Origin of the sequence: Pseudidiomarina halophila, assembly GCF_003987215.1 — a bacterium.
Lineage (GTDB): Bacteria > Pseudomonadota > Gammaproteobacteria > Enterobacterales > Alteromonadaceae > Pseudidiomarina > Pseudidiomarina halophila.
Window position 1 is genome coordinate 344877 of record NZ_PIPW01000001.1, and the last position, 113203, is coordinate 458079.

Below are 113203 nucleotides of genomic sequence, written 5' to 3' on the forward strand. Positions count from 1 at the left end.
GCGTTAATGCTCCAGGCTCGGTACAGAGCCTCAGCTACAATAACCCGCACCAAGGGGTGTGGCAAGGTTAAGGGAGATAAACTCCAACGTTCATCGGCGATGGCGCTGCAAGCTTCGGCCAAACCTTCAGGTCCGCCAATTAGTAAACTGACATCGCGGCCGTCCATTTGCCAGTCCGCGAGACGTTCGGCCAGTTTCGGTGTTGCCCACGGCCGACCTTCGACTTCTAACGTGACGACGCGATTACCTTTACCTATGGCGGCCAGCATTGCCTCACCTTCTTGCCTGGTCAGGCGCGCAACATCGGCATTTTTGCCACGCTTACCGGCGGCAATCTCAATCAACTGTAACTGACAGTCGGCCGGTAAACGCTTCGCGTAGGTGGCGAATCCAGTGCTGACCCAACTTGGCATTTTCTGGCCAACTGCAATCAGCTGGATGCGCATTAACGCGGCCCCCAGAGTTTTTCCAACTCATAGAAGTCACGAATAGATTCCTGCATGATGTGAACGACAACATCGCCTAAATCAACCAGTACCCATTCTGAAGTGTCAGCACCTTCGACACCAATGGGGGGCACACCAGAGTGTTTGCTTTCAGTGGCAACGTGGTTGGCAAGACTTTTGACGTGCGTTTTTGAATTGCCTGAACAAACGACCATGTACTCAGCAATGTCAGTTTGTTCGTGGACATCAAGGACTTTGATGTCACGACCCTTGAGGTCTTCTAATTTATCTACAACGAAGTCGCGTAATTGTTCAGCTTGCAAAAGTGAAACTCTCCTAAACAGACGGTTTTAACGGCGCATAGTTTACCACGACTGTTTCGGAAAAGCAGTTGCCTTAAGCTGTTTGATAGAGTTGCTGTTGTTTAATGTAATCCGCGACGCCGGCAGGCACGTGTTGCTCCCATGGGCCATGTGCCGCCATAGCCTGGCGCAACTCGGTCGCTGATAATGCAATTTCGGGGGTAGGTAGGCAAATAATCGCGCCGTTAGGGGTTTGGTGCAATTTATCAATTTCCTTCACCTGATGGCGTTGCGCTAAAGCCTGCACTTCGGACGACCATTCTTTGGTTTCGTGGGGGCGTTGCATAACAGCTAAATGGGCAACGTCCAGGAGTTGTTGCCAGCCGTGCCAGGTGTGGAGTTTGGCAAACGCATCATTGCCCAGTAAAAATACGAGCTTATCTTCCGGCCACTGGTTGTGCATTTCCTGTAACGTCAGCAAGCTGTAGGAGGTACGTTCGCGTTGCAATTCCCAGGGCTCTGCGCACACGTCTGGCTGATCGGCATACGCCAGACGTACCATTTCCAGACGCTGAGCCGCGCTAGCGCCGGGAAAATCGCGATGGGGCGGTTGGGCGCTGGGCATGACATGCAGCTGATCACCTTTTAATAAATGAAAGGCGAAGAGTGAGGTCAGCACGTGGCCATTGTGGATGGGGTCGAAGGTGCCACCAAAAATTACGCGTAACATGTGCTTAAAAACTCAGGGTCACGTTGCGGCTGGCATAACAGGATAAGGGCATGGCAGTACAAGGTCGCCAGCGATTCACCGGAGTCGCGCTTGAACGCGAATTCAAGACGTACCAGCAATTGCTGCAGCCGGGCAAGATATTGCGGCTGTACGCGCTGAGCGAATGCACGGTAGGCCGCTTCCTGATTGCGCCAGATGCCCAAGGACATGAGCTCTTTGCTGCTTAACTGGCGTTGCTGCAGTTGCTGCAGTTTTTGCACCTCGCGCTGTAACATCCAGTTGAGAATGGCGATTTCAGTTTCTTCCTCAAGTAAGCGTTGCAAGCGGCGTAAGGCATTTGTAAGGTCGCCTTGTAAAATCGCTTCCTGCAGCGCAAACACGGTGAACCGGCTCTGGTCGTGTGCCGCCTCGGTGATGAACGCTGGGGTTAAAGGCTGCGGAGCATCCATTAGCGCGAGCTTTTGCAACTCCTGATCAAGGGCGAGCAGGTTGCCCTCAAACCAATCAGCCAGCAACTGGGTTGCCTGGCCATCAATAGTCAGTTGATAACGTTGTGCCCGTTGTTGGATAAACTGTGGCAACTGGCGGCGTTCAGGACTATTGGCCTGCACGACGGGGCCGGCGGCTTGTAACAGCTGAAACCACTTCGCTTTCAGTTGCTCTTGTTTGAGTTTAGGCCCGGTGAGTACCAAAATCTGGTCGTCGGGCAGCTCTGCGCAATAACGTTTTAACGCCTCCGCTCCCTCGCGGCCCGGCTTGGCGTCGGGCAGTTCAACTTCGATCATGCGCAGGCTGGAAAAGAGTCCGAGATTCACGCTGTCGGTTTGTAACTGACCCCAGTCAAACTGTGCGTCCTGAATAAAGCGTTGCCGCTCATCAATACCTTGTTGCCGGGCCTGCTGCCGAATCAATTGCAGGGCATCATCAACCAGCAATGGCGTATCGCCAAACACGCAAATTAATGCAGGTAATCCGTGCTGTTGCAGGTGACCTTGCAGTTGCGCTAATTGCATAGGCTTATTCGCTTACCTGAGCGATGACCTGACGCACCAGTTGCTGCGCTGCCTGTTCACGCATTTCGGCAACTAAGACCTCGCGTTCACGGGTTTTTGCCAGAGCAAAATTCGGGTCATCCTGATAGTCCCGATAAACTTCAACCTGCAGTGCCTTACTTTCCCCCTGGCGGGGGACTAGCAGATAATTTACCGCATAAATCAATTCGTATTCTGCCACCTGACCACTCGCTGAAAGGCTTAAGGTACGGCGGCTGAGACTGTCATTGAGGATCTCAACGTGGGTTGCTGAACTGTCATTAACCAGAGTTGCGCCCGCGAGGCGAAAGCGCTCACGGGCTTCATCGGCAAATTCACTAAACTGTGGCGCGCTGACGCGTAACTGCTCCAGCTCGGCAGGAAGTTGGTAATTGCCCTGCAGTTGAAAACCACAGCCAACCAGAAGAAAAATCAGCCCACCAAGCAGCAATGTACGCATGTATCGTCCTAACAGTGTTTAGCTTGCATTAATTCGCAACAATATTTACCAGTTTACCCGGCACGTAGATTTGTTTGCGAATGGTTTTGTCCGCGATAAAGCGCTGGACATTCTCGTCGGCGACCGCAGCAGCAATAACCGAAGCCTGATCAGCGTCAGCCGCAACGTTAATTTTACCGCGAACTTTACCGTTAACCTGAATGACAACCAGGATCGTCGATGCCACTAAAGCCGAAGTATCAACTTCAGGCCATGAGGCAAAGGTAATGTCGTCCTGATGACCCAACTGCTGCCAGAGCACTTCACTCAAGTGCGGGGTGACAGGAGCTAACATTAACACGACTGCGTCCAGTGCCTCACGCATAATGCTGCGATCAACGGCAGTGGTCAGTTCAGCTTTCTGGAGTTTGTTCAACACTTCCATAATTGCTGCAATTGCGGTGTTAAAGTTTTGCCGGCGGCCCATATCATCAGAAACTTTCTCGATGGTACGGTGCACTTCGCGGCGCAGGTCTTCCTGTGTACTGGTTAAGTCGCTGAAATCAGAGCTATGCTCTTGCTCTGCTACGGCTTTGTAGTCCGCGACTAAGCGCCACACACGGCGTAAAAAGCGTTGCGCGCCTTCCACCCCTGAATCTGACCATTCTAATGTTGCTTCAGGCGGAGCTGCGAACATCATAAACAGACGTACGGTATCGGCGCCGTATTTGTCGATCATCAACTGCGGATCAATGCCGTTATTCTTCGACTTCGACATTTTTGTCATGCCGCCGTAGGTGACTTCTTTGCCGTCACTACGCAGTACCGCTTTGGCGATACGGCCCTTGGTATCGCGTTCGACAATGTCGACATCAAGCGGCGAGTACCAGGTGATCTTGCCAGTAGCGTCTTCGCGGAAATAGCTATCGGCCAGCACCATACCTTGCGTCAACAAACGCTTGAACGGCTCATCGGAATTCACCAGACCGGTGTCGCGCAAGAGCTTGTGGAAGAAGCGGGCGTACAACAAATGCAAAATGGCATGTTCAATACCGCCGATGTACTGATCCACAGGTAGCCAGTAGTTTGCTTGTTTCGGATCCAGCATACCCTCATGGAAATTGGCACTACAGTAGCGGGCGTAATACCAGGAAGATTCCATAAAGGTATCAAAGGTATCGGTTTCGTGTTCTGCAGGTTCACCTTTGTAGGTGGTCTTACGCCATTCAGGGTCTGCTTTAATCGGCGATTGTGTACCGCTCATGACCACATCTTCAGGTAAGCGTACCGGCAACTGATCTTCCGGCACCGGCGCGGAACTGCCATCCGCCAGTTTTAGCATTGGAATGGGTGCACCCCAGTAGCGCTGGCGCGACACACCCCAATCGCGCAGACGGTAATTTACCTGGCGGCGGCCAATAGTTTGCTCGGCCAGCGTTTTAGCGATAGCTTCGAATGCTTCTTCACTGCTCAGGCCAGTATAAGGTCCTGAATCAATGGTGGTGCCTTTTTCAGTGATGGCGGCGAGCTTGATATCATGCTCGCCAGTAGCAGGTTCAATGACCGGCTTGATCGGCAGCTCATAGGCGGTGGCGAACTCCCAGTCACGTTGATCGTGAGCGGGTACTGCCATAACTGCACCACTACCGTAATCCATCAGGACAAAGTTCGCGACCCAAATCGGAATCGCCTCGCCGGTCAGCGGATGGGTAGCAAAAAAGCCCGTTGGCATGCCTTTTTTCTCAATAGTGGCAAGCTCGGCTTCGGCCATTTTTGAATTCTTGATCGAGTCAATAAAGCTGGCAAGTTCAGGGTTGGCAGCGGCCGCTTCCTGGGCCAACGGATGTTGTGCTGCGACGGCCATATAAGTGACACCATAAAGGGTATCAGGACGGGTGGTATAAACCGTCAGCGGCTGCTCGTGGTCAACCACTGAAAAGTCAATTTCGACCCCTTCAGACCGGCCAATCCAGTTACGTTGCATGGTTTTAACCTGTTCCGGCCAGCCGTCAAGCTGATCCAGATCTTGCAATAACTCATCGGCATAAGCGGTGATTTTGATAAACCACTGCGGGATCTCTTTCTGTTCGACTTTGGCACCTGAACGCCAGCCACGCCCGTCAATGACCTGTTCATTGGCGAGTACGGTTTGATCGACCGGATCCCAGTTAACTGTCGCATTCTTTTTATACACCAGGCCTTTTTCATAAAGCTTGGTGAAAAACCACTGCTCCCAACGGTAATAGTCGGGGCGGCAGGTCGCGATTTCCCGCGACCAGTCATAACCAAAGCCTAGAGACTTTAGCTGATTGCGCATGTAATCAATATTTTGATAGGTCCACTTTGCCGGCGCTGTTTCATTTTGAATTGCAGCATTCTCAGCAGGTAGACCAAACGCATCCCAGCCCATAGGTTGCAGTACATTTTTGCCTTGCATGCGCTGGTGCCGGGCGACTACGTCGCCAAGGGTATAATTGCGCACATGGCCCATGTGCAGCTTGCCACTTGGGTAGGGGAACATCGACAAGCAATAGAATTTTTCTTTATCCGGCTGCTCGCTGACTTCGAAGACTTTATCACGCTCCCAGCGTTGCTGGACGGCGGTTTCGATTTGCGCTGGATCGTAGTTATCCTGCATAACTTTTGACATCTGAGAATCCATTTATTCGACGGCGTGAGAGTGAAAAACGAGTTACAGGGCGTACCACATCAGGAGCATAACAACGAGGCCTGCCAGACCAAAAAAACCGTATTCGAAGCGGTTACGTTGCTGCGCATCACGATCGTCAGGATCACGATAAAACACAAACATACCCAGGCTAGTAACGCCCAAAGTACCTGCTGCGGTGAGAACCGCAAAAATGATTGCTGCGATGATGTTTTCCATGGTTTGTTCCAGTTTTTGGTTAAGGGACACTAAAACTGCTTACAGTTTACTTATTTTGGCGCCGATTGACTACGGGCAATACGCCGAGAATCACGATCAGGAGCGCAAACATCCAGCTTCCATAAGCCCCCCAAAGGAAGTAGGGAGTCAGTCCGCTGACTAAAGGTACCTGCGCCGACAAGGTGGTGCTGGAAAATTGCGGTGCCCGGGCCAGCCAGTCACCGTTTTCGTCAACCATTGCAGTAATGCCGCTATTGGTCGAGCGTATCAGCGGGCGACCAAGTTCTATCGCTCGCATGCGGGCGATTTGCATATGCTGCGCGGGGCCATGGGAGCGGCCAAACCAGGTATCATTGCTGACGGTTAACAGAAATTCGGTGGTACTGGTGAAGTTTGCCCGCACGTGTCCGGGGAAGGCGATTTCATAACAAATCGCAGTGGCAAATTCCCAGCCGTGAGCTCGCAAAGGCTCTTGCACTGCGTAGCCGCGGGAAAAAGACGACATTGGTAAGTTAAACAGCGGCGCCAGGGGGCGCAATAAATCGCCAAATGGCACAAATTCGCCAATGGGCAGCAACTGATGCTTCTGATAACGGTTACTGTGGCCGTGCTGATAGGCTTCGTGAACCGCTTCAAGACCGTCCTGACCGAGTGCTATCACTGAGTTAAAGTAGTTATCGCGATCAATATCAATGATTCCGGTGATGAAGGCCGTCTGTGTGGTCGCCATCTCATCATGAATTACCGCCAGAATATCGTCAGTATAAGGCTCTGGCATGGTCACCGCAGACTCTGGCCAAATGATAACGTCATGGGTGTTGTACAACGGGCGGCTTAAATCGAGATAGCGACTTAAATTGGGCCAGTGCTGATCCGGATCCCACTTTATCGACTGATTAATATTGCCCTGTACCAGAGCTATGCTGGCATTGTCACCCGTTCGTGAGACAGCGGTTAGCTGCGACAACAACAGTGGCAACAAAAGCAATGATGCGATGAGTGCGGGGGCATGCCAGGAACGCTGTTTAAGCCAATAAACGGTGAGCAAGGCAAGGGTTATCAGTACGGTGGTGATACCGCTGCCGCCGAACCAGGGCGCGTAACTTGCCAGCCAGGTATCGGTTTGCGTGTAACCTAACTCTAGCCAGGGGAACCCAGTTAGCAACCAGCCCCGCAGGGACTCGGCAATAAGCCAGGTTAATGGCAGACTCCAGTACGCCTGCGCATGAACGCGGACGGTGAGCCAGCGCCAGGACCAGAACGCCAGTGCCGGAAACAGACTCAGATAGAGAAACAGTAGCATCAGGATGCCGACAGTAGCGATGGGGTGCAGTCCGCCAAAGGTATCAATACTCACGTAAATCCAGCTGAGCCCCGCGGCAAACCAGCCAAAACCAAAATAGTAACCGAGGCGCCAGACGTCGGCAGGGGCTTTGTCCTGCAACAGCCAGATCATCAGCGCCAGAATTGGCAAGGGTAACCAGGCCTGATTAAATGGGGCGTAGCTGAAAACCAGCAGCACACCCAGTAATACACAAGCAATTCGGGTCAATGCAGCTTGCCAGCGGCGATGCCGAGATGCCATGTTTAATTTTCCGTATCGGTAGTGGTTGTCCGCTCAGGAAAACTAACCTGCAACTGCGATATGCGTCGTTTATCGGCGCCAGTCACCTTAAATGCGATGCCACCGATAGTGATTTCTTCACCTGGTTTGGGTAAGTGACCAAAACCATGGGCCACCATGCCACCGATGGTGTCGTATTCTTCGTCACCAAACTGGGTACTGAAGTAATCGTTGAAATCTTCAATGGTGGTGAGTGCTTTAACCGAAAAACGCGACTTGTTGATGCGTCGGATATCGGCTTTGGAATCTTCGTTGTAGTCGGTTTCGTCTTCTATTTCGCCAACGATTTCTTCCAGAATGTCTTCGATCGTCACCAGACCTGACACGCCGCCATATTCGTCGACTACGATGGCCATGTGGTAACGCTGCGAGCGAAACTCTTTGAGTAACACATCCACCCGTTTGCCTTCTGGGACAATGACTGCCGGGCGAATAACTTTAGCCAGGGAAAACTCGTCGTCGGTCATGCCGAAGCCGTAAGCCAAAAGATCTTTGGCCAGCAGAATGCCTTCAATGTGGTCTTTGTTTTCACTAACGACGGGATAGCGACTGTGCTGGGAGTCAATCACAATAGGTAAGAAGGCATCCACCGTTTGATTGATATCGATGGTTACCATTTGCGAGCGCGGCACCATGATGTCGCGAACCTTGAGTTCCGCAACGTCGAGGACGCCTTCAATCATTTCCTTGGTGTCGTTGTCGATCAGGTCGCGTTCTTCTGCGTCCTGAATCATATCGACTAACTCTTCGCGGCTATTCGGCTCTCCGGTAAACAGTTGCAACAATTTGGTTGCCCACGATTTACTCGCAGAACCGTTGGTAGAGTGGGGATGGTCATCGCTCATTAGCTGGTGCTTGCTCCGTTTGGTTACCAACTTCAGCATAAGGGTCACTATACCCTAAGCCGGTTAGAATCGTTGTTTCAAGGCGCTCCATGTGTTCCGCCTCGGTATCTTCAATATGGTCATAACCTAGCAAATGCAAGGTTCCGTGTACAATCATATGCGCCCAATGTGCGTCCAAGGTCTTACCTTGCTCTTGCGCTTCGCGCGCTACCACCGGAGCACAAACGACCAGATCGCCAAGTAAAGTTACCGGCATCGGAATCGGTGCGCTAAAAGGAAACGATAGCACATTCGTCGCATAGTCGCGTTCACGGTAGTCACGATTGAGTTCGAGACCTTCATCCTCAGCAACGATGCGAACGGTAAGTTCGACCTCGCCATCGTTCCATTCATGCCCTTGCAAGGCGGCCTCTACCCACGACTGAATGTCATCCGTGGAGGGTAGCTTGGCGCCATTGGAGGCATCCTGAATATCTACTGTAACTGTCATTTGCGTTGGTCGAATTCTTCGTAAGCTTGCACAATACGCTGGACTACCGGGTGGCGAACAACATCGGTGGCCTGAAAGAATGTGAAGCTTAAATCTTCTACGTTAGTGAGAACTTCAATAACGTGGCGCAATCCTGATTTTTGTCCGCGTGGTAAGTCAACCTGGGTAATATCACCGGTGATGACCGCGCGTGAGTTGAAACCAATACGGGTCAGGAACATTTTCATTTGTTCGCAGGTGGTATTCTGGCTCTCATCGAGAATGATAAAAGCATCATTTAAGGTACGACCGCGCATGTAGGCCAGCGGTGCGACCTCGATAACATTACGCTCGAGCAATTTTTCAACCCGCTCAAAGCCAAGCATCTCAAATAACGCGTCATAAAGCGGACGTAAATAAGGGTCGACTTTTTGGGCCAGATCGCCAGGCAAAAAGCCTAACTTTTCGCCTGCTTCAACGGCAGGGCGCGTCAGTAAGATACGACGAACTTCCTGGCGTTCCAGCGCATCTACGGCACATGCGACCGCGAGATAGGTTTTGCCGGTACCGGCCGGACCGATGCCAAAGTTGACATCGTGGCTCAGAATCGCGCGCACGTACTCAGCCTGATTGTGATTACGTGGCTTGATCATGCCGCGTTTGGTTTTGATGTGGGTCATTTTTTCTGCAGCCGGGTCGCCTTTGCCCTGCTCCAGAACGTTCGCTTGTTGAATCGCAAGGTGGACCTGCTGCGGTGTAATCTCGCCAGGTGCGCCTTTGACCGTGGCTGTTTCCACATAAAGGTCGCGCAATAATTTCTCTGCGGCTTTGACCGTATGTTGCGGGCCAATCAACCGGAATGCCTGATTGCGGTAAGTAATTTCAACACCCAGTCGCCGTTCAATATGTTTGAGATTTTCATCAAACGGGCCACAGAGTTCAGCTAAACGCCGGCTGTCTGCCGGCTCTAGTTCGATATCAAGGGTGGTAACTTTTGGACTCAAAAGGACCTCTTTGGTTAAGACTGTTGGGGTGGAATGAAGCTCGCCACACCCAATGCATCAGGTTGTGTGCGTGCTTGTTTGGCAAGAATGGTCTGCGGTGCTGTATCCACCCGCAGGCCCATCTCATCTTCCACTCGAATCACGTCGCCGCGCAGTGAATTGGCAAATGCATCGGTAATTTTTACGTCAACAAAGCGACCAATCATGGATGGGTCACCGACAAAGTTAACCACCCGGTTATTTTCCGTGCGTCCACTTAGCTCCATTGGATCTTTTTTCGACGGACCTATCACCAAAATACGTTGTTCAGTAGCAACCATGCGACGTGCGTGAGCATGCGCCTGCTGATTTAAGCGTTGCTGCAGAATTTGTAAGCGCTGTTTCTTGGTCTCTTCACTGATGTCGTCAGGCAGATCTGCCGCTGGCGTGCCTGGTCGCGCGCTGTAAATAAAACTGAAGCTCAGGTCAAAGTCGATAGCCTGAATGAGGTCCATGGTCGCTTCAAAGTCGGCATCAGATTCACCCGGGAAGCCAATAATAAAGTCGGAGGACATTGCCATGTTTGGCCGGATGCGCTTCAGCTTGCGAATTTGCGATTTGTATTCAAGTGCGGTGTGGCCGCGCTTCATTAACGTTAGTACCCGGTCAGAGCCACTTTGCACCGGCAGATGCAGGTGATTGACCAGTTCAGGAATGGTGCCATAAGCTTCAATAATATCGTCGGTAAACTCTACCGGGTGCGACGTGGTATAGCGAATACGGTCAATGCCATCAATCGCAGCAACCAGATGAAGCAGTTCTGAGAAACGGCAAACTGAACCATCGAAGCTTTCGCCGCGATAGGCATTCACATTCTGTCCCAGAAGATTGACTTCACGCACGCCTTGCTCTGCCAGTTGGGCAATTTCATACAGCACATCGTCAACAGGACGACTGACTTCCTCGCCACGGGTGTAAGGCACCACGCAGAAGGTGCAGTACTTACTACAGCCTTCCATAATGGAGACGAACGCAGTCGGGCCTTCAGCTTTTGGCTCGGGCAGGCTGTCGAATTTTTCAATTTCCGGAAACGAGATATCAACCATCGGGGTGTGATTGGTTTGCACTTCTTTCACCATTGCTGGCAAGCGGTGCAGGGTTTGCGGTCCGAACACGATATCAACGTAAGGTGCGCGGGCGCGGATGTGTTCACCTTCTTGTGAGGCAACACAACCACCGACCCCAATCACTAAATCAGGATTTTTATCTTTTAATGTTTTCCAACGGCCAAGCTGATGAAAGACCTTTTCCTGGGCTTTCTCACGAATCGAGCAGGTGTTGAGCAGGATCAAATCGGCATCTTCTGGCTCGTCTGCGACTTCATAGCCATGGGTTGCGCCCAGCAGATCAGCCATCTTCGCTGAATCGTACTCGTTCATTTGGCAGCCCCAAGTTTTGATGTATAACTTCTTGCTCATAACTTCGCTTTACTCACTTGCGTTGGTGTATCTCAAAAGGGACATTATTTTAGCCTGTTCTGTGCTCAACTGCCAACTTTGCCGCCAGTTTCTGCTTTGCGCCGGGTACGAATCGCTAAATAGCCTGCCAGAGTAATAATGGCTGCACCGCTAAGCATGTGCCAGGTAATGGGTTCCTGCCAAAACCAATAGCCCATGAGTGCGGCGAAAATAACTGAACTGTAGGTAAAAACACCGACCTTGGCAGCCGGGGCTAAAGAAAACGCTTTGACCATACCGAGCTGGCCGGTCACCGCAAGTCCACCCATAGCAAAGATACCGAGCCAGTGTTCTGTAGCGATCGGAGAACCCAGCCAAATCAGTGGAATGCCCGAGAGTACTGTCGACAGACCGGAAAAATAAAAAACAATTTTGCTGGATGACTCTGTCGCAGACATCTGACGGATCAGAGTTTTGGTAAATGCTGCCAGACAGGCCGCTATAAATGCGATGCCAACAATCGGTGAGAGCTCAGCGGCAACCGGGTTGAGAAAGATGAATACGCCAACAAAACCGATTGCGATGGCAATCCAGGTTTGCGGTAAGACGCGTTCTGATAACCACAGTCGGCCAATGACCGGAATTAAGAAAGGTGACAACAACAGCACCAGAGTGGCCTGCGCTAAAGGTATATGCGCGATGGCATAGAAGAACAGATACATTGCCGCCAGCCCGGCAATACCGCGGCTCAAATGAAAGCCCCAGGCCTTTGTCTTAAAGGCCGCCGGACCTTTACGCCAGAGCCAGGGCAAGAGCACGACAAAAGCCATCAGACTGCGGAAGAACACCAGCTGTTCCGAAGGTACATCGGTACTCAAATACTTTACCAGGGCACTGACGCCGGCAAAGCAAAGCTCTGCGCCAAGCACAAGTAGTGAAGCGATGACCACGGTACGTTGAGGAGTTTCTATCATTGGCTAGGCCGGACGAGCAATTTAAGTCGTTATATTAGCACGATCCTACCGCCGACTTTTAGCAATGTTTTTGTCGGGAATCCTGTATTCTTCAGGTAGTATTTTTTATGATGTGAGCATGGTTTAGCTAAATCAGTGAAGCGAAAAGGAAACGAGCATGCATGTGGTGATTGTCGGGGGAGGACTGGTGGGTGCCGCCGCAGCGGTAACTGCGCAACAAGCCGGCTACCGGGTGACGTTGCTTGAGCGCGGTGCCTCACCGCTAAGCACGCCAGAGCAAGCGCCATGGGATTTGCGCATTTCTTCAGTGCACGAAAAAAATCGCCACTGGTTACAACGGCTGGGGGTGTGGTCACGTGTCGAATCTTCGAAACACCTTGCCTATGATGCCTTAAGTGTTACAACCCGCGACGGTCTGAGTGTCACTTTTACCGCCGCAGAAGTTGATCAGCCGCAACTCGGCGTTATGGTCGAAAACAATGCACTGATACGTGCCATGTGGCACTACGTCGCTGAACATTCACAGGTGGAGCTGCGCTCTGATACTGCAGTGCAGTCCTATGATCTCAGCGGGCAACAGTTGCATTTTGCAACGGGTGAGGCACTAAGTTATGACTTACTGATTGGCGCTGACGGGGCGAATTCCGCCGTGGCGCGTGCGGCCGGTATCGGTATGCGCGGTTGGGATTACGACATGCGCTGTTTGCTGGCTATCGTCGAGACGGAGAAACCTGTTGCGCCTGCGACCTGGGAAATCTTTCGTGAGCAGGGACCTTATGCTTTGTTACCTTTAGATCAACACCGGGCCTGTCTCATCGATTACCGCTCCGAACAGGAATGGCGCTCAGCGGATGAAGCGGCTATCGCCGAGGGGCTGGAACAAACCTTTGCACCCCATATTGGCAGCTTTGAACTGCAACGTCATGGCAGTTTTCCCCTGCGCCGGCAGCGGGCGCTCAGGTATATCGATACGCGCGGAGTCGTATTAATTGGTGATGCTGCCCACAGCATTCATCCCCTTGCCGGACAAGGTGTAAATCTTGGCTTTGCGGATGTACAGGAACTTTTCGAGCAGCTTGCGCAGAAGCCACTTGACCAGGCTTTACGTGGTTATGAGCGTAAACAAATGGCGGTAAACCAGCAGATGATGCGGGTTATGGATGCGATTCATGTTGGATTCCGCTCGGAGCATCTGGCGGCACGCGCAGCTGTTGCGCTAGGCTTAACTGCAGTGAGCAAGTTGGCGCCATTGCGGAAACAAATTATTCGCGCGGCAATGGGCGATTCGCAGATATAAAAAAAACCGCCAGCTGGCGGTTTCTTCGCTTTGTTGCAAACACCATTAATTAAAATGGTGCGGAGGGGGGGACTTGAACCCCCACGTCCTTTCGGACACTAGCACCTGAAGCTAGCGCGTCTACCAATTCCGCCACCACCGCAACAAGCAGATGAGAGTGGCTGGGGTACCAGGATTTGAACCTGGGAATGGCGGGATCAAAACCCGCTGCCTTACCGCTTGGCTATACCCCAACTCTCGGAAAACAGCTTTTAAGTGGCTGGGGTACCAGGATTTGAACCTGGGAATGGCGGGATCAAAACCCGCTGCCTTACCGCTTGGCTATACCCCAACTTAGGCTTAAAAACTTTGCCCTCGACCGAAGAAGGTTGGTGCGGACGGAGAGACTTGAACTCTCACGCCGTGAGGCACTGGAACCTAAATCCAGCGTGTCTACCAATTCCACCACGTCCGCCCATGCAATTTAATTTTTGGTTGGTGGCTACGGCGAGATTCGAACTTGCGACCCCAGCATTATGAGTGCTGTGCTCTAACCAGCTGAGCTACGTAGCCATACCAAAAACTTTTTAAAACTGCGCTCGGTGAGTGCGGCGCGTATTATGCAAATCAGGGGCTCTAGCGTCAACCTCTTTTTCGCAAAAATACGCGTTTAACCGCGCGATTGATTAAAAAACCGATAGTTTGGTTATTTAATCGGCGAAAGGGGTTACCAGGGTAAAGTTTCGCCGTTGCTATGGCGGAACGAGCCGGTACTGTCGAGGTCAAGTTCATCCATGCGTTGTACAAGCCGGCTGGCTGCTTCGCTGGCGGAGATATCGCCGCGGTTACCGACCATATCGGTTTGCACATAGCCTGGGTGCAGCATGCCAACGGCGATGCCATCATCTTTGAAATCGTTGGCGAGGGATACGCCAGCGGCATTGAGCGCGGCTTTACTCATACGATAACCGTATTGGCCACCAGAACCGTTATCGCCCATAGAGCCCATGCGTGAGGTAATCATAATAACCTTGCTGCCTTGTTTGAGCTGCTGGCGCAGGGCTCGCGTTAATGCCAGCGGACCAATAGCGTTGACTTCAAACTGGCGTTTAAGGTCGGCCTCTTCGAAGTCATGAAACTTATCTCCTTCGAGGATGCCGGCATTGTTAACCAGTAGATCAATGGTTTCATTTTCCAGCCGCTCGGCGAGTAACTGGCGTGCATCAGTATCGGTGACATCAATACCGTCGATGATGGCAACGCCAAGATCTTCGAGTTCTGGTGAAGGCTTACGGCACACGGCAGTGACGTTGTCGCCACGTTCGTGAAATTGTCGGGCCAGAGCAAGACCAATACCGCGATTGGCACCAGTTATAACAACATGCTTAGCACTCATAATTACTCCTTATCGTTTGAGGTCCCGGGGATGCCCCCATGGGTAAGTTGTTTCGGGTCGAGCAGGCGTTCCAGTTCGTCCCGTGAAAGATCGGTCATTTCGTCAGCGACATCGATGATCGGACGTTGTTCTTTGTATGCCTGTTTGGCGATCGCGGCGGCCTGGTTATAACCGATCACCGAGTTCAGGGCGGTGACCAGAATAGGATTGCGTGCTAACGCCTCATTCAGGCGTTCATGCTTAACGGTGAAGTCGGCAATGGCCTGATCTGCCAGTGCTGTCATGGCATTAGCGCTGATTTCAATCGATTCCAGCAAGTGATAAGCCACCAGGGGTAACATCACATTCAACTGAAAGTTACCTTGCTGGGCTGCGGTAGCAACGGTTGAGTAACTGCCGGCAAGATGCGCTGACACCATGGCGACGGCTTCGGGAATGACCGGATTCACTTTGCCCGGCATGATACTACTGCCCGGTTGCAGGGCGCGCAGTTCAATTTCACCTAAGCCGGCCAGAGGGCCGCTGTTCATCCAGCGCAAGTCATTGCTGATTTTCATGAGCACCGCACCACAACTATTCAGGGCGCCTGCCAATTGTAGGTTCAGTTCCTGCCCGGAAATTCCGGCAAAAGGGTTGTCTGCCGCGCGAAATGTCTGTTCGGTGCGCTCGCTTAGTGCGTCACAAAAAAGCCTGCGGAAGTCATGTGGAGCGTTGATGCCGGATCCCACCGCGGTACCCCCTTGCGGTAATTCCCGCAGCCGTTCGATGACCTCATTGACATTGGCCTGACAGTGGTGCAGCTGGGTGCCCCAGGCACGAAGTTCCTGAGCCATGGTGATAGGCATCGCATCCATCAGGTGCGTGCGACCGGTTTTTACGACCTCTTCAAGTTCGCGCGCTTTAGTTTCGATGGTGTGTTGCAGGTGAATAATGGCGGGTAACCAGTGTTGTGTTAAGGCCAGTACCGAACTTACCTGAATACAGGTTGGGATCACGTCGTTACTGCTCTGGCTGCAGTTGACATGGTCATTCGGATGAACCTCCGGGCCGTTGGCACGGCTAACGGTTTCCGCCAGCACTTCATTCATATTCATATTAGTACTGGTACCCGAGCCGGTCTGAAAAATATCCAGCGGAAAGTGTTGGGTAGTTTGTTCATTAATGACACTTTCTGCGGCGCTAACGATGGCGTCAGCTTGCTCTTTAGTAAGCAGGTCGAGCTCAGCATTGGCTTCTGCCGCGGCCGCCTTGATTTGCGCAAGGCTGTGAATAAAGCGCAGCGGAAAGCGCAAGGTGCTGAGGCCAAAGTTTTGCCGTGCGCGTTCCGTTTGCGCTCGCCACAATGCATCTGCTGGTACGTCTATCTCTCCCATGCTATCTTTTTCAGTACGAACTTGAGTCGACATTATAGGTTCCTCATTGATCAAGTGTTTTTGGACAACTAGTGATCTAGTTATAAGCATGGGGTGTAGATGCGAAACTTTCAAATAGCAGCGCTGTTATTTCTTCTGGGGAGCGCTGCTGCCAATTTCAGTCACGCCCGTGAACTCACCGTACGCGTGAACGATGAGAAGGGCGCGCCATTACCAAAAGTCATCGTATCAACCGAACATCCTGGTGCAGAATCTTCGTCGGATAACGCTGTCATGGATCAGGTCGACAGACTATTTAAACCCTTTATTCTCACCATCAAGCCAGGTACAGCGGTAAACTTTCCAAATAGTGACAACATTCGGCACCAGGTGTACTCATTTTCGCCGGCAAAAACCTTTGAAGTGCCACTTTACAGCAATCGGGAGGCGCCGCTGATCACTTTCCCCAGTGCCGGCGTAGTGGTATTAGGTTGTAATATCCATGATCACATGCGCGCATACATTTATGTCAGTCCGCATGCTCAATCAGTGCCGACAGATGCCCAGGGAGAGGCCATCTTGGAAATAGCCGACGGCGCGACCGCAGTCAACTTCTGGTACCCCGGACTGGGTGAAAGTGCCACCGCAGAATACACGGTGGCCGTTGGCGCTGAACAGAGCTCACTGAACGTCACTTTACCGGTGACACGACAGCAACAAAACCCGCCAGAGACATCACCCTTGCAAGAGCGTTTTAACCGGCTGAAGCAGAATGTTAACTAGTTTTCGCAGCAGATTATTATTGCTCTTTATCGGCCTCGCAGGTGGGGTGTTGGTGGTGACGCTCATCGCAGTAACCGTAGCGACACAGAATCAGGCGAAACTGACAGTGGAACGCGAGTTGGTGGTCAGTGAGCGGGTATTGGGCGAGCTGATTAGTATTCGTGGCGAACAGTTGCTGCAAGCCGCTCAGGTACTGGCTGATGATTTTGGCTTCCGCGAAGCCGTAGCCAGCGGTGATCAGGATACTTTGATCTCCGCTATGGTCAATCACGGAGAACGGATTGGTACTCAGTTGATGGCCTTGTACCGGCCTGACGGTACCGAGCTGGCGACCACCCATGATTTACCTGCGATCCAGTCGATTGCTGATTTCCGCGGTATTCGCCGCGTTGATGACGAGTTGTTCCAGCTGGTTACGGTACCGGTGCGGGCGCCGGACGTGATTGCTTATGCGACGCTGGGCTTTGTAGTCGATGATGCCTTAGCGCAATCGATGAAACAGCTGACGAATGCTGATATTACTTTTTTTGATGCCGACAGCAGCCAAATTTTTGCCTCAAGTTTACCGCTTTCCCAACGGCAGGGATTATTAGACGCAGCGCAACAAGAGCGCGTAGAGGACTGGCTTACTGAGGGCGGTCTGGCGGGTCACTTAGCGGAATTGAACGAGGTTAATTTGTTGGTCAGTGCCTCGCGCGCAGAAGCTACTCAGGAATACCAGACCCTGCGCAGTCAGTATTTTGGCTTTGGTCTGGCAACCTTGTTAGTGGCGCTGGCTCTTGCGATTGCCACCGCTCGTCAGTTTAACAAGCCGTTAATGCGTCTGACCGCGGCCGCTGAAGCGCTGCGCCAGGGGGATTATGACGAGCCTGTTGAGCTTGAGCGCGACGATGAGTTCGGTAAGTTGGGTGAAACTTTTAATACCATGCGGGGTGCTATTGCTGAACGTGAACAACGCATTATCTATCAGCTCGAGCACGATATTCTGACGGGTCTACCCAATCGTAAATCTCTGCATCACTATCTTCAGGCGCAACTCGAGGACCAACAAAGTGGTTATGTGGTAACCATGAATATTCTGCGGTTCCGTGCGCTTAACGATCGACTTGGCCAGGGCTTCGGTGACAAAATTCTGCAGTTGGTCGCTCAGCGCCTGAAGCAGGAATTTATGACTGATTGTTTTATTGCGCGTCTGGCGGGTGATGAATTTGTCCTGGCGTGCAATGAGAACTTGAAAAAAGCGGAGTTACAACAGCGTTTACAACGTTTGGTAAATGAACCCTGGCAAGTTGGTGAGACCCCTTACCGACTTGAGTTTCGTGCGGGCCTGGTGCGTTACCCTGAGCAAGGGGATGAGGTTGATGCGTTATTGCGCCGGGCGCAACTGGCGGCACGGTTGGCGCAACAGAGTAAGCAACTGCTGGCGGCCTACCAGCAGGGCAGTGACGAAGACTACATGCGCCGTTTACAAATTCTGCAAGCGCTTCCTGAAGCCATTAGTGCGCGCAAACTTAATCTCCATTATCAGGCAAAGCTTTGTTGTCGCAGCGGTGAAGTTTTAGGTGTTGAAGCCCTGATCCGTTGGCAGCATCCCCAGCTTGGTGTGATCCGTCCTGATGAGTTTATTCCGCTGGCAGAACAATCCGGCGATATCCTGCGGGTAACGCGTTGGGTTTGCGAAACCGCACTTGATCAACAGCAGTACTGGCTGGAACAGGGACGCAAATTGCAGGTGGCGATTAATTTATCAGCAATTGACTTACAGGACGAAAAGCTGGTCGAATTTATTCGACAGCAACTGGAAAAACGCAAGTTAGCGGCGGCTAATCTGACGCTGGAAGTAACTGAAAGTGCGGTAATGGCAGATCTTGAACAGGCGCAGGAGCGCTTAGCTCAGCTACGACATCTGGGCGTAAAAATCGCGCTTGATGACTATGGCACGGGTTACGCATCATTGGCACAACTGAAGTATTTACCCGTTGACGAACTGAAGCTCGATCAAAGCTTCATCCGGGGTTTAAAAGACGATGCCAACGACCGCATTATTGTCCGCTCAACCCTACAGTTAGCCTCGCAACTGCACCTAACGACGGTCGCTGAAGGGGTGGAAGAGCAATCGGTCTGGTACCTGCTGCAGGAAATGGGTTGTGATACATTGCAAGGTTATTACTTTAGTCGCCCTTTAGCCGCACAGGAATTCGAACAATGGCTTGGCGAGCAGGCGTTAACTTTCTCTCAGCAAGCCCGGGACAGCGGAAAACAGCATGATAAAACTCTACTCTAACTTTCTTGTGAGCGGTGTGCTGGCCAGTACTATTCTACTGTGCCCAATCGCCTATGCCGATAATGGTAAACTGCTGGGCACCGGCGCCGTAACCAGTATCGAAGGTGCTGGAGGTGGTGGCATCGTGCCCTGGGCGACCACGGCAAGTTACGCAGAGAAAGGCGAGTGGGGCTTCACTGTGAACGGGAACTTTGCTGATGTTGACGACTTTCAATTAGGAGTCCAAAGCTTAAATGCGACCTACGGCAATCGCATAGAAGTGAGCTACGCGCAGCAGCGGCTGGGCCTGAATACCATTGGTGGTGACTTAAAACAAGAAATCTACGGGTTAAAAGTACGGGTTGCGGGTGATGTGATATACGGCGATTTACCGCAGTTGAGCGTCGGTGTTCAGCATAAACGCAATACCACCTTTGCCTTGCCAGAAGCGGTCGGAGCCACCGATGACACTGGCACCGACGTTTATGTCAGTGCGGCTAAAGCGTGGCTTGCCGGTCCTTTTGCCCGTACCTGGGTGGCGAATCTCACTTTGCGTGCGACCAAGGCAAATCAGTTGGGTTTATTAGGCTTTGGTGGTGATAAAAATGACGACTACGAGGCGATGGCCGAAGCCAGTCTCGGCATGTTTATTAACCGACACTGGCTGGTCGGAGCCGAATACCGGCAGAAACCAGATAACTTAGGTTTTGCTCAGGAATATGACTGGCGTGATGTTTTTGTCGGTTGGTTTCCGAATAAGTCGGTAGCAGTGGTGGTTGCTTATGTCGATCTGAAATCGATTGCCGGGTTGCCCGATCAAAGCGGCGCCTACGCTTCTGTACAAATTAGCTTTTAATAAGGTGAGGCGATGAATTACTTTGCAATTCTGCTTGCTGCGCTGGCGCTATTGCTAGGCTCAACAACCGCGCAAGCCCGCACGGATGCGTCACTCTATCAGGAGTTGGGCGCGAAACAGGGCATAAGCGATCTGATGGCGGTGTTTGTACTGGAAATCGCTCAGGACGAGCGCGTTATCCACCATTTTGATAACGTCGATATCGACCGTTTCCACCGTATGCTAAGCCAGCACTTGTGTGAACTGACCGGCGGCCCTTGTGAATATACAGGAGCTGACATGGTGGAGGTGCATACGGGGATGGCGATCACCAGAGCCGAGTTTAATGCCATTGTTGAAGACTTAATTACCGCCATGGAAAAAGAGGGGATTGCGGTCAGCACCCAGAATCGATTATTGGCGATATTGGCGGAGTTTCATGGGGAAATTGTGGGTCAGTGATTGCGCTGCATAAGCATTGCGAATAATAAAAAAGGCCGCTTCAGTAGCGGCCTTTTTCGATTAGAGCGTATGCAGTTAAACGTTAAAGCGGAACAGAATCACATCACCGTCTTTTACGATATATTCTTTGCCTTCTTCGCGGCGTTTGCCGGCTTCTTTAGCACCTTGCTCACCTTTGTGCGTGACGTAATCGTCAAATGCCACCACGACTGCGCGGATAAAGCCTTTTTCAAAGTCGGTATGAATTTTACCAGCGGCTTGTGGCGCGGTCGCACCGATCGGAATGGTCCAGGCGCGAACTTCTTTCGGTCCAGCGGTAAAGTAGGTCTGCAAGTTCAGTAGTTCATAACCACCACGAATGACCCGGTTCAGGCCTGGCTCTTCAATACCAAGGTCGGCCATAAACTCAGCTTTCTCGTCATCATCAAGCTCGGCGATTTCCGATTCGATCTCGGCGCAGACAGGAACCACGATTGCATCTTCGTTAGCAGCAATTTCGCGGACTTTATCTAAGTACGGATTATTCTCGAAGCCATCATCATTGACGTTGGCAATGTACATGGTCGGCTTCAGAGTTAATAAATTATACGAACGAATGGTCGCGCGCTCATCTTTAGTCAGAGCGATGGAGCGGGCCATCTCGCCATTTTCCAGCGCCGGTAACAGCTTTTCCAGCACCTGAATCTCGGCGACTGCTTGCTTGTCACCACCTTTTGCTTTCTTCGACTGGCGATGAATAGCTTTTTCAACACTGTCTAAGTCAGCCAATGCAAGTTCAGTATTGATGATTTCAATGTCGGCTTGCGGGTCAACTTTGCCTGCAACGTGGACAATATTATCGTTTTCGAAGCAGCGCACGACGTGGCCGATAGCATCGGTTTCACGAATGTTAGCAAGGAACTGGTTACCTAAGCCTTCGCCTTTGGAAGCGCCTTTTACCAATCCGGCAATGTCGACGAACTCCATGGTCGTCGGTAGCACCCGCTGCGGATTAACGATTGCAGCCAGCTCATTTAAACGCGGATCAGGAACCGCAACCACACCAGTGTTTGGCTCAATGGTGCAGAATGGGAAGTTAGCTGCCTCAATACCTGCTTTGGTGAGGGCGTTGAACAAGGTTGACTTACCAACGTTAGGTAAACCAACGATACCGCATTTAAATCCCATCTTAATTCTCGCTCTGTGCTTTGAAACTGTGTAATTGCTGTTGTGCTGCCCGCATGTCGCCATTTATCAATAGCTCGATGCTGGTGCAGGCTTGCGTAATGGTATCGTCCATCAGATGCTGTTCGGCAGCCGGAGCTTTACCGAGTACATAACCTGTCACTTTACTTTTATGGCCAGGATGACCGATACCAATACGTAAGCGATGAAAGTCCGGGCTACCAATAGCCGCGGTGATATCTTTAATTCCATTATGACCGCCACTACCCCCACCGGTTTTAAATTTTGCCACACCGGGTGGTAAGTCGAGCTCGTCGTAAGCCACTAAGATTTCATCAGGTTGGATCTTAAAGAAGTTTGCAAGTGCCGCTACTGCCTTGCCGCTTTTGTTCATAAAGGTCATGGGCTCGAGTAAACGTACGTCCCAACTGCCTTTTTGCAAGCGGGCGGTGTGGCCAAAATATTTAGGTTCGGGCTGCAAGGTTTGTCCGTGTCGGCGAGCGAATTCTTCGACCAACCAGAAGCCTGCATTGTGGCGGGTTTGCAAATATTCGGGGCCTGGATTACCCAGGCCCACGATTAAACGAATTGTCGACATGACAGACTTATTCTTTGTCTTGCTTGTCTTCGTCTTCGCCTTCTTCACTTTCTTTAGTGGTTGGAACTTCCGCAGAAACTTCTTCAGCTTCTGGTTCTGGTTCTTTTTCAATACGTGGTGCAACGATAGATACAACCGCCTGATCGTGATCTTCACCTTTCGTCAACTCAACCAGTTCAACGCCGTTTGGCAATTGCAGGTCGGTCAAGTGCAGGTTACTACCCATCTCAAGGTTTGCTACATCAACTTCCAGATATTCTGGTAAGTCTTTCGGCAAGCACGTAACTTCCACGTCGTTCACATGGTGAACGATAACACCGCCGTCGTCTTTTACGCCTTTCGCAGTCGTCTCGTTCAGGAAGTGCAATGGAACGTGAGTATGCAATTTCTGACCTTTCTCAACGCGTTGGAAGTCAAGGTGAGTCAGTTTTGGCTTGTAAGGGTGGCGTTGGATATCTTTCAAGATCGCCTGATGCTTTTTGCCGTCAATGACTAAAGTCAAAATGTGCGAGTAAAAAGCTTCGAAGTCCGCCATGTTGTTCACTTTGTTGTGATCCAAGGTTAGCGAAACCGCTTCTTTGTTCGCACCGTACAAAATTGCAGGCACTTTTTCTGCGCGACGCAGGCGGCGGCTCGCACCTTTCCCTGTATCCTGACGCAGTTCTGCTTGAATAGTAAAATCTATAGTCGACATATGGAGTGTCTCCGTTAAATAAAAATAAGCCGGCTATTCGCGACCAAATACCCGACACTTTCCTGAAATTCTTTTTGTCAATTTCGAGGGCGCGGAATAGTACCACTCGCGCCCTCGAAATTCAATCAATACTCGAACATTGCCGAGATAGACTCTTCATTGCTGACGCGGCGTAGGGCTTCAGACAACATGCCACTGAGGGTAAGCTGATGAACTTTGTCCAGTGCTTTCATTTCGGCACTCAACGGAATGCTATCGGTAACGATCACCTGATCAATGTTTGATTCGCGAATATTCTTCACCGCATTACCTGAAAATACAGGGTGGGTAGCGTAAGCGAATACCCGTCGTGCGCCGTTTGTTTTTAATGCGTCAGCGGCTTTACACAAGGTGCCGCCGGTGTCGATCATATCGTCAACGATGATGCAGTCACGGTCCTGAACGTCACCAATAATGTGCATGACTTGTGATTCATTAGCGCGTGGGCGACGTTTGTCGATAATCGCCAGGTCAATATCGTTCAACAGTTTGGCGATAGCACGTGCGCGCACTACACCGCCAATATCCGGCGAGACGACGACCGGGTTGTAGAACTCCTGCTGGCGCAGATGTTCGAGTAGTACCGGGCTACCGAATACGTTATCGACCGGAACATCGAAAAAGCCTTGAATCTGTTCGGCATGTAAATCGACGGTCAACACGCGATCAACGCCAACGCTGGATAAAAAGTCAGCGACAACTTTAGAGGTAATAGGAACCCGTGCTGAGCGTACCCGGCGATCCTGGCGAGCATAGCCAAAATAGGGCATTACTGCGGTAATACGACCGGCAGAAGCACGGCGCAGCGCATCAACCATCACGATGAGTTCCATCAGGTTGTCATTGGTTGGTGCGCAGGTAGATTGCAGAATAAAAACGTCAGAACCGCGGACGTTCTCATTAATCATAACGCTGATTTCACCGTCACTAAAACGGCCTACTTCGGCGTCGCCGAGTTTAATAAAGAGTCGGTCAGCAATTTTCTGGGCGAGTTCTGGCGTGGCGTTGCCAGCAAAAAGCTTCATGTCAGGCACACTAAACCTCAATCATGGTTGGTCAGGTTGTCAGTTGAAGCCTGCCGCAGTAGCTGGCAGACCGGGGATTCATTCAGGCCTCGCGCGACAAATCCGGTCCATTGTGCAGGCATCCTTGCAAGGGCAGCGCGTGCCATCTCTTGGCTTTCAAATGATCCGAACAGGCATGCTCCGGTACCGGTAAGCCGAGTCGGCGCGTATTCTACCAACCAGTCGAGGGCATTGGCAACTTCGGGATACAAACGTCGGACCAAAGGTTCGATTACATTTTCTGTTTGTTGGCTCTGCCAGTCATGGCTGGCAATAGGCGGGCAATCGCGCCGCAGGTCCGGATGCTGGAAGATACTCGCTGTGCTTATCTGCACTCTAGGATCAACGACCAGGTACCAGGGGCTGCTCGGCGTTACCGGGGTAAGCTGTTCGCCAACACCTTCCGCAAACGCAGCATGGCCATTAACAAATACCGGCACGTCGGCACCAAGCTGTAAGCCAAGAAGCAATAAATCAGAGGTACTGATCGGCAACTGCCATAGCTGGCGCAGTGCTAATAAAGTGGTTGCAGCATCCGATGAACCACCACCCAAACCACCACCGTAAGGCAATCGTTTGTCGAGAATAATGCGCACCCCTTGTGGTGGCAGCTGGTTTTCCTGTGCCCACTGCTGCAACAGGCGTGCGGCACGCACCACCAGATTATCGTCGTTCTCGAGGACGGGATCGGAACACTGAAACTCCAGTGTTGGTGTCACTAACCGGGTAAAGCTGAGACTGTCCTGGGCATCCAGAAACTGAAATACAGTCTGCAGCTCATGATACCCATCTTCGCGCCGACCGGTAATATGCAGAAATAAATTGAGTTTGGCTGGCGCCGGAAGAATTAAAGTTTCCACTGGCGGACCTTGAGTTTGATTCGCCATTCGGCGCTGGCAAGTTCCAGTTGATGAGCGAGCAGATACTGTTGCTCAGCCTGGTAGTTGCTTAGCTCAACCTGCCAATTTTGCGTCGGGGTGGTCACTACATACCGATTCAACGTGGCGTAAGGCTGACCGTTCAGCTCATGCAACTGATAGCTCAGTTGCACTGCGTCCTCCGGTCGCCGGCCGGTGATGACCTCGCTGAGCAGCTGCAAGGGCAGCTGATAATCGAATATGCGTGCAATCAGTTGCTCGGCAGTGACGCCGTAATAAGCCTGCCCATCCTGATCGAAGAAGGTGGCACCGGTAAGATCTTCCTCGAGCCGCGCCAGGGTGCCTTTCAACGGATGATAAAAACGCAGATTCATTTTGGCAGGGGTGTGACTCCACTCAAGGTAAACCGCGTCACGGTCATCCTCATTGAGATTAATCATCGCGATTTGTCCGCTGATGCTCCAGTCAGTCAAGCTGGCTATGGCCTGCTGGTGGCGAGCAGCGGCATTACGATCGACTTCACTCAGCGGAATTTCCGGAGGTGCTGCCGCACAGCCACTCAGGAGTAAGGCAACGATTAGCAGTAGACGTACTTTCATCAGGGTTTCCCGCAGTTGGTGTGCTTTTCATCATCCGGCCTTTAACGTACAATTAGCGGCGTTTCGCAGTGCCAGAGGCTCGCATACGTTCTCATTATGACTATTTTTGCACTCGGTGTTAACCATAAAACCGCTTCGGTTGATTTGCGCGAGCAAATTGCCTTCTCTCCTGAGCAGCTGCATCAGGCCTTGCCGGCCTTGCGAGCGCAACCAGGTGTGCGCGAAGCTGTTATTGTTTCGACCTGCAACCGTACCGAGATTTATTGTCACGCGGATGGTCATGACGGGCCGTCTGCGGATCTGCTGCTGGGCTGGTTAGCAGGGTACCATGGGGTATCAGCAACCCTATTGCAAGAACACAGCTACTGCCATACGGATGCTGAAGCCATTGACCATCTGATGCGGGTCGCCAGTGGCCTGGATTCACTTATCCTTGGTGAGCCGCAGATTTTAGGGCAGGTAAAGCAGGCTTTTCAATTTGCCAAGAATCAGGCCAGCGTCGGCGGAATTTTAGAGCGTTTGTTTCAACAGACGTTTCATATTGCGAAACGGGTGCGTAGTGAAACTGCGGTCGGCGAGAATGCCGTTTCCGTGGCATTTGCAGCGGTCAATCTGGCGCGGCAGATATTTGCCGATTTAAATCAGGCTTCAGTGCTGTTGGTGGGCGCAGGGGACACCGCCGAATTGGTTGCCCAGCATCTTACTGAAATCGGGGTCAAGCGCCTCAGTGTTGCCAATCGGACGTTAATGCGCGCAGAAGCTGTCGCAGGTATGTTTGGCGGTCAGGCTCATACTCTCGGTGAATTACCCGAGTTACTGCCGCAGGCTGATATCGTTATCAGCTCTACCGCCAGTACCCTGCCTATCATTGGTAAAGGCTTAATCGAGAGTGCCCTGAAGCAGCGCCGGCGCAAACCCATGTTGTTGATTGACCTGGCGGTGCCTCGTGATATTGAAGCTCAGGTGAACGAACTCAATGATGCGTACCTGTATAGTGTCGATGATTTACAGGGCATTATTCAGGAAAACCTGCGTAACCGCGAGGAAGCAGCGAGTCAGGCACACAGCATGATCGCAGAACAAACCGCAAGCTTTATCAGCTGGTTGCGGACCCTTGATCACGTCGATATCCTGCGTGACTTCCGGCAACAGACAGATCAGTTGGCGCAGGAACAATTACAACGGGCGCGCAATCAACTCGCGGCCGGCAAGCCTGCAGAAGAAGTACTGGGTGAGTTAACCCAACGTTTAACCAATCAATTCCTGCACGCACCCACACGGATGATGCGTGAGGCCGGGGCAAAAGGCGATTATCAGACCTTGGCCATATTTCAACAAATCTATAATGATAACGACTAAGGTTTCTTTGCAATGATGAATCCTTCAATTACCCGTAAGCTTGAAGCTTTGCTCGAACGCTATGAAGAAGTCCAGCACTTACTCAGTGACGCGGGGATTATTGCTGATCAAGATCGTTTTCGCGCTTTGTCGCGGGAATACTCGCAGTTAGAAGAATTGGTAAAATGTTTTCGCGATTATCAACAGGTACAGGAAGACGCTCAGGCTGCTGAAGAAATGCTGGCCGAAGATGATGCCGAAATGCGTGAAATGGGCCAGATGGAGCTTGATAGCGCCCAGGCTAAGCAAGAAGAGCTTGAAGAACAGTTACAAATTTTGCTGTTGCCGCGCGATCCCAACGATGACCGGGCGTGTTACCTTGAGATCCGGGCCGGAGCAGGAGGCGATGAAGCCGCTATCTTTGCCGGTGACCTGTTCCGTATGTACAGCCGTTATGCTGAGCAGCAAGGGTGGAAAGTTAGCATTGTGAGCGCCAATGAAGGTGAACACGGTGGTTACAAAGAAGTCATTGCGCATATCTCCGGCGACGGAGCCTATGGACGCATGAAGTTTGAATCTGGCGGCCATCGGGTACAGCGTGTGCCAGAAACTGAATCCCAGGGTCGGGTCCATACCTCGGCCTGCACGGTGGCGGTGTTACCGGAAGTACCGGAAGCGGAAGCTATTGAGATCAACCCAGCTGATCTACGCGTAGATACTTTCCGTGCCTCAGGTGCTGGTGGCCAGCACGTGAACCGTACGGATTCCGCAATACGCATCACCCATCTACCTTCAGGGTTCGTGGTTGAGTGTCAGGACGAGCGTTCACAACACAAAAATCGGGCCAAAGCCATGTCGGTGTTGCAGGCTCGCTTACAGCAACAGGCCGACGACAAACGCCAGCAGGAAGAGCAAACCACTCGTCGCAGCCTGGTAGGTAGTGGCGATCGCTCTGAGCGCATTCGAACTTACAACTATCCCCAGGGCCGCGTGAGTGACCACAGGATCAACCTGACCCTTTATCGGCTGGATGAGGTGCTGGGCGGTTCACTGGATTTGCTGCTTGATGCGATCGTGCAAGAGCACCAGGCCGATCAGCTTGCGGCGCTAGCCGAAGCTCAGGGTTAATGACAGCATCACTGCCAGCGCAGTCTCTGCGTGCAGCCATAGAATGGGCGCAGGGGCAGCTCAACAGCAGCGCATCGGCGCGTCTGGATGCGGAAGTGTTGCTGGCGCATGTGTTGAATAAATCCCGCACCTATTTGCATACCTGGCCCGAGCGCGAGCTCGATGCGCAGCAGCAAAAACAGTACGCGAACCTGGTCGCAGCCCGGGCGAGCGGAAAGCCAGTTGCACACTTAACCGGCACCCGGGAATTCTGGTCACTTGAGCTGTTGGTCAATGACAGCACTTTAATTCCGCGTCCCGATACTGAAATACTGGTCGCCAGGGTGCTGCAACTTGACCTGCCGCAGCAGGCGCAGGTACTCGATTTGGGGACTGGCACCGGTGCCATCGCGCTGGCACTGAAAAGCGAACGGCCCGGCTGGTCGCTGGTCGCGTTGGACCAATCCCCGGCGGCAGTGGCTTTAGCGCAGCGCAACGCCGCTCGTCTGGAACTCGATCTTAAGGTCATGCAAAGTCATTGGTTTAGCGCGCTGCAATCAGCTGAGACAGGCGGTTTCGATGCTATTGTTGCCAATCCACCTTATATAGCTGCTGACGACCCGCACTTACAACAGGGCGACGTGCGCTTCGAACCTCACTCCGCGCTGGTCGCTGAACAAGAAGGTCTGGCTGATCTGATGCACATCATTGCTCAGGCGCGGAGCTTTCTCAATGATGGCGGCTGGTTAGTGCTTGAACATGGCTGGCAACAAGCCGCTGCCTGCCGGGACTATTTAACGGCTGCAGGCTATACAGCTGTAGCGAGTGGCAGGGATTATGCTAATCTGGAACGCATTAGCTATGGTCAGTGGCGCCACACTGGTGGAAAAACAAGGAGCGCAGTTAACCATGTCGAATGATTTTATTTTTGCCAATGATCCGCAAGAGCCTGCGAAAGCGGAAACGTCGAATACTAAGGTGAAATGGAAGTTACTTATTGTCGATGATGAAAAAGAAGTTCATGCAGTAACACGGCTGGCACTGATGGACGTGCTTTTTGAGGGCGCGGGACTGGAGTTTATTAGTGCGCACTCACTGGCAGAGGCAAAACAGCAGATCGACCAGCATCCCGATTTGGCCATCGCCTTATTAGATGTGGTCATGGAAACCGATGATGCTGGTCTTCAGGTCGCGAACTATATCCGCCGTGATCGTGAAAATCGCTTCACCCGCATTATTTTGCGGACCGGGCAACCGGGGCAGGCGCCCGAACGTGCCGTGGTAATGAATTACGATATTAATGATTACAAAGCAAAAACCGAGCTTACTTCGCAGAAATTGTTCACCAGCGTGATGTCGGCGTTACGCTCGTACCGTGACATCATGCGCGTGGAGCGACAACGACAAAGCCTGCAGCGTCGGCTCGATCAGATTAATGATTTATTAAAACACAATTATCCGCAAGCCTGGCAAGCGGTCCAACAACAACAGCAAGAAGAGGACGACACGTGATTCCATTTGAAGCTTTGAAACATCTCCACGTCACTTTTGTAGTCTTAAGTGTGGTATTATTCGCGTTGCGATTTTTTTGGCGGTGTATCGATGCCAAAGTTGCGCAACAAAAATGGGTCAAAATTGTACCGCACATTATTGACACCTTATTGTTGCTGACAATTGTTGGCATGCTGCTGCATTGGCAGCAGTGGCCATGGGATACCGCCTGGTTAGGTAACAAATTATTAGGCCTGATTGGCTACATAGTGTTTGGCTTAGTGGCAATGAAAGCAACTACTCCAGCGTTCCGTTACGGCGGTTTTATCGTCGCTTTAGGCTGGATCGGTTTCTTGTTTCATGTCGCTTTTTCGAAACAAGCTCTTATCGGTTAAAAAAATAGGATTGTATGCAGTTTTCGTACCTTGAACACGTTGATCATGAGCTCCTTCCCACTATTGAAATTCTTTGGGAGGTGAGCCGTGTGTTTAATTCTGACAGTGATCATTATGTCAGCTCCTTTTACCAGCAGCTAAATGGTCTTAAAGACAATTCTGAGTTGGCTGAAAAAGAGGGGAGTGAACGGTTGCGGGAACTCTGTAAACAGTTCTATTTTCAGTTTGCGTTCAGTAAAGCGCCAGAGTCGATGTTGACCACCAAGCGGGTTCTGCTTGACCGGGCAATTCGCTTGCGTACCGGAGAACCACTGACTCTGGCTCTGCTACTACAAGAAGCTGCCTCCTATCATGGTTTAGTTCTGGAACTCATCGACTTCCCAGGTTATCCGTTGTTGCGCTTTGATTATGAACAGTGCAGCTACTTCGTTGACCCTAGCAATGGTGAATTGCTGCTGGATCAACAGGTGCAGGAGCGTTTTGAAGACGCGACCGACGAAGACGACGAGGACTTTAGCTGGGAAATGCTGGAAGCTGCGGATCAAAAGACGGTGATTGTGCGTTACCTGTCCGAATTAAAGCATGCATTGATCGCAGATCGGCGGTTTGCCGACGCATTGACTACAGTGCACATGTTGCTTGCCGTATTACCTGATGACCCTTACGAGATTCGGGATCGCGGCTACATTCTTGAAGAACTTGACTGTAATCATGTTGCGGTTGACGACTATCAGTATTTTGTCGAACAATGCCCCGATGATCCAAGCGCACAGCTGTTGCGCTTACAACTTGAAAACTGGACCACGCCACAGACGGTTCTGCATTAACCTCTGGCGTCTAAACATCCACTAAAATAAGAATAAAGAGGTAGTCGTGGAAGCAACTCCTTTAATTACTAATGATGGCGTTATTTTTGGTCTTCTGACCGTTATTCTTGGCGTCATTTTCTATACCCAGCAAAGTACTCACTCCTTTTGGCAGAAGTTTTACCAGTGGGTACCTGCGCTGTTATTGTGTTACTTCATTCCTTCGCTGTTAAATACCTTTGGCATTGTCGCTGGCGGAACTACCGGTGTTTACCCGTTAGTCATGTCCTATTTGCTGCCCGCGTGTTTGGTTCTACTTACCTTAAGTCTCGATTTAAAAGCGATTCTCCGGTTGGGGCCAAAGCTGCTGATTTTATTTCTGACCGGTACCCTGGGTATCGTCATTGGCGGACCTATCGCATTGCTGCTGGTCTCATTGATTTTCCCTGAAATGCTCGATGGCGCTGGACCTGAAGCTGTATGGCGCGGTATGACAACCGTGGCCGGTAGCTGGATCGGCGGCGGCGCAAACCAGGCGGCAATGAAAGAAGTCTACGAAGTCGGTGGTGAAATATTTTCGGCAATGGTGACGGTCGATATCATTGTTGCCAACTTATGGTTGGCGGTCTTGTTATTTATGGCCGGCAACAGCAAGAAAATTGATCAACGCATTGGTGCGGATACCAGCGCCATTGAAAGTATTAAAACGCGGATTGAAAGCTACGAATCGGAACACCGACGCGAAGCGAAACTTCCCGACTTCATTTTCATTCTGGCGGTTGGTTTCGGTGTGGCGGGCATCGGTCATTTAGGCGCGGATTTTCTCGCGCCTTATATCGCCGAGAACGTTCCTGCACTCGTGGATTTCAGTTTAGATAAGAAATTTTTCTGGTTGATCGTAATCGCAACGACCCTGGGTGTAGCTTTGTCCTTTACGCCGGCGCGTAAGCTTGAAGGAGTAGGTGCCTCAAAAATGGGTTCTCTGATCGTCTATCTGCTGGTCGCCACTATTGGTCTGCAAATGGATATCAGTGCGATTGTTGAAGTGCCTAAATATTTCTTGATTGGTGCTATCTGGATGTTGGTGCATGCCGGCCTTATGCTAGGCGTCGCGCGCTTGCTAAAAGCTCCGGTGTTTTACATGGCTGTGGGTAGTCAGGCCAATGTCGGTGGTGCGGCTTCGGCACCGGTGGTTGCGTCAGCATTCCATCCGTCGCTGGCGCCGGTCGGTGTATTGCTGGCAGTGTTAGGTTATGCGCTTGGTACTTACATGGCCTATATTTGTGGACAAATCCTTCGCGTCATCGCTACCGGCTAAGGAATTAATGTGATCAATACGCAAATTATTAAAGTTGGCGACGTGCAGGTGGGAAACCACTTGCCGTTCGTTTTATTTGGCGGCATGAATGTACTTGAGTCGCGCGATCTGGCGATGCAAGTTGCTGAGCATTACGTTGAAGTGACGCAGCGCTTAGGAATACCCTTCGTGTTTAAAGCCTCATTTGATAAAGCCAATCGCTCATCGATTCATTCTTATCGGGGCCCGGGACTAGATAAAGGACTGGAGATATTTGCGGAGATCAAGCGCACCTTTAATGTACCCATCATTACCGACGTACATGAACCGCAGCAAGCGAAACCTGTTGCTGAAGTAGCCGATATCCTGCAATTGCCTGCATTTCTGGCGCGTCAGACCGACCTGGTGGTGGCGATGGCCGAAACCGGGGCAGTGATCAATGTGAAGAAGCCACAGTTTCTTGCACCTCAGGAAATGCGGCATATTTTGAAAAAATTTGCCGAAGCTGATAATCGCAAGGTTATTTTGTGCGAGCGTGGCAGCTCTTTCGGCTACAACAATTTAGTTGTAGACATGCTCGGCATGGACGAAATGCGACAAATGGCACCGGTGATGTTTGACGCCACGCACGCATTGCAACGGCCAGGTGGTCGTGCGGACTCAGCCGACGGACGGCGGGCGCAAGCTGCTGTGCTGGCACGTTCGGGAATGGCGCTGGGCTTAGCTGGCTTGTTTATTGAAGCTCATCCGGATCCAGATCAGGCAAAATGTGATGGACCCTGCGCTCTGCCGCTTGCAAAACTCGAGCCTTATTTGCAGCAGATGCAGGACGTCGATAATTTAGTCAAGAGCTTTGCGGAATTAGATACCAGCAATTGATCGCGAACGACAAAGAAAAAGGCGCTCAGTTGAGCGCCTTTTTTTTGTTACGGGCGGAAAATTTGAATGCGATGCGTATTATCCCCTGGATTGGAAATCATCGCAGTGCGATAGTCGGTGCTGAACCAGCTCGACTGAACCATCGCGGCATGGAAATTCGACATATAGTCCATCGGGGTATCCAAACCACTAAACTCAACCACGCAGATGGTGGTGCGACATTCGATGCTATTGAGCACTGCTGTTTGTAACTGTTCATTATCTTCATACACATGAGTGATGCTTTCTTGCATGAAATAAGCCCAGTCCTGATCGATGGCTTCGCTCTGCATGCGTTCTTCCAACCCATCAACCAGAAGATGCCTACGAATCAGGTCGTCCAGCTGTTCTGTCGATAGCTTACCGCGCAATTGCTCAAGAGTTTCGTCGATTTCGGCGCTGTTGTTAACGTTGCTCTCTGCGTTTTCGTTTGCTTCGTTATCAGCTGATGTCAGGGTGGCGCTCTGTGTTTCACCGGAAACCGTTTCACCGGATTCTGCTGAGGGTATTGGTTGCGCAGCGGGGGCCTGAATATCGGCGCGGTTTGGAACTTTCATATTTTCAGTATTCGCGCTGGTCAGAGAGTCCGCCGGCATAGGAGTTGTTGCTTGCTGCCATAGGGCTATGGCTAAAAATGCAATCACACTAAGGTAGAGTAGATGGGTAAGTTTATTCATTGTTCTAAGTCCTTCCGCTGGCACGAGATTATGCTAAACTGATCTAAAATTAAAACGCATGTTTAAAATGTACGTTCTAAACAAACAGCTAAAAAGTGAGACGTTTCTATGACGAAGCGAGCAACGACCAAAGATAAAATATTAGACGCCGCAGAGGTGTTGTTTGCGGAACACGGGTTCAAGCAAACTTCGCTGCGCCAAATCACCGCTGAAGCCGAGGTGAATCTTGCTTCAGTAAATTATCACTTTGGCTCAAAAAAAGCGTTGATTCAAGCAGTAATGGCACGTTACCTGGAAGTATTCATGCCATCGCTGGCGACTGAGTTAACCCAGCTGGATGCGGGTTTTTCTACCCGTGATGTTTTTGAATGTTTTCGTACGCCATTAGCCGAGCTGCGACACGTTCGCAAACATGGACCTACGCTATTTCTCAGTTTGCTGGGCTATGCTTACGCGGAAATTCAGGGACACTTGCGACGCTATACCATGGACCAGTTTGGTGACGTTATGGCGCTGTTGCTCGACACCCTGCATCAGGCAAATCCACAATTAAGTCCCATCGATATGTTTTGGCGTCTACACTTTGTATTAGGCGCTACGGTTTTTGCGCAAGTTTCAGGACCAGCATTGCGTGAAATTGCCGCAGCTGACTTTGGTGAGGCCGTCGCTGCAGACCAGGTGATTGATCGCTTAATCCCGTTTTTAGCGGGTGGCGTGGATGCCACTGTCGCTGAGTAGCATTCAAACGAATACGGAACATCATTACCAAACACAAGATTACCAAATACAAATAGAAAGGTAGGTTATGGAAATTTTCATTCTTTTAGTCGTAGCCGTCGTGCTGATATTCGCGGTTAAAGAGATCCGGCGCAGCTTGATCAGCCGGCCCATGTTTGCGTTTTTCAAACGTGTTCTGCCACCACTTTCCAACACCGAACGTGAAGCCATGACCGCCGGCGATGTATGGTGGGACGCCGAGCTTTTCAGTGGCCGTCCGGACTGGCACAAATTCCAGCAAGCGAAACCGCCGCAATTCACTGAAGATGAACAGGCGTTCATTGATGATCAGTTAGAAACTCTGCTGGCTATGCTTGATGATTTTAAAATCGTGCAGCAGGACTGCGACATGCCGAAGAAGGTATGGGATTACATCCGCAAAGAGAAATTCTTTGCCATGATCATTGGTAAAGAGTTTGGCGGTCTTGATTTCTCACCTGCGGCAAACTCACATATTGTTTCGCGCATAGCCACACGCTCGATAAGTGCTGCAGTTTCAGTCATGGTGCCAAATTCCCTTGGCCCTGGCGAATTGTTAACCCATTACGGCACGGATGAGCAGAAAAACTATTGGCTGCCTCGTTTAGCTGACGGCACCGATATTCCCTGCTTTGCGCTGACGGCTCCGGAAGCTGGGTCTGATGCGGGGGCGATACCGGATACCGGTATCATCTGCAAAGGTGAACATGACGGTGAAGAAGTGGTCGGTATTCGTCTCAACTGGGACAAGCGTTACATTACGCTGGCGCCCGTTGCGACAGTGCTTGGCTTAGCATTTAAGCTTTATGATCCTGATGGTTTAATCGGTGATCAGGAAGATATCGGTATTACCTGTGCGTTAATTCCTACGGATCATCCGGGTGTGGAAACCGGAGAACGCCATTTACCCCTTAATCAGGCGTTCATGAACGGGACCACCTACGGTAAAGATGTTTTCATCCCACTAGACTGGATTATCGGCGGTCAGGACTACGCTGGCAAAGGCTGGCGCATGTTGATGGAATGCCTGTCGGCAGGCCGTGGCATTTCACTGCCAGCCCTGGCGACGGCAACCGGACATCTGGCGCAGCGGATGACCGGTGCTTATGCTTATGTCCGCCAACAGTTCGGCCTGCCGATTGGCAAGTTTGAAGGTGTGCAGGAAGCTTTGGGCCGTATTGGCGGGACCAACTACACCATTGAGTCCATGCGCCGGCTAACTGTTGCCGCCCTGTGCGAAGGAAAAAGTCCGTCAGTCATTACGGCGATGACCAAGTACCACATGACTGAGATGGGACGGCAGGTGATTGAAGCCGCAATGGACGTGCATGCCGGTAAAGGCATTCAGCTTGGACCAAAAAACTACCTCGGGCATGGCTATATGGCCACACCAGTTTCAATTACCGTTGAAGGCGCTAATATTCTGACCCGAAACCTGATGATCTTCGGGCAGGGTGCAACACGTTGCCATCCTTATGTACTAAAAGAGATGGAAGCTGCGGCGAATCCGGATGAAGAACAGGGATTGCGCGAGTTTGACGGGCTGTTGTTGAAGCATATTGGCTTTGCCGCCAGTAATTTCTTCGGTAGCTTGTGGATGGGACTGACGGGTGCCCGGTTCAATTCGAGCCCTGTTAGTGGGCCGACGGCGCGCTATTATCAGCATTTGACCCGGATGAGCCGGGCGTTGGCATTGACGGCAGATGTGGCAATGTTGATTCTGGGCGGCGATTTGAAGCGAAAAGAAATGCTTTCTGCCCGTCTTGGTGACGTACTTAGTCACTTATACATGGCCTCGGCGGTATTGAAACGCTACGAAGACGACGGTAGACAAAATAGTGATTTGGTTTATGTCGACTATGCGATACAACACCACCTGCATGCTATAGGTGAAGCTTTTAATGGGTTTTTTGCTAACTTCCCTAACCGGCCTATTGCCTGGAGTCTGCGACTTGCCATTTTCCCGTTCGGCATCCATTATCAGGCGCCACAAGATGAGGTCTTGCAGGACATTGCAGACAGCATGATGGAACCTGGAGTTACCCGCGATCGGCATACCTTCCTCTGCTACTGGAAAGATGATCCGAAGGATATGACGGGGCATATGGAGTTAGCGTTTACCGCTATGAAAGCCCATGAAGCCATTTATAAGCGTCTGCAGAAAGCTGAGAAGCGCGGCGAAATACCGCAAGATTTGGCTGGAGATGAATTGGTCAAAGCGGCGCGTAAAGCAGATTTATTAAGTGCTGATGAAGCGAAAAGCCTGAAGAAAGTTGAGAAGCTTCGTATCGCTGCTATTGCGGTCGATCAGTTTGCTCCCGGAACCCTGGAGAAGAGAACGTTCGCCAAATAGGCGAACGTTCCTGCAGTACTTAATTACCAACTTAGCCGATCGGTTTATAACGCATGCGGTGCGGTTGCATCGCTTGCTCGCCGAGGCTTTGCTTCATGTAGGCTTCATAATCCGTGTAGTTACCTTCGTAGAAGTTAACCTGGCCTTCGTCACGGTAATCAAGGATGTGAGTCGCAACTCGGTCAAGGAACCAGCGGTCGTGCGAAATCACCATTGCTGAACCCGGAAACTCGAGCAGGGCTTCTTCCAATGCCCGCAATGTTTCGACGTCAAGATCGTTGGTTGGCTCATCGAGTAACAACAGGTTACCGCCGGCTTTCAACAGCGCCGCCAAATGCACGCGATTACGCTCACCCCCGGACAATTCGCCGATGCGCTTCTGCTGATCGTTACCACGGAAGTTGAAACGACCGACGTAAGCACGGCTGTTGATCTCAAAGTTGCCAATGCGCAGGATATCCTGACCTTCTGAAATTTCCTGCCAGACGGTGTTCTTGTCATCCATGTTGTCACGGAACTGATCGACACTGGCGAGTTGTACGGTTTCACCCAGTTCAACTTTACCGCCGTCCGGCTGCTCTTTGCCGGTGATCATCCGGAATAAGGTAGATTTACCCGCGCCGTTCGGACCGATGATGCCGACAATCGCACCTTTAGGGACACTGAAGCTTAGATCGTCGATCAACACGCGACCATCGTAAGCTTTCTGCAGATGCTCAACCTCGAGCACTTTATCACCCAGGCGTGGACCTGGCGGAATAAACAGCTCATTGGTTTCGTTACGCTTCTGATAATCACCACTTTGTAATTCTTCAAAACGCGACATACGGGCTTTGCTCTTCGCCTGCCGGCCTTTCGGATTCTGCCGCACCCATTCAAGCTCCTGCTTAATGCTGCGCTGGCGGGCTTTTTCGCTCTTTTCTTCCTGTTCAAGGCGTTTTTCTTTCTGTTCCAGCCAGGACGAGTAGTTACCTTCCCATGGAATACCGTAACCGCGGTCAAGTTCCAGAATCCAGCCGGCCACATTGTCGAGGAAATAACGGTCGTGGGTAATGGCTACGACAGTACCATCGTACTCGTGCAGGAAGGTTTCCAGCCAGGCGACAGACTCGGCATCCAGGTGGTTGGTCGGTTCGTCAAGCAGCAGCATGTCAGGCTTGCTTAACAGCAAACGACAGATGGCCACGCGGCGGCGCTCACCACCGGATAGAACACCAATTTTGCTGTCCCATGGCGGCAGCCGCAGCGAGTCAGCAGCACGCTCGAGAATATTCTCAAGGTTATGGCCGTCTTTGGCCTGAATAATGGCTTCCAGCTCACCCTGACGTTTTGCCAGAGCATCAAAATCAGCATTTTCGTCAGCGTAGGCAGCGTAGACTTCATCCAGTTCGGTCAACGCGTTTTTCACCTCGGCAACGGCTTCTTCAACAGTTTCGCGAACGGTTTTGGATTCGTCGAGCTGTGGCTCCTGTGGCAGGTAACCGATGTCGATACCGGCCAGCGGGCGTGCTTCACCTTCATACTCTTTATCGACGCCTGCCATAATGCGCAAGAGGGTGGATTTACCCGCACCGTTTAGACCTAATACGCCGATTTTGGCGCCCGGGAAAAACGACAGCGAAATGTCTTTTAAGATGGTCTTTTTCGGCGGGACAACTTTACTCACCCGCGACATTGAGTAGATATACTGTGCCATAGCAGCAACAATTCCTTCGTTCGACTTGAATAAGGCTGCTATTTTAACCCTTAAGTTGGCGTGAACCCAAGTATATTGGTAAACTACGGCGCAAATGATGTCCCGTATGAAGTCAGGAGCCCCGATGTTAAAAAATGACATGAACATTGCCGATTACGATGCTGATCTCTGGCAAGCGATGACTGGCGAGGTTAAGCGCCAGGAAGAACATATTGAGTTGATTGCCTCAGAAAACTACACCAGTCCGCGTGTGCTGCAGGCACAGGGCTCACAGCTGACCAACAAATACGCGGAAGGTTACCCGCACAAGCGTTATTATGGCGGTTGTGAGTACGTCGATATGGTTGAAGATCTGGCCATTGAACGTGCCAAGCAGTTATTTGGTGCCAAGTATGCGAATGTGCAACCGCACGCGGGTTCACAAGCTAACTCGGCGGTGTTTTTAGCGCTACTGCAAGCTGGTGACACTGTACTGGGCATGAGCCTGGCCCACGGTGGTCATTTGACTCACGGCTCTGGCGTTAACTTTTCCGGTAAACTCTATAACGCGATTCAGTATGGCTTAGATGAAAGTACCGGTGAAATTGATTACGCCGAAGTGCGTGAGCTGGCGCATGAGCATAAGCCGAAAATGATTGTCGCTGGTTTCTCGGCGTACTCAGGCATCATCGACTGGTCAAAATTCCGTGAAATTGCCGATGAAGTCGGTGCCTACTTGTTGGTTGATATGGCGCACGTAGCCGGTCTGGTTGCTGCGGGTCTTTATCCAAGCCCGATCCCTCATGCTGACGTTGTCACCACCACTACCCATAAAACGTTAGCAGGCCCACGCAGTGGTTTGATTTTGTCAGGTAAAGATGATGAAGCGCTGCACAAGAAATTAAACAGTGGCGTATTCCCGGGTAGTCAGGGTGGCCCGTTGTGCCATGTTATCGCGGCAAAAGCAGTAGCATTTAAAGAGGCCATGGAGCCTGAATTTAAAGCCTATCAGCAGCAAGTGCTGACCAATGCCAATGCAATGGTAAAAGTGCTGCAGAAACGCGGTTATAAGATCGTGTCTGGCGGTACGCAAAATCATTTGTTCCTGGTGGACCTTATCGACAAAGATATTACCGGTAAAGATGCCGATGCCGCGCTTGGCAACGCATTCATCACGGTAAATAAAAACTCGGTGCCGAACGACCCGCGTTCACCTTTTGTGACCTCAGGTCTGCGTTTAGGCACGCCGGCGATTACCCGTCGCGGTTTCAAGCAAGCTGAAGCCGAGCAGGTCGGTCACTGGATTTGTGATGTACTGGATGACATCAGCAATGAAGATAAAATTGCTGAAGTCCGTGAACAGGTAAAAGCGTTGTGTAAACGCTTCCCGGTTTACGGCTAAGCAGGTTAAAGCTAAAGGGAAGAGTTATGCATTGTCCGTTCTGTGGCACGCAAGATACTAAGGTAATTGACTCACGTCTCGTGGCGGACGGCGCTTCTGTGCGCCGCCGACGCGAGTGCAGTGAATGCAAAGAGCGTTATACGACCTTTGAAACCGCAGAACTGATCATGCCGCGCGTAATCAAGTCGGACGGCTCCCGTGAGCCGTTCAACGAAGATAAATTACGCAACGGTTTGCTGCGCGCGCTGGAAAAACGTCCCGTTAGTCTGGAAGCCATGGAACAGGCAATTCAAAACGTGAAGTCGGCGTTACGGGCAACCGGTGAACGTGAAATTACCAGCCAGGTGATTGGCGGACTGGTAATGGAAAACCTTAAAGCGATCGACAAAGTGGCGTACATTCGTTTTGCGTCAGTGTATCGCGCCTTCGATGATATCCGCGAGTTCGGTGAAGAAATCGCTCGCCTGAACGACTAAGCAGAGGCTTTGGCATGCAGCAGCTCGACGCGCAGTTCATGCAACAAGCACTGGATCTGGCCCAGCGCGGGGCATTTTCGGCGGCACCTAATCCGTTAGTTGGTTGTGTGCTGGTGCGCGATAACGAGATCGTCGGTCAGGGCTGGCACGAACGACCGGGTGAACCCCACGCTGAAGTTTACGCCTTACGCGAAGCGGCGCAGCTGGCGCGCGGCGCGACTGCCTATGTAACTCTCGAACCCTGTAGTCATCATGGACGTACTCCGCCATGCGCCGATGCGCTTATCGCGGCGGGTGTGGCGCGGGTGGTGATTGCCATGCAGGATCCTAATCCGCTGGTCGCGGGAGAGGGCATTACTCGGCTACGTGCCGCTGGCATCGAGGTCAGTGTCGGCGTGTTGGAACAGGCCGCACGTAAGCTTAACCGAGGCTTTATTTCGCGAATGGAAAGGCAACGGCCGTGGTTACGCTTGAAAATGGCGATGAGTCTGGATGGTCGCACCGCCCTTGCCAATGGTCAGAGTCAGTGGATTACCGGCGCAGAAGCGCGCCGTGATGTGCACGCCTATCGGGCCCAGTGCGGCGCGATCCTTACCAGTGCACGCACCGTAATCATGGATCAGGCCCGGATGACAGCGCGACATCCCCAAGCGCAACGACAACCCTTACGGGTGGTGCTTGATCGGCAACAACAGTTGCGCCCGGAACATGATTTCTTTGCTATCACGAGTCCGGTGCTGCGGGTTGTCGATGGTGAAGATAAGGTCGAGAATCATTGGCCTGAACACGTCAGCACACTGGTGTTGCCAGCAACGTCAGGACGCCTGCCATTGCGCGCCTTATTTAGTAAGCTGGCCGAGCTTGAGATCAATGATATCTGGACCGAATGTGGCGCCGAGCTCGCCGGTGCACTGGTTGCGGCCGAGTTGGTCGACGAATGGATTGTCTACGTAGCGCCAAAATTACTTGGCGATAGTAGCCGCGGGGTGCTGCAACTACCGGTATTTCAGGAACTGGTGCAAGCCCCCGAGCTGCGTTATGAAAGTTTTACCCAACTGGGTGAGGATTTAAAAATTTGTGCACGACCGCGCTTTCCCGCCGGTGGTGCCGACAGAGGAGAAGTACAGTCGTGACGACGCTAAACAGTGCAGCTGAAATTATCGAAGATATTCGCCAGGGTAAGATGGTCATCCTGATGGATGACGAAGACCGTGAGAATGAAGGCGATCTCATCATTGCCGCTGAATGCGTCACCCCGGCCGCAATTAACTTCATGGCACGTTTCGGGCGTGGACTGATTTGTCTGACCCTGACCGAGGAGCGTTGTGAGCAACTGCGCCTGCCATTAATGGTGAATCAGAATAATGCGCCCTATGCGACCAACTTTACTGTGTCGATTGAAGCCGCAGAAGGCGTTACAACCGGAATCTCAGCGGCAGACCGCGCCCGCACTGTGCAAGCCGCCGTAGCTAGTGATGCAAAACCTGGCGATCTCGTCATGCCGGGCCACATTTTTCCGTTAAAAGCGAAAAGCGGTGGCGTGCTCAATCGCGCCGGGCATACCGAAGCAGGTTGTGATTTAGCGCGCTTGGCAGGCTTTGAACCGGCAGCCGTGATCGTCGAAGTGTTAAACGAAGATGGCACCATGGCACGGCGACCAGATCTGGAAAAATTCGCGGCCGAGCATGATTTAAAAATGGGCACAATCGCTGACCTTATTGAATACCGCTCGCTCACTGAAAAAACCGTTGAGCGCAAAGCACAGTGCAGCTTACCCACCCGCTATGGCGATTTTGAATTAATTACCTATCAGGACACCATTGATAAACAAGTGCACTATGCACTGGTCAAAGGTGAAATCAATGAACAGGAGCCGGTCAACGTTCGTGTGCACCTGCAAGATACCTTCCATGACTTGTTTTCTACCGACCGGGCAAGCCAGCGCAGCTGGCCGCTTGGGCATGCTATGGAGTTTATTGGTGAGAAGGGCGGAGTCCTTGTGGTGATCGGCCGGGTGCAAACCACCGATGACATTCTGGAACAGGTGAAAAGTTTCGCGGCTGAAGATCGTGGCGAGAGAAAACCAAGTGCGGCTGCGTCTAATGCCTCACGAAATGTCGGTATTGGTTCACAAATACTTGCCGACCTCGGAGTGCATCAAATGCACCTGATGAGCTCACCCAAACGCTACTCTGCGTTGTCTGGTTTTGGTTTAGAGGTGCTCGATTTTATCGAGGATCCCGACCACCAGTAACATCAAGCACCTGTTGCCATAATTGCTGATTGGCAGGGGCTGACAAACCCGCCTCCGCGCTTGCGGAGGCGATAAAACCGTTCAGATAGTCAATTTCTGTGGGGCGTTGTTGTAGATAATCCTGCAGCATCGAGGAGCGATTGTTTGCCGTTGCTTTTACTACTTGCTCAGCCTGTTGTACCAGGTTCTGAGGGCTAAGTTCTACTCCCCGCTGAGTCGCCAGTGCAGCTATTTCATCCGCTACTTGTTGCCACACGTCTGCCCGGATATGCCGCAAAATATCGCCATTTCTGCATTCGTGGATAACGGTGAAAGGATTGATTAAACAATTCACCGCCAGCTTTTGCCAGCGCCGCGGCGCAATGTGGTTGATCCAGGACAATGGCGGCAGTGCCCGCTCTAATTGTTCGACCATGTCAGCGGGTGCACGGTGTTCAGCCTGTTGTGGTCCCAGCCAGCTTTGTCCATGACCGGCATGAATCACCGCATCAGCTTCCCGATAGGCACCATGGGTCGTGATCCAATGCAGATCGGAATCGCGCAACAGTGAGGCCTCGTCAGCTAACATCCCGTTATAACTCACGATTAAAGTTGACGCCTGAAATGCTGCAGAACTACGCAGTTCATGGATTAGTGGTGCGACCTGATAGGCTTTTACCGCAGCGAATATCCAGCTTGGCGCAGTTAAATTCTCAACAGTCGCAAAGCGAAACCGTTCGGCACCTGAACGGATCTTGAGTTCGCCTGTAGTTTCGCGGCCGGCACGAAGCTTTATTTGCACAGGAACATCCAGCGCGGCTAGCCGGACAGCCATTAAACTGCCAATGGCTCCTTGGCCAACAACCAGCCAGGGAGGATTATTCATTCTTTGTTACCTGCTCTGTGCTGTCCTCGGTGGTTGGTGCCTGAATCCGGTGCAGCGCCTTACGCAACAGGATCAAGAGCAATAGCCCCGGGGTAACCATGACCGCAGTGAGAATAAAAAACAGTGACCAGTCGCCGTCAAGCCAATCGACCACAAATCCACTGTAGGATGACAGCAGGGTGCGGCCTAAGTTACCCAATGAAGCCAACAGCGCGTATTGCGTTGCGGTAAAGGCACGGTTGCAGAGCAAACTGATAAACGCGACGAAGGCGACCGTTGACCAGGCACCGGTAAAGCCATCAATAATCACGGCTGCGAGTAACAAATTTGTGTCCGGGCCGACAACAGCGATCCAGGCAAACATCAGGTTACTTGCCGCCATCGCAATACCACCGATGAGAAGGCCGCGCATGGTGCCCAGACGAACATTCACGATACTGCCGATGATGGCGAAGACTATGGTGACCCACCAGGTGACCATTTTTGAGTAAATGGCAATGTCGTCGTTGGTATAACCGATTTCCTTGTAGAAGACGATGCTCATACGACCGAGGAAAGCTTCGCCAATTTTAAACAGGAAAATGAAGCTTAATATGGCGACAGCCAGTTTCCAGCCGGCGCGTTTAAAGAATTCTGAAACAGGGTCGTAGAGGGTGGTGCGAAACCAGTCCTGCCAACGGTTGAAGCTTTTGATTTCAGCGCGATAACGTTTTGATTCACGGACGCACAACACCACCAGTAACTGGATGGCCAATACCACCGCCATGACTTTGTATGCGCCTTGCCAATCCCACTGGGTACCGTCGACCAAAAAGAAGGGTAAGGCACCCAAACCACTATAGCCGGTCCACCAGCCAGCGGTTGCCATTGCGGCCCCGGCAGATTGCAGATTACTCTCGTGTTGGCCAAAGGTTTCGATACGGAAGGCATCAATGGCAATATCCTGGGTTGCTGAGGCAATAGCAATGAGCAGGGCGCCAAAAGCGATCCAGAAGGCATGTTCAGCGAGATTGAGACTGCTCAGTGCTAAAGTGGCGCCAATCAGCACCATTAAGCAAAACGCCATCCAGCTGCGGCGTTGCCCTAACCAGCCGTTAAGTATCGGGAGTTTGACCCTGTCAACAAAAGGTGACCATAAAGCATTAACGGAGTACGCGACAAAAACCATGCCGAACAAGCCGATGTCGCTGCGCGACACGCCTGACTCCTGCAGCCAGGCGGAAAGCATGGAGCCGATCAATACCCAGGGAAAACCACTCATTAAACCGAATAGGAAAATGACCCATATTCGAGGCTCGAGATAAACATTTAAGTCCTTGTACCAGGGCCGTACGGTTCCGGTTGAGGGCATGTCAAAGCGCCTTATTGTTGAGGGAGTATTTCAGCGCGAATTAATACCGGTGGCTCTGACGGAAAATCGCGCCAGCCGGTTTCAGCGTGAAAGGGGAGCGACTCGACTTCAGCCAGTTTATCCAGGGTTTCATAACCACTGGAAATCACCCCAAACACCGCGTAACCCCAATCATCGACAGGATCAAGGGAAGGGTTGTCTTTGAGATTAAAGAAAAATTGCCGGGTGGCGGTGTGCGGATCATTTTCGCGTGCCATGGCAATAGTGCCGTATTTATTTTTGAGACCGTTGCCTGATTCGTTGGGAATTTTAGCTCCCACTGTTTTGCTGTTAAGCTCTTTATCATAACCGCCACCCTGGACTACGAAACCGGGCACGATGCGATGGAAGATAGTGTTGTCGTAGCTGCCGATATCAACATACTTTAGAAAGTTTTCTACTGTTAGTGGCGCCCGATGACGATTGAGCTCAACTACAATATCGCCATGAGAGGTGACCAGCTTGACCCGCGGAAAAGGATTATCGGGTTGGATCTCCTGAGCGCTTACACTGAGCGTTGATAGTGTAATAAAAAAACCAATAAAAACACGCCGGACAAAGCTTTTCATAGTTCACCTTCAGTTAGTTATTCAGCCAGTTATACAGTTAGTTATACAGTTAGTTATACGCGCTCTTTCACGACTAGACCTTGCAGCTGTATACCACGAACTTGGCGTTACTTGCGACTTGATTGACGCGACCAAATAAGCGCTTGAGGGGATGATAATACGGTAGATGTCGATTGGCGACCACCCGCATTTCACCGCCTTTACGCAGTACCCGGCTGGCATCACGGAACATCTGGCGGGCGATATGCTCAGTAATGGCGTGTTCCTGATGAAATGGCGGGTTACACAAGACTAAATCGGCCGAGCCATCCGGCTGTTGGCTGAGACAGTCATCAACCCGGACCTGATACTGGGTTGAGGCAGCTAAATTGGCCTCAATGTTGTGCTGACAAGAAGCCACGGCCAGATAGGATTCGTCGACCCAGGTGATTGCGCTGCGGGGCGACTTTTGTGCATAGGTCAACCCAAGCACACCATTGCCACAGCCTAAATCGATGACCTCTTGTGCGCCTTCGGCAGGTAGGTTATCAAGCAGCAGTCGGGCACCGATATCCAGCTGATTACGGCCAAATACACCGGCATGATGGCTCAACTCAAGCTGCGTTTCAGGAACTTGCCACCGCTGTATGAAACTGTCCTGAGTCATTGGGCGAGAACGAATAGTTGCCCGTAATATACGGCACTTTTTTTGCACCAGCGAAATATCGACTGCATCGCAGTATTGTGCGAAAAGCTCGCGCACTCCCGGTGTAAAATGTTTGCTTCTCGCGGCGATTAAAAGCGGTGTTCCTGGTGTCAGAGATGCACTCATCCGGGCCAGCTGAAAGGCAAGTAAACTTTGATTCTTGGGCAGCTTCATCAAAACGACATCGATGTCTGTTGGCAACGCGGCAAGGGGATCCACCTGTTGTAGTTCGCAATGCAGCTGATTGAGAGCTAGATTGGCGCGTTGTGCCAGATGACTGACATAAGAATCGCTGCAACTGACCACCTGGCGATCGGCCACAGCCATTAACAGGGCGCCAAAGGCGTCGTTAACTAATAATGGAAATGCTGCGGAACCGCCAGCAGTTTCATGGCTGACCAGCGCTTCGTGTAAGAGCTCGTCTGCGGCATCCCATGCCTGTAATGGATCACTGCGACGCATTGGGTAGCGTTGTAACTGCCAACGTCCTGCGACAGTATGAAACCGCGTTGGCGCGGCATTAGCGCCTGATTTTTTCAGTCTTGACTTTTCCATTGGTCGGACATTTCTCTTCGTGACATTCGTGCTATGATAGCGAAAAACGTGCAGTGACTATAGGCTTTAGACAGTGAAAATATACGCAGAAATTACCGGTTGGGGAAAATGTTTACCGCCAGCGATCATGACCAATGACGATTTGGCGACCTTTCTGGATACCTCGGATGAGTGGATCCGCACTCGGACAGGTATCGAAGAGCGCCGCGTCAGCGCCGTCGGCACCTCGAAGCTCGCCACCATTGCTGGACGCAATGCATTGGCTGCAGCAGGCATTGATGCGAATGAGCTCGATCTGATTCTGGTCGGAACCTGTACGCCTGACGAAATTATTCCAAATGTCGCTTCTGCGGTTCAGCGCGACCTAGGCTCCAAGTACGCTGCTGCGTTTGATCTCAATGCTGCCTGCAGTAGCTTCCTTTATGGCATGCACTATGCGACGCAGGCGATCCGCACAGGCGTGCACAAAAAGGTCCTGATCATTGGCGCAGAGCGGCTGACCCGGATTCTTGACTGGACCCAGCGCGAAAGTGCTGTGCTGTTTGGCGATGGCGCCGGTGCTATGGTGTTGGAAGCGAGTGAAAACGAAAGTGGTTTGCTTGCGTCACATGTGACCTGCGATGCGGAAGCGCGCGATGTATTAGCGTTGGAATTCGGCATGAGCTTCGACCGCTTCGGTTTTGACGGCATCATGCCGTTCAGCTTTGTTGGTCAGGAGATATTTAAGCGTGCAGTCAAAGGCATGAATACCGCAGTCGAAAAAGTCTTTGCAGAAACCGGACTCACCACTGACGATATCGACTCACTGATCCCGCATCAGGCCAATAAACGGTTGATCGATTACCTGGCGAAGATGTGTAAAGTGCCAGAAGAAAAAACAGTCATTAACATTCAAAAATACGGTAATACCTCATCTGCAACCTTACCTATCGCGTTTTGTGAAGCGGTAGAGCAGGGCATCGTTAAACCTGGTGACACTATCGTTTCGGCAGTATTCGGCGGCGGCTTGACCTGCGGTGCCGGGATCATTAAGTGGGGCCAGCGGGTTACACCTATACGGCCAAACAACGAAGTATTGCCAAGTGATGGTCAGAGTGCCCTGGACTTGATCTTACCTTTGCATGAGAAAACCAAGCAGGCATGGGAAAAGCGTTAACATGAGTGATTTTATTCTCACAGAACAGCACGACGGGATTGTCTGGGTCACCTTTAATCGACCGGCAAAGAAAAACGCCATCACCCAACAAATGTACCGTGATCTGACAGCGGCGCTGGAGCATGCTGAGCGGGATAGTTCCGTTGCGGCCATTGTGTTGCGCGGTAACGGTGGTTGTTTTACCGCGGGCAATGATCTGCATGACTTTCTGCAAGCGGATGATCTTGACGAAAACTCACCGCCGTTCGAGTTTTTATATACCCTCAGTCGTTTAAGCGTTCCCGTTGTTGCCAGCATTGATGGCCCGGCTATTGGTATTGGTACGACGATCCTGTTGCATTGTGATTTGGTAGTGGCCGGTGCTAATAGCAAGCTGGCGCTACCTTTTATTCATCTGGGCCTGGTACCCGAAGCAGCTTCAAGTCAGTTACTGCCACTGTTATGTGGGCATCTACGGGCCTCGGAGTTACTCCTGTTAGGCGATACCATTGATGCAACCACGGCGCTTAATTATGGTCTGGTAAATAAAGTCGTTGAAAGTGACCGGCTCGAGGCGGAAACTGCAGATCTGGCAGCAATGCTTGCGGCGAAGTCGGTAAGCGGTTTGCGGGCGACCAAAAATCTGCTGAAACAGCCTACTGAAGCCGTTGCTGATCGCATTTCCCGCGAAGCACAGGTATTTATCAAAGCTTTACATTCTGATGCAGCGCGCGAAGCCATTGCACAGAAATTGCACAAAAAAGGTTAATCCAGTCAAAATCGTTTAATTCCTGCTCATCCGCGCCGAGTTCCCTTGCGGCTACGGCGTGGATCATGGATAATGCGCGGCGTTATGGTGGCCTTATTGGTCCCCCCGCAACACGAACTGGTGAACCCGGTCAGGCCCGGAAGGGAGCAGCCGTAGTCAGGGATGTGTGTGCCGGGGTGTGGCTGGTAAGGCCGCCACCCTTCCTTACAAAAAAACAACTGCGTTATTGGATATCAGATATCAGTTATTGGATATCAGATATTAGTTATTGGCGCTACTTGAAGTTTTTCCGCGTACGCGACATTATCCATCACATTATCTATCAATAGTACAGTGAGCGATATCTACCAACTGATATCCAATAACTGATATCCACTATCTAACAACGAAGTTGCCTTCAACATGCCGAAGAATATTGAGCCTGTTTACTACAGCGATTACCTGAAACTTGACAAGTTGCTCGACGCCCAAGTGCCACATAGCCCTAAATATGGCGCTGAAGCTCATGACGAGATGCTATTTATTATCGTGCATCAAGTCTATGAGTTATGGTTCAAGCAGGTCTTGCATGAGTTACGTACCATTCATGGTGACTTTAGTGCGCCACAGCTTGATGATAAAGCGTTGTACCTGGTTGCTCACCGGTTACGACGGATACTTACCATTCAGGATTTGATGAATGACCAGGTTGGCGTGATTGAAACCATGACGCCGCAGGAGTTTCTCGAGTTCCGTGATTACTTAGTGCCGGCGTCCGGCTTTCAAAGTGTGCAATTTAAAGAGTTGGAGATCCGTCTGGGGCTGACGCGCGCAACCCGTATCGCCTTTGACCAGCAATCTTTCTTCAATCGTTTGAATGACGAAGACCGTAACTATCTTGAAGAGCTCGAACAGCAACCGACCTTATTCGATCGGGTCGATGCCTGGTTAGCGCGGATGCCGTTTCTTGAATTTAAAGACTTCAAATTTTGGGAAATGTACCAGGATGCCGTCAACCAGGCGTTGGATCATGATGAAACTATTGTACGTGAAACCGTCGATGATGCGGAGCAACTAGCGACGGAACTCGAGGGAATTCAGGCCAATCGGGATAATTTTGCTGCTTTGTTCGATAACGAACGTTATAAAGTGTTGCAGAAAGAGGGCCGGGTGAAGCTGTCACAACGGGCCATGTTGAGTGCGTTGTTTATTACTCAGTACCGTGAAGAACCTGCTTTTAATCTGGCCTGGCAGGTGATCACCTCGTTAGCAGAAATGGACGAGAAGCTCACCATCTGGCGTTACAAACATGCAATGATGGTGCAAAGAATGCTGGGAACCAAAATCGGTACGGGCGGCAGCTCAGGTCACGACTATTTACGCAAAACGACTGAGCAAAACCGCGTATTCAAGGATTTCTTCGCTATGGCAACCTACTTATTACCGAAGAGTGCCTTACCGGAACTGCCTGCCGACGTACGTAAAGCCCTAGGATTTTCGCTGGAAACACTGTAGCGCCCGCTGCAGTGCTAACATCTGCTGTTCAATACGTACCGCTAACCAACGCTGATTGTCGGCGTTGGTAGCGCGTTCAAGTTGTTTGATATTGGCTTCGACCTCACCGATGTAGTCGCTGGGTTGACTATGCGTAACCTTAAACAGTTGTTGATCAAACCAATCCTGAAACTCTTCCTCACGCACTGAGATGCGCTGCATTTGCTTACGCATGACTGCCAATTGCTGGCGCAAGTTGTAGATCGCATCCTGGAAACCATCGGACATGTGAATACTCTTTATTTGAACACTGCGGTTAAGAGAGAGAAGCGTAGCGGAATAATTTATGCAAGAGAAGCAGAAACAAAAATAATCAGAAGAATGGTATCCGGCGTGTGTATTTGCACTGATTTGTCAATAAAAATAGCGTTCAACGACAGTAATATGAGATGGGGGAACTTTATGGACGTTTTTTAATCAAATAAACTGGCTCATCGGCCAAAATAAGTCACTTTGTTAACGGTCTGTAACTGCATTTTTATGCACGTTCAGGCTACGAATAATCTATGATCGGTGGTTGACAGGGTTTGGCTGATCGTGGGAGTATTGAGCAGATTATTGCTGAGAAATATTTAAGCAATAGGTGCAAGTGTTGATTAAACTCTATTCGTCACTCAAATAACTGGGAAGCTGGTGGCATGTCGTTGTCAGCAGAAGGTTAAGTCAAATTGGTTGGGAACTATGACCAAAGTAATCAATAAAAGCAAAATCGCTGCGGCCTTAATCGGCGCGTTCGCGATCACAGGTAGCGTTACAGCTGCCGCACAATCGATTTCTACGTTGCAAAACGAAGAAGCGAAAATCCACGAAGCTGATATTCGTTCACAAGACAAGATCAATTCGTTGTTCGAACAGTCGCAAGAACTGTTATATGAATATCGTGCCATTGTAGACGAGTATGAACAGCTCAAAGTTTACAACGATCACGTACAACGTTTGGTTGATGATCAGAATGCACAACTGGCTTCTCTACAGCGTCAGATCGATAGCGTTGAAGACACCAAGCAAGGTGTTGTTCCGTTGATGTACAAAATGATCGACGCTTTGGAGCAGTTTGTTAAGCTTGATATTCCAATCCATCGCGATGCTCGTCTTGCTCGTGTTGAACGTCTTCGCGACATTATGTCCAACGCGAACGTAACGACCTCTGAACAGTTCCGTCAAATCACTGAAGCTTACCAAGCTGAAATGGATTACGGTTCTGGTTTGATTGCCTATGAAGGTAAATTGAACTTCGGCGGTGAAGAAATCTCAGTTGACTTCTTCCACCTGGGTCGCGCTGCGCTTATGGCGCAATCGCTGGATCTGAAAAACGGCTGGATTTTCAACGATGATACTAATGAGTGGGAAGTTTTAGACGACGCCTACCTGAGTGCATTGACGAAAGCTATCCGTATGGCGCGTAAACAAACCGCCCCAGATCTTCTTAAATTGCCAATTTATGCAGCGGAGCGTGCAGAATGAACAAACTAGTGAAATCCTTGCTGGTAGCAACAGCATTCTCTCTTTCGATCGGCGCAAGCTCTGCATTTGCGCAAGAACAAACAGCGTCAGAAGCTAAATCACTTGAGCAGCTGCTTGAGCTGGTAAAAGAGAACCGCGCTGCATCTCAGCGTATTAATGCTCAGCGTGAAGCTGAATTCACATCAGAGCGTGCTGACAAGCAGGCGCTGTTGAATCAGGCGAAACGTCAACTGGCTGAAGAGCAAGCTCGCGGCCAGCGTTTGCAGACAGAGTTCTCTGAGAATGAAATTGCTCTGGCAAATAAAGAAACTGAACTGCAAAACCAACTGGGTACACTTGGTGAAATCGTCGGTGTAGCACGTGGTGCTGCCAGCGAAACTATCGGTCGTATCGCGACTTCAATCGTGAGTGCACAGTATCCAGGTCGTGAAGACGTACTTGAAGACATTGCTAATGCTCGCGAAGTTCCAACTATCCAGGAGCTCGAAGAGCTTTGGTTAGCTTGGTTAACTGAGATGAAAGAGTCAGGCAAAGTTGTAACCTTCCCATCGGAAGTTACTTTGTTAGACGGTACTACTGAACAGCGTGATGTTACCCGTATCGGCGTATTCAACCTGTTATCAGGTGGTGAATATTTCGTATACAACGACCAGGCCGAAGAAATTCAGCCGTTAGGTCGCCAGCCAGAAGGTTATATCCTTTCAGCGGCACAAGAGTTCCTGAATACCGAATCTGGTTATGAAGGCGTTTTTGTTGACCCTGCAAGAGGACAAATCTTAAGCTTGGCAACGCAGAAAGCAACGCTTGAAGAACAGTATCACCAAGGTGGAACTGTAGGTTACGTTATCACCGTAGTCTTGATTCTTGGCTTGCTGATCGCGATTTGGAAAATTATTACTCTGGGTGCTATTGGCGCGAAAATCCGTGCTCAGTTGAAAAATACTGGTAACCCTTCAGAGAAAAATCCACTTGGCCGTATCTTGAAAGTCTACCATGACAACAAGAACGACGATGTTGAGAACCTTGAACTGAAACTTGACGAAGCAATCTTGCGTGAAACACCTAGCATTGATGCCGGCGTCAACATGATCAAGATCTTCGCTGCAATCGCTCCGTTGCTTGGTCTATTGGGTACGGTAATCGGTATGATTGGTACTTTCCAGTCGATTACATTGTACGGTACAGGTGATCCGAAAATCATGGCAGGCGATATCTCAATGGCGTTGGTAACAACGGCTATGGGTCTAATCGCAGCATTACCATTAATTCTGATCCACGCAGTTGTTGCGGGTCGTGCGAAGAAGATCGTTCACATTCTGGACGAGCAGGCGGCAGGCATTGTAGCCGCGCACTCGGAGAAGGAGTAATCCTATGCTTTACCTGATGGAGCTTTGGGAATCTATCAGGGATTTTCTGAGTACCGGTGGCGATGTATTGTACTTCGTCATGGGAGCGCTCTTTCTCATGTGGGTTCTCATGATTGAGCGCTTCTGGTTCCTGACCACGGCTTATCCAAAGATGAAAAAGGATATCATCGCTAAATGGGAAGCCCGGCAGGATACTACATCCTGGTATGCTCATAAGATCCGTGAAGCATGGATTTCTGAGGCATCGGATAAACTTAACGCACGTATGTTGTTGGTCAAAACGACGATTGCTATGTGTCCGTTGATCGGACTATTAGGTACGGTAACCGGTATGATTGCCGTATTTGAAACCATGGCGACACAGGGTACCGGTAACCCACGTTTGATGGCCGATGGTATCTCCATGGCGACGATACCGACAATGGCTGGCATGGTAGCCGCCCTGTCCGGCATGTTTTTCTCGACTCGCTTAGAGTCACGGGTTAAACGCGCACGGGACAAATTGATCGACAGTTTGCCACATCATTAAGAGAGAAGAATTATGGCACGTAAACGTTTTCGTGAAGAGGAAGATGCAGCGATCGATATGACGCCGATGCTCGACATCGTTTTCATCATGTTGATCTTCTTCATCGTAACTACCTCTTTCGTAAAAGAAGCTGGTATTGACGTGAACAAGCCAGAAGCTAGTCAGGCGCAGAAGAAACCTTCTGCCAACATCTTCATCGCAATTCGAGCGAATGGCGAAGTGTGGATGGACAAGCGGATGGTTGATGTTGAGCGCGTAGGCGCAAACATCGAACGTCTATTGGCAGAACAGCCAACTGATATCGTAGTGATTCAGGCGGACGAAGAAGCCAAGCATGGTGTTGTCGTTAAAGTCATGGATCAAATTAAGGAAGCGGGTATTGACAAGATATCCATAGCCGCAGAGGACGATTAATATGGTGCGCTTTATAGTATCAATACTATTAGGTGCTGCAGCTACGTTCCTTCTGTTCGCGTTCATGGCATTCTTGATCAGCGGGGGCGAAGGGCGTAATGCACCGCCTCCGCCGTCATCAGTCATTGAGATTGTGACGTCGCCGCCGGACTCGGAAGTGGATCAGCGTCGCCGTACGCCACCACCACCGCCGCCGCCGCCGTCTCAGCCGCCTGAGACGCCGCCAAATGAGCCAGACACGTCTGACGATGCAGGCATGAACATGGACTTAGGTTTTGACGTCGATGTAGGTGGTACCGACACTGGGTTTGACGCAAGTGGAGCAATGGCTCGAGATGGTGAAGCTACACCTATCGTGCGTATTAATCCGCGTTATCCCCCAGCTGCAGCTCGTGATGGGATTTCAGGTTGGGTACTGCTGCGTTTCACGATTGATGAAACCGGTGGTGTAACTGATGTTGAAGTTCTGGACTCTGAGCCGCGTCGCGTATTTGATCAGGAAGCTCGTCGAGCGTTGTTGCGCTGGAAGTATAAGCCGAAGATTGTCGACGGTGAGCCTGTGCGTCAGCCAGGACAAACTGTCCAGCTCGACTTCAATCTGGATCAGGAGTAATTAGCGATGATGCACAAAAAACTCACTTTGCTGATTAGTGCGAGTGTATTGTGTGGTGTTTTAGTGGCAGGTTCTCCTGTCGCTAAGGCACAAGACATTAATTACAACTTGCCTACTGCAGAACAGATCGAACAACGCAAGGCCAATCGTGACAACCGTACGGTTTCAGAGCGGATCGGTCGACGTATAATGGAAGCTTTTGAGCTTTACAGCGAACAGGAAGATATCCAGGGCGCTATTGCGGTTCTGGAAGATGTTTCTCCTCGTGAAGCTTATGATGTTGCCTACGTTAACCGTTTCCTTGGTAATCTTTACGCAGCGAACAATCAACTTGAAGCTGCGATGGAGAGAACCAAGTCAGCAGCTGACGCTGATGTATTGGGTTGGAACGATCAGTCTGCGGCATTGAAGCTGGCAGCGGACATTAGTTTGCAGTTGGAAAACTACCGTCAAGCTCTGAACTACTATGAGAAATGGCTGCAGTTTACCGGTGAAGCTGATCCTGATGTTTTCTTACGGATTGCGAATGCATTTTATGAATTGAAACAGTTCGATAAAATTATTCGTCCGGCAGATTTGGCGATTCAGTATTACGAAGAACCTAACAAGAACCCTTATGTTCTTAAAGTTGCTTCGTACTACGAGCGTAAAATGTACAGCGATGCAATCGACGTGTTGGAAACTGCGCTCGAAATTATGCCGACCGAAAAGGTTTGGTGGAGCCAGTTGGGCATGATGTATATGCTCGAAGAGAAGATCGATAAAGCTCTTCAGACACTTGAGATTGCCTATCTTGCGGGTTATCTCGACAAAGAAAGCCAGATCAAAGCGGTCATTCAGTTGTATGCCAACAACGGTATCCCGTACGATGCGGCCCGTTTGATGGTGAAGCATCTGGAAGCCGGAGAAGTAGAGAAAACTGCACGTCATTACTATAGTGCAGCGACAAACTTCGAGATGGCGCGGGAATACGCTCGTGCAGCTGATATGTATGAATTAGCAGCACAGATGGAAGATGACGTAGCAACGCGTGCTGATTACTATCGCCGTAAAGGCACTGCACACTTGCGTGCAGAAGAGTATCAGCAAGCTGCAGACGCTTATTTGACAGCGATCGATTTGGGCTACGATGAGCCAGGTAACGTATACATGTCTCTGACAGAAGCTTACTTCTATCAGAACAAATTCAGCCAGGCGCTGGAGTATGTGTTAGAAGCTCAGAAGTACTCAGAACAACGTCGTAACGCACGAAGCTGGGAATCTTACATTCGCAGCAAAGCAAGCAACCTCGGTATTTCACTGTAAATTGTATTGCTTTTCGTAAAGTACGCGTAAAACCCCGCTTCGATAGCGGGGTTTTTTTTGTGCTTTTGCGCTATAGTAAGGGGTGAATACACGCAAAAGAGAAAGAGGGTTGAACAATGAATAACATGAAGAAATCTGTAGCAGTAACAGTAGGCGCACTTCTTGCCGGTGGTATGTCGGTTCAGGCAGCGAGCGCGAACCCGTTCAGCTATTCTGATCTTGGCAGTGGCTATCAGCAAGAACAGAGTAAAGAACGCGAAGCCAAATGTGGTGAAGGCAAATGTGGTGAAGAGCGCAAAGCTAAAATGGCCGAGAAAGCCAAGGAAGCCAAGTGTGGCGAAGGCAAATGTGGCGAAGAAATGAAAGCCAAAATGGCTGAAAAAGCCAAAGAAGGCAAATGCGGCGAAGGCAAATGCGGCGAAGACATGAAAGCCAAAATGAGCGAGCATGAGCACGAGAAGAAAGCCGAGAAAGCCAAAGAAGGCAAATGTGGCGAAGGTAAATGCGGTGAAGGGAAGTGCGGCGGACAGTAGGACTTGGTCTGCGCCGCGAATTTCTCGCTGACGTATTGGCGCAAGCTCCTGATGTTGATTTCTGGGAGCTAGCGCCAGAAAACTGGTTTCCACGAGGCGTCCAGGCTCAACGCACGCTCGATCGTGTGCGTGAGCAGGCGCCTTTAACTAGCCATGGATTGTCACTTTCCATTGGCAGTCCTGATCCCCTTGACGTTGACTTCGTAAAAGAGGTCAAGCGCTTCCTCGATCGCTTTGATATTGATATTTACAGTGAGCATCTGAGCTATTGTTCGGCAGCGGGACATCTTTATGATCTTCTCCCGTTACCCTTCACCGCAGAAGCAGCCTCCTACGTGGCGGAGCGGGTTCGACAGGTGCAAGACATCATCGAACGGCCGTTAGTGCTGGAGAACGTATCTTATTATGCCAATTTTGGCGGCGAACTCAGCGAAACGGAATTTATCAGCCAGGTGCTCGAACAGGCCGATTGCCGCTTATTACTCGACGTAAATAACGTGTATGTGAACAGTGTTAACCACGGTTACGATGCGCACGAATTTATCCGAAGTATGCCCAGCGAGCGGATTGTTTACGGACATATTGCCGGACATACCGAGGAATATGATGATTTGTTTGTCGATACTCACGGTGCTGATGTTAAGCAGGAAGTCTGGCAACTTTTAGACTTTGCTTATCAATGTCATGGTGTGTTTCCGACAGTTTTAGAGCGTGACTTTAATATTCCACCGTTGCCGCAGTTGTTGAACGAGGCGAGCAGGGTAGCGAAGTGTCAACAAAACTACGAGCAGGAGCAACGTGGCGAAGTCCTTTCAACAGACCCAGCTTGAATTTGCTAAGTGGCTGCGTTCACCCAATGCCTCAGCATCTGAGTTCGCTGATATAGAGCCGCGGCGGCTGGCGATTTACCGACGCTTGATTCATTCCAATATCCGGCAATTCATCAGCTCAGGCTTTCCTGTACTGCAGTCATTACTGACGGCACAGCAATGGCAGTCGTTGATAGCTGAGTTTGTAGCACAGCACCGGGCGGATTCACCGTTATTTTCGGATATCGGTGCAGAATTTGTCGCATTTTTATCGCGTGATGGGCTGCAATTGGATGATTATCCGGGCTGGCTATTCGATCTGGCGCGCTATGAGCGTATGGAAGTGGATGTTCAGTTTGCCAGCCTAAGTGCCGACTATATTCCCTATGTAGAGATGTCTACGACGCAGTTGTTACACCTCAATCCGACCGCTGAGATCGGCATTTTTGACTATCCGGTGGCGCAAATTAATAGCGATTTTATGCCACAAGAGCCGCTGCCAACGCCCTATTTCGTGTTGGTGTATCAAACTCCTGCCGGGCAGGTGCAGTTCATTGAGCTAAACTCACTAACCGCGTTAGCGCTCGATTTTTTGCAACAAAAGCCGCGTAACCTGTTGCAGCTTAGTGAAGCGCTGGCAAAACAACTACCGGATTTTACCGAGCAACAGCTACGAGAAGGCTTTGCTGCGGTGGCTGCGGATCTGGCTGAGCGGTTCGTGTTGTTAGACAAGCCGTAATCGAGTATGATCCGCACCGCAAAAATTTAAGCGTTAGCGCTGCAATGATCGCGGGCAGCTAACGTAGCAAGTAATAAAGTAAGTAACGAGGTAACCAATATGGCAAATGATCAGGATTTCCGTGACCCTTCGGGTCCGTTAATAGGATGGATTGCAGTGCTAGTAGTTGTAGCTGTGCCGTTGTTACCAGCGGTCTTACGGTGGATTCAGCTGCTTAGTGCTTAATCGGGTAATTAACCGCCGTTAGTCAATCCAAAAGGCAAACTATGTCAAATAAGCTACTGCTGGTGGAGGACAATCCTTCCACACGCGCGAACCTTCTTGAAATTCTTGCAGCAACACCTTTTATGGTGAGCTGTGCAACAGACGGCCTCGATGGCCTTAACCGGGCAAAAAACACCCGTTACGACGTGGTACTTATTGACCACAAAATGCCGTTAATGGATGGTCTTACTCTGTTACGTAATCTGCGTAGCCTTCCTGAATACCAACAAGCGCCATTACTGTTAATGTCGACGCAGGATATAAAACAGCTGGAAGCGGTAGCGAGCCGTGCTGGAGCCAACCTGAGTCTGGCGAAACCTATCAATGCCGAACGCTTACTCGAACTGCTTGCAGACCTGTGGCAGACCATGCAAATTCCAAAGCAATCTGCTGCATCATGAAGAGCTCACTAGCTCAACACATTCGCGCTATTGAGGATTATCCTAAAGCGGGTATCACCTTTCGTGATATCACGCCGTTGCTAGCGGACGGTGAGGCCTTCGGACACACCATTACACATCTGGCCGAGCGTTATGCTGAGCAGGGTATTACCAGGATCGTGGGAATTGAAGCGCGTGGATTTATTTTTGCGACGGCATTGGCCTATGCCATGGGCGTGGGTTTTGTGCCGTTACGCAAGCCGGGCAAGTTGCCAGCTAAAACCATCAGCAAAAGTTACCAGCTGGAATATGGTGACGACGCATTAGAAATGCACGTTGACGCCTTATCGGCCACTGACAAGGTGGTGATTATTGACGATTTACTGGCAACGGGTGGCACGGTGCTCGCGGGTATTGAATTGATTGAGCAAGCCGGGGCCGAGCTTCACGAGTGTGCTTTTATCATCACCTTAAATGACTTGCCAGGTGTTCAACGCCTGAACGATGCAGCCATTCCTTACTATACCCTGTGTGAATTTTGAGGTAACGTAAGGGCATTAACCTGTCAGACATTACCGTAGTTCTACAAGGAAGCTAGCATGAGTTACCAGGTGCTCGCCCGTAAATGGCGACCGCATAAATTCGCAGAGGTAGTGGGTCAGCAACATGTGCTGAAGCCACTTATGAATGCGTTGCAATCGGGACGCTTGCACCATGCCTGGTTGCTTACCGGTACCCGCGGCGTGGGTAAGACAACGATTGCGCGAATTCTGGCGAAAAGTCTGAACTGCGAGAGCGGAATTACCGCCGAACCTTGCGGCACCTGTAGCGCTTGCGTTGCGATCGATGAAGGTCGCTTTGTTGATCTGCTGGAAATCGACGCTGCCTCGCGAACAAAAGTCGAAGACACCCGCGAATTACTCGACAACGTGCAGTACCGGCCAACCCACGGCCGCTATAAAGTGTACCTCATCGATGAAGTTCACATGTTGTCGCGCCACAGCTTTAATGCGCTGCTGAAAACCCTGGAAGAGCCACCGGAACACGTCAAGTTCCTGCTGGCGACAACGGATCCGCAGAAACTCCCGATTACGGTCCTGTCGCGCTGCTTGCAGTTTAACCTGAAGGCGCTCGATCGGCAGGAAATTGCCGGCCACCTGGCCTACGTGCTGCAACAAGAAACGATACCCTTTGAAGAAGCTGCATTGACTGCCATTGCCCGTGCTGCACGCGGCAGTATGCGCGATGCTCTTAGTCTTACCGATCAGGCCATCGCGCAGAGCGAACAGCAAGTGACTATGGCGGGTGTGCAACAAATGCTGGGTGCCGTGCCTAGTTTTGAATTAGCAACGTTGTTAGAACAGGTCCTCGCCGGTAAAGGTGAAGCCATGCTGACTACCCTGAGCCGGGTAGCGGGCCAGGTGCCGGATTTGAGTAACTTGCTGGCCGAATTACAAAATTTCGTCCACCAACTGGCGCTCTTTCAAGCCGTACCGGAAGCTGCCGAGACGCTGGGTTTAACCAGCGAAGACCAACATCTGGCAGAGCATCTGCCGGCGGAGCTGTTGCAGGTTTATTACGATATTTTAGTGCAGGGTCGCCGTGACCTTGATTACGCTGCTGATGTTCGTAGCGGCGTCGAGATGACGTTGCTACGCCTGATGGCGTTCCGCCCGCAGAAACTTTCCGTGGTTGAACGTGGTCCGGCAGATACCACCAGGGTCGAAACCCACAGCTCTCCGGCAGCGGCGGCACAGCAGCCAACCAGCCAGGTGCCGGAATCGCGACTGGGCAACGAGCCGCCGTCGCCAGCACCTGTTGCTGCGCCAGAGCCGGCTCCACAGTCTGCTTCAGCACCAGAGCCTATGCCAGTATCAGCGCCAGAGCCGATGCCGGCACCAGAGCCCGCTCCTGAGCCAGTATCAGCGCCAGAGCCAACGCCAGCTCCGGAGCCCGTGCCTGAACCTGTGCCTGAACCAAGCTCAGCCGCAGCGTCAGAGGCAAGTGAACGTGCCGATAGTCTGTCGTCATTGCTTGAAACACGCGAACTCTTGCAGCAAAAAAAAAATCCTGAAATCCTAGCGGAAACGCGAAGTGCCGCCGAAGTTGACCGTTGGGCGGCGCTGATTGATACCCTGGAAGTTGAAGGGCTGGCCCGCCAGCTCGCGCGTAACAGTGTGCTGGAGAAGACCGAACAAGGGTACCTGTTACACGTTCGTGAGGCATGGCAGCATCTGCTCAGTGATGGCGCCTGTGAAGCGATTCGATTAGCCTTACAAGACAGTCTTGATTTACAATTACTGGACATTGTTATTGGCAATACGGAACAAGCAACGCCGTTTGAGATTCAACAACAAATCGATGCCGAACGGCTCGCGCAAGCCAAACAAATCCTGGCCGCGGATCCAGTCGTGCAGGGGTTACAGAAACATTTTGGTGCTGAGTTACAAGATGACTCAGTGAAACCACTTTAGCGAACACAAAGAAGAGGTAGTTATGTTTAAAGGTGGAATGGGAAATATGATGAAGCAAGCGCAACAAATGCAGGAGCGCATGCAACAAGCCCAGGAAGAAATTGCTAATCTGGAAGTGACTGGTGAAGCGGGTGCTGGCATGGTCAAAGTTACTATGTTGGGCAACCACAACGTCCGTCGCGTTCATGTTGATCCAAGTCTGTTAGAAGATGACGATCAGGAGATGCTGGAAGATTTAATCGCTGCGGCAATTAACGACGCGGTACGTCGTGTCGAGCAGACAACCAAAGAGCGTATGGCTGAAGTAACTGGCGGTATGAACTTACCACCAGGTATGAAACTACCGTTTTAAGGTTGTCATTGATGCGTTTAAGTCCGGCCATTACTGAATTGATGCGCGCGCTGCGAACCTTACCCGGCGTGGGTCCAAAATCTGCTCAGCGGATGGCGTTTCAGATCCTGGAACGGCAGCGGGATGCGGGTTTGCAGCTAGCGCAAGCCCTCAGTGAGGCGATCGAGCGGGTCGGCCACTGCAGCGTTTGCCGCACCCTGACCGAGAGTGAGATCTGCGAGCTGTGTGCCAATGAGGGCCGGCGCCAGGCTGGACTTTTATGCATTGTTGAAACTCCGGCTGATGTGTTAGCGATTGAGCAAACGGGTCAGTATCAGGGCTGTTATTTCGTGCTGATGGGGCATTTGTCGCCACTCGATGGCATAGGCCCTGAAGATATCGGCCTTGATAAGCTGGCTGAACGCCTGGCAAACGAGTCTGTGGCAGAAATTATTTTGGCCACCAATCCTACCATTGAAGGTGAAGCTACGGCACATTACATCGCCGAACTAGCCCGCCAGCATAGTATTCAGACGTCGCGCATAGCTCATGGTGTGCCGGTCGGCGGGGAACTGGAATATGTTGATCAGGCCACTCTGGGGCATGCCTTTAGCGGTCGCAAACGTATCGATTTTGATGCCTTTTAACTCTTGAAATAAGTAATTACGTCCCCATCTCTGCTGTAGTGTTTATCAACAATAGTGCAGGAGAGTCCACTATGGCGGAGACCCGTCAAGCCGAAACTCATGGATTTCAGACTGAAGTGAAGCAGTTGCTTCATCTGATGATTCATTCGCTTTATTCCAACAAGGAAATCTTTTTACGCGAGCTGGTATCCAACGCTTCGGATGCTGCTGATAAGTTGCGTTTTAAAGCACTAAGCGACAGTAGCCTGATTGCCGACGATGCCGAACTGCGCGTCCGCGTGAGTGTCGATAAAGACGCTGGCACCATTACCATCAGCGACAACGGTATTGGTATGACGCGTGATGAAGTGATGAGCAACTTAGGTACCATCGCCAAGTCGGGAACCTCAGAATTCTTTAGCCAACTTTCTGGTGATGAAGCGCGCGACAGCCGTTTGATCGGTCAGTTTGGTGTTGGTTTCTACTCAGCCTTTATCGTTGCTGACAGTGTCACAGTACGTACCCGTGCTGCCGGTATGGCCAGTAATGAAGGGGTGGAGTGGACGTCGAAAGGTGAAGGTGAGTTTGATCTTCGCGAAATCGACAAAGCCCAACGCGGTACTGACATCATTTTGCATGTGCGTGAAGATGCCAAAGATTTTCTTGATGAGTCGCGGTTGCGCGGCATTATCACTAAGTACTCGGATCATTTAAGTATCCCGGTGCAAATGCCGGAGCGCGATGATGACGGTAAAGTCAAGGAATGGCAGGCCGTCAACTCGGGACAGGCGCTGTGGACGCGCGAGAAAAGCGAAATCAGCGACGAGGAATACCGCGAGTTCTACAAAACCATCGCGCATGATTTTGAGGACCCATTACTGTGGAGCCACAACAAAGTTGAGGGTACGCAGGAGTATACCAGCCTGCTTTATATCCCAAAACGCGCGCCATGGGACTTATGGAACCGTGAACAGCAGCATGGAATTAAGCTGTACGTGAAACGCGTGTTTATTATGGATGATGCGCAACAGTTGATGCCAACCTACCTGCGCTTCGTGCGTGGTTTGATGGATTCCAACGACCTGCCACTGAATGTGTCGCGGGAAATCCTGCAAGACAATAAGATCACCCGTGCTATGCGCAGCGGTAGTACGAAGAAAGTCCTTGGCATGTTAAGTAAGCTCGCCAAAGACGATCCGGAAGCTTATCAGGAGTTCTGGAATACCTTTGGTAGTGTGCTGAAAGAAGGTCCGGCGGAAGATTACGCCAACCAGGAAAAGATTGCCGCTTTACTGCGTTTTGCTACAACCCATGAAGATAAACCGGAAGCGACGGTCAGTCTGGACACCTATCTGGAGCGGATGCCTGAGCAGCAGGAAAAAATCTACTACATTGTAGCGGACAGTTATGAAGCTGCGCGCGATAACCCGGCATTGGAAATTTTCCGCAAGAAAGGAATCGAAGTTCTGTTATTGTCTGAGCGTATCGATGAGTGGTTAATGAGCCATCTTAGCGAATACAAAGACAAAGGATTCCAGAGTGTTACCCGTGGTGATCTTGACCTCGGCGATCTGGAAGATGAGGACGCGAAACAACAGCAGGAAGAGCTGGAAAAAACCTTCGAAGAACAAGTTAAGCGCTTTGAAACTGCGCTTGGCGAGAAAGTTAAAAGTGTTCGTGTGACTCACCGTCTGACCACTTCACCAGCCTGTATCGTGACCGACGAGAACGATATGAGCACACAAATGGCGAAGCTGATGGAAGCGGCGGGACAGAAGGTTCCGGAAACCAAGTACATCTTCGAGCTGAACCCTGAGCACACTTTGGTTCAACGTGTGATTGACCTTGAAGACGACAGTAAATTCGCTGAATGGGCGCAGTTACTGCTTGATCAGGCAACGCTTGCGGAGCGAGGTAGCCTGAAAGATCCGGCGCAATTTGTCAGCCGCCTGAATCGTCTGATGCTGGAACTGACCGACGCGTCTTAAACGAACGTTGTTATGACTTTACAAAACCGGGCAGTACCGACGAAAGTCGGCATTGCCCGGACTTGTAAAGCTGACCTCTAGACGGTAAAGTTCGACCTGAATTGAACGCAAACAAAAACTAGGAAAAGAGGTTGTACATGCGCATTATCCTTTTAGGCGCGCCAGGCGCAGGGAAAGGTACTCAGGCGCAGTTCTTGATGAAGACCTTTGGGATCCCACAGATTTCAACAGGTGACATGTTACGAGCTGCCATCAAAGCCGGTACTGAATTGGGACAACAGGCAAAAGCGGTCATGGACGCGGGTAAACTGGTGTCTGACGATATCATGATTGGTCTTGTCAAAGAGCGCATTGCGCAACCCGACTGCCAGAACGGCTTCCTTTTAGATGGTTTCCCACGCACGATCCCGCAAGCCGATGCCATGCAGGAAGCAGGTATTGCAGTTGACGTAGTACTTGAGTTTGCGGTGCCTGATGATGTGATTGTTGAGCGTATGAGCGGCCGCCGCGTGCATCCTGGCTCGGGTCGCGTGTACCATGTCAAACACAATCCACCAAAAACCGAAGGTAAAGACGACGTTACCGGTGAAGACTTAATCATCCGTGATGATGATAAAGAAGAGACCGTACGTAAGCGTCTGGCGATTTATCATGAACAAACCGAGCCATTAGTTTCGTATTATCGTAAACTAGCTGAGCAAGGCCAGACGACGTTCCATAAAGTTGATGGAACGCGTAACGTTGAAACGATCAGTAAAGAACTCGGTGAGCTGTTGGGCTAATACTTTGCCAGAATATGCCCCGAGTTGTACTTGTTCGACAGAAGCCCACCTTGTGTGGGCTTTTTTGTAAACGACACTAAGGAAAAATAATAATGGCGATCGAACTACCTATTAGCATGCTCTACGCCGGCTTACTGGCGTTACTCTATTTCGCTTTAGCGGTGGTGGTTATCCGTTTACGCTGGCGCGATAAAGTTGGGATTGGCACGGGCACGTCCAAAGATCTTGAGGTTGCGGTGCGTATTCACGGTAATTTTGCCGAGTATGTGCCATTTACCTTGTTACTGTTAGTACTGATGGAACTCACCGGTGCCAGCGGCATGTTATTGCACGCCATTGGTGGGTTGCTGTTTGTTGCCCGCGTGTGCCATGCCATTGGTTTACGTATGAGTGTGGGGCCATCCTGGGCGCGCACCGTGGGGGTACTTGGTACTTTCATCGTGTTATTGGTTGAAGCCGGCTACATGCTTGGTTACGTGATGGGTATGCAGGCATGACCGCAGCGTTATCTGCGGGGGTGCACGTCAGTGGGTCGGCAGATAAGCCGGCCGTGGTGTTACTGCACAGCTCGCAAAGCAATACCGGTCAGTGGCGTGCCCTTATCCAGTTACTACGTGAGGACTTCTACCTGATAGGCATCGATCTGTTGGGTTACGGCAAAGCACCGGCGGCAGAGGTTTCGTCGCCGGAAGCCTTCCGGTTTAGTGATGAAGTGCCACGGATTGTCGCCGCGGTAGAGCAATTATGCCCGGATCAGCCGGTCATTTTAGTGGGCCACTCGTATGGGGCGGCGGTTGCCCTCAAACTGGCTCTGGAGCAACTCCTGCCAGTGCGCGCGATGGCGTTATTCGAGCCGGTAGCATTTCATGTGCTTGATGCTATTGATCCGGCGCGACAGGAGGTTGAAGCCATCGCCGCGCAGATGGATCAGGATGACAAGCATGCCGCCACCAAGGCGTTTGTAGATTACTGGAATTCTCCGGGGTACTTCGATGCATTACCGGAAAAAGTGCAAAAGCTGATGATCAGTCAGGCGGATAAAGTCGCAATGGATTTTGCTGCCCTGATGGGCGAGCCGCATAAGCTGGTGGATTACCGGCGGGTGGACGTTCCGGTGTTGCTATTAACCGGTAGTCAGACTCAGGCCAGTGCGAAACGTGTCGCGGAACAGCTGCAACAGGTATTGCCTCAGGTTGATGTCCATGAGCTTGAGTGCGGACATATGGGGCCCCTGACAGATGCGAATTTAGTCAACCCGTTGATTGTTAAATTTCTCGAGCGTCATGCACTGGAGTCAAGCGGTGCCTGAGCAAAAACAGCAGGGCTACCAGGTACCTCGCGCTGAGTTTGCACTCTGGCGGGAGCAGCCGGATTTAGTCTATTTAGACAGTGCGGCCAGCTGTCAGGTCCCCGATAGGGTGCTGCAGCGTTTTATGCGCTATTACCAGCATGAGCATGCCAACGCGCACCGTGGTGCGTATCCGCTGGCGCAACAGGCGACCCAGCAGCTTGAGCATGCTCGCAGTAGTTTAGCCAGCTGGATCGGCACCGATGCTGAGCACCTGGTGTTTACTGCCGGGGCCACCCACAGCCTTAATTTGCTGGCTCAGGGCTTAAACATCGACTGGCAGGCGGGTGATGAAATTGTCATTAGTCGCGCCGAGCACCATGCGAACTTTCTGCCCTGGCAACGTCTGGCGGCACAGCATCAGCTGAAGATCCGCTGGTTAGACCTTGATCCGGTAACGGGTGCGTTAAGATCATCCTGGCCGGAACTCATCACACCGCGATGTAAATTACTGGCGGTGACGCTGGCGAGCAATGTTACCGGGCAAATTTTCCCCATTGCTGAACTTTGTCAGCGTGCTGCAGCAATGGGCGCGCTGAGTATAATAGATGCCGCTCAGGCGGTAGGCTCAGTGCCCCTCGATGTGGCTGCGCTGGGCTGTGATGCGCTGACGTTTTCTGCACATAAAATGTACAGTGTTACGGGCTGTGGTGTGTTGTACCTGTCGGATCAGATGCAGCAGAAACTTGAACCCGCATTACTCGGTGGCGGCATGGTAGCCCGGGTCGGAACGGACACCAGCCAGTGGCTCAGCGGTGTGCAAAAATACGAAGCAGGAACGCCAAATACGGCGGCAATACTTGCCTGCGCTGAAGCGGCGGTCTGGCTCACGGAACAACGTGAGCAGGGGCTTACTCCTTATCTGGCAGAGCTCAATATCACACTTGCGCAGCAGCTTGCCGAGCGTGACTGGATCCGGGTTTTACCGCGTCAGGAACCGACGTTACCGGTGCTTAGCTTTTACAGTCCGCAGGTTCATGCTTATGATCTGGCCAGCTTTCTTGCCGAACAAGGCATTGCCGTGCGGGCTGGCGGACATTGTGCGCAGCCGTTATTAGACTATTGGCAGCATGAAGCGGTGGTCAGAGTGTCTCTTGCTGCCTATACTACCCGCGCCGATAGCGAGCGGTTGCTCGCTGCCCTTGATCAGGCTTATCAGCTGTTTGCTGAAGACTAAACCATAAGAGAAGAATCATGCGCCGTGCAGCCGACCACTGGTGGACTGAGTCAAAAAAACTCGCAAAGTTAACCGGTCCCATACTTATTGCCCAGCTTACGCAGATGTTGATGAGCGTGGTGGATACAGTCATGGCTGGCCGCGTAAGCGCAGTAGATCTTGCCGCGGTGTCTGTCGGCGCCAGTATCTGGTTGCCATCGACCTTGCTGGTGTTTGGTTTGGCATTGGCGTTAGCGCCGATTATCTCCCACTTCGATGGGGCTCAGAAACAGCATAAGATAGCCAATATTGTCCAGCAGGGCTTCTACGCCGCCCTTATAGGCAGTCTGGTGTGCGTCGCCGTTATCTTGTCGGCGCCACTGATCCTGAATGCCATGAACGTTGAAGATGGCTTCCGCATCATCACCTTAGACTACCTGTTCTATTTGCTCTGGGCGGTGCCGGCACTGGTAATTTACATGGTGCTGCGCAACTTCTGTGAGGGCTTATCCCATACCATGCCGTCGCTGGTGATTGGCATTATCGGACTGCTGGTAAATATTCCGGCCAACTATATCCTGATTTACGGTAAGTTTGGCGCGCCTGCGCTCGGTGGCGCCGGCTGTGGTGTGGCTACCGCGATTGTGTTGTGGGTGATGGCCTTAGGTCTGGTGCTCTACGTGCTTTGGGCAAAACGCTTTAAGTCGCTGACCTTGTTCAAGCACTGGCACCGGCCCGACTGGGACGATATCTGGTACATTATCCGGCTGGGCTTTCCTATCGCCACTTCGATGTTCTTTGAAGTGAGTCTGTTCGCCGCTGCAGCATTGGTGATTGCGCCGCTGGGGGCAACGGTGGTGGCCAGTCATCAGATCGCGCTGAATATTTCCTCACTGGTGTATATGGTGCCGCTGAGCTTGTCGATGGCGGTAACCTTGCGGGTGGGCTTTGCTCTGGGCGCCGGGAATCCGGCCAACGCCATGTTAAGCCATAAACTGGCGACCTGGTATGGCATGACCTTCGCTGGGATAAATGGCCTGATCATGTATCTGGGCGGTGCCTGGCTTGCCAGCTTGTACACCAACGACCAGGCGGTGATCCAGTTGGCGGCAACACTGATGGGCCTGGCGGCGATTTTTACCTTATCGGATACCTTCCAGGCGGTCGCTATGGGTACGCTGCGGGGTTACAAAGACACCAAAGTGGTGATGTTTATTACCTTTTTATCCTACTGGCCGCTGGGCTTGACGGTGGGTATCCTGCTGTCGCTGACCGACGTAATTGTGCCGGCAATGGGCGCTGCCGGCATGTGGATTGGCTTTATTGTCGGCTTAAGCTGCGCCGCAGTATTACTGACCTGGCGCTTGCGCGTAGTGAGTCGCCGCTACGCGCGTGAACACCAGCTGAATCTTAACGGCGACGCTGATGCAGAACTGCAAGCACGTCAGTAAGTTCAAGATCTTTACTGCGTAGCAGTACCAATAAGTGATAAAGCAAATCCGCACTCTCGTTGAGTAACTCGTCGCGATCATCGGCAACTGCGGCGAGTGCTGTTTCCACACCTTCTTCGCCAACTTTTTGTGCCACCCGTTTACTGCCTTCCGCCAGCAGGCGTTCAGTATAACTGTTGCCTTCGGCATTAGCGGAACGGTCCTGAATAATCCGCATCAGCTGGTTCAACAAGGGTTGCTCGCTGTGATCTTCAGCGCTGAAACAGCTCTCGGTACCCAGGTGACAGGTCGGCCCTTGTGGTAATGCCAGCGCGAGCAGACTGTCCTGATCACAGTCGGTGTGTAAACTCACCAGTTGCAGATAATGACCTGAGCTTTCACCTTTACACCATAAGCGCTGCTTGCTGCGACTGTAAAAGGTGACGCGTTGCTCAGCCAGGGTTGCGGCCACAGCCTCTGCATTCATATAGCCCTGCATCAGTACTGCTCCGGTCAGCGCATGTTGCACAATGGCCGGTACCAGATCCTGCTGCTTACTAAAATCGATTTGCTCTTGATTGGATTCGTTAATACGCATTTTTTTATCCTAGTTGCCTGGTTCCAGTGGCCGAATGGCGATACCGCTATCGCTCAGGGCTTGTTTTAGCTCACCAATGACGACGGTATTTTTATGAAACACCGAGGCGGCGAGGGCGCCATCAACCTGTGCCTGCTGGAAAACGTCAGCAAAATGTTCAATACAGCCAGCTCCGCCTGAGGCGATCAGCGGCACCGGACACAAAGCTCGCATGGCTTGCAGTTGCCTGATGTCATAACCTTTGCGCACGCCATCCTGATTCATACAGTTGAGAACGATCTCGCCAGCGCCGCGATTGACCACTTCCTGTAACCATTCGGCGGTTTGCCAGCGGGTGCGCTGGCTCTTGCTTTCATCACCAGTGAACTGATAAACCAGATAACGCTCAGTTTCGGCATCATAAAAGCTATCGATACCGATAACGATACATTGCTGACCAAATTCCTCGACCAGCGTGTTGATCAAGTCAGGATCACGTAGCGCAGGCGAATTAATTGAGATTTTATCTGCGCCCATGGCCAGCAACTCACGCGCCTGATCAATCGAGCTAATACCGCCGGCTACGGTAAAAGGGATGTCAATATGGCGGGCGATCCGCTCCACCCAGGATTTGTCGACCACGCGGGCGTCCGATGAGGCGGTGATATCGTAAAATACCAGTTCGTCAGCACCGGCGGCGGCGTAGCGCTCGGCTAACGGCTCGATAGCGCCAATAATTTCGTGATTGCGAAACTGCACGCCTTTAACCACTTCACCATCGCGGACATCAAGGCATGGAATTATGCGTTTTGCCAGCATTGCAGTGCCTCCTCAAGGGTAAACTGACCGGTCAGCAGCGCTTTGCCAAGTATGGCGCTATCACAGTTGATTGCACGTAGTTGCTTCAGGTCGTCCAGTTTAGCGGCGCCACCGGAAGCCTGAATAACAAGCTTAGGGTAATCCCGCTTGAGTTTCGCATAGAGCTCAGTATTGTAACCGCCCAACATACCATCGCGGGAAATATCGGTGCATAACACATGGCGCAGGCCGTCAGGCAGAAATCGCTCGATGGCTTGTTCCAACGTCAGTTCTGAGGTTTGCTGCCAACCATGGGTGGCGACATAGGCCTGACCGTCGTCGGCAATACTGACATCGAGAGAAAGCACAATGGCATCGCTGCCGTACTCTTGCAGCCAGCCCGATACCAACGCTGGATTCTGTACCGCCAGCGAGCCAATAACGACCCGTTGCACGCCGCACTGAAACAGCTCATCGAGATCTGCTTGCTGACGGATGCCACCACCGACCTGAATGGCCATAGGTACAGCTTCCGCCAGACGGCGCAGGGTGCTTATTTGCCGCTGCGCGGGATCACGCGCACCATCAAGATCGACAATGTGCAGCCAGTCCGCGCCGGCTTTTGCATAATTTTGCGCAAGCGGTAACGGATCGCTGGCGTAGGTGGTCTGGCGGGCGAAATCACCTTGTTGCAGGCGTACCACTTCGCCATTAATTAAATCAAGCGCGGGTATCAGCATCTGTTAACTCCATAAAATTTTTCAAAATGGTCGCGCCTACCTTGCCTGAACGCTCCGGATGGAACTGCGCGCCAAAGAAATTGCCATGGCCGATCATTGAGGCAAAGCTAGTGTTGCCATAGCGCGTGGTTGCCAGAGTATAGCGGTCGGTTGCTACGGCGAAACTATGGACAAAGTAGCAGTACGCCGGGTCGCGCAAATTTTTCAGCAATGGATTAGCCGGATTCACCTCGATCGTGTTCCAGCCCATATGTGGCAAGGGGTAAAGCAGGGGCTGCCCCTGCTGCTGTGGGTCGGTGGTTTGCATGGCGATGGTGCGGGTGGGGATGACACCCAGACAGTCGACGTTGCCTTCCTCTGATGATTCGGTCAGTAACTGCATGCCCAGACAAATACCCAGCACCGGTTGCTGCAACTGGCGCAAGGTCGTAACCAGATCGAGCTGCTGCAGGTTACGCATGGCCGCTTTAGCGGTGCCCACCCCTGGTAATATGACCCGCTCGGCAGCCGCGATGACGCTGGCATCGGCGCTGATAACCGGATTGACGCCGAGACGCTCAATGGCAAACTTAACCGAAGACAAGTTAGCGCAGGAGGTATCAACAATAACAACACTCATGCCAGCATCCCCTTACTTGAAGGCAAGGCACCGTCCTCTGTACGCTGCACCGCCTGACGTAAGGCGCGACCAAAGACTTTGAATAAACTCTCCACCTGATGGTGGCAGTTGCCCTCGGTAGTGCTTAAGTGTAATGAAATCGCCATGGCGTCACTCAGTGAACGGTAAAAGTGACCCACCATTTCGGTGGCCATGCCACCGACGTCGGCGCGGCTAAAGTCCGCTTCCAGCTGTAAATACGGGCGGCCGGAGAGATCAAGCAAGCATTCCGCGCGGCACTCATCCATGGGCAGGGCAAAGCCAAACCGCGCGATCCCGCGTTTATCGCCCAAAGCCTGCCGTAGCGCCTGACCCAGAGCCAGCGCGGTATCTTCGACGGTATGGTGCTCGTCAATGTGCAGATCGCCTTTTACCTGAGCGCGCAAAGAAATGCCTGCGTGGGTAGCGATTTGCTCCAGCATGTGGTCAAAGAAACCGATGCCGGTGGCAATTTCAATTGGCGCCTGCGCATCAAGGTCAACGTCGATCTTGATCTCAGTTTCTTTGGTGTTGCGACTTACACTGGCGGTGCGCGGACGATCCAGCAGCTGATGCTGAATCGCACTCCAGTTCAGCTTCTTGCGATCATAACGAAGGCCACGAATTCCCATATTCTCTGCTAACTGCAGGTCGGTATCACGGTCGCCAATAACATAAGACTCGGCAAAGTTAATACGGCCCTGCTGCAGGTAATCTTTCACCAGCCCAAGGTTCGGTTTACGACAACTGCAGTTGTCTTCCGGAAAGTGTGGACAAATAAGCACATCATCAAAGCGCACGCCTTGTGAGGTAAATATCGCCATCATCAGATCATGGGGCGCATCAAAGTCAGCCTGGGGAAAACTATCGGTCCCTAAACCGTCCTGATTCGAGACCATGACTAAGCGGTAGCCGGCATTTTGCAGGGCCAGCAAAGCTGGAATCACTTGTGGCTCGAACTCTAATTTGGCAACGCTGTCGAGCTGCTTATCTACCGGTGGTTCTTCAACCAGTGTGCCGTCGCGGTCGATAAAGAGTATTTTTTGCTGACTCATTGTGGCAAAACCTCCAGTAATTGATTCATTTCTTGTTCGCTGCCGATACTGATACGAATGCACTGACCTAAGCCGCGCTGACTGGACTGATTGCGGATCAGTACGCCTTGGGCCTGACATTGAGCGACTAACCCGGCTGCATCGGCAACCGAAACTAAGACAAAGTTGGTTGCCGTTGGCCAGATGCGTTGCACCCAGCTGCGTGTGCTTAGTTCATCGAGTAGGCGTTGGCGCTGCTGCTTAATGGTAGCCAGTTGCGCGCGCATGGCACTGATGCCGGCAGCCGATAACGCCTGTTCTGCACCCACCAGGGTGGGGGCAGGAAGCGGGTATGGCGCAATAACCTTACGCAGGATCTCGATTAACGCCGGTTGGCCAAGTGCAAAGCCACAGCGCAATGCAGCCAAGCCAAAAGCCTTGGACAAGGTGCGCAGCACCACCAACTGAGGATAATCAGCAAGCCATGCGGCGATGTCAGCCTGCTCTGAATCGGCGCTGACAAATTCAATATAGGCCTGATCGAGCACCACCAGCGCGCGTTCACCCACACCCTCTAACAAGGAGCGAATTGCCTTCGCATCAACCTCATTGCCCAGTGGATTCGACGGGCTGCAAACAAAAATTAATTTTACCCGCGCGGCGCTCTCATCGTCGAGTCGCGCCAGCATGCCCGGCACATCAAGTTGTAGCTCGCCCTGACTGTCGGCCTGCAGCGGACAATCGACCACTTTCGCACCGTGGGTGGCTGCACTGATAGCGTACATGCCATAGGTCGGGGTGGTGATCATCACGGCCTCGGAGCCTGGCTCGCAAAAACTGCGCACCAAGAGTTCGATGGCTTCGTCACTGCCACGACAGCTCAACACCTGCTCGCGCTGCACCCCAGCGTAATTGGCATAGGCCTGATTCAGGCTATCGCTTTGGAAGCTTGGGTAGCGGTTCCAGCTGTTTTGTTCGGGAAACGCCGGAGTTGCTGGCGCTTCATTGGCATTTAACCACACCGAACCGCCTGACATACTGCGTCGCGCCGACTGATAGGGCGTTAAATCTACCAGGTGAGGACGTTGCAGCTTGGCAATAAAGTCACTCATGACTCGTCCTCCAGTCGCACGGTAACGGCACGGGCGTGGGCATCTAAGCCCTCGGTACGCGCCAGTTCGACAATGGCGTCAGCAAGTCCCGCAAGACCTTCACGGGTGGCTTTCTGACTGGTGTAGCGCCGATAGAAATCAAGTAAGCCCAGACTGCTCGCGGTGCTGGCAAAGCCATAGGTTGGCAACACGTGATTGGTGCCAGTGGCATAGTCACCGCCTGATTCCGGCGTGTAAGGACCAATAAACAACGAACCAACGTGAGTTAAGCGCTCAGCTAATTGCTCGGCATCTGCTGTTTGTACAGATAAATGCTCAGGTGCGTAGTCCTGACTGATGGCCACCGCCTCATCAAGATCAGCAACCTGTATCAAGGCACTGTTAGCCAGTGCTTGTTCTGCAGTGGTGACGCGGGAAAGTTGCTGCAATTGCGTGACCAGCTGCTCGCGCACTGCGGTGATCATAGCGGCGCTTGGGCTTAGCAGCACCACTTGTGAATCGGCGCCGTGCTCAGCCTGCGACAGCAGATCGGCAGCCACATAGGCCGGATTAGCTTGCTCATCAGCGATAACTAAGAGTTCGGACGGCCCGGCCGGCATATCAATTGCCGCGCCCCGGGGATCCTGCGAGACCGCTTGTTTGGCTGCGGTGACAAAGCTATTGCCGGGACCAAAGATTTTGTTCACTTTACCGACAGATTCGGTACCGTACGCCATGGCGGCGATGGCCTGAGCACCACCACAACGGTAAATTTCAGTAATGCCACAGCATTGGGCTGCGTAGAGCAGGGCCGGTGCTAAATCGCCGTTACGGTCTGGCGGACTTGCCAATACCACCCGCGGGCAGTCGGCAAGTTGTGCCGGCACACCAAGCATTAATGCGGTTGAAGGCAACACTGCGGTACCGCCAGGCACGTAAAGACCAACTGCGGCCAGAGGTGCGTAACGCAATTCACATTCGATACCCGGCGCGGTTTCGATTTTGATGCCTTGCGGACGCTGCGCTTCATGAAAGCGCCGGATGGTAGCGTACGCCGTGTCTATGGCTGCTTTGGTGGCCGCAGGTAGTTTTGCCACCTGGCGGGCAATGGCCTCAGCCGGGTAACGTAACTCGGTCAGTGTCGGACAATCAAACTGTTGCGTGTAGCGCACGACTGCAGCATCGCCTTCGGCGCGCACAGCGGCGATGATGGCATTCACGGTGCTGTTGAGTTCGCCTGAAACCCGTTGCGCGGGACGCTCCAGCAGCTCTGTTCGCGCGCTCGCTGAGAGCTGCGACCAGGCAAACTGGCGGGTGGTTAAATCGAGACGACGTTCGGCCATATCCATTACCCCATCATTTTTTCGATTGGCAGCACCAGAATCGAGCTGCAACCCACGGCTTTCAGCTCTTCCATGGTTTCCCAGAACAAGGTTTCGGTACTGACCACGTGTACTGCGACAAGCTTATCGGTGTGGCTCAATGGCAAAATCGTCGGGTCTTCCGCGCCCGGCAACAGAGCAACCACTTCATCCAGAGCAGCACGGGGTGCGTGCAACATGATGTACTTACTTTCCCGTGCCATCTGTACGCCGTCAAGGCGCGGCAATAACTGCTCGATCAACGCCTGTTTGGCACTGTTGAGGGCTTCAGGTCGCTGAATCAGCTGGGCCTGACTGCGGAAAATGACGTCTTGCTCAACCAGTCCGTTGGCTTCCAGTGTGGCTCCGGTTGAAACCAGATCACAAACCGCATCGGCTAATCCGGCGCGGGGGGCGACTTCAACACTACCAGTAAGGACTGCGGTGCTGGCGCTGAAGCCCTGACGTTGCAGGTAATCTTGCAGCAGGTACGGATAAGTGGTGGCAATACGCTTGCCATTTAAGTCGCTAAGGCCGTTGTAGGTATCTTCTTTTGGCACCGCGATAGACAAACGGCATGCGCCAAACTCAAGCGCACGCAAGCGTTTAAATTCAGCCGGTAACTTAGTAGCGACCCGCTCCAGACGGGCTTCTTCGAGCACGTTCTCACCGACCAGACCAAGATCGACCACACCGTCCATCACCAGACCAGGGATATCATCGTCGCGCACGCGCAACAGATCAATGGGTTGGTTACTGCTGTGTGCCAGCAGTCGTGCTTCATGCAGACTAAATTTAACACCACAGGCCTGCAGTAAGTTCATCGACTCTTTACTTAAACGCCCTGATTTTTGAATCGCGATGGTTAAGCGCGATGAATTGGTATCGACAACCATGTTAAAAAACTCCTATAAAAAAACCCCAAAAGGTTGCCTTTCGGGGTTCGTAATGGGTGAAGGCAACCACCAGGTGTTAGCCTTCCGCGTACAATACGAGGCTAACGTCGTCGTTGGAAATGATGGTGATGCCAGGTTGTGTAACGCATTTGTGTTCCTTAAATTTCGTAATGAGCGAATTGTATAGATTTAAAAAATACGATTCAACCCTTTATATATATGTTTGTTGTATTTCTTGTATGGCAAGTTGTATAGTTTCTTATTGAGCGCTTACATACGGATTCAACGTAGCGAATTGGAATTAGTTACGCTAACCTAGCGGCTATCGATCACCCCCAATGAAGACCGCACCCAGCGATGACATCCGTAGCCGAATATTTTCAATCCGACAGTGTGTTAACCACAGCGTTACCTGGCTTTGCTCCGCGCCCGGCGCAGACTGAAATGGCGACGGCGATTGCGAAAACTTTAAAAGCAAAAACGCAACTGGTGGTTGAGGCGGAAACGGGCACCGGGAAAACCTACGCGTATCTGGTGCCTATTCTAAAAAGTAAAGGCTCAGCGATTATCTCGACGGGCACCAAAGCCCTGCAGGAACAGCTCTACCACCGCGATCTGCCCGCTTTACGTGATGCTATTGCGCCGCAAAAGCAGGTAAGTCTGCTAAAAGGCCGGAGTAATTATTTGTGTCTGCATCGGCTGGCGCAAAGTCAGGCGCACGCCAGCGAGCTCTCGCCAACGGTGCAAAAGCAAGTGGTTGAGGTGAAGCGCTGGGCAGTACGTACCGAAGATGGTGACGTTGGCGGCCTGAGCAGCCTGCCAGAAGATGCAGAGGTACTGCCGCATGTGACCAGTACGGTCGATAACTGTCTGGGTCGTGATTGTCCGGATTATGACGACTGCTACTTGGTCAAGGCGCGAAAAAGCGCGTTGGAAGCTGATGTCGTGGTGGTCAATCATCATCTTTTCTTCGCCGATATGGCACTCAAGGATGTCGGCTTCGGTGAATTGATCCCCCATGCTGATGCACTGGTATTCGATGAGGCGCATCAGTTGCCGGATATAGCCAGTCAATACTTTGGTGAGGCGGTGGGCAGCCGACAGTTACAGGAACTGGCGCAGGAAGCAAAGGTGCTTTATCTGACTGAGCTGAAAGACTTACGGCAACTGGATAAAGCCGCAGATAAATTGCTCGGCAGTTTACGTGACTGGCGCCTGGCATTTCCGGTTGATCCACAGCGGGGCAACTGGCGGCAGGCGCAGCAGCAACCGCAAATCCAGGAAGCTGCCGCACAGGTCAGTGAAACCATGCAGTTCTTTGCTGACGTGGCCAAAGGTGCACTGGGGCGTAATCAGGATTTAGACAGCATCTATGAACGCTGCGTGCAGTTTATGCACACCTGGGAGTTACTGCAGAATACCCAGCGTACCGGTTTCAGTTTCTGGTTTGAAACCACACCAAGACAAATTACCGTGCACCAGACGCCGCTGCAGGTTGCTGATAAATTTGGCAGCTACGTGGCAAACTCAGAATCGAGCTGGGTGTTTACCTCAGCGACTCTGGCAATAGGCAAAGATTTTTCGCATTTCACCCGTTTGTTAGGGTTGGATCAGGCGGCAACCTTGTGTTTGCCCAGTCCTTTTGCTTTTGCCGAGCAGGGCATGCTCTGTGTGCCGCGTTATTTACCACAGCCCCATGAACGGGAAATGTTGGATCACTTACTGCAGGTCACCACGCAGGTGCTGGACGTCAACCAGCAGGGTGGTACTTTCGTGTTATTCACCAGTCATCGCATGTTACAACGGGTCGCCGAGCGTCTCGAAACACTGACGGATAGGCCATTGTTTGTGCAAGGTTCGACCAACAAACGCGAGCTGCTGGCAGATTTTATCGCCGCCGGTAATGGTGTATTGCTCGGTACCTCGTCATTTTGGGAAGGGGTGGATGTGCGCGGCAAGGCGCTGACCTGCGTCATTATTGACAAACTGCCGTTTGGTTCGCCCGATGATCCCTTGCTGCAGGCACGGATCGAAGATTGCCGATTACGTGGAGCTGAGCCCTTCACTCAGGTACAATTACCACCAGCTGTCATCGCCCTGAAGCAGGGTGCCGGGCGACTTATTCGCGATAGCAGCGATCGCGGTGTCTTAATCGTTTGTGACCAACGTCTGGTCACCAAGCCTTATGGCCAATTATTCCTGGCCAGCTTGCCACCGCTGCGGCGCACGCGCGACTTATCTCAGGCCCTCGACTTTTTAGCAGAAATTAACGGAGACTCATCTGCATGACCGCGGTTTTACTGGCAATAGACACAGCGACCGAGCAATGTTCAGTAGCCTTACGCTACCAGGATCAGGTATTTCAGCGCGCAGCGGTAACGCCACGCGAGCATTCGCAACGGGTGCTTGGCTTTGTTGAAGAGGTTTTAGCAGAAGCTGGTATTACACTGGCGGCTGTGGATGGCATTGTTTGTGGCTATGGTCCGGGGAGCTTTACCGGCGTCCGCATTGGTGTAGCGATCAGTCAGGGACTCGCGTTCAGTCACACTTTGCCGGTCTATCCCGTCTCTACTTTAGCGGCACTGGCACAACAAGCTATTCGGTGCCATGCCGCGGATACTATTGTGAGCGCCATTGATGCGCGCATGCAGGAAGTTTATGTCGCCAGTTTCAACAACCAGGATGGTGTGGCCCAGCCACTGATGGAACCGCAAATGGCTGCGCTAAGCGACCTGACCGAGCAACCCTGGTGGCCCGCAACGGAAACCGTTGTGGGTGCTGGCACGGGCTGGCAGGCCTACGGGCCGCAACTGGACCCACAGCAACAGGTCAGGGTTCTTGCTGATGTGACCTTGCCGCTGGCCGCAGACATGTTGATTCTGGCGGACCATGTTGAACCTGTGGCGGCGGAAAAACTTGAACCGCTGTATGTGCGTAATGAAGTGACGTGGAAAAAATTACCGGGGCGTTAATGACGCTGTCCGGGAACGCAAGTTAACTAGAATGAGGAGTACGAACATGTTGAAGTATTGGCTAACAGCACTAGGCGCATTAACCCTGAGTGCATGTTCGACAGTTCCGGATGAGCTCGCCGTCGCTGAAGGTACAAATCTAACCCCGTACGCGATGGCGTTAGAGAACCCGGAACAGGCACAAGGTAAAATGGCGCGATGGGGCGGTGTTATCGCTGACGTAAGTAACAGCGACGATGGCACCACCGTTGAAGTGGTCAACTATGAGTTGAGCTCCTATGGGCGCCCGGCAGTAACCGATAGTAGCGATGGCCGTTTTCGCGCTAAGATCGATGGTTTTGTCGACCCAATGGTCTATAAAAAGGGGCGAAGCATTACCTTTACCGGTATGATCAGTGCGCCTGAAGAAGGTAAAATTGACGAGTTTCGTTACCTCTTTCCAACCCTGGATGTGACTGGAAAACACCTGTGGAAAGAAAACAATAAACAGCCAATGGAAGTGGACTACAGTTCACTCTGGTACCGCCACCATTGGTATTCGCCGCCGTATCGTGTGTACTACCCAGTCCCCGTGCGAAGAGACGGTGGTAATCAGGACGACAATAACAATTAATCCTATGACACAAATCTATCAACAGGCTCGGCAGCATGCTGAGCCTGTTTCATTTCAGCTCGACTGGGGCGTTATTGCCGGTTTGCAGTGGGGCAACCCACAAGGCAAACCGATTCTGGCCTTACATGGCTGGCTGGATAACGCGCACAGCTTTTTACCTATTGCCGCACAGTTTATTGACTCTGAACTGGCCAGCACACACCGTCTGATCGCACTGGATTGGCCAGGTCATGGCTTATCCGATCATCGTCCGGCAGGGAATCATTACCCCTTTCTGGATTACGTTTACGACATGGTGCAAATCTGTGAACAACAGAACTGGTCAAAAGTAGCAGTGATTGCTCATTCGATGGGTGCCTTTGTTGGTAATTTATGGGCTGGTATTGAGCCGCAGCGCGTGCAGGCTTTACTCGCCATTGAAGCCTTTGGCCTCTTAACTAGTCCGGAAACTGCTATCCTGGAGGATATACGTCAGGGGTTTCGCAGTCGGCTGAAGCAGCAGGGCAAACGACGCCCACATTATCCTGATTTCGCCGCCGCGGTTCAGGCGCGCAAGCAGGCCGGTGACTTTGATGAGCAGGTGGCAGAACTACTGGTTGAACGCGGCGTTGAGCAACTTGCCGCTGATGATTTTCGGTTTCGCGCCGATGGTCAGTTACGGGTCAAGTCCGTGCTGCGATTAACGCCTCTGCAGATCCGTACTATTTTGGCGGCGATCGAATGTCCGATAACACTGGTGCTGGGTCGCAATGGTCATCGTGAACGCATCGAACTGGCGCTTAATGAGTGGCAGGATGCGGTACCGCAACTGCAAATCGCCGAAGCCGAAGGTGGGCACCATGTGCATATGGAAGCAGCTGATGCGGTGTGGAGCGAGTTTACTGCGATATTGGCATCTGCAAACGGCTAGTTTAAACTGGTCGGATATGCGAATATCGGAAGAAAATAATTAGTCAGGAGCAGCAACGCGTGGAAAAAATTTGGTTAAAACGCTATCCAGCCGGGGTTCCGGAAACCATCGATCCAGATCACTTTAATTCACTGGTCGATATTTTCGAGCAAAGCATCGAAGCTTATGGCGATAAAATCGCTTATGTAAACATGGATCATGAAATGTCGTTCCATGAACTCGATGCCGAAACCAAAAAGTTTGCCGCTTACCTGCAAAGCAAAGGCTTGCAAAAAGGTGATGCGATTGCGGTAATGATGCCTAACCTATTGCAGTATCCGGTGGCGTTGTTCGGTATTTTGCGTGCCGGTCTGACCGTGGTCAACGTTAACCCGCTGTATACCGCCCGGGAACTGAAACATCAGTTAAGCGATTCCAAATGTAAGGGCATCGTGATTCTGGACAATTTCGCGCATACCCTTGAAAAAGTTATCGACGATCTGGAATTGCCCCACGTCATTCTGACCAGCATTGGTGACTTATTACCCGCACCGAAGCGCTGGATCGTTAATTTTGTTGTTAAGCATGTGAAACGCATGGTGCCAGCTTATAAGCTAAGTGGCACGGTGCGATTTTGCGATGTGTTAGCTAAAGGTGCCAAGGCAGAGTACAAACGCCCGGAAATGAGCGGCGATGATCTGGCCTTTTTGCAGTACACCGGCGGTACTACTGGATTAGCCAAGGGAGCGATGCTCTCGCACCGTAACATGGTCGCGAATCTGGAGCAGGTGTCGGCGGTTGTGGCGCCGCTGGTTAACGATGGTGAAGAAACCATCATCACGGCGCTGCCGCTGTACCATATCTTCGCACTAACGGCGAACTGCCTGACCTTCCTCAAACACGGTGGTAAAAACATACTTATTACCAATCCGCGGGATATGCCGGGCTTTATCAAAGAATTAAGCAAGCATGATTTCTCGATTATCTCTGGTGTAAATACGTTGTTTAACGGATTGCTGCACACCGAAGGCTTCAAAGATCTCGACTTCTCGCATCTGAAAATTGCGCTCGGTGGCGGTATGGCTGTACAGCGCTCGGTTGCTGAGCACTGGGAGCGGGTCACCAAACAGCGTTTGCTTGAAGGTTACGGTCTGACTGAGTGTTCACCCGTGGTCACAGTGAATCCAACTGACATCGAGCATTACAACGGTACTATCGGTGTTCCGCTGCCTTCTACGGATGTCCGGGTGGTTGACGCTGATACGGGCGAAGTACTCGAGCAGGGCAAAGAAGGTGAACTTCAGGTGCGTGGCCCGCAAGTCATGGTGGGTTACTTAAATCAGCCGGAAGAAACGGACAAAGTCATGAAAGACGGTTGGTTCCTGACCGGTGACATCGGCTTGATGGATGAAAATGGCTTCTTCAAGATTGTCGACCGCAAGAAAGACATGATCCTGGTGTCAGGTTTTAACGTCTATCCGAACGAAATTGAAGATGTGATTGCTGAGCATCCGAAAGTACTGGAAGTTGCTGCTGTCGGTGTGCCACACGATTCGTCAGGCGAAGCCGTGAAAGTTTTCGTGGTGCGCAAAGACAAATCCCTTAGTGAGCGTGAGTTGACTGATTACGCGCGTGAAAATATGACGGGCTACAAAGTGCCTAAGTTTGTTGAATTCCGTGACGAATTACCGAAAACCAATGTCGGTAAAATTCTACGTCGTGAGTTACGTGACGAAGAAGAAGCGAAAGCGAAAAATCAATCGTGAGCATTGCTTATCAATTGATAACCACGGTGCCAGCGCTGGAAGACTTTTGTCAGTATGCGCAGGGCGCTGGCTTCCTGGCTGTTGATACCGAGTTTGTCCGCACCCGCACTTACTATGCGCGGCTGGGTCTGGTGCAGGTGCAAGCGGCGGAGCGCACGGCATTGATCGACCCGGTAGTACTGGTGAACGAGGGGGGTGAGTCAGCTATGGCGCCCTTGTGGCAGCTGTTTGCCGATGCCGATATGACGCTGGTTATCCATGCGGGGGGCGAAGATTATGAAATCCTGCATCAGCACATGGGCAAGCTCCCTAACGCCATTTTTGATACGCAGATTGCCAGCGCTATGCTTGGCGATGGTGATGCGCTGGGTTACGCCGCGCTCGTTGAGCAACGACTGGGCGTCGCCATTGATAAATCGCAATCGCGTACGGACTGGATGAAGCGACCGTTGGCGGACGAGCAACTCGATTACGCCGCGGCAGACGTATTCTACCTGCAACAATTGTACCCGCAGCTATATGAGCTGGCTGGGACTCAGGGCAAGCTTGAGCTTATTTTGCAGGAAAGCGCCTGGCAGGCCGACAAACGCGCGCAGACAGTGCCCGACGAATGGCAGTTCCTGTACTTTGGCAACGCCTGGCAATGTAATGCTGAGCAACTCAGCGTGTTGCGGGAGCTCGTGGCCTGGCGCTATCAGCGGGCGCGTAGCTCGGATTTACCGCTCGGTTTTATCGCCAAAGACCATACGCTGCTGGATCTTGCACGGCAGATGCCGGACAGCAAAAACCAACTGCGACAGTTTAAAGACCTGTCGCCCGTGACCATAAAATATGCCGGTGATGCCTTACTTGAGGTGATCGCCCGCGGTCGGGCGAATGGACCCTTAGATATTCCGTTGCGGCGTCTGACCGATTTACCGAACTACAAAACGATGTTTAATGAGATTAAACAGCTGGCGCAAAATGTTGCCAATGAGCTTGGCATCAATGTGGCGCTAATTGCGTCACGCCGACAGATCAATGATGTGTTACATTGGTGCTGGCAAATTCCACCGCAGGCACAGGCCCAACTGCCGCTGCCAGACTTGTTCACAAGTTGGCGAGGGGCTAAGCTGAAGCAGCCGATTGAACAATTATTGAAATGAGTGGTAGCAATCTATGTTGTGTGCTGTCTATCGTAGCCCGAAACGGGTCGATACCTACCTTTATATGGTGCATCCTGCCGATTTCTCTGTGTTGCCGGAACCTTTAGCAAAAAGTTTCGGTCAACCTCAACATGTGATGACGCTTGCGCTGACTGACGAACGCAAACTCGCGCGGCTGTCCGTCGCGGAATTAAAAGAACATTTGCAGGATCCTGGTTATTATTTGCAGATCCCGCCACCGCCAGAAAATTTACTTAAAAAGGAGTTGGCAAAATGAACAAATTGATGTCGATGGCATTGGTTGCCACTGCGCTGCTGCTTGCACCTAAGCAAGTTGTTGCCCAGGACGAAGCCGGATTTGCCGACTACGTAGAAAAAATCAAAATTGAAGCTTTGGAACATGGGTATAGCGAAAGCACTCTGGAGAAAGCTTTTGCAAACGCTAAGTTTTATCAGCGCTCGGTTAGTGCTGATAAGAATCAACCAGAATTCAAACTCACTTTAGACACCTATCTGCCGCGCGCGGTACCTGAGTGGAAAGCCAAACAAGCGCTTGAAAAGTACAACGAGCACAAAGAGTTACTGGAAAAGATTGGTGAAGAGTACGGCGTGCAACCGCGCTTTATCGTCGCGTTATGGGGTATCGAAACCAACTTTGGCTCCTACACTGGTGGGTTTGACGTGGTCTCTGCCTTGACCACCATGGCCTATGAAGGTCGTCGCGAAGAGTTCTTCAAGAAGCAACTCTGGCAGGCGCTGACGATAATTCAGGAAGGTCACATTGACGTCGAGCAGATGAAAGGGTCATGGGCCGGTGCGATGGGCCAGACCCAGTTTATGCCAAGCTCATTTATGGCCTATGCGGTCGATTACGACGGTGATGGTCGCAAGGATATCTGGAACTCGATGGGTGACGTGTTTGCCTCAGCGGCAAACTACCTGAAGAACGCCGGTTGGCGTGATGATGTGACCTGGGGTCGTCAAGTGCAGTTGCCGGCAGACTTTGACGTGTCCATTGCCGAGTTAAAGAATAAAAAGACCTTAGCTGAATGGCAGGCGCTAGGTGTGCGCCGTATGGATGGCAGCGATTTGCCGCAGCGCAGCGATATTGAAGCTGCGGTGGTGATCCCCGACGACAAAGAAGGGCGCGTTTACCTCGCCTATGCAAATTATGATGCATTGATGCGCTGGAACCGTTCGCATTATTTCGTCGCGGCGGTGGGTTACTTATCTGACCGTATTCGCTTTCCACGCTAAGTCTTATGATGAAACCCTCAAAAATCGTCTGCGTGGGTCGCAATTATGCGGCCCATGCAGCCGAATTGAATAACCCCATTCCGGCCGAGCCGCTGTTATTTATTAAACCCCCCAGTAGCCTGGCATCGCTGCCAAATGTGGCCATTCCGACGCAACAGGGTGCCTGTCACCACGAGCTTGAGCTAGCGGTGCAGGTAGGCGAACGACTGCGACGAGTTACACCACAGCGGGCGCTAGAGGCGCTGTGTCAGGTCACCCTGGCGTTAGATTTAACCTTGCGAGACGTGCAGGATAAGCTGAAGCAGCAGGGGCAGCCCTGGGAACGCGCCAAAGCCTTTGATGGTGCCTGTGTGCTTGCGCCCTGGTTGCCGATAACTGACAGCGCTGCGTTACAAAGCGCGACATTTGAACTTTACTGCGATGCGCAATTGCGCCAACAGGGCGATGCGCAACAGATGTTGCTGCCGATTGCTGAGCTGGTGGCACATATCAGCCATGTTTTCACGCTGGAGCCGGGAGATATCGTATTAACCGGTACGCCGGCGGGTGTTGGTCCTCTAACCGTCGGGCAGCAGCTGGATCTGCATTTGCACATTGCCGGGCAGAGCTACCAGTGGCAGGGTCAGGTGCAGGCCAATGACTGAGGCACCTTTCTGGCAGCGCAAAAGCTTTGCCGAAATGACTCATGCGGAATGGGAATCCCTGTGTGACGGCTGCGGTAAATGCTGCCTGCATAAGCTTATTGATAGCGATGATCACGACGAAACTGTGCACTACACTGATGTTGCCTGTGCGCTGTTAGACACCGGGACTGCGCGCTGTAGTAATTATGCCGAGCGCACCAAGCATGTACCTGATTGTGTGGTCATCACGCCGGAGAACGTCTACGAGCTGGATTATATGCCAACGTCTTGTGCCTACCGGCGCCTGGCAGAAGGGCGCGATCTGGCAAGCTGGCATCCGCTGCGTCACAACGGCTCTACTGCGGCAATGGTAGCCGCCGGTATGAGTGCGGCAGGGCGGGTGGTAAACGAAAACGAGGCCCTGGCTGAGGACCTCGAATTACGTATCGTCACTTGGCCGCTAGAGCCTGGCCGTTAAAAGACGGCAGTTAAAACTTACGCGCAGCAATTAAACGTAGCAGCAGCACCACAACACCGACAATGGCATAGCTGGCAAAGATGATACGCATCCACTCAGGCATGCTCATGTCGAGAAATGACCAGTTAATATCACCGCATAGGCCGGTAGCACTGAAAAGATCCGGTAACCACTGATGCAACGGCATCCAGTCAGGGAAGTTCGGGAAGGTATCGCAGACTGCGAAAAACGAGTTTTTCGCTTGCTGGGCCGCAACATGGTTGTTGGCTATGATAAAGCCCCAAATTGCAGCAGTGAGCCAGCCAGCGAAGCCGACCAGGCGCGCCAGGGCAAACTTAGGAGCCAGCAGTGGCACCAGCGCCGCGAAACCGATACTAAGCACAGCAACGCGCTGATAGATGCATTTTACGCAAGGCTCGAGACCCATCTGGTATTGCATGTAGAGTGCAGTAGCGAACAGACCAAAAGCGGTCGCTGCAAGCAGTGCCCAGGCACCACGGCGTTCAGGAAGTTGAGCGAAAAAGCGCATGTTATTCAGGTCTCTTATAATTGGTTTTGCGGAAAAGATAGCGAAGCGCGTAAGGGTTGTCGATAGATTTCTGTAAAGCAAGTACGACAAAACTTGTCCGACCATTGGAAAGCCTGATAAAATCATCGGTCATAACATTAATAATAATCGAGCCTCTACCGGTTTTGATTCACATTAAATAGGTCACTTCATGATCATCAAGGCACAGAGTCCAGCAGGGTTCGCGGAAGAATATATAGTGAAGTCCATTTGGAATGGACACTTTGCTCCAGGTACAATTTTGCCTGCAGAACGTGAGCTGTCGGAACTGATCGGCGTCACGCGAACGACTTTGCGTGAAGTTTTGCAACGCCTTGCGCGCGACGGCTGGCTGACCATTCAGCATGGTAAGCCAACGCGGGTGAACAATTTCTGGCAGACCTCAGGATTAAATATTCTTGAAACTCTGGCACGGCTCGATGAAGACGGCATGCCAGAACTCGTCGATCAGCTGCTTTCCGCCCGCACCAATATCAGCGCCATCTACATTCGCGCAGCAGTGCGCAACGCGCCTGAACGTGTTGCTGAATTGTTAGCTGAGGCGGAAGAGTTAGACGATACGGCGGATGCATTCAGCGAGTACGATTACCGCCTGAACCACGATTTAGCCATGGCCTCGGGTAATCCGATTTATGTGTTGGTGCTGAACGGTTTTAAAGGCTTGTACTCGCGCATTGGTAATTTCTATTTTTCCAATGATGAAGCGCGTAAGCTGGCACGCAAATACTACGCTGATCTAAAAGCTGTCGCGACCGAAGAAAAACGCGAACAGGCTGCATTGTTGGTGCGCGATTACGGTTACGCGTCCGGGCGGATTTGGGATAAATTACGCGGCGATCTCCCCGCCGATTTGGTTGAATAGTACGCTTAGTTCAAACGATGAAAAATAAAAAGCCCCGCAATTTTTGCGGGGCTTTTTCGTTAGACTTACTCTTAAGCTGAGCTGCTAGCGGTTAACCGAAGTTTTTCGCAACGAAGTCCCAGTTGACCAATTTCCAGAAGGCGTTCAAGTAGTTTGGACGCGCATTGCGGTAATCGATGTAGTAGGCATGTTCCCATACATCAACGGTCATAAGTGGTGTTACTGCATCGTCAGTTACAGGTGTTTTGGCATCGTCAGTGTTGACAATAGCAACTGAACCGTCAGCTTTTTTCACTAACCAGGTCCAGCCTGAACCGAAGTTGCCGGCAGCTTTAGCATTGAACTCTTCTTTGAATTTATCAAAAGAGCCAAATGCAGAGTTAATTGCATCGGCAAGTTCGCCAGTAGGCTCACCGCCACCATTTGGGCTTAAGCAGTGCCAGTAGAACGTGTGGTTCCACACTTGCGCTGCGTTGTTAAACACGCCACCAGATGAAGACTTGATGATGTCTTCGAGTGACTTATTTTCCATGTCGGTGCCTTTCACAGCATCGTTCAACTTGCTTACGTAAGCAGCGTGGTGCTTGCCGTAATGGTATTCTAGTGTTTCCGCAGAAATATGCGGTTCAAGAGCATTTTTCTCATAAGGTAATGCTGGTAGTTCGAACGCCATATGTAGACTCTCCATTCTTGGTGTTGTGAATTTATCGGGTTCGTTTTCATTTTGCCGTTGAAAACGAATCTTTAAGTCTCAATATACCTAGATTGAGGCAGATAAGTTTATTTCAAGGGTAGTAGGTTATTTTTAAATTGTCAGTAGTTGGTCCATTTGCCGACGCGCTGTACTGCAATCATACTGCTTGATGTGGTAAACTTGCCTTCATCAACTCGCTGAAAGAAGTAAGGACGAATGCATGGAAACTGTAGAAAAAATTAAGCAGCAAATCAGTGAAAACCCGATACTGCTTTATATGAAGGGTTCACCAAAATTACCTAGCTGTGGTTTCTCATCACAAGCCTCACAGGCACTGATGGGCTGTGGTCAGCCGTTTGCTTACGTTGATATCCTACAGAATCCTGAAATTCGTGCTGAATTACCAAATTACGCAGATTGGCCAACCTTCCCGCAGTTGTGGGTTGAAGGTGAACTGATCGGCGGTTGTGATATCATTCTGGAGATGTTCCAGAAAGGCGAATTACAAGAATTAATTAATGAAGTTGCAGCACGTCATCCTGCGCCTTCAGAAGATTAAGTTTCATTTAGTACAACAACATTACGGAGAAAAGAAATGGGTGTATTAGTAGGCCGTAAAGCTCCTAATTTCACTGCAGCAGCAGTATTAGGAACAGGTGAAATTGTTGAAGACTTTAACTTGCACAAAGAAATCAAAGGCAAGAAAGCTGTCGTATTCTTCTATCCGCTGGACTTCACGTTCGTATGTCCTTCTGAGTTGATCGCATTTGATCACCGTTTAGAAGAGTTCAAAAAGCGTGGCGTTGAAGTCATCGGTGTTTCTATCGATTCACAGTTCACCCACAACGCATGGCGCAACACCAGTGAAGAAAATGGTGGTATCGGTGAAGTTAAATACCCACTGGTAGCTGACGTTAAGCACACTATCTGTAAAGCATATGACGTTGAGCACCCAGAAGCTGGCGTTGCTTTCCGTGCATCATTCCTGATCGACGAAGACGGTACTGTACGTCACCAGATCGTTAACGACCTGCCATTAGGCCGTAACATTGACGAAATGATCCGTCTGGTTGACGCACTGAACTTCCACCAGAAACACGGCGATGTATGCCCAGCTGGCTGGAAAGAAGGTGATGAAGGTATGAAAGCTGACGCTAAAGGCGTAGCTGACTACCTGTCTAAGAACGCCGGTAAGCTTTAAAAAGCTAAAGCGTTATTGGTTGTTGGTTATTGGTTATTCGATAAAACTACAACCGTTAGAGAAGGTCGCCTTTGGGCGGCCTTTTTTGTTGGTTGGGGCGGGAGAATTGTGTGATGTTAGTAGCGCTGGAGAAAGAGGACTTTGAGATGGTGGCGGGTTGGCTGGCTGATCCGGAGGACCATTTTAAGGTGTGCGGAAATGCTTTTGGTTACCCGCTTAAGCGCGAAGTTTTTGAGGCTTTTTTCGTGGAAACTGCGGGCGACCCGAATGTACGACTGTGTTTTAAGTACTGCGTGGATGGCCGGGCGGTGGGCATGGTGCACTTCACCCGCATCGATCGGCAAAATGACTTTGGCCATATCGGCGTAGCGATGGTCGATCCAACAACGCGTTCGGCGGGGTATGGTCGAGCGATGTTTGCCGCGATACTCAAGAAAGGTTTCGAAGAACTGAACTTTCACCGCATCGACTTAAATGTCTTTGAATCTAATCCGCGCGCGCTGAAGTTCTACCAGGACGCCTTTGGCTTCAGGGTTGAAGGCTTAGCGCGCGACACCATCAAAAAAGACGGCCATTATCAGGGCTGGTATACCCTGAGTCTGTTGCGTCCTGAATGGCAGGCTTAAGACTCAGACCACACGGCGTACTCGTTGCCGCTGGGGCAGGTGAAATGAAAGCGACGGCCACCGGGAAAGTCAAAGATAGGCTTAACGATGGTGCCACCAGCTTTCTCAACGTCCTGTTGAGCTTGCTCTAAGGCACTGCTGTAAAGCACCACCAAAGCGCTCCCTTGTGCAGTGGTTGCCGTGAGCTCTGAACGATAAAAGCCGCCATCTAATCCCGCTCCCTGAATGGCGACGTAATCGGGACCGTAGTCCACGAAGCTCCAACCAAAGGCGTCGGTGAAAAACTTTTTCGTCGCTTCTATGTTGGTTGCTGGCAGCTCTACATAATTAATTAATACATTAGCCATCGTCTGTAGTCCTTGCGTGAATCGGCGTGTTACAACGCCCATGCCCGAAAGCGTTTCGCTTTGATTTTGTCGTTATTAATTAATGCGAGCGCATGATTTAGCTTCGAGGTTTTTACCGCCACATAAGCCCATTGTGCTTGCACCTTAATCTTACCAATATCCTCGACACTCAGTTTTTTGTCGCGCGTAAGTGCGCCGACAATATCACCTGGACGCAATTTGTGTTTCTTGCCGCCGTTGATTTGCACTGTTGTGTACTCGGCCTGTAAGGGGCGTGCGGCGGAGTTCAGGGCGGGTAACTCGAGCAACTTGATGGGAGCCGAGAGCGTGTCTTCGAGCATGCGCATCTTGTAATCATCTTTCGCGCCAATGAGCGTGACTGCAAGGCCTTCGGCACCCGCGCGCCCGGTACGGCCGATGCGGTGGGTGTGGGTCGCTAAATCGTGCGCCATGCCGACATTGATAACCAAATCGAGTTCGGCAATATCCAAACCGCGTGCGGCGAGGTCGGTGGCGACTAAGACGCGTCCGCTGCCATTGGCAAATTGCACCATGGTCTGATCGCGATCTTTTTGTTCCAAATCACCGTGTAGCGCAAGGGTGCTGAATCCTTTGCTTTTGAGTGCATCAGCAATGCTTTGGGTTTCAACTTTGGTGGTGCAGAACACCATGCAATTGCCCGGTTGCAACTCCAGTAGTAACGCTCGTACCGCCTGCGCAGGTGAGGCATCTCCTAACTGATAGAAGCTTTGCTGAATTGAGGTTTGCGTTTTGCTTGCTGCTACTTTGATGATTTCAGCATCGGTACACACCTGTTTCGTCAGTTGGCGGATACCTTGCGGGTAGGTCGCGCTAAAGAGCAAGGTCTGGCGCACGCCAGGGGTCTTCGCGATAATACCGGCTAACTCGTCCTGAAAGCCCATTTCCAGCATGCGATCGGCTTCATCGAGAACCAAGGTTTGTAACTGCGCCAGGTTTAAGCGCTCAGCTTGTAAATGGTCCAATACGCGGCCTGGTGTCCCGACCAGAACATGGGCACCATGTTCAAGGGATGCCGCCTGTACCCGTGAAGGGGCGCCGCCACAAAGCGTTAATACCTTAACGTTTGCTAGTGACTTGGCTAAGCCACGAATCGCTTCAGCGACCTGCTCAGCGAGCTCACGGGTGGGGCATAGTACCAGCGCCTGGGGAGCAAAGGAGTTGGTATCCAGCTTCGACAATAGGCCCAAGGCAAAGGCGACGGTTTTACCAGAGCCGGTTTCCGCCTGCACCACGACATCTTCACCACGCAGAATTTTCGGCAAACTGAACGCCTGTACGTCGGTCATTTGCTCGAACCCAGCGTCGTTCAGGCTGCTCAATAGCGCATCGGACAGCTTAAGTTCGTTAAAGTGACGCACGGTTGGAGTTGTTTCTGGCGTGTTTGCTGGGCTTGATTCTGACATTGTTTTGTTCACTTATTCGGAGATCGCGTGGCGAGGCGCATGGTGCCTAAAGCACTTACGCATAAGGCGCTTAAAATTAGCGCGCTAGTATAACAGACTCTGCACGCCGCGCGATCTTATCGATGTTTTTTGTCACCTTATTCAGGTGGCGTTCAGATCCGCGCCTCGAGCTCAATCTCGAGCATGAATTCGGGCAACGCCAGACCTTTCACTTCCAGCCAGGAACCAGTAGGAAAGTGCTTGGTATACAGCTCACCGCGATACTCTGACACCGCCAGAAACGCTGCCATATCAGTGGTAAAGACATTCTCAACGATGACGTCGTCGAAGGTGCAGCCATAATGCGCGAGAACCTTCTTCAGGTCGGCATAGACGTTCTTCATCTGTTGCTCAATGTCGCCAGCGGCCGTCGGCACGCCCTGATCATCCATACTTACCGCGCCTGAAATCTTGATTTCATCACCGATTTTAACGGCATGCGTGTAGCCATAAGCCTTTTCGACTTCCGGCCGTAACTGAAAGTAATCCCGTTGAACGCCCATCTGCCTTGCTCCTCAGAACTGTTCGCATAAGCGACTTAAGAAGCTTTTAAGTTAGTTGAGGAAAGCGATGCTGGCAATGTTAGGTGGTGTGTGATCTGCTCACAAACGCTTTAAGTACTATACTCAAAGAAGTCTTTATAGAACGCATGTGGTGGAGGAATCTAAATGAAAAAGGTTACAGGTTTGGCGTTGGCATTGTTCATACCTGCGCTTTGCTTTCAAACAGCATTAGCACAGGAAGATAAAGCAGCTCTGGTGCCTTTACCGTCGCTCGATGATTTCTCGAGGGGAGAGGACGGCTGGAGCTTTGGGCTGGGCCTGGGTGTTGAATATGAATCTGCCTACGAAGGGTCGGATGAATTCGGCTTCGAAGCTCAGCCTGCCGGGGCGGTGCAATGGCGCAGCGGTGATAATATTTTCTACTTTGCCGGTGAAGCGCTGGGTTGGCGTGGTCTTCGCGATGACAAGTGGCTGTTAGAAGCGACCCTGGGCTTCGATGAGGGGCGCGAAGAAAGTGATTCCGATGAGGGTCATTTGGACGGACTCGGCACGACAGATGAGGGCGTTGAGCTCGTGCTTCAGGCGCGTCGTGCGTTCGATGCTGATTGGCGTTATTGGCTGGATGGCCGGGTTGTCGCCGGTGAAAACGGCAGCCTTGGTATTTTTGGCGTGGGTCGTCGCTTCGGCGAGCGGACCGACGGATCCGGTTCTGAATTTTCTGTCGTTGCAGTGTTCCACGATAGCGATCTTGCCAACGAACAGTTTGGCGTAAACTCAATGCAGGCAGCTGCATCGGGGCTGGATGAAACCTATCTGAGCGGAGGCTTTCGCTCGATTGGCGCCCACTACAATTATCGCAATTACATCAACGATAATTGGCAGATTTTCGGCGAAGTGCTCTATGAGCGCTACAGTAGCGACATTACGGACAGCCCCGTAGCTCGCAACGACTATGAAGCCGAAGTCGGCATCGGCTTCATTTACGTGTTCTAGGATGCCTTAGCCACCTGGCACCGAGACTGGCGAATCTATCATGTAGCCATCCGCGCATGGTCAGGCCCTCGGTGCTGCTTTAAGGCCTATAAACTCATCGGCATTCAGGACCCATCGAACTCTGCAACCGCGTCAGCAGGTTGCTGTCCGGCCAGGAGCCGGTGGCAAAACGCTGGTTCGCCGGAACATCAAGATTCGGGCATTTCAAGGGCGCCGAACATCTGGCCGATGATGCTGTACAGGTTTTGCTGGTCGAATTCGTAATCGGTTTCGGTGTGCACGCGATGAACGAAAACCAAGTCAGAGCTTGGGTAAACACCGAGCATGTGGATGCCAACACCAGTATGGAAGAACGCGCGGTGGGGGCGCTTATCGTTGGGGTTGATGACGTTCCAGAGCATGCCATATCCGAAGTCCATGTAGCGATTGGTTAAGGAGTAGGACGTGGTGCTTTGCTCAATCCACTGACGTGACAAAATACGCTGGCCATTCCACACACCGAAGTTTTCATAGAGCTGCCCGTAAAGGGCCATATCATAAGCAGACATACGAAAATGGAAAGCTGGGAATTTTGATTTCTCAGGTTCATATTGATAAAAACCATCCACCTCAAGCTGACTGATATCAGTGTCATCATCAATGGTCGTGTAGCGTCCCTTAAAATCTTGCATACCTAGCGGCTTAGCAATTTCCCGGTGGAAGGCGGTGTAGATTGATTCGCCCGTCAACTTTTCAAAAATCGCGCCGGCGACGTTGAAGTCCCAGTTGTTGTAAATGTACTGCTCACCAGGCTTGAATTCACCGCGTGGCGGCATTGCTGCAAGCATACCCTTTGATGTTGCGGCAGAGGGTAAATAGATACCGGAGCGAGATTTCAGCAGTTGAGCTAACGTAGCTGTTTTCTCGGTCGCGGTAAGCGGTGTCGAATCATCAATGCCCAATTCAGCCAAAGTCGCGTCAAGGTCGATAACACCACGCTCAACGTAAATGCCGTAAAGCGAATTCAGCATGGCCTTGCGAATGGAGTGGATGGTGTGCTTGTCATGAATGTCGCCAAACTCAAACACTACTTCTCCGGCGCGCATGAGTACCATGGACGAGGTGCCCGTGGTTTGCAGAAACTGCTCTAACTCGCCTAGCTTGTCGTTATTAAAGGATGACTTGCTGTCAAAACAGACCGGGTTTTTAATCGCGGCGACTGCTCGGCGCAGAATGTCCTGCTGCGCCGCAGCATTCGCTTCTGGGCCGCCGCCCAGGACAATCGTCTGCGAGTTGCCAAGTGTGGCCTCGGTAAGGTTACTCGGCAACCCGGGCGCGATGACATGGCCCGCGGCCGGATAAATGGTTGTTGTCACCCGCGATGCCAGTCCTGCTGTAGCAAGCTGCGTCTGGATGGCCTGTGCCATTTCGTCGGCAGGCCAGAGCTGGTCATCTGCACCGGCAAACAACAACACTTCTGCCTGAATAGAATCGACAGCAATGCGCGCTGCGGCGGCATCTGCATGTTGTAAATCCTGCTGAAAGTAGCCTCGGCCAACAAAACGTTGCGCCGAATAATCAGGTTTTGAGTGACGCGGCACAAAGGTCAGCGGCTCGCCATTGAGGGTCCAGGCTGACGCCTTAGTATCACCCATCGCACCCCAAACATGGGAACTGGGCGAAATTGCCATCACCGGGCCATAGTCGCTGAAGTTAGCACCGAGTACTAAAGCAAGTTCTGCACCTCGTGAGCTGCCTATAACAGGCACTTGCTGGCACTGATTGCGACTCAGTTGTGTTGAGGTATCAATATAGTTAAGCGCCGCATCAAAATACTCAAGTGGAATACTGTTAAGCGTTTCCGGCAAATTTGGCAGGCCAAAATAGCCGACGGCAAGCGCTGCAATACCTTCTTCAGCAAGAGCTTGTGCGGTCGCTTTGGCACCACCTAATCCGCCATCTGAGCCGCCTAGCACGATCACTGTTGGGATCGCTTCTTCGCTCGTTTTTGGCGCAATCAAGAGCGCCTGAAAATCGCTTTGGTCAATACGTTGCACCTGTAAATGCTCTGGATAACCAGCTTCATTACAGCCGCTCAAAAGGAGTGCAGAGGCCACTAGCCCCATGCGTATGCTATTAATAATCATGATTTTTTCTCTTTTTTTTATTTATTACACCCGCAAGCGGTTGCAGAGGCAAGTTGAATTTGTAAACAGGTGTTAGAGGATGTCACGGGCGGTATTCGGGTCGGGTATCCCAAAGCTTTAATCGTTCGACCTAACGGTGATACTGCGGCAGCGGGAGTAGTGCCGGATCAACCTATCGGCAACCTAGACCAGGCGCTTAACTATATTAAATCGCAGTAGTGCTGCTACTTATCGAGCTTCAGCATCAATGCTAAAAGCTCGCTCATGACTAAATCAGGCTCGTCAAATTGTACAAAATGGCCGCTTTTTTCAGTTAAAACAGATTTACCTTGGGGAAACGCATTTGCCCATTTTTGCCATAGTTCTCCCCACATTTTCCTTCCTCGATCGGTAAAGAATAAGTTAGGTGGGTTTTCCATTTTCTTTACTGAAGTAATGACCGTTACAGGCATATCTTTAATTTGAGGATAATCCGGTAATGGGCGCTTACTCCAAAAGTCCAAATATTGATTAGACATTCCGTGTTTCATATCTGCGAGTTTGATTTGAGCAATTTCTTCATTGCCTTTTTCCAGGTCTATGGCGCGTAAAATATCAACATCATGCTCGGACGAAGGATCTAACATCATCAGCGCTTTGATCTGTTCGGGGTAAGCTGCCGCAAAGTCTCTTGCAATACTTCCCCCATAAGAGTGAGCGACAACTATGACAGGTTGTCGAATACCTAATTCAGTTAGCAAAGCGCTAGCTTGGTCAGCATAGTCTCGCGAAGTAAAGTGCTGCTTGATTGCAGTAGAGTTACCATTACCGACTCGAGAATAGCGAATAACTTTTGCGTGCTCTGATATTTTTTCAAAAACGGGTTCCCATTCAGACATGCCTGCGCTGCCGCCGGCCTCCAAGAGAATGACTTCACTGCCATTCCCTGCAATCTCATATTCGAGATCATACCCCTTAACTTTCACAAAATCGGGATTAGCAAAAGCAACCACAGGAAATACCAAAGCAAGAAACAACCAACCAAACTTCATTATTTTTCCTTAAAAATCTAACCGCTCATTAGGGGAGGTTATTGCAGAAGATGCCGGTACAAAATAATATCAGAGCTACTCTGTAATGTCTGTTCGGAGTCAGGAGCAAATGATGACTATGCGAGTCGCTTTAAAAGTTCTTATGGTTTGGGCGGGGATCCTTGTCCTGGCTATTGCCAACGGATTACTGCGCGAGTCTGTACTTCTACCCACTTTTGGCACTCCGGCCGCACTCGTACTAAGTGGACTGATACTCTCAGGCTTGATCCTTGTCGTCGCGTATTTGTCGCTTCCCTGGCTGCAGCTTAAAAGCAACGCTCAGCTGTTTTTGGTTGGGATAAGCTGGCTCGTTCTGACGCTTGTTTTTGAATTTTCATTCGGCCTTTGGCAAGGCAAGTCGTGGCCTGAATTGCTTGAGGCCTACTCATTTAAAGACGGCAATATCTGGCTTGTGGTTCTTCTGATAACAACTTTTTCGCCGTATGTGGCGGCTAGGCTTAGAGGTTGGTGGAAGTGAGTCTGGTAAAGGGTGATTTTACTGAACAGTTTACGTAACTGAGTGTTGTTCCGAATTGTTCGCTTTGGAGGCTGCACCGACTGTCAGCTGATTGGTTTGAGGTTACCATGCGCATAGCGGATTAAAAATGATGTCACCACGAGAGTACAACCCTCTCAAACTGGCAAGTTAGCACTGTCCGTTTTAGCGGGGGCAACTACACTATTCGCCGACTTGCTCGAACAAAAAGACTTTGTTACATTGTTTCAATGAAATAACAAAAATAATAAAATTTCTTTCAAAAGGATGTGTCGTGAAAGCAAGGATACTTTTCCCGCTGTTATTTATCTTGGTTGTATTAACGTCATTACTCTCTGGCTGCGCTAGCACTCCCAAATCGAGTAAACATCACCAAGGTAAAATTAAACACGACCTTTTCCCACCTTACGCTGATCGGTCGCTTGATATTCACGTGCAAGAAGCGCTTATGCGTCGTGGGTTAATTCAAGATGTTCGCGGTGAGGTTTTACCTGCGAGTAAGCACAGCTGCCCTATTTATACATACTGGGAGCCAGAGTCGTTTACCTCGGATTATATGAAAGAGAATTTTATCCCGCTATACGATGGTATCCATCTCACTATTGTCGAACGCCGGGATGAATTGTTTATTGAGTCGCGTGACGGTTCTAGCCTTCCGCTTACGACGGTAACTATCGAAAAAATTAAATCAGCACTGCCAAAACGAGCGTTCCTCCGATTCGACTTGCAGCAGGTTAGGAACACTAAACGTTTGGCGTCGGTAGGTGCGAGTTTAAGAGCTCAGTTTGTAACGGACGTGGTAACTTTGGTCACGGCGATCGAAGTTTTGCCGCGTGCTCGCAATGTTTATGTGGATATAAACAATGTAAAAGCCATCTGGGATGACGGGCGCGTTTTCGCAAGAAACGAGGAAAGTATTAGCGATGTGCTCTACCAAACCTTTACTACTATGGTTGAGCGGAATGATTACAATTTATCTGCCGACAGTATAAGTGTAACGGGTAATTTACTTGGTGTGTGCCAGCAGTTAACTAATTTTGTTTATGCACCGGAACAGCCACTGACACAAGCCGTTGAAGGTAATGTTCCCCTGACTTCAGTGATATTAGGTTTGCCGAAAAATGCGAACTTCAATCGATTAAATGATCAACGGAACTTAATCGCTTCTGGAAAATATCTTCGTTTCGATGGACAGGTGGTGCAATTAGCAGATCAGCTTGCAGTCGGAAAAGTTAAAACAAATTGCGAAACGTTAAGCCCTACCGACCCAGACTATCGTTATTGCCAAGTGCGACATAACGATGAAGTGGAAACAAATGATGAAACTGTCATCATTCGCACAGGGAATAACTAGCTATGAGGTTCAACTACCGAATTCCACTCATCTTTTTGTTTTTCGCTGTTTATATACTGCTAGAAATCAACTTGAATCTTAAGCTGATTGATCTCTACTCAAACCCAGTTACATCGGTGCTTGGAGCAAAGGCTGAAGAGGCTCACTTTGTCGAGTTCCTTGGGCGGATGATTACTGGGTTTGGTTTAGCTTTGGCGCTGGTTACATTAATTCCGGAGCTGTCATTTGAGCGTAAATACCGAAGTGCGTTTGTGCGCAGAAGTATTCGATTGCTCATGTTTCTTGCGTTGTGGGCAGTGCTAATTCCCTCGATTCGAGTGGTGGTGGATTCTGTTGTTGAGAATTCATCACCAGAACAAAAGATGAATGCGGTTCGTGCGGTTATTTTCAAAGAGGCTTATTTGGCCGATATGGTCGCGATTGACGATCTCGAGCGATTATCCGTATCTAACGAAACGCAAAGCGAAAAGAAGTTGGTTGTATCACTAATTCCATCGTTGGCGTATTTTTCAGAAAGATTTAATGGTTACATTGGTCGCCAGTTAGATGAGCTAACCAATGTTTATATTAGAAACTATCAAAATGCTGCTTTTACTCGTGATGCAGTGCCAAAGTTAAATAGCTTGAGTTCGTTGTATGAGCAAGAAATGGAATTGTATAGCTCGGCGCAACGTGATGCGCGCGAGGTTATGGGAACGGTTCAAAATTACGATAATTTAGAGGCTAAGACGCGAGAATGGCACGACCAAGCAGTGCAATTATTGAATACGAGTTGGGATTCGTATGTTAGTGAATACGAAAAGGCTTCAGATCTTGCTGATACGATAACTGAACAAATTTACGATGATTATCGTGATCAAGCAAAAGACTATGAACGGGTGAGCTGTAATGCGGATTGTAAGGAGCGAATTCGTGTCAACTGGTCTAACTTTATCACGAGCCTCACGTGGGAAGATGGTTCCAAGATTCAACTCTATTTTGAGCCCGATGAACCTCATTTTTATTTGCTGTATTTGTTCGGCCGAGAGAACCATTTTAAGGCCTATATTCAAAACGCTCGCCGAGCATTTTTGAACAAATTGTGGGGTGTAGAGGAAGACGTAACTTATGAGAGCTTCATTAATAATGACAAGGTGATTAGCTTTGTTATAACCCAAGTACGAAAGTTAGAGATGCCGCTCTCGGTTAATTGGAAGCCCACCCGTATGGATATCACGCGGAGTGATGTCGAGAAATATTATGCGGGCAAGGGAGAGTCGGTTTGGAAACGCTACTATGAGCGTTCGGAATTTGATGTTAGTAACCGCTCACTGAACCGAGTTGAGTTTTTTAAGCTGCCGCAAATTAAGGCTTATGCACGCGACGAACTGGACTCGTTTTATATTGATGCCTACGAGCCCTATTTGTCTAACAGTGAGTATTATGAGCTCTGGAATAATCGGCAAAAAGAAAAAAACCTCTCGTTTGTGCAGCTGATTAGCTCAACGGTTGCCGATGCAGCTTTTTCACCTGGCGGTTCATTCCACCAAATAGGTATTGAAGCCGTTAAGTTTGCTGTGATCCCACCTATTTCGATCATGCTTAGTTTTTTAGCCATCTTTCTTCTTGTCCTGAAGGCGAGTCGTTATTTGCGTGACGAGTGGGCGTATGCAGCGAATAAGATCCTATGGGCCTTTGTTGCACTTGGTTTGATTATTCCGGTCGCAATTTCGGTGCTGTCTTCAAATTCCTATACGCGAATGATGGCTGACTTTGTAGGTAAAAAGCAAAGTCCAAGCGTATATGAGTCGTTTGTGAGTTATGGCTTTGGGGTTTTCTTAGATTTAGAGAGCACAATTTATCATCAGCGGGACGTTTTAAAGATTCCAGGGTTCGGTGACTATGAAGAGAAGGACCCAGTTAAAGCGATCTATGAGCGTGTAAGAGATTACGATGATGCGATGTATGAAAGCCTTCGTTTTGCGCCTGAGCTGATTAACCTTTCAGAAGTTCCAGAGCCCTACGATATTAACTTATCGATACTCAAGCGTGACTTAAATGTCGGGATGTTCATGGGCGTTAAGATGGACGGCATGGCTGTTGATTCAGTGAGTATTCCTAATGTCTTTGGCAATGACAAGCTCGGTTATATTTTTGAATCACGTTTTATTTTGGACCCGAATTATGACGATCTGTTCGTGAGCCATATGTTGAATGCGCGTGATCCGGACTATTGGTTGAAGCTTGCATCGAACGACGTGGGCCGCATCTCACTGTTAAATAAGTTAGAGCAAAAGACTGCTGATTTCTTGCGGTCGCGATCTGACTTAACGGCGAACATTAATAGCAGTATTGCTCAGGGGTATCGAAACATTATCTTCATTCAATTGAATCGTGAAGATCAGTATGAATGTCTTCGTTTGCCGGAGTTTACTATTTCAACATTTGTAGAGATGTTCTCCGGGGCCGACATTTCGACCACTGAGAAATATCGTTGTGGGGGAGTCTTTTAATGAAGAAGTTCACGCAAAAAATAGCTCAGCTAATGATCAATAATTTTCTTTTGGTGGCTGTCCTTTTTGGTGGTTTGTTGTTCGTGTCATATCACCAGCAAGCGGCTTTTAATAAAGAATACTCAAAGGCTCTCGAGTCAGTTCAACGCATCAAAACCAAAATCGCACTAACCCTAAATCACTCATAAAGTTAAAGGAAGCATGTCATGGAGAATCGGTTTTTTAATATCAAGATTGAGCTGTCAATGCTTTTCTCTTTCGGTATTGCTGTCTACTTAATGGTGACCGCACACAATGCCAATCTAGAAAATGCCCAAAAGCTAAATGAAATGCTGGTTAAGTATGAGCACCAGCTCGATAGCATGATTTCCTCTGATCAGGAAACCTTAAAAATTTATAAGGAGAACCTTGATAAGGCGGCAAGTTCACTTTCAGATGAAGAAAAAGAGTTTCTTCTGCGTGTACTAGAACTGGAAGGTTGATCATTCCCTAGGGTTGGAGTTTCAAGAAGGAATAAAAAATGTTCGACATGCTAAACCATAATTTGGAGGTCGTTGCCAACAAGTTTTTTTATGACTGGTTCATGCAGATTGTTTACATTCTTTGCGTTTTATATATACCTATCTTTCTTGCCCGAAGAAAAGAAGATGGATTCTTCGGCATAACGGTTATTTACTTTGTAGCGACTATTGTGCCCTTCGCTCAGCTATTGCTTTTGCTCATAGCACTACCAATTTCCTTGGGTAGTATTCTTAGCTTGATCAAAGACTCTTAGTAACCTTCCTTGGGCTCGGTTTTTGGTTAACCAGTAACCACTGACAAACGAACCATGTTAATTTGAGACCTCTGGCCTAATACATGGCAGAAATCCCGCCTTTCCAAACTTGCATGAGGGAGGGCAGCCCTCTCTCATGAACAGCTGATTTATTCTGCGAGTGGTTCTAAAAATGGGGGCCTGTCGCAAAACTGAAATCTGATTGAAAATATGGTGTTATTTCAGGGAAAATGTCAACTTTCTCCCGCCCAAGCACCCCAAAAACGGAAATAAACTGCGGCGCACGCGGATCTGCGTTAGAATGGGCGCTCTTATCACAATTGAGTAGCATATTTATACATGACTTTTTCTGAACTCGGACTTTGCCCTGAAATTCTTACCGCCCTTACACGCCAAGGTTATACCGAACCCACCCCCATTCAAGCACAGGCGATTCCAGCTGTACTTGCGGGCAATGACGTGATGGCGGCAGCACAAACAGGCACGGGCAAAACCGCGGGATTTACCTTACCGATTTTAGAACGGCTCAAAGATGGCGAGCGCGCAAAACCCAACACGGCGCGGGTATTGATCCTTACGCCGACGCGCGAACTCGCGGCGCAGGTGGGTGAGAGTGTTGCAACCTACGGTGCTGGCCTCTCGTTAAACTACGCGGTCGTCTTCGGCGGTGTGAAAATCAATCCGCAGATGATGAAGCTGCGCAAAGGCGTGGACATCCTCGTCGCCACACCAGGTCGTTTGATGGACCTGTACCAGCAGAATGCCGTGCGTTTCCCGAAATTAGACGTGTTAGTGCTTGATGAAGCCGATCGCATGCTCGACATGGGCTTCATCCACGACATTAAGAAAATTATTAAATTGTTGCCAGCCAAGCGCCAGACGTTGATGTTCTCAGCGACCTTCTCCAGCGAAATTCGCACCCTCGCTAAAACGCTGGTCAACAATCCGGTTGAGATCTCAGTAGCACCGCCGAACTCGACCGCAGAGCGCATCGATCAGATCATGTACGCGGCTGCGAAGAGCGAAAAACCGCGCATGCTCATGCAATTGTTGCGTAACCTTAACTTACCGCAGGTACTGGTGTTTTCACGCACCAAACACGGCGCCAATCGCTTGGTTAAACAGCTCGAAGCAGATGGATTTCTCGCCGCCGCGATTCACGGCAACAAGAGCCAGGGCGCGCGAACCAAAGCTTTGTCTGAGTTTAAATCCGGCAAGGTGAATGTGTTGGTCGCGACCGACATTGCCGCGCGTGGACTCGACATCGAGAAACTGCCGTACGTGATCAATTACGATCTGCCGCAGGTTCCTGAAGACTATGTGCACCGCATTGGCCGTACCGGCCGCGCAGGGCAGGTCGGTCACGCGATTTCATTGGTGATGGACGAAGAATTCAGAACTCTGAAAGCCATTGAAAAGCTGATCGGTCAGCCGATTGAACGCCATACACTGGAAGGCTTTGCCGACGTTGCCCTGACGGGCAAAACGCCACCGCCAAAGCAAGGTCAACGTGCACCGCGCGCGCCGCGTAAACCGCAAGGTAGTGGTGGCAACAAGCGTCCAGGCGGCAGTGGCAATAAAGGCCGTGATGCCAGCCGCAGAAGTAATCATCGTAAGGGTGATTAACTCGTTGTACTGCCGCCGACGAGCTCTGAGTTAGCTACGTCGGCGGTAGATCTCACCTATGACCCCGTAACCTTACTATTTGTTACATTGCAGTGTTGTGACTCGCAAACTATAACTAGTGCAAGCCTTTCGTTATAAGAGCGCGTCACTATGAACTCAACGAACACTGCCATCTCTCAGCAGCAAATCTCAGGCATGCGCTTTGCGCTTATCGGCGCTATCTTAATTGCCATAAGCTTTGGTTTAGCACGCTTTGCGTTTGGTTTGTTCATACCGCAAATACGCGATGAACTTGGCATGAGCGCTAGTACCATCGGTGTTATCGCCGCTCTTCCCTTGATCAGTTTCGTGATTGTCAGTTTAGTTGCCCCCTTAGTCACCAAATATTTTGGCGCGCGAAACACCACCGTTTTATCGGCTTCGTTTAGTGTTCTCGGTCTGGCTCTCATTAGTCTGGCAACTGGCCCTATCAGTCTCGGCATAGGAGTTTTCGCTTGTGGTATATCTGCCGGATTAATGATGCCAGCGTTAACCTCGGCTATGCAGGCGTTGGTAGATCGTTCTATCCATGGGCGCGTCAGCTCAGTTATGAATGCGGGTACTAGCATTGGTGTCGCGCTCTCTGTGCCGGCTGTACTATTTTTAGTCGGTGCATGGCGCTACGCGTATTTATCATTCACGCTAATAGCCATTATTGGTGTTCTTCTTGCTTGGTATTTAATTCCCTCGGTTTCCAGGGTCACTCCCGCAAATGCAGCGCCGCCACCCAAAATTACCGTTAGACAGTGGTGGAATCTGTTAAAGCTAGCCTTGTTTGCCTTCGCCATGGGCTTTATTGCTTCAGCTTACTGGACCTTTGCGCCGGATTTAGCCACCAATTTAGGCTCATTATCATCCAGGCAGACGGGTTGGTTATGGTTGGCATTAGGTATTGCAGGCTTAGGAGGAGCTATTGTCAGTGACTTGGCAGACAGGAATAACCCTGCCATCACCCACGCACTCATGCTGATGATGTTGACAACCAGTTTAACTTTGTTGGCCGCTAGTCCAGGTCAAATCTATCTTGCGGTTTTTTCAGCTGTTATCTTTGGTCTGGCTTATATGAGTTTAACCGGACTTTACTTAATGACAGGTATCCGCTTATTGCCGGGACGTTTGTCGATAGGACCTGTGTTGCCCTTTTTGGCGGTTGCCTTAGGCCAGGCAGCAGGGACGCCGCTTGTCGGCGTGCTCGTCGGTGAGCTGGGTTATGCAGAAAGCTTCTCCATCTTTGCAGCGGTGGGAATTCTTATCGCACTGATATCGCCATTTTATCCGGGCCATAGTGAAGAGGACGCTGGTATACCTGAAGATGAGACCGGCCTTCAGGCTGCCTTTGATTATCAGCTTCAGGATGAAGAAGGCGAGCCTCTGGAGATTACCAATACTCAACAAACGGATAAGGGCGATGAGACCTAGATTATCCGAGGGCAAAAAAACGGCTGAAATTATAGCCGTGCGGGGATAACTATCATCTCAAATGAGAGTGAATTGGATGGCGATCGGAGAATTAAGCTCTAATGTCCTATTGAATGTCCGGCACTCGTCACAGGTATAGCAAAAAACGCAATGGCCAACATCGCAACGACAAGTAGACCAAAACCTATCCCGCGGGCGATATGGCGCTCATTTCCGATAGAACTGATCGCATGAACTGCGGCGATCAAGCATTGCAGCGCATAGTAAAGGGCAAAAGCGCGGGACGCGTAGGCGATAATGGAGAATATATCGGTGGACCACAGCAGACCAATGGCTAAGATCGCCACTGTGAGGTATGCGGTATGCTTTGAGATACTCTTGTCGGATGCCTCTTCGACCAGGCCTCCGGAGCCAATCATGTCGGCAACTGCTGCCGAGAACTGGCTCATGACTGCGGCGATAATCAAAAGCCACGGAAGAACAAAGGCGATTTCTGCAGATAAGTCGATGACCCCGGTTTCACTGATGGTTTCAAATTCATCGAACAGCGTAGTCGCTAACGCAATAAAACAGACATAGATCGCTGCCGCAATCAGCTGTCCATATCGCATGGTCTTAATGCGAAGATGGGCCGGGTAGTCGCCTCGTAAATAACGCGATGTTTCAAACCCCTGAACAATCAGAAATGAGCCAAGCAGGATGCGCACCGTCTCGAGGTTAAAGTCAGGATCAAGTTGTGGCACTTGCCAGTCGCCACTAAGCGCCTGTTCCGCGTTGAAAAAGGCGAGCCCAAGGATGAAAGCGCTAATAATTGCCAATTTAACGTTAACTGAGGATTCCTCAAGGGCTTCAAGGAGTCTCAGGCCGCGTAACCAACCGAAAAGTCCGATAAATATAAGCAGTAGGGTAGCGATAGTTTTCTGAGCCACTGGGTTTTCATAGCCCACTAACCGCAAGGAAAAAGCGCCAAGCAGCTCAAGGTAAAAAGTAATGGCGATAATATAGGCGAAAGCCAGAACGAGTTTGGCCAGCTCACCTGCCCACGTCAGGGCTTTGTAGGTTGTTTGCTGATCTGTTTCTGTCAGAGGTTCCGAGAATTTAATATTGTAACGCACCGCTTTGCCCACCAGAAAAGCCAGTGCGAGTATCGCGATAACCGCTACTATGGCCCAGGCCCCCACGGTAAAAGCCAGTAATGGAGCGACAATGAGAAAGCCACTGCCGATAATTGAAGCAAGCGGGATAGCTGTGGCACGCCAAAGTTCAGAGTCACGAATCTTGGGCAGGAAAAGAATAATTACAACAGCAACGGCTAACAACGTCACAATGACGTTGAGAGACCAATCGGCTGCACTTAATGAATGAAAGTTGGTTTCAGGCATTCATCTGACTCTAAGTTAATCTTCCGGTAAGTGAACGGGCGCGTTAAATTTCCCTGTCTTATCTGAGCTGATTCTCTTTTAATATCGGCCGCAAGTCATCCAGCTTATCAAACAGGTGCCAGATGTAGTTCTTGGTGCCATTCTCGCGGTGCGGATGCAGATCGGCCAGTGCCGGATCGTCGCAGTAACTTTCGAACGCTTCTTTTGATTCCCATTCGACCAGGATAAGCACGGTGCGTGGGGTGATGTCGCCTTGCGCAGCTTCTTTGAACTTGCCGAGCGAGATAACTTTGCCGCCGTGGGCTTCAACTTCTTTTGCAGACCGGCGTGCGTAGGCGAGGTATTCGTCTTTGTTGGCAATATCAAAAAGATTGAGCGCGTAAACAGGCATGGGCAGAGCTCCTTGTTCGTTTTGTTCGATGATAACCAATTTATGCGTTAACCGCATTAACACAAATAAGTCGTGGCACGGAGCGGATACTGCTCGATCTATCCGAAGTGTCGCGGTATGTTGAGCTATGTCTTGAACTGATGGATACCTTGATTGCCGCGCATCCAGCGCTTTGCTTAGAATGAGGATAGTGAGGAGTAAATAGCATGGAAACTAATGATAGTCGCTCTAACTCTGATTACGCGGAAGAAACGCTTACGTTTGACCAGGTTGGCGAGTTGTCCGGCGACGTCTTACTTGAGTTTGGTGCGCCCTGGTGTGGACACTGTCAGGCCGCAAACTCTGCAATAACAGAAGTAGTAGCTGAACATCCGAGACTGCGTCATATTAAAATATATGACGGAAAGGGCAAACGACTTGGCCGTGGCTTCAGGGTAAAGCTCTGGCCGACACTGATACTGCTGCGCGACGGCAAGGAAGTGGACCGTCTGGTGCGGCCACTGCGCGCTGCCGAGGTTCGTGAGTTAATGTCGAAAAGCAGTTAAAAGCTGCCCACGGGAGACTTCAATATGCCGTCTTGGCGTTGGAGTTGGTGGTGAGAACCAAATCTTCATGGTTGCTGAAGAATATTACGTTTGAAGGCTAAACCTAGGCATAAAAAATGACGGGCGCAGAGTCCTGGTGCCCGCCATTTCATTTGGATTCTAAATGCATATTCCCGGAGTAAATGAATCATCTATCTCAACGTCACGGATATCACTGCAAACGCCTTCTGCTGTATTACAGCCTCTTAATCGATAGTATGCATAAGTATTGTCGAACAAGAATGAACCTTTGTTGTAGCTATTAATAAGCTCGTATTTTTCGCCGTCATTACTGCCGTAAAAACGATATCGAATGTCTGCGAATCGATCATTTAACAAATAGCCATCCATACGATAAGTGGTGCACATATTCTTATTAAACTCTTGCGCTTTAGACAAAAATGAGGAGTCTTCGCGACTTAAGTTGTTGGCCAGGTAATGTGACGCTTTCGGTTGAGTTAAAATTTCGCCTCCAAGCAAAATACGCATAGTGTTTTCAAAGTTAACCGCACCTGCGCCACAACCAATAACCGCGCAAGATGTATCACCACCATTTGCACCTACTGTCAGATCCCTTGCACCTGATTTCATTATATTACGCACTTCTTCACCCGTTAGGGTTTTGTCGTAAAGTTTAATAAGACCCGCAAGACCCGCTACGATAGGACCTGAAAATGATGTACCACTTACTCCTGAATAATCAGTTTCAAGCGCTTCAAGTGTTTTAGTAGCAGTTGCAGCACGGACAGAAGAACCAAGCGCCATTAAATCAATACCAGTACCGTAGTTTGTAAAGTTTGTAGGATTACCCCATTCGGTTACTGCACCCACACTTACAAAATAAGGACAACCAGCGACTGAACCATCTGACATATGATAACGACTGTTACCAGCAGAGACAATCAATACAACGCCACGATCAGAAGCCATTTTCGCAAATTCAGCCAATGCACCAGTAGAACCCGACTGATCAACAGAACAGTACCAACCTTCACTACCAAAAGACATATTAATAACATCGGCTGGATATTGGGTTTTCGGTGTCAGTGTTTCATTAAAACCTGCACTATAAAATGCTGGCAACTCTAACTCACCAATAGACCAGTACATCGCCATAAGGTTAAAGCTTGAATAACCACCACAATCATCAACAGCAAGAGCAGAAACAAGGTTTACATTATCTTGTGGGATAATACCTGCGATACCAATGTTGTTATTTGAAGTCGCACCGATAATTGATGCAGCATTCAAACCGTGTGATGATTTAATCGCTGTACCATCTGTTTCGTAACGAATCCAATCGTATTCAGCAGCCTGTTCAGCAGTTGGTTCATTTTGTAAGTAACCATAACCATTATTAGAACGGTTGCTGCATGATTCATAAATCGCATAATCTGGACGACTTGGATCTTGTGAACCATTTAACCAAATAACACCGTCATCACCTTCATCATAATCATAAGTGTACTTAATATCCATATACTCAGCGTATTGCACATCTTCATGCTCAATAAAACCTGAATCAATTACATGAACATTTACTTTATCATTTGTGTTAAATACACCGTGGCGTGACATTAAATCAATTGCCGCTTCAATTGAAGCGGCACCATAATAACCTGATGATTGCTTAGCAAAGTGGATTTGCTCTGGATAAACAGGATCGTTAAAGCTGCTTGGGTTTAATACAGACATACCACCCACATCACCTTCATCACCCTTTGATTGCAAAGTAATATACTGATCTTCTTCAACATAGTTAAAATAACCCGTGCTAAATAAATTGTCAGCGACTTTATTTAATGGAGCTCTATCTGTTGTAGCTACCGTAATAATATGGATATCATTAAAAAAACTATGAAATTGTACTTCGTATCCGAATAGTCGTTTAATTTCACTTTTGAAAGACTGATCGGTTTTGAAGTCATTGATATCGCGAGTATGAACTTGTCCTTTATATGAGAAACTAACTCCAGAACCGCTGTTTTTTCGTCGAAGCTCTTCATTATTAACAAGCGACATGGATAAATTTTCATCTTTAAAGGACACCATAAAACGATACAAAGTTTTGTTGCTATTTTCCGCGTAAAACTGGTTGTTGGTCGTTTCTTGTGCAAAGGATTCAATATACGATTGTGAGTTAGATTCTATCGCTAAAGCTGACGAAGACATAAGAAGTAACACAGCAGAATGAGTTAATAGCTTTGAAATAAGTGATTTCATGATTAATTCCCTAATCGGTATCTAAAAGTCTTCGTGACTATCGAATAAGCTCAAAGAACAAGTCCTGGCTACTTGCATGAACACCAACAAGATAAGAATATGCGCCGTCAAACAGCCAGATGTCATTGGCGTAGCTGCCGTAATTGCTATTACCCACAAGCAAACTGTATGTTTCAGCCGAGGATACAGTATTAGGGTATATACCACTGTATAGGTCAGCATTTAGCAAACCATAGTTTGTACCGTTTATACGGTTGTACTCTGTAACATAATCATTAATCATACGAACTTTATATTCAGCCGCATTATTAACCGATTCTTTACGAGATTTACTATCAACATCAAACAATTTTACTGACATTTCGCCCTTATATTGAAGAATCATATCATTCCAAAAATCAATATTTACAACAGAGGCAAAATTAAGACCGACACTGTAATCCACTGTATTTTCAGCATAAACCATGCGGTATAAACGACCCACCAGAGTAACCATAGTTTTATTATACTGTTCAAGATTACGGGTGATCAGGTATGGTTCATTCATCTGCGCATAACCATTTGCTTCAAAGGTTTCCATCCAAAAGTTTAAAACCATATCAAGCTCTAATTCAGAAGCAGCCAATTTAATATACTCAACTAATAGATCTTCTGCCTCTTTACGGTTTTGAACAAAAGTTGAATATTCATTAACGCTTAGCAAAAATGGTGCATAAGAAACAGTAACACTATCATTTAAACGATTACCGCTTTCATCCAACAAGTAATACACAATACCCAGATAGAATGGAGAAATCCAATCCTGATTCGTGTCAATCAAACCTTCTGGATCACTTAATTTAAAAGTCAGTTCATTAGCATCATATGACCAAGTGAAGTCAATATCATTCGCTGAATCCCCAAAAGTCGGGCGGTATAACACATCAACAACCTCAATTTCACGATAATCTTGTGTAAACGCATAATCATCCAATGGTCGCAAATCAGCATAAGTGTATTCTTTATCCAATTCTGCAATGTTAACTGTCGTAAATGGTTCAAGAACAGAACCCGACATTAGGTTTGAATAAGCAAAATAGACATCATAATATTTTGATTGCGAATCACCATCTGCGTTGGTTACAGTAAATTCAAGCACAACATCACGATCATGAGTTAAATGATCGGTTAACACTGTTATTTCCTGCGCATAAGAATCATGCTTAACAACAGCTTCACCAACAAGCGTCTTGGGATCTTCATCAGTATTCTTATTAGTATCCAAATTGAATACTGTTACCACTACTGATTCAACATCACCAAAATCTTGATTAATTTCATAAGAGAAATTAGCGGTAGCACCTATACTTGCCTGATAATGAGCTGTTACTTCTAATGATTCATTGCCACGAGGATTAAACGTTGCTGGTTGCTCGCCGTTGCAGTAACCGACCAAACAAAATGCCGTCACATAGGCACTGGTGTCGGAGGTAACATCAACGTTAACAGTAAAAGTCGTAGACAAATCGACAGCATTGGTGACGGTTAGCGTCATGGTTTCAAACTGGCCGAGCACGGCGTTATCATTGACATCAAGTGTTATTCCGCTGGTCCCATCTAAGGTGTAGTCGAGACCTTCGGTTGTGGACGCTGTTACCTTAACCGTTTCGTCAGAGTTATTGGCGGCAATACTCCAGGCTAGCGAGGTTGAACCCTGCAGAGGGAGGCTGATGTTAATTTCACCACCACTGACGTCTTGTTCGTTATAAGTTATTGAGGGTGTCCGCGGGATTTCGTCGAAGCTTGCAGTGATGGTGCAGTTAGCAGTCACTGCATTAGTGGTAAAAACGTTAGCATCCAGAGCGCCGCCACAAGAACTGGTTACTTCGCCTATTTCGAAATGCTCTTCCTGAGTAAGGGTGACCGAGGCTTTTTCGTTTTCCTTAACTTTCTGGCTGGTTGGGCTGACGCTGCCGCCTGAACCATCAACGCTCGCTGATACCTCGTAAAAAGTCGTAGTGGCACCACCACCACCACCACCACCGCCGCTTGGAGACGAATCACCGCCACCGCCACAAGCTGATAATAGGAAAAGCGTCGAAAAAACAATGAGGGGACGTAGTGCTGTCATATGTAGGTAAACTCCATTTATAAGTAATCCCTAACTATTTGTTACATAGCAATACAGTAATGTCAAAAAATAATCAACATGAATTCATCAAGTCAGTGTGCTTAGCGTTCAGGAGGATTCCGATTTCGTGTTGTTGCTTGCAGCAAGATACCCTAAGCTTTCTAAGTAATACTCAGAGCTAGATTTGATTGAGCACTAGGCAAGGAACAATTATGGACAACTTCATGCAAGCCGCCATTGAAGAGGCGAAAAAAGGACTGGAAGAGGGCGGTGTACCCATCGGCTCCGTCATTGTGTATCACGGTAAGATTATTGGTCGTGGGCACAATCGTCGTGTGCAAAGCGGCAGTCCTATTTTGCATGGCGAAATGGACGCTTTTGCTGACGCCGGTCGGCAGCCAGCATCGGTCTACAAAGAGTGCGTCATTTACACGACGTTATCACCCTGCTGTATGTGCTCAGGGGCAATCGAGCTGTACGGCATTCCTCATGTTGTTGTCGGAGAGAACCAGACCTTCATGGGCGCCGAGGACCGCCTGCGTAAAGCTGGCGTGAAAGTCGAGGTGTTGCAGGATCCGACCTGTATTGAGCTGATGACAACGTTCATCGCCGACAAGCCCGAGCTCTGGTTTGAAGATATTGGTGAATAGTGTTGAATCCAGCAAACTATTCTCAGTGATCGAACGTATTAAATCCAAACTCTAAAGGGGACACCATAATGTTTGGATTATTTAAGTCGAACCCGACTAAAAAGATGCGTAAACAGCTGGAGCAGCTCCAGCTAAAAGCTGTGGAAATGCAGCGCAATGGCGATATCCGCGGCAGTTTAGGGATCAGCCAGGAAGCCGACGAGCTTTGGAAGAAGATCCAGGCGATGGAAGTAGAACAAAAGTAAACGCAAGGCGCGGGTTTACCGCGCCGGTTTAACCCAGCGCGAAAACACGAACAGTAGCAAGGCAAAAATTGCGCCTAAGGTGTCGGCGAGCATGTCTTTCTGGGCATCCCAGACGTCGCCTTGTGAACCGAGGAACTCGATGCCGGCGTCGCCGCCTTCGATGACGGCGAACTGCCATTCAATGATTTCGTATGCAGCAGCCACGGACATAATGAAAAACAAGCCGAAGAACATCGCGGTAACGGGACGGGCCCATTGCTTGCGAAGCAATAACTCGGCGGCAGGGTAGGCGTAAAAGCCGACACTGAAGTGTGACATGCGATCGTAGTGATTGCGTTCGAAACCGAAGAAGTCGCTGAACCAGTCAAAGGGCACGTTGGCAAAGGTGTAGTGTGCGCCTATGGTATGCAGGATCAGGAGCACGCTCATTAAAACGTAGCTGGTGTTGCTGAAGCGAAACTTTGGATAGGTCACCACCAAACCAAGGAAAATGGCGATGATAGGCACCATCTCCGCCCACCACACGGTCATGTCGGCAGGATTTATGTAAGACCACACCATGGTGGCAATAATAACAACAGCAAGAAAATGTGGAATTCGATACTGCCAACCATTGCCTGAAGTGGTCATGAGATTAATCCTTCTCGGTGTGTCCCGCTAAGGGCCAGCCGCCAAGGTTTTTGTAGCGGTTGACCATCCAACAAAAGAGTTCTGCGGTGCGTTCGGTGTCGTACAAGGCCGAGTGCGCCTGTTTACTGTCAAAAGCGATACCGGCGGCCTGACAGGCTTTAATCAATACCGTCTGACCTAAGGTAAGCGCTGCCAGTGCAGCGGTATCGAAGGTGACAAACGGGTGGAACGGATTACGTTTCAGGTTGCTACGCTCGGCGGCAGCCATCATGAAACCCAGATCAAAGGTCGCGTTATGTCCGACCAGCACTGAGCGCTGACAACCTGCGTCTTTCTGCGCTTTGCGGATCGGCTTGAACATTTCTTTGAGCGCTTCATCTTCAGGTACCGCGCCACGCAATGGCGAATGCGGATCAATGCCATTAAAATCTATTGCTGCCTGCTCAATGTTGGCGCCCTCGAAAGGACTCACGTGGTAATGAATGCGCTCAGCGGGATGCAGCCAGCCTTGCTCATCAAATTCGAGGGTAACCGCAGCGATTTCCAGCAGCGCATCGGTCGTGGCGTTAAAACCTGCGGTTTCAACGTCGATGACCACCGGCAGATAGCCGCGGAAGCGTTGTTTCATTAAGCTCGGCTCGGCGTCGCTCATAAGTCGTCGCTTTCTTTACGTTCAATCAGTTCAATAGCATAACCATCAGGATCACGAACAAAGGCAATCACGGTTTTACCGCCTTTAACGGGACCAGGTTTACGGTAAACATCAGCACCTTTGGCTTCTAAATCTTCACATAAACCATAGATATCTTCGACGCCAATGGCGATATGGCCATAACCGTCACCCAGGT

116 protein-coding genes, 5 tRNA genes and 1 other RNA gene (2 of these 122 only partly in view) are annotated in these 113203 nt (G+C 50.5%); 67 read left to right on the top strand and 55 right to left on the bottom strand.

Translation table 11 applies throughout. The features are described from left to right. The 13 genes from rlmH to CWI69_RS01600 all read right to left on the bottom strand — a co-directional run. Positions 1–446: the 5' portion of a 23S rRNA (pseudouridine(1915)-N(3))-methyltransferase RlmH gene (gene rlmH, locus CWI69_RS01540; RefSeq protein WP_126761264.1), read on the bottom strand. 25 nt of this gene lie to the left of the window's left edge; only the first 446 of its 471 coding nucleotides appear in the window; its start codon is at positions 444–446; its stop codon lies beyond the left edge, outside the window. Next, a complete protein-coding gene (rsfS, locus tag CWI69_RS01545; protein ID WP_126761266.1) occupies positions 446–769 on the bottom strand; it encodes a ribosome silencing factor in 324 nt (107 codons plus the stop codon). Before rsfS ends, rlmH begins: the two co-directional genes overlap by 1 nt. 73 nt (positions 770–842) lie before the next feature. Continuing rightward, positions 843–1478, bottom strand: a complete 636-nt coding sequence (gene nadD, locus CWI69_RS01550; protein ID WP_126761268.1) for a nicotinate-nucleotide adenylyltransferase — start codon at positions 1476–1478, stop codon at positions 843–845. Further along, positions 1466–2491 carry a DNA polymerase III subunit delta gene (holA, locus tag CWI69_RS01555; RefSeq protein WP_126761270.1) on the bottom strand — a complete coding sequence of 342 codons (1026 nt, stop codon included), beginning with the start codon at positions 2489–2491 and terminating at the stop codon, positions 1466–1468. Before holA ends, nadD begins: the two co-directional genes overlap by 13 nt. 4 nt (positions 2492–2495) lie before the next feature. Continuing rightward, the gene (locus CWI69_RS01560) at positions 2496–2969 is read right to left on the bottom strand and encodes an LPS-assembly lipoprotein LptE (protein WP_126761272.1); all 474 of its coding nucleotides are present in this window, start codon (positions 2967–2969) and stop codon (positions 2496–2498) included. A gap of 28 nt (positions 2970–2997) precedes the next feature. Further along, complete coding sequence (gene leuS, locus CWI69_RS01565; protein ID WP_126762785.1) at positions 2998–5586, bottom strand: leucine--tRNA ligase; 2589 nt, start codon at positions 5584–5586, stop codon at positions 2998–3000. A gap of 54 nt (positions 5587–5640) precedes the next feature. After that, positions 5641–5835: a hypothetical protein gene (locus CWI69_RS01570; RefSeq protein ID WP_126761273.1), complete on the bottom strand. Its 195-nt coding sequence runs from the start codon at positions 5833–5835 to the stop codon at positions 5641–5643. A 46-nt stretch (positions 5836–5881) separates the two neighbouring features. Next, positions 5882–7420 carry an apolipoprotein N-acyltransferase gene (gene lnt / locus CWI69_RS01575; RefSeq protein ID WP_126761275.1) on the bottom strand — a complete coding sequence of 513 codons (1539 nt, stop codon included), beginning with the start codon at positions 7418–7420 and terminating at the stop codon, positions 5882–5884. Between the two features lie 2 nt (positions 7421–7422). After that, positions 7423–8304: a CNNM family magnesium/cobalt transport protein CorC gene (gene corC, locus CWI69_RS01580; RefSeq protein WP_126761277.1), complete on the bottom strand. Its 882-nt coding sequence runs from the start codon at positions 8302–8304 to the stop codon at positions 7423–7425. Further along, positions 8294–8794: an rRNA maturation RNase YbeY gene (gene ybeY, locus CWI69_RS01585; protein WP_126761279.1), complete on the bottom strand. Its 501-nt coding sequence runs from the start codon at positions 8792–8794 to the stop codon at positions 8294–8296. The genes corC and ybeY overlap by 11 nt, the downstream gene beginning before the upstream one ends. Further along, entirely contained in the window at positions 8791–9777 is a 987-nt protein-coding gene (locus CWI69_RS01590; protein ID WP_126761281.1) for a PhoH family protein, read from the bottom strand. The genes ybeY and CWI69_RS01590 overlap by 4 nt, the downstream gene beginning before the upstream one ends. Before the next feature lie 14 nt (positions 9778–9791). Continuing rightward, positions 9792–11234 carry a tRNA (N6-isopentenyl adenosine(37)-C2)-methylthiotransferase MiaB gene (miaB, locus tag CWI69_RS01595; protein ID WP_126761282.1) on the bottom strand — a complete coding sequence of 481 codons (1443 nt, stop codon included), beginning with the start codon at positions 11232–11234 and terminating at the stop codon, positions 9792–9794. A gap of 65 nt (positions 11235–11299) precedes the next feature. Then, on the bottom strand, positions 11300–12187 hold the full coding sequence (locus tag CWI69_RS01600; RefSeq protein WP_126761283.1) for a DMT family transporter: 888 nt from the start codon (positions 12185–12187) through the stop codon (positions 11300–11302). Positions 12188–12344: 157 nt separating this feature from the next. On the opposite strand from CWI69_RS01600, the gene CWI69_RS01605 reads away from it, so the two are divergent. Next, positions 12345–13484, top strand: coding sequence for an FAD-dependent oxidoreductase (locus CWI69_RS01605; RefSeq protein WP_126761284.1), 1140 nt, complete (start codon positions 12345–12347; stop codon positions 13482–13484). Between the two features lie 55 nt (positions 13485–13539). Here CWI69_RS01605 and CWI69_RS01610 read toward each other — a convergent pair. From CWI69_RS01610 to CWI69_RS01640, 7 genes are all read right to left on the bottom strand, one after another. After that, a tRNA-Leu gene (locus CWI69_RS01610) sits at positions 13540–13626 on the bottom strand. Positions 13627–13642: 16 nt separating this feature from the next. After that, positions 13643–13717: transfer RNA gene (locus CWI69_RS01615), tRNA-Gln, on the bottom strand. A gap of 23 nt (positions 13718–13740) precedes the next feature. Continuing rightward, positions 13741–13815: transfer RNA gene (locus CWI69_RS01620), tRNA-Gln, on the bottom strand. 38 nt (positions 13816–13853) lie between these two features. Continuing rightward, a tRNA-Leu gene (locus CWI69_RS01625) sits at positions 13854–13938 on the bottom strand. A gap of 21 nt (positions 13939–13959) precedes the next feature. After that, positions 13960–14036 (bottom strand) — tRNA-Met (locus tag CWI69_RS01630). Between the two features lie 154 nt (positions 14037–14190). Further along, entirely contained in the window at positions 14191–14859 is a 669-nt protein-coding gene (locus CWI69_RS01635) for an SDR family oxidoreductase (RefSeq protein ID WP_126761285.1), read from the bottom strand. 2 nt (positions 14860–14861) lie between these two features. Beyond that, a complete protein-coding gene (locus tag CWI69_RS01640; protein ID WP_126761286.1) occupies positions 14862–16265 on the bottom strand; it encodes a class II fumarate hydratase in 1404 nt (467 codons plus the stop codon). Positions 16266–16331: 66 nt separating this feature from the next. Here CWI69_RS01640 and CWI69_RS01645 point away from each other — a divergent pair, with 66 nt between their 5' ends. Genes CWI69_RS01645 through CWI69_RS01660 form a run of 4 tightly spaced genes read left to right on the top strand, consistent with a single transcriptional unit; the run spans position 16332 to position 20554 of the window. Further along, positions 16332–16994, top strand: coding sequence for a methylamine utilization protein (locus CWI69_RS01645; protein ID WP_126761287.1), 663 nt, complete (start codon positions 16332–16334; stop codon positions 16992–16994). After that, positions 16984–19278, top strand: a complete 2295-nt coding sequence (locus CWI69_RS01650; protein WP_126761289.1) for a putative bifunctional diguanylate cyclase/phosphodiesterase — start codon at positions 16984–16986, stop codon at positions 19276–19278. The genes CWI69_RS01645 and CWI69_RS01650 overlap by 11 nt, the downstream gene beginning before the upstream one ends. After that, complete coding sequence (locus CWI69_RS01655) at positions 19259–20113, top strand: DUF3034 family protein (RefSeq protein ID WP_126761291.1); 855 nt, start codon at positions 19259–19261, stop codon at positions 20111–20113. The genes CWI69_RS01650 and CWI69_RS01655 overlap by 20 nt, the downstream gene beginning before the upstream one ends. A 12-nt stretch (positions 20114–20125) precedes the next feature. Beyond that, positions 20126–20554 (top strand): group I truncated hemoglobin, encoded by a 429-nt coding sequence (locus CWI69_RS01660; RefSeq protein WP_126761293.1) that lies wholly within the window; start codon positions 20126–20128, stop codon positions 20552–20554. A gap of 75 nt (positions 20555–20629) precedes the next feature. Here CWI69_RS01660 and ychF read toward each other — a convergent pair whose 3' ends face one another. From ychF to lolB, 6 genes are all read right to left on the bottom strand, one after another. Beyond that, positions 20630–21721 carry a redox-regulated ATPase YchF gene (ychF, locus tag CWI69_RS01665; RefSeq protein WP_126761295.1) on the bottom strand — a complete coding sequence of 364 codons (1092 nt, stop codon included), beginning with the start codon at positions 21719–21721 and terminating at the stop codon, positions 20630–20632. A 1-nt stretch (position 21722) separates the two neighbouring features. After that, positions 21723–22316, bottom strand: a complete 594-nt coding sequence (gene pth, locus CWI69_RS01670; RefSeq protein ID WP_126761297.1) for an aminoacyl-tRNA hydrolase — start codon at positions 22314–22316, stop codon at positions 21723–21725. A gap of 7 nt (positions 22317–22323) precedes the next feature. Further along, the gene (locus tag CWI69_RS01675) at positions 22324–23010 is read right to left on the bottom strand and encodes a 50S ribosomal protein L25/general stress protein Ctc (protein ID WP_126761299.1); all 687 of its coding nucleotides are present in this window, start codon (positions 23008–23010) and stop codon (positions 22324–22326) included. A 125-nt stretch (positions 23011–23135) separates the two neighbouring features. Next, on the bottom strand, positions 23136–24083 hold the full coding sequence (locus tag CWI69_RS01680; protein ID WP_126761301.1) for a ribose-phosphate pyrophosphokinase: 948 nt from the start codon (positions 24081–24083) through the stop codon (positions 23136–23138). 8 nt (positions 24084–24091) lie between these two features. Next, positions 24092–24973, bottom strand: coding sequence for a 4-(cytidine 5'-diphospho)-2-C-methyl-D-erythritol kinase (ispE, locus tag CWI69_RS01685; RefSeq protein WP_241971013.1), 882 nt, complete (start codon positions 24971–24973; stop codon positions 24092–24094). After that, positions 24961–25590 (bottom strand): lipoprotein insertase outer membrane protein LolB, encoded by a 630-nt coding sequence (lolB, locus tag CWI69_RS01690; RefSeq protein WP_126761304.1) that lies wholly within the window; start codon positions 25588–25590, stop codon positions 24961–24963. The genes ispE and lolB overlap by 13 nt, the downstream gene beginning before the upstream one ends. A gap of 96 nt (positions 25591–25686) precedes the next feature. Here lolB and hemA point away from each other — a divergent pair, with 96 nt between their 5' ends. The 8 genes from hemA to kdsA are packed head-to-tail and all read left to right on the top strand — an operon-like array spanning position 25687 to position 32903. Continuing rightward, the gene (gene hemA, locus CWI69_RS01695; RefSeq protein WP_126761306.1) at positions 25687–26949 is read left to right on the top strand and encodes a glutamyl-tRNA reductase; all 1263 of its coding nucleotides are present in this window, start codon (positions 25687–25689) and stop codon (positions 26947–26949) included. A gap of 15 nt (positions 26950–26964) precedes the next feature. Then, a complete protein-coding gene (prfA, locus tag CWI69_RS01700) occupies positions 26965–28056 on the top strand; it encodes a peptide chain release factor 1 (RefSeq protein ID WP_126762787.1) in 1092 nt (363 codons plus the stop codon). Then, positions 28056–28955, top strand: a complete 900-nt coding sequence (prmC, locus tag CWI69_RS01705; RefSeq protein ID WP_126761308.1) for a peptide chain release factor N(5)-glutamine methyltransferase — start codon at positions 28056–28058, stop codon at positions 28953–28955. The genes prfA and prmC overlap by 1 nt, the downstream gene beginning before the upstream one ends. Continuing rightward, positions 28945–29547, top strand: a complete 603-nt coding sequence (locus tag CWI69_RS01710) for a response regulator (protein WP_126761310.1) — start codon at positions 28945–28947, stop codon at positions 29545–29547. Before prmC ends, CWI69_RS01710 begins: the two co-directional genes overlap by 11 nt. Continuing rightward, a complete protein-coding gene (locus CWI69_RS01715; RefSeq protein WP_241971014.1) occupies positions 29544–29921 on the top strand; it encodes a SirB2 family protein in 378 nt (125 codons plus the stop codon). Before CWI69_RS01710 ends, CWI69_RS01715 begins: the two co-directional genes overlap by 4 nt. Positions 29922–29935: 14 nt before the next feature. Further along, on the top strand, positions 29936–30748 hold the full coding sequence (locus CWI69_RS01720; RefSeq protein ID WP_126761312.1) for a tetratricopeptide repeat protein: 813 nt from the start codon (positions 29936–29938) through the stop codon (positions 30746–30748). Positions 30749–30794: 46 nt separating this feature from the next. Next, entirely contained in the window at positions 30795–32045 is a 1251-nt protein-coding gene (locus CWI69_RS01725) for a DUF819 family protein (RefSeq protein WP_126761314.1), read from the top strand. Between the two features lie 12 nt (positions 32046–32057). Beyond that, positions 32058–32903 (top strand): 3-deoxy-8-phosphooctulonate synthase, encoded by an 846-nt coding sequence (gene kdsA, locus CWI69_RS01730; protein ID WP_126762791.1) that lies wholly within the window; start codon positions 32058–32060, stop codon positions 32901–32903. Positions 32904–32950: 47 nt separating this feature from the next. Here kdsA and CWI69_RS01735 read toward each other — a convergent pair whose 3' ends face one another. Continuing rightward, complete coding sequence (locus CWI69_RS01735; protein WP_126761316.1) at positions 32951–33619, bottom strand: hypothetical protein; 669 nt, start codon at positions 33617–33619, stop codon at positions 32951–32953. 108 nt (positions 33620–33727) lie between these two features. Here CWI69_RS01735 and psrA point away from each other — a divergent pair, with 108 nt between their 5' ends. Both psrA and CWI69_RS01745 read left to right on the top strand, forming a co-directional pair. Further along, entirely contained in the window at positions 33728–34357 is a 630-nt protein-coding gene (psrA, locus tag CWI69_RS01740; protein ID WP_126761318.1) for a TetR family transcriptional repressor PsrA, read from the top strand. Between the two features lie 67 nt (positions 34358–34424). Further along, entirely contained in the window at positions 34425–36728 is a 2304-nt protein-coding gene (locus CWI69_RS01745; protein ID WP_126761320.1) for an acyl-CoA dehydrogenase, read from the top strand. Between the two features lie 31 nt (positions 36729–36759). Here the strand turns inward: CWI69_RS01745 and ettA are convergent, their stop codons facing one another. After that, on the bottom strand, positions 36760–38424 hold the full coding sequence (gene ettA / locus CWI69_RS01750) for an energy-dependent translational throttle protein EttA (RefSeq protein WP_126761322.1): 1665 nt from the start codon (positions 38422–38424) through the stop codon (positions 36760–36762). 124 nt (positions 38425–38548) lie between these two features. Between ettA and glyA the strand changes: the two genes are divergently transcribed. The 4 genes from glyA to ribBA are packed head-to-tail and all read left to right on the top strand — an operon-like array spanning position 38549 to position 42535. Further along, positions 38549–39805 carry a serine hydroxymethyltransferase gene (gene glyA / locus CWI69_RS01755; RefSeq protein ID WP_126761323.1) on the top strand — a complete coding sequence of 419 codons (1257 nt, stop codon included), beginning with the start codon at positions 38549–38551 and terminating at the stop codon, positions 39803–39805. 26 nt (positions 39806–39831) lie between these two features. Further along, complete coding sequence (gene nrdR / locus CWI69_RS01760) at positions 39832–40281, top strand: transcriptional regulator NrdR (RefSeq protein ID WP_126761325.1); 450 nt, start codon at positions 39832–39834, stop codon at positions 40279–40281. A 14-nt stretch (positions 40282–40295) separates the two neighbouring features. Continuing rightward, on the top strand, positions 40296–41414 hold the full coding sequence (gene ribD, locus CWI69_RS01765) for a bifunctional diaminohydroxyphosphoribosylaminopyrimidine deaminase/5-amino-6-(5-phosphoribosylamino)uracil reductase RibD (protein WP_126761327.1): 1119 nt from the start codon (positions 40296–40298) through the stop codon (positions 41412–41414). After that, positions 41411–42535, top strand: coding sequence for a bifunctional 3,4-dihydroxy-2-butanone-4-phosphate synthase/GTP cyclohydrolase II (ribBA, locus tag CWI69_RS01770; RefSeq protein WP_126761329.1), 1125 nt, complete (start codon positions 41411–41413; stop codon positions 42533–42535). The genes ribD and ribBA overlap by 4 nt, the downstream gene beginning before the upstream one ends. On the opposite strand, the gene CWI69_RS01775 is transcribed toward ribBA, so the two are convergent. The 4 genes from CWI69_RS01775 to CWI69_RS01790 all read right to left on the bottom strand — a co-directional run bounded on the left by CWI69_RS01775 (position 42510) and on the right by CWI69_RS01790 (position 46599). Further along, positions 42510–43400: a ketopantoate reductase family protein gene (locus tag CWI69_RS01775; RefSeq protein ID WP_126761331.1), complete on the bottom strand. Its 891-nt coding sequence runs from the start codon at positions 43398–43400 to the stop codon at positions 42510–42512. The genes ribBA and CWI69_RS01775 overlap by 26 nt on opposite strands. Continuing rightward, entirely contained in the window at positions 43393–44751 is a 1359-nt protein-coding gene (locus tag CWI69_RS01780; protein WP_126761332.1) for an AmpG family muropeptide MFS transporter, read from the bottom strand. The genes CWI69_RS01775 and CWI69_RS01780 overlap by 8 nt, the downstream gene beginning before the upstream one ends. Positions 44752–44762: 11 nt before the next feature. Further along, positions 44763–45359, bottom strand: coding sequence for a peptidylprolyl isomerase (locus tag CWI69_RS01785; RefSeq protein WP_126761333.1), 597 nt, complete (start codon positions 45357–45359; stop codon positions 44763–44765). 73 nt (positions 45360–45432) lie between these two features. Continuing rightward, complete coding sequence (locus tag CWI69_RS01790) at positions 45433–46599, bottom strand: methyltransferase (protein WP_126761334.1); 1167 nt, start codon at positions 46597–46599, stop codon at positions 45433–45435. A gap of 73 nt (positions 46600–46672) precedes the next feature. Between CWI69_RS01790 and CWI69_RS01795 the strand changes: the two genes are divergently transcribed. The 4 genes from CWI69_RS01795 (at position 46673) to CWI69_RS01810 (ending at position 49997) form a co-directional block, all read left to right on the top strand. Next, positions 46673–47755 carry a ketoacyl-ACP synthase III gene (locus CWI69_RS01795; protein WP_126761336.1) on the top strand — a complete coding sequence of 361 codons (1083 nt, stop codon included), beginning with the start codon at positions 46673–46675 and terminating at the stop codon, positions 47753–47755. Position 47756: 1 nt separating this feature from the next. Next, on the top strand, positions 47757–48503 hold the full coding sequence (locus CWI69_RS01800; RefSeq protein WP_126761338.1) for an enoyl-CoA hydratase: 747 nt from the start codon (positions 47757–47759) through the stop codon (positions 48501–48503). 94 nt (positions 48504–48597) lie between these two features. Further along, an RNA gene (gene ffs, locus CWI69_RS01805) (signal recognition particle sRNA small type) lies at positions 48598–48694 on the top strand. 211 nt (positions 48695–48905) lie between these two features. Continuing rightward, a complete protein-coding gene (locus CWI69_RS01810) occupies positions 48906–49997 on the top strand; it encodes a tryptophan 2,3-dioxygenase family protein (RefSeq protein WP_126761340.1) in 1092 nt (363 codons plus the stop codon). Here the strand turns inward: CWI69_RS01810 and priC are convergent. Continuing rightward, a complete protein-coding gene (gene priC / locus CWI69_RS01815) occupies positions 49971–50264 on the bottom strand; it encodes a primosomal replication protein PriC (protein WP_126761342.1) in 294 nt (97 codons plus the stop codon). The two genes, CWI69_RS01810 and priC, sit on opposite strands and share 27 nt — an antisense overlap. Before the next feature lie 453 nt (positions 50265–50717). Here priC and CWI69_RS01820 point away from each other — a divergent pair, with 453 nt between their 5' ends. The 20 genes from CWI69_RS01820 (at position 50718) to CWI69_RS01915 (ending at position 68609) form a co-directional block, all read left to right on the top strand. After that, positions 50718–51500, top strand: coding sequence for a DUF3450 domain-containing protein (locus CWI69_RS01820; protein WP_126761344.1), 783 nt, complete (start codon positions 50718–50720; stop codon positions 51498–51500). Beyond that, positions 51497–52867, top strand: coding sequence for a MotA/TolQ/ExbB proton channel family protein (locus CWI69_RS01825; RefSeq protein ID WP_126761346.1), 1371 nt, complete (start codon positions 51497–51499; stop codon positions 52865–52867). Before CWI69_RS01820 ends, CWI69_RS01825 begins: the two co-directional genes overlap by 4 nt. Positions 52868–52871: 4 nt before the next feature. Further along, positions 52872–53396, top strand: coding sequence for a MotA/TolQ/ExbB proton channel family protein (locus tag CWI69_RS01830; RefSeq protein ID WP_126761348.1), 525 nt, complete (start codon positions 52872–52874; stop codon positions 53394–53396). Between the two features lie 12 nt (positions 53397–53408). Continuing rightward, the gene (locus CWI69_RS01835) at positions 53409–53810 is read left to right on the top strand and encodes an ExbD/TolR family protein (protein WP_126761350.1); all 402 of its coding nucleotides are present in this window, start codon (positions 53409–53411) and stop codon (positions 53808–53810) included. 1 nt (position 53811) lies between these two features. Then, entirely contained in the window at positions 53812–54423 is a 612-nt protein-coding gene (locus tag CWI69_RS01840; RefSeq protein ID WP_126761352.1) for an energy transducer TonB, read from the top strand. 6 nt (positions 54424–54429) lie between these two features. After that, complete coding sequence (locus CWI69_RS01845) at positions 54430–55728, top strand: tetratricopeptide repeat protein (RefSeq protein ID WP_241971015.1); 1299 nt, start codon at positions 54430–54432, stop codon at positions 55726–55728. 116 nt (positions 55729–55844) lie between these two features. Beyond that, positions 55845–56261, top strand: coding sequence for an HvfA family oxazolone/thioamide-modified RiPP metallophore (locus tag CWI69_RS01850; protein ID WP_126761354.1), 417 nt, complete (start codon positions 55845–55847; stop codon positions 56259–56261). Beyond that, positions 56246–57091 carry an HvfB family MNIO-type RiPP peptide maturase gene (locus tag CWI69_RS01855; RefSeq protein ID WP_126761356.1) on the top strand — a complete coding sequence of 282 codons (846 nt, stop codon included), beginning with the start codon at positions 56246–56248 and terminating at the stop codon, positions 57089–57091. Before CWI69_RS01850 ends, CWI69_RS01855 begins: the two co-directional genes overlap by 16 nt. Further along, positions 57060–57809, top strand: coding sequence for an HvfC family RiPP maturation protein (locus CWI69_RS01860; RefSeq protein ID WP_126761358.1), 750 nt, complete (start codon positions 57060–57062; stop codon positions 57807–57809). The genes CWI69_RS01855 and CWI69_RS01860 overlap by 32 nt, the downstream gene beginning before the upstream one ends. 266 nt (positions 57810–58075) lie before the next feature. Further along, a complete protein-coding gene (locus CWI69_RS01865; RefSeq protein WP_126761360.1) occupies positions 58076–58474 on the top strand; it encodes a response regulator in 399 nt (132 codons plus the stop codon). Beyond that, positions 58471–58995, top strand: coding sequence for an adenine phosphoribosyltransferase (locus tag CWI69_RS01870; protein ID WP_126761362.1), 525 nt, complete (start codon positions 58471–58473; stop codon positions 58993–58995). The genes CWI69_RS01865 and CWI69_RS01870 overlap by 4 nt, the downstream gene beginning before the upstream one ends. A 57-nt stretch (positions 58996–59052) precedes the next feature. Beyond that, complete coding sequence (dnaX, locus tag CWI69_RS01875) at positions 59053–60927, top strand: DNA polymerase III subunit gamma/tau (RefSeq protein ID WP_126761364.1); 1875 nt, start codon at positions 59053–59055, stop codon at positions 60925–60927. A gap of 22 nt (positions 60928–60949) precedes the next feature. After that, the gene (locus CWI69_RS01880; protein ID WP_126761366.1) at positions 60950–61279 is read left to right on the top strand and encodes a YbaB/EbfC family nucleoid-associated protein; all 330 of its coding nucleotides are present in this window, start codon (positions 60950–60952) and stop codon (positions 61277–61279) included. Positions 61280–61290: 11 nt separating this feature from the next. Next, positions 61291–61905: a recombination mediator RecR gene (gene recR / locus CWI69_RS01885; protein ID WP_126761368.1), complete on the top strand. Its 615-nt coding sequence runs from the start codon at positions 61291–61293 to the stop codon at positions 61903–61905. Between the two features lie 71 nt (positions 61906–61976). Further along, positions 61977–63872: a molecular chaperone HtpG gene (htpG, locus tag CWI69_RS01890; RefSeq protein WP_126761370.1), complete on the top strand. Its 1896-nt coding sequence runs from the start codon at positions 61977–61979 to the stop codon at positions 63870–63872. A 137-nt stretch (positions 63873–64009) separates the two neighbouring features. Beyond that, a complete protein-coding gene (gene adk, locus CWI69_RS01895) occupies positions 64010–64654 on the top strand; it encodes an adenylate kinase (protein ID WP_126761371.1) in 645 nt (214 codons plus the stop codon). A 92-nt stretch (positions 64655–64746) separates the two neighbouring features. Continuing rightward, complete coding sequence (locus CWI69_RS01900; RefSeq protein WP_126761373.1) at positions 64747–65151, top strand: MAPEG family protein; 405 nt, start codon at positions 64747–64749, stop codon at positions 65149–65151. After that, positions 65148–65963 carry an alpha/beta fold hydrolase gene (locus CWI69_RS01905; protein WP_126761375.1) on the top strand — a complete coding sequence of 272 codons (816 nt, stop codon included), beginning with the start codon at positions 65148–65150 and terminating at the stop codon, positions 65961–65963. The genes CWI69_RS01900 and CWI69_RS01905 overlap by 4 nt, the downstream gene beginning before the upstream one ends. After that, a complete protein-coding gene (locus tag CWI69_RS01910; protein WP_126761377.1) occupies positions 65938–67179 on the top strand; it encodes an aminotransferase class V-fold PLP-dependent enzyme in 1242 nt (413 codons plus the stop codon). The genes CWI69_RS01905 and CWI69_RS01910 overlap by 26 nt, the downstream gene beginning before the upstream one ends. 17 nt (positions 67180–67196) lie before the next feature. Next, positions 67197–68609 carry an MATE family efflux transporter gene (locus CWI69_RS01915; protein WP_126761379.1) on the top strand — a complete coding sequence of 471 codons (1413 nt, stop codon included), beginning with the start codon at positions 67197–67199 and terminating at the stop codon, positions 68607–68609. Here CWI69_RS01915 and hisIE read toward each other — a convergent pair. Genes hisIE through hisG form a run of 8 tightly spaced genes read right to left on the bottom strand, consistent with a single transcriptional unit; the run spans position 68569 to position 75722 of the window. Next, positions 68569–69186 carry a bifunctional phosphoribosyl-AMP cyclohydrolase/phosphoribosyl-ATP diphosphatase HisIE gene (gene hisIE / locus CWI69_RS01920; RefSeq protein ID WP_126761381.1) on the bottom strand — a complete coding sequence of 206 codons (618 nt, stop codon included), beginning with the start codon at positions 69184–69186 and terminating at the stop codon, positions 68569–68571. The genes CWI69_RS01915 and hisIE overlap by 41 nt on opposite strands. Positions 69187–69195: 9 nt before the next feature. Next, positions 69196–69984 carry an imidazole glycerol phosphate synthase subunit HisF gene (gene hisF / locus CWI69_RS01925; RefSeq protein ID WP_126761383.1) on the bottom strand — a complete coding sequence of 263 codons (789 nt, stop codon included), beginning with the start codon at positions 69982–69984 and terminating at the stop codon, positions 69196–69198. Further along, complete coding sequence (gene hisA, locus CWI69_RS01930; RefSeq protein WP_126761385.1) at positions 69966–70703, bottom strand: 1-(5-phosphoribosyl)-5-[(5-phosphoribosylamino)methylideneamino]imidazole-4-carboxamide isomerase; 738 nt, start codon at positions 70701–70703, stop codon at positions 69966–69968. Before hisA ends, hisF begins: the two co-directional genes overlap by 19 nt. Further along, positions 70684–71322 carry an imidazole glycerol phosphate synthase subunit HisH gene (gene hisH, locus CWI69_RS01935; RefSeq protein WP_126761387.1) on the bottom strand — a complete coding sequence of 213 codons (639 nt, stop codon included), beginning with the start codon at positions 71320–71322 and terminating at the stop codon, positions 70684–70686. The genes hisA and hisH overlap by 20 nt, the downstream gene beginning before the upstream one ends. Continuing rightward, a complete protein-coding gene (gene hisB / locus CWI69_RS01940; protein ID WP_126761389.1) occupies positions 71319–72395 on the bottom strand; it encodes a bifunctional histidinol-phosphatase/imidazoleglycerol-phosphate dehydratase HisB in 1077 nt (358 codons plus the stop codon). Before hisB ends, hisH begins: the two co-directional genes overlap by 4 nt. Then, the gene (gene hisC / locus CWI69_RS01945; RefSeq protein ID WP_126761391.1) at positions 72392–73486 is read right to left on the bottom strand and encodes a histidinol-phosphate transaminase; all 1095 of its coding nucleotides are present in this window, start codon (positions 73484–73486) and stop codon (positions 72392–72394) included. The genes hisB and hisC overlap by 4 nt, the downstream gene beginning before the upstream one ends. Beyond that, positions 73483–74808 (bottom strand): histidinol dehydrogenase, encoded by a 1326-nt coding sequence (hisD, locus tag CWI69_RS01950; RefSeq protein WP_126761393.1) that lies wholly within the window; start codon positions 74806–74808, stop codon positions 73483–73485. The genes hisC and hisD overlap by 4 nt, the downstream gene beginning before the upstream one ends. A 5-nt stretch (positions 74809–74813) precedes the next feature. Then, positions 74814–75722 carry an ATP phosphoribosyltransferase gene (hisG, locus tag CWI69_RS01955; RefSeq protein ID WP_126761394.1) on the bottom strand — a complete coding sequence of 303 codons (909 nt, stop codon included), beginning with the start codon at positions 75720–75722 and terminating at the stop codon, positions 74814–74816. 357 nt (positions 75723–76079) lie between these two features. On the opposite strand from hisG, the gene CWI69_RS01960 reads away from it, so the two are divergent. From CWI69_RS01960 to CWI69_RS02005, 10 genes are read left to right on the top strand one after another with little or no spacing between them, the layout of a single operon-like run. Continuing rightward, on the top strand, positions 76080–78011 hold the full coding sequence (locus tag CWI69_RS01960) for a DNA repair helicase YoaA (RefSeq protein WP_126761396.1): 1932 nt from the start codon (positions 76080–76082) through the stop codon (positions 78009–78011). After that, entirely contained in the window at positions 78008–78694 is a 687-nt protein-coding gene (tsaB, locus tag CWI69_RS01965) for a tRNA (adenosine(37)-N6)-threonylcarbamoyltransferase complex dimerization subunit type 1 TsaB (RefSeq protein ID WP_126761398.1), read from the top strand. The genes CWI69_RS01960 and tsaB overlap by 4 nt, the downstream gene beginning before the upstream one ends. 46 nt (positions 78695–78740) lie before the next feature. Then, complete coding sequence (locus tag CWI69_RS01970; RefSeq protein WP_126761400.1) at positions 78741–79307, top strand: Slp family lipoprotein; 567 nt, start codon at positions 78741–78743, stop codon at positions 79305–79307. Positions 79308–79311: 4 nt separating this feature from the next. Further along, positions 79312–80217, top strand: a complete 906-nt coding sequence (locus CWI69_RS01975) for an alpha/beta fold hydrolase (RefSeq protein ID WP_126761402.1) — start codon at positions 79312–79314, stop codon at positions 80215–80217. A 59-nt stretch (positions 80218–80276) separates the two neighbouring features. Beyond that, positions 80277–81962 (top strand): long-chain-fatty-acid--CoA ligase FadD, encoded by a 1686-nt coding sequence (gene fadD / locus CWI69_RS01980; protein ID WP_126761404.1) that lies wholly within the window; start codon positions 80277–80279, stop codon positions 81960–81962. Further along, entirely contained in the window at positions 81959–83107 is a 1149-nt protein-coding gene (rnd, locus tag CWI69_RS01985) for a ribonuclease D (RefSeq protein WP_198678865.1), read from the top strand. The genes fadD and rnd overlap by 4 nt, the downstream gene beginning before the upstream one ends. Before the next feature lie 13 nt (positions 83108–83120). Beyond that, a complete protein-coding gene (locus CWI69_RS01990) occupies positions 83121–83384 on the top strand; it encodes a YcgL domain-containing protein (RefSeq protein ID WP_126761406.1) in 264 nt (87 codons plus the stop codon). After that, complete coding sequence (locus CWI69_RS01995; RefSeq protein WP_126761408.1) at positions 83381–84364, top strand: lytic murein transglycosylase; 984 nt, start codon at positions 83381–83383, stop codon at positions 84362–84364. Before CWI69_RS01990 ends, CWI69_RS01995 begins: the two co-directional genes overlap by 4 nt. A 5-nt stretch (positions 84365–84369) precedes the next feature. Next, complete coding sequence (locus CWI69_RS02000) at positions 84370–85008, top strand: fumarylacetoacetate hydrolase family protein (protein WP_126761410.1); 639 nt, start codon at positions 84370–84372, stop codon at positions 85006–85008. Continuing rightward, complete coding sequence (locus CWI69_RS02005) at positions 85001–85465, top strand: YcgN family cysteine cluster protein (RefSeq protein ID WP_126761412.1); 465 nt, start codon at positions 85001–85003, stop codon at positions 85463–85465. Before CWI69_RS02000 ends, CWI69_RS02005 begins: the two co-directional genes overlap by 8 nt. A 10-nt stretch (positions 85466–85475) precedes the next feature. Here the strand turns inward: CWI69_RS02005 and dsbB are convergent, their stop codons facing one another. Next, positions 85476–85994, bottom strand: a complete 519-nt coding sequence (dsbB, locus tag CWI69_RS02010) for a disulfide bond formation protein DsbB (protein ID WP_126761414.1) — start codon at positions 85992–85994, stop codon at positions 85476–85478. A 190-nt stretch (positions 85995–86184) separates the two neighbouring features. Here dsbB and fadR point away from each other — a divergent pair, with 190 nt between their 5' ends. Then, positions 86185–86895, top strand: a complete 711-nt coding sequence (gene fadR, locus CWI69_RS02015) for a fatty acid metabolism transcriptional regulator FadR (RefSeq protein ID WP_126761416.1) — start codon at positions 86185–86187, stop codon at positions 86893–86895. 91 nt (positions 86896–86986) lie between these two features. On the opposite strand, the gene sodB is transcribed toward fadR, so the two are convergent. Beyond that, positions 86987–87568 (bottom strand): superoxide dismutase [Fe], encoded by a 582-nt coding sequence (gene sodB / locus CWI69_RS02020; RefSeq protein ID WP_126761417.1) that lies wholly within the window; start codon positions 87566–87568, stop codon positions 86987–86989. A gap of 241 nt (positions 87569–87809) precedes the next feature. On the opposite strand from sodB, the gene grxD reads away from it, so the two are divergent. From grxD to CWI69_RS02035, 3 genes are all read left to right on the top strand, one after another. Next, entirely contained in the window at positions 87810–88148 is a 339-nt protein-coding gene (gene grxD / locus CWI69_RS02025) for a Grx4 family monothiol glutaredoxin (RefSeq protein ID WP_126761419.1), read from the top strand. A gap of 36 nt (positions 88149–88184) precedes the next feature. Next, positions 88185–88790, top strand: coding sequence for a peroxiredoxin (locus CWI69_RS02030; protein WP_126761420.1), 606 nt, complete (start codon positions 88185–88187; stop codon positions 88788–88790). A 113-nt stretch (positions 88791–88903) separates the two neighbouring features. Next, positions 88904–89416 carry a GNAT family N-acetyltransferase gene (locus CWI69_RS02035; RefSeq protein ID WP_241971046.1) on the top strand — a complete coding sequence of 171 codons (513 nt, stop codon included), beginning with the start codon at positions 88904–88906 and terminating at the stop codon, positions 89414–89416. Here CWI69_RS02035 and CWI69_RS02040 read toward each other — a convergent pair. From CWI69_RS02040 to CWI69_RS02050, 3 genes are all read right to left on the bottom strand, one after another. Continuing rightward, entirely contained in the window at positions 89413–89763 is a 351-nt protein-coding gene (locus CWI69_RS02040; RefSeq protein WP_126761424.1) for a VOC family protein, read from the bottom strand. The genes CWI69_RS02035 and CWI69_RS02040 overlap by 4 nt on opposite strands. A gap of 29 nt (positions 89764–89792) precedes the next feature. Next, a complete protein-coding gene (dbpA, locus tag CWI69_RS02045) occupies positions 89793–91208 on the bottom strand; it encodes an ATP-dependent RNA helicase DbpA (RefSeq protein WP_126761426.1) in 1416 nt (471 codons plus the stop codon). A 152-nt stretch (positions 91209–91360) separates the two neighbouring features. Next, positions 91361–91750 carry a RidA family protein gene (locus CWI69_RS02050; RefSeq protein ID WP_126761428.1) on the bottom strand — a complete coding sequence of 130 codons (390 nt, stop codon included), beginning with the start codon at positions 91748–91750 and terminating at the stop codon, positions 91361–91363. Positions 91751–91915: 165 nt separating this feature from the next. On the opposite strand from CWI69_RS02050, the gene CWI69_RS02055 reads away from it, so the two are divergent. Then, positions 91916–92743: a MipA/OmpV family protein gene (locus CWI69_RS02055; protein WP_126761430.1), complete on the top strand. Its 828-nt coding sequence runs from the start codon at positions 91916–91918 to the stop codon at positions 92741–92743. 188 nt (positions 92744–92931) lie between these two features. On the opposite strand, the gene CWI69_RS02060 is transcribed toward CWI69_RS02055, so the two are convergent. Then, positions 92932–94869, bottom strand: a complete 1938-nt coding sequence (locus CWI69_RS02060) for a serine hydrolase (RefSeq protein ID WP_126761432.1) — start codon at positions 94867–94869, stop codon at positions 92932–92934. A 224-nt stretch (positions 94870–95093) separates the two neighbouring features. Continuing rightward, positions 95094–95900, bottom strand: coding sequence for an alpha/beta fold hydrolase (locus CWI69_RS02065; protein ID WP_126761434.1), 807 nt, complete (start codon positions 95898–95900; stop codon positions 95094–95096). Positions 95901–96009: 109 nt separating this feature from the next. On the opposite strand from CWI69_RS02065, the gene CWI69_RS02070 reads away from it, so the two are divergent. The 6 genes from CWI69_RS02070 to CWI69_RS02095 all read left to right on the top strand — a co-directional run bounded on the left by CWI69_RS02070 (position 96010) and on the right by CWI69_RS02095 (position 104140). Continuing rightward, entirely contained in the window at positions 96010–96417 is a 408-nt protein-coding gene (locus CWI69_RS02070) for a hypothetical protein (protein WP_198678866.1), read from the top strand. A 292-nt stretch (positions 96418–96709) separates the two neighbouring features. Then, a complete protein-coding gene (locus tag CWI69_RS02075; protein ID WP_126761436.1) occupies positions 96710–97789 on the top strand; it encodes a hypothetical protein in 1080 nt (359 codons plus the stop codon). Positions 97790–97791: 2 nt separating this feature from the next. Then, a complete protein-coding gene (locus CWI69_RS02080; RefSeq protein WP_126761438.1) occupies positions 97792–100281 on the top strand; it encodes a hypothetical protein in 2490 nt (829 codons plus the stop codon). A 206-nt stretch (positions 100282–100487) separates the two neighbouring features. Further along, positions 100488–100763, top strand: a complete 276-nt coding sequence (locus CWI69_RS02085) for a hypothetical protein (RefSeq protein WP_126761440.1) — start codon at positions 100488–100490, stop codon at positions 100761–100763. A 632-nt stretch (positions 100764–101395) separates the two neighbouring features. Further along, positions 101396–102682: a DEAD/DEAH box helicase gene (locus tag CWI69_RS02090; protein ID WP_126761442.1), complete on the top strand. Its 1287-nt coding sequence runs from the start codon at positions 101396–101398 to the stop codon at positions 102680–102682. 150 nt (positions 102683–102832) lie between these two features. Then, complete coding sequence (locus tag CWI69_RS02095) at positions 102833–104140, top strand: MFS transporter (protein ID WP_126761444.1); 1308 nt, start codon at positions 102833–102835, stop codon at positions 104138–104140. Between the two features lie 98 nt (positions 104141–104238). On the opposite strand, the gene CWI69_RS02100 is transcribed toward CWI69_RS02095, so the two are convergent. Both CWI69_RS02100 and CWI69_RS02105 read right to left on the bottom strand, forming a co-directional pair. Next, entirely contained in the window at positions 104239–105522 is a 1284-nt protein-coding gene (locus CWI69_RS02100; protein ID WP_126761446.1) for a hypothetical protein, read from the bottom strand. A gap of 58 nt (positions 105523–105580) precedes the next feature. Then, a complete protein-coding gene (locus CWI69_RS02105) occupies positions 105581–105913 on the bottom strand; it encodes a DUF1330 domain-containing protein (protein WP_126761448.1) in 333 nt (110 codons plus the stop codon). A gap of 206 nt (positions 105914–106119) precedes the next feature. On the opposite strand from CWI69_RS02105, the gene CWI69_RS02110 reads away from it, so the two are divergent. Further along, positions 106120–106458 carry a thioredoxin family protein gene (locus tag CWI69_RS02110; protein WP_126761450.1) on the top strand — a complete coding sequence of 113 codons (339 nt, stop codon included), beginning with the start codon at positions 106120–106122 and terminating at the stop codon, positions 106456–106458. Positions 106459–106617: 159 nt separating this feature from the next. On the opposite strand, the gene CWI69_RS02115 is transcribed toward CWI69_RS02110, so the two are convergent. Next, positions 106618–108720 (bottom strand): S8 family peptidase, encoded by a 2103-nt coding sequence (locus tag CWI69_RS02115; RefSeq protein WP_126761452.1) that lies wholly within the window; start codon positions 108718–108720, stop codon positions 106618–106620. 37 nt (positions 108721–108757) lie between these two features. Further along, complete coding sequence (locus CWI69_RS02120) at positions 108758–110830, bottom strand: hypothetical protein (RefSeq protein ID WP_126761454.1); 2073 nt, start codon at positions 110828–110830, stop codon at positions 108758–108760. 212 nt (positions 110831–111042) lie between these two features. Between CWI69_RS02120 and CWI69_RS02125 the strand changes: the two genes are divergently transcribed. Further along, positions 111043–111480: a nucleoside deaminase gene (locus CWI69_RS02125; RefSeq protein ID WP_126761456.1), complete on the top strand. Its 438-nt coding sequence runs from the start codon at positions 111043–111045 to the stop codon at positions 111478–111480. Positions 111481–111548: 68 nt separating this feature from the next. Then, positions 111549–111725: a DUF6435 family protein gene (locus CWI69_RS02130; RefSeq protein ID WP_126761458.1), complete on the top strand. Its 177-nt coding sequence runs from the start codon at positions 111549–111551 to the stop codon at positions 111723–111725. A gap of 15 nt (positions 111726–111740) precedes the next feature. On the opposite strand, the gene CWI69_RS02135 is transcribed toward CWI69_RS02130, so the two are convergent. The 3 genes in view from CWI69_RS02135 to gloA are tightly spaced (at most 4 nt apart) and all read right to left on the bottom strand, a layout consistent with a single transcriptional unit that may run on beyond the window. After that, positions 111741–112355, bottom strand: a complete 615-nt coding sequence (locus CWI69_RS02135) for a DUF2238 domain-containing protein (protein WP_126761460.1) — start codon at positions 112353–112355, stop codon at positions 111741–111743. 4 nt (positions 112356–112359) lie between these two features. After that, positions 112360–113007: a ribonuclease T gene (rnt, locus tag CWI69_RS02140; protein WP_126761462.1), complete on the bottom strand. Its 648-nt coding sequence runs from the start codon at positions 113005–113007 to the stop codon at positions 112360–112362. Then, a protein-coding gene (gloA, locus tag CWI69_RS02145) for a lactoylglutathione lyase (RefSeq protein WP_126761464.1) crosses the window boundary here: on the bottom strand, positions 113004–113203 show its 3' portion. It continues 199 nt past the right edge of the window; the window shows 200 of its 399 coding nt (coding positions 200–399); the start codon falls outside the window, past its right edge; the stop codon is at positions 113004–113006. The genes rnt and gloA overlap by 4 nt, the downstream gene beginning before the upstream one ends.

Bases quoted from the DNA above. Each gene is read 5' to 3' on its own strand.
- CWI69_RS02110 (WP_126761450.1), top strand. From the start codon at position 106,120: ATGGAAACTAATGATAGTCGCTCTAACTCTGATTACGCGGAAGAAACG.
- CWI69_RS01605 (WP_126761284.1), top strand. From the start codon at position 12,345: ATGCATGTGGTGATTGTCGGGGGAGGACTGGTGGGTGCCGCCGCAGCG.
- CWI69_RS02115 (WP_126761452.1), bottom strand. From the start codon at position 108,720: ATGAAATCACTTATTTCAAAGCTATTAACTCATTCTGCTGTGTTACTT.
- hisD (WP_126761393.1), bottom strand. From the start codon at position 74,808: ATGGCCGAACGTCGTCTCGATTTAACCACCCGCCAGTTTGCCTGGTCG.
- dsbB (WP_126761414.1), bottom strand. From the start codon at position 85,994: ATGCGCTTTTTCGCTCAACTTCCTGAACGCCGTGGTGCCTGGGCACTG.
- CWI69_RS02095 (WP_126761444.1), top strand. From the start codon at position 102,833: ATGAACTCAACGAACACTGCCATCTCTCAGCAGCAAATCTCAGGCATG.
- CWI69_RS01810 (WP_126761340.1), top strand. From the start codon at position 48,906: ATGCCGAAGAATATTGAGCCTGTTTACTACAGCGATTACCTGAAACTT.
- glyA (WP_126761323.1), top strand. From the start codon at position 38,549: ATGTTAAAAAATGACATGAACATTGCCGATTACGATGCTGATCTCTGG.
- hisH (WP_126761387.1), bottom strand. From the start codon at position 71,322: ATGAGTGTTGTTATTGTTGATACCTCCTGCGCTAACTTGTCTTCGGTT.
- adk (WP_126761371.1), top strand. From the start codon at position 64,010: ATGCGCATTATCCTTTTAGGCGCGCCAGGCGCAGGGAAAGGTACTCAG.
- hisIE (WP_126761381.1), bottom strand. From the start codon at position 69,186: ATGCGTATTAACGAATCCAATCAAGAGCAAATCGATTTTAGTAAGCAG.
- CWI69_RS02050 (WP_126761428.1), bottom strand. From the start codon at position 91,750: ATGGGCGTTCAACGGGATTACTTTCAGTTACGGCCGGAAGTCGAAAAG.
- CWI69_RS01995 (WP_126761408.1), top strand. From the start codon at position 83,381: ATGAACAAATTGATGTCGATGGCATTGGTTGCCACTGCGCTGCTGCTT.
- CWI69_RS01660 (WP_126761293.1), top strand. From the start codon at position 20,126: ATGAATTACTTTGCAATTCTGCTTGCTGCGCTGGCGCTATTGCTAGGC.
- CWI69_RS02125 (WP_126761456.1), top strand. From the start codon at position 111,043: ATGGACAACTTCATGCAAGCCGCCATTGAAGAGGCGAAAAAAGGACTG.
- CWI69_RS01990 (WP_126761406.1), top strand. From the start codon at position 83,121: ATGTTGTGTGCTGTCTATCGTAGCCCGAAACGGGTCGATACCTACCTT.
- CWI69_RS02035 (WP_241971046.1), top strand. From the start codon at position 88,904: ATGTTAGTAGCGCTGGAGAAAGAGGACTTTGAGATGGTGGCGGGTTGG.
- CWI69_RS02085 (WP_126761440.1), top strand. From the start codon at position 100,488: ATGGAGAATCGGTTTTTTAATATCAAGATTGAGCTGTCAATGCTTTTC.
- ychF (WP_126761295.1), bottom strand. From the start codon at position 21,721: ATGGGATTTAAATGCGGTATCGTTGGTTTACCTAACGTTGGTAAGTCA.
- CWI69_RS02080 (WP_126761438.1), top strand. From the start codon at position 97,792: ATGAGGTTCAACTACCGAATTCCACTCATCTTTTTGTTTTTCGCTGTT.
- htpG (WP_126761370.1), top strand. From the start codon at position 61,977: ATGGCGGAGACCCGTCAAGCCGAAACTCATGGATTTCAGACTGAAGTG.
- CWI69_RS02120 (WP_126761454.1), bottom strand. From the start codon at position 110,830: ATGACAGCACTACGTCCCCTCATTGTTTTTTCGACGCTTTTCCTATTA.
- CWI69_RS02105 (WP_126761448.1), bottom strand. From the start codon at position 105,913: ATGCCTGTTTACGCGCTCAATCTTTTTGATATTGCCAACAAAGACGAA.
- CWI69_RS01970 (WP_126761400.1), top strand. From the start codon at position 78,741: ATGTTGAAGTATTGGCTAACAGCACTAGGCGCATTAACCCTGAGTGCA.
- CWI69_RS01870 (WP_126761362.1), top strand. From the start codon at position 58,471: ATGAAGAGCTCACTAGCTCAACACATTCGCGCTATTGAGGATTATCCT.
- CWI69_RS02065 (WP_126761434.1), bottom strand. From the start codon at position 95,900: ATGAAGTTTGGTTGGTTGTTTCTTGCTTTGGTATTTCCTGTGGTTGCT.
- hisA (WP_126761385.1), bottom strand. From the start codon at position 70,703: ATGCTGATACCCGCGCTTGATTTAATTAATGGCGAAGTGGTACGCCTG.
- CWI69_RS01840 (WP_126761352.1), top strand. From the start codon at position 53,812: ATGGTGCGCTTTATAGTATCAATACTATTAGGTGCTGCAGCTACGTTC.
- CWI69_RS02100 (WP_126761446.1), bottom strand. From the start codon at position 105,522: ATGCCTGAAACCAACTTTCATTCATTAAGTGCAGCCGATTGGTCTCTC.
- CWI69_RS01905 (WP_126761375.1), top strand. From the start codon at position 65,148: ATGACCGCAGCGTTATCTGCGGGGGTGCACGTCAGTGGGTCGGCAGAT.
- CWI69_RS01910 (WP_126761377.1), top strand. From the start codon at position 65,938: ATGCACTGGAGTCAAGCGGTGCCTGAGCAAAAACAGCAGGGCTACCAG.
- priC (WP_126761342.1), bottom strand. From the start codon at position 50,264: ATGTCCGATGGTTTCCAGGATGCGATCTACAACTTGCGCCAGCAATTG.
- CWI69_RS01880 (WP_126761366.1), top strand. From the start codon at position 60,950: ATGTTTAAAGGTGGAATGGGAAATATGATGAAGCAAGCGCAACAAATG.
- ribD (WP_126761327.1), top strand. From the start codon at position 40,296: ATGCAGCAGCTCGACGCGCAGTTCATGCAACAAGCACTGGATCTGGCC.
- CWI69_RS01865 (WP_126761360.1), top strand. From the start codon at position 58,076: ATGTCAAATAAGCTACTGCTGGTGGAGGACAATCCTTCCACACGCGCG.
- CWI69_RS01830 (WP_126761348.1), top strand. From the start codon at position 52,872: ATGCTTTACCTGATGGAGCTTTGGGAATCTATCAGGGATTTTCTGAGT.
- CWI69_RS01745 (WP_126761320.1), top strand. From the start codon at position 34,425: ATGGAAATTTTCATTCTTTTAGTCGTAGCCGTCGTGCTGATATTCGCG.
- CWI69_RS01825 (WP_126761346.1), top strand. From the start codon at position 51,497: ATGAACAAACTAGTGAAATCCTTGCTGGTAGCAACAGCATTCTCTCTT.
- CWI69_RS01600 (WP_126761283.1), bottom strand. From the start codon at position 12,187: ATGATAGAAACTCCTCAACGTACCGTGGTCATCGCTTCACTACTTGTG.
- CWI69_RS01650 (WP_126761289.1), top strand. From the start codon at position 16,984: ATGTTAACTAGTTTTCGCAGCAGATTATTATTGCTCTTTATCGGCCTC.
- lnt (WP_126761275.1), bottom strand. From the start codon at position 7,420: ATGGCATCTCGGCATCGCCGCTGGCAAGCTGCATTGACCCGAATTGCT.
- CWI69_RS01915 (WP_126761379.1), top strand. From the start codon at position 67,197: ATGCGCCGTGCAGCCGACCACTGGTGGACTGAGTCAAAAAAACTCGCA.
- fadR (WP_126761416.1), top strand. From the start codon at position 86,185: ATGATCATCAAGGCACAGAGTCCAGCAGGGTTCGCGGAAGAATATATA.
- recR (WP_126761368.1), top strand. From the start codon at position 61,291: ATGCGTTTAAGTCCGGCCATTACTGAATTGATGCGCGCGCTGCGAACC.
- prmC (WP_126761308.1), top strand. From the start codon at position 28,056: ATGACAGCATCACTGCCAGCGCAGTCTCTGCGTGCAGCCATAGAATGG.
- CWI69_RS02090 (WP_126761442.1), top strand. From the start codon at position 101,396: ATGACTTTTTCTGAACTCGGACTTTGCCCTGAAATTCTTACCGCCCTT.
- CWI69_RS01850 (WP_126761354.1), top strand. From the start codon at position 55,845: ATGAATAACATGAAGAAATCTGTAGCAGTAACAGTAGGCGCACTTCTT.
- nadD (WP_126761268.1), bottom strand. From the start codon at position 1,478: ATGTTACGCGTAATTTTTGGTGGCACCTTCGACCCCATCCACAATGGC.
- CWI69_RS01640 (WP_126761286.1), bottom strand. From the start codon at position 16,265: ATGTCGACTCAAGTTCGTACTGAAAAAGATAGCATGGGAGAGATAGAC.
- CWI69_RS01720 (WP_126761312.1), top strand. From the start codon at position 29,936: ATGCAGTTTTCGTACCTTGAACACGTTGATCATGAGCTCCTTCCCACT.
- leuS (WP_126762785.1), bottom strand. From the start codon at position 5,586: ATGCAGGATAACTACGATCCAGCGCAAATCGAAACCGCCGTCCAGCAA.
- dnaX (WP_126761364.1), top strand. From the start codon at position 59,053: ATGAGTTACCAGGTGCTCGCCCGTAAATGGCGACCGCATAAATTCGCA.
- CWI69_RS01900 (WP_126761373.1), top strand. From the start codon at position 64,747: ATGGCGATCGAACTACCTATTAGCATGCTCTACGCCGGCTTACTGGCG.
- CWI69_RS01570 (WP_126761273.1), bottom strand. From the start codon at position 5,835: ATGGAAAACATCATCGCAGCAATCATTTTTGCGGTTCTCACCGCAGCA.
- CWI69_RS01635 (WP_126761285.1), bottom strand. From the start codon at position 14,859: ATGAGTGCTAAGCATGTTGTTATAACTGGTGCCAATCGCGGTATTGGT.
- CWI69_RS01790 (WP_126761334.1), bottom strand. From the start codon at position 46,599: ATGGAAAAGTCAAGACTGAAAAAATCAGGCGCTAATGCCGCGCCAACG.
- CWI69_RS02060 (WP_126761432.1), bottom strand. From the start codon at position 94,869: ATGATTATTAATAGCATACGCATGGGGCTAGTGGCCTCTGCACTCCTT.
- CWI69_RS02040 (WP_126761424.1), bottom strand. From the start codon at position 89,763: ATGGCTAATGTATTAATTAATTATGTAGAGCTGCCAGCAACCAACATA.
- CWI69_RS02070 (WP_198678866.1), top strand. From the start codon at position 96,010: ATGATGACTATGCGAGTCGCTTTAAAAGTTCTTATGGTTTGGGCGGGG.
- CWI69_RS02055 (WP_126761430.1), top strand. From the start codon at position 91,916: ATGAAAAAGGTTACAGGTTTGGCGTTGGCATTGTTCATACCTGCGCTT.
- hisB (WP_126761389.1), bottom strand. From the start codon at position 72,395: ATGAGTCAGCAAAAAATACTCTTTATCGACCGCGACGGCACACTGGTT.
- CWI69_RS01960 (WP_126761396.1), top strand. From the start codon at position 76,080: ATGACATCCGTAGCCGAATATTTTCAATCCGACAGTGTGTTAACCACA.
- miaB (WP_126761282.1), bottom strand. From the start codon at position 11,234: ATGAGCAAGAAGTTATACATCAAAACTTGGGGCTGCCAAATGAACGAG.
- CWI69_RS01820 (WP_126761344.1), top strand. From the start codon at position 50,718: ATGACCAAAGTAATCAATAAAAGCAAAATCGCTGCGGCCTTAATCGGC.
- CWI69_RS01780 (WP_126761332.1), bottom strand. From the start codon at position 44,751: ATGCCCTCAACCGGAACCGTACGGCCCTGGTACAAGGACTTAAATGTT.
- hisG (WP_126761394.1), bottom strand. From the start codon at position 75,722: ATGGTTGTCGATACCAATTCATCGCGCTTAACCATCGCGATTCAAAAA.
- psrA (WP_126761318.1), top strand. From the start codon at position 33,728: ATGACGAAGCGAGCAACGACCAAAGATAAAATATTAGACGCCGCAGAG.
- CWI69_RS01645 (WP_126761287.1), top strand. From the start codon at position 16,332: ATGCGAAACTTTCAAATAGCAGCGCTGTTATTTCTTCTGGGGAGCGCT.
- CWI69_RS01775 (WP_126761331.1), bottom strand. From the start codon at position 43,400: ATGAATAATCCTCCCTGGCTGGTTGTTGGCCAAGGAGCCATTGGCAGT.
- CWI69_RS01735 (WP_126761316.1), bottom strand. From the start codon at position 33,619: ATGAATAAACTTACCCATCTACTCTACCTTAGTGTGATTGCATTTTTA.
- CWI69_RS02030 (WP_126761420.1), top strand. From the start codon at position 88,185: ATGGGTGTATTAGTAGGCCGTAAAGCTCCTAATTTCACTGCAGCAGCA.
- CWI69_RS01710 (WP_126761310.1), top strand. From the start codon at position 28,945: ATGTCGAATGATTTTATTTTTGCCAATGATCCGCAAGAGCCTGCGAAA.
- holA (WP_126761270.1), bottom strand. From the start codon at position 2,491: ATGCAATTAGCGCAACTGCAAGGTCACCTGCAACAGCACGGATTACCT.
- CWI69_RS02130 (WP_126761458.1), top strand. From the start codon at position 111,549: ATGTTTGGATTATTTAAGTCGAACCCGACTAAAAAGATGCGTAAACAG.
- sodB (WP_126761417.1), bottom strand. From the start codon at position 87,568: ATGGCGTTCGAACTACCAGCATTACCTTATGAGAAAAATGCTCTTGAA.
- CWI69_RS02005 (WP_126761412.1), top strand. From the start codon at position 85,001: ATGACTGAGGCACCTTTCTGGCAGCGCAAAAGCTTTGCCGAAATGACT.
- tsaB (WP_126761398.1), top strand. From the start codon at position 78,008: ATGACCGCGGTTTTACTGGCAATAGACACAGCGACCGAGCAATGTTCA.
- CWI69_RS01800 (WP_126761338.1), top strand. From the start codon at position 47,757: ATGAGTGATTTTATTCTCACAGAACAGCACGACGGGATTGTCTGGGTC.
- CWI69_RS01845 (WP_241971015.1), top strand. From the start codon at position 54,430: ATGATGCACAAAAAACTCACTTTGCTGATTAGTGCGAGTGTATTGTGT.
- CWI69_RS01975 (WP_126761402.1), top strand. From the start codon at position 79,312: ATGACACAAATCTATCAACAGGCTCGGCAGCATGCTGAGCCTGTTTCA.
- CWI69_RS02000 (WP_126761410.1), top strand. From the start codon at position 84,370: ATGATGAAACCCTCAAAAATCGTCTGCGTGGGTCGCAATTATGCGGCC.
- lolB (WP_126761304.1), bottom strand. From the start codon at position 25,590: ATGAAAGTACGTCTACTGCTAATCGTTGCCTTACTCCTGAGTGGCTGT.
- hisF (WP_126761383.1), bottom strand. From the start codon at position 69,984: ATGCTGGCAAAACGCATAATTCCATGCCTTGATGTCCGCGATGGTGAA.
- CWI69_RS01675 (WP_126761299.1), bottom strand. From the start codon at position 23,010: ATGTCGACTATAGATTTTACTATTCAAGCAGAACTGCGTCAGGATACA.
- rnt (WP_126761462.1), bottom strand. From the start codon at position 113,007: ATGAGCGACGCCGAGCCGAGCTTAATGAAACAACGCTTCCGCGGCTAT.
- CWI69_RS01835 (WP_126761350.1), top strand. From the start codon at position 53,409: ATGGCACGTAAACGTTTTCGTGAAGAGGAAGATGCAGCGATCGATATG.
- prfA (WP_126762787.1), top strand. From the start codon at position 26,965: ATGAATCCTTCAATTACCCGTAAGCTTGAAGCTTTGCTCGAACGCTAT.
- pth (WP_126761297.1), bottom strand. From the start codon at position 22,316: ATGTCGACAATTCGTTTAATCGTGGGCCTGGGTAATCCAGGCCCCGAA.
- ettA (WP_126761322.1), bottom strand. From the start codon at position 38,424: ATGGCACAGTATATCTACTCAATGTCGCGGGTGAGTAAAGTTGTCCCG.
- CWI69_RS01655 (WP_126761291.1), top strand. From the start codon at position 19,259: ATGATAAAACTCTACTCTAACTTTCTTGTGAGCGGTGTGCTGGCCAGT.
- corC (WP_126761277.1), bottom strand. From the start codon at position 8,304: ATGAGCGATGACCATCCCCACTCTACCAACGGTTCTGCGAGTAAATCG.
- dbpA (WP_126761426.1), bottom strand. From the start codon at position 91,208: ATGTCAGAATCAAGCCCAGCAAACACGCCAGAAACAACTCCAACCGTG.
- CWI69_RS01560 (WP_126761272.1), bottom strand. From the start codon at position 2,969: ATGCGTACATTGCTGCTTGGTGGGCTGATTTTTCTTCTGGTTGGCTGT.
- CWI69_RS01785 (WP_126761333.1), bottom strand. From the start codon at position 45,359: ATGAAAAGCTTTGTCCGGCGTGTTTTTATTGGTTTTTTTATTACACTA.
- grxD (WP_126761419.1), top strand. From the start codon at position 87,810: ATGGAAACTGTAGAAAAAATTAAGCAGCAAATCAGTGAAAACCCGATA.
- hemA (WP_126761306.1), top strand. From the start codon at position 25,687: ATGACTATTTTTGCACTCGGTGTTAACCATAAAACCGCTTCGGTTGAT.
- nrdR (WP_126761325.1), top strand. From the start codon at position 39,832: ATGCATTGTCCGTTCTGTGGCACGCAAGATACTAAGGTAATTGACTCA.
- CWI69_RS02135 (WP_126761460.1), bottom strand. From the start codon at position 112,355: ATGACCACTTCAGGCAATGGTTGGCAGTATCGAATTCCACATTTTCTT.
- hisC (WP_126761391.1), bottom strand. From the start codon at position 73,486: ATGAGTGACTTTATTGCCAAGCTGCAACGTCCTCACCTGGTAGATTTA.
- ybeY (WP_126761279.1), bottom strand. From the start codon at position 8,794: ATGACAGTTACAGTAGATATTCAGGATGCCTCCAATGGCGCCAAGCTA.